We start from the raw sequence: 111,763 nt of genomic DNA, 5'->3' as shown, positions 1-111,763 counted from the left end.
CAGGCCCCGCCAGTACCCGACGTGCTCCGTCATCGCGGCGCGCTCGCGCTCGTCCATCGTCGTGGCGAAGTCCGGGCGCGGCGGCAGGAGCCGGTAGAGGAACCAGTTCACGGTGCGTCCTCCCGCACCGCGTCGGCGAAGGCGCCCAGGATCGTGGCCCAGCCGCGCTCGAAGGCGCCGCCGGAGTAGCCGCCGGGCAGCGCGCAGGCGGCCCGCAGCTCCTCGAGGGAGAGGCGCTCCCAGCCGCGGTGCTCCAGGTCCACCCGGGTGCGGCCGTCCGGGAGCTCCACGAACCGCAGCTCGACCTCGGTCGGCGTGCCCGTGACGTTCCACGTCGTGGTCAGGCCCGCCGGCGGGTCCCAGGCCAGCAGCGTGCCCCAGTCGTGGGCGGTGCCGTCGTGCCAGTGCTCGGTGATCGTGCCGCCCACCCGGCCGTCGACGCTCACCGAGGCGATCCGCCCGCTCCCGCCCACGGAGAACGGGTCCAGCGGCCACCACTCGGCGAGCCGGTCGACGAACACGCGGAACGTGCGCGCGCGCCCGGCCGCCACCACGGTGGACCGGCGGACGGGCGGGCGGGCGAGGTCGAGGACCTCCGCGGCGGGTTCGGTGCTCACTGCTCCTCCTCCACGAGGGCGCGCGCCCGGTCGAGCGCGTCGGACCAGATGCCGTCGAGGGCCGCCTGCAGCTCGCGGACCGCCTCCCGGCGGGCACGGTACAGCCGACGGGTGCCCTCGCGGCGCTCCGCGATCAGGCCGGACTCCTTCAGCACGGTGAGGTGCTGGCTGACGGCCGTGCGGGACACCTCGAACTCCGCCGCGATCTCGCCGGCCGCGCGCTCGGTGGTGGCGACCAGCTGCAGGATCGCCCGGCGTCGCGGCTCGGCGAGGGCCCGGAACATGGCTCCCACCCGGTCGTCGAGCGGTGCGGGAGAGGTCACGGGCCCCACCTCCAGCCTTCGTGCGTGCACGCTAACGTTAGCGCCGACTGACGGAATCGGCAAGCGTCACGGTGTGGGGGCCGACCGCGCCCGGCTACAGCTCGCTCAGGCGGCCTTCCTCGACGCGCCACCGGCGGGTGGCGCGGACCGTGTCGAGCATCCGGCGGTCGTGTGTGACCAGCAGGACCGTGCCGGGGAAGGCGTCGAGGGCCTGCTCGAGCTGCTCGATGGCGGGCAGGTCGAGGTGGTTGGTGGGTTCGTCGAGCACCAGCAGGTTCACCTCGCGGGCCTGCAGCAGGGCCAGCGCCGCCCGGGTGCGCTCGCCGGGCGACAGCGACGCGGCGGGGCGCGGCACGTGCTCCTTGGTCAGCCCGAACTTGGCCAGCAGCGTGCGCACCTCGGACTCGGACCGGTCCGGCACCGCCCGGCCGAACGCGGTGACGAGCGACTCGTCGCCGAGGAACAGCCCGCGGGCCTGGTCGATCTCGCCGACGGTCACGCCCGCGCCGAGCCCGGCGGAGCCCTCGTCGACCGGGATCCGGCCGAGCAGCGCGCCGAGCAGGGTGGACTTCCCGGCCCCGTTCGCCCCGGTGACGATCACCCGGTCCGCCCAGTCGACCTGCGCGGTGACCGGGCCGAGCACGAAGGCGGTGCCGTCCTCCCTCGGCCTGCGCACGACGGCGCCGTCGAGCCGGGCGGCGACCGCACCGGACCGCGGGGCCGTGGCGATCGTCATCCGCAGCTCCCACTCCTTGCGGGGCTCCTCGACGACGTCCAGCCGCTCGATCGCGCGCTGGGTCTGCCGGGCCTTGGAGGCCTGCTTCTCGCTGGTCTCGGCCCGCTTGGCCCTGACGTTCTTGTCGTTGTCCTTCGACTTCCGGCGGGCGTTGCGCACGCCCTGGGCCATCCAGTTGCGCTGCATCTGTGCGCGGTCCTTCAGCGCGCCGAGCCTGTCGTCGTACTCCTCGTAGGCCTCGCGGGCGTGCCGGCGGTCGATCTCGCGCTCGACCAGGTAGGAGTCGTAGCCGCCGTCGTAGACCCCGACCTGCCGCTGGTGCAGGTCCAGCTCCACGATCCGGTTCACGGTGCGCGCCAGGAACTCGCGGTCGTGGCTCACGATCACGGCCGGGCTCCGCAGGCCCTGGACGAACTTCTCCAGCCGCTCCAGACCGTCGAGATCGAGGTCGTTGGTCGGCTCGTCGAGCAGGAGGACGTCGTAGCGGGAGAGCAGCAGCGCGGCCAGCCCCGCGCGCGCGGCCTGGCCACCGGAGAGCGCGGTCATCGGGGCGGCGAGCGGCACGCCGAGGCCGACCTCGGCCGCCACCTCGCCGGCCCGCTCGTCGAGGTCCGCGCCGCCGAGGGCCAGCCAGCGGTCCAGCGCGGCGGCGTACGGCTCCCCGTCACCGCCCGCGCCGAGCTCCTCGGCCGCGACGTCCATCGCGGCCTGCGCGGCGGCCACCCCGGTCCGGCGCGCCAGGTACTGCGCCACGGTCTCGCCGGGGCGGCGCTCGGGTTCCTGCGGCAGGTGGCCGACGGTCGCGTCGGGCGGGCTCAGGGCGACCTCGCCCTCGGCGTCGCCTCCCCACCCACCCGGTTCCTCGCCCGCGAGCAGGCGCAGCAGCGTGGACTTGCCGGCACCGTTGACCCCGACGAGCCCGACGACGTCGCCGGGCGCGACCACGAGGTCGAGGCCGCTGAACAGGACGCGGGCACCGTGCCCGGCGGACAGGCCCGTGGCCCGGAGGGTCGCGCTCATGACAGGACCGAGGGTACGGGGACGATGTGCCCATGACGCTGGAGCCCTTCCCCGACGACTGGTCGCGCGCCCTCGTCGTGGTCGCGCACCCCGACGACATGGAGTACGGCGGGTCGGGCGCCGTCGCGAGCTGGACGGAGGCCGGCAAGGAGGTGGCGTACCTGTTGGTCACCCGCGGCGAGGCGGGCATCGACACGATCCCGCCGGTGGAGGCCGGGCCGCTGCGGGAGGCCGAGCAGCGGGCGGCCTGCGCCGCGGTCGGGGTCGCCGAGGTGGAGTTCCTCGACCATCCGGACGGGGTGGTGGAGTACGGGCTCCCGCTGCGCCGCGACATCGCCGCGGTCGTCCGGCGGCGCCGGCCCGAGGTCGTCGTCACGGCGAACTTCGCCGACCGCTGGCCCGGCGGCGGACTCAACATGGCCGACCACGTCCACACCGGCCGTGCGGTGCTCGACGCCTGCCGCGACGCCGGCAACCGCTGGGTCTTCCCCGGTGCCGGCGGCGAGCCGTGGACGGGCGTGCGGTACCTCGCCGCCACCGGGTCGCCGGAGCCCACCCACGCCGTCGACATCGGCCCGGTGTTCGACCGGGCCGTCGCGTCGCTCTCGGCCCACCGGGCCTACCTGGCCGCGCTCGGCGACGGGCCGACGACCGACCCGGAGTCCTTCCTGCGCTCGCACGCCGAGGCCGTCGCCGAACGCCTCCCGGGCTCGACGCTCGCGGTCGGCTTCGAGCTGTTCACCCTGTGATCGTGGGGTGTGAGCAGCGGAGCACGGCGGGACCGGCGGGTGTCGACATAGGGTCGGAGGCGTGAATCCGGCACCGACGAGCGGCCCCGCGGCAGGGCCCGTCCAGGCCCGCGTGGTCGTGGACGAGCTGGTGCGCCTCGGCGTCACGGACGCCGTGCTGTGCCCGGGCTCGCGCAACGCGCCGCTCGCCTTCGCCCTGCACGCCGCCGACGCCGCGGGCCGGCTGCGCCTGCACGTGCGGATCGACGAGCGCACCGGTGGGTTCCTCGCGCTCGGCCTGGCCCTGGGCTCGGGTCGACCCGTCCCGGTCGTGACGACCTCGGGCACCGCGGTCGCGAACCTCCACCCGGCGGTCCTGGAGGCCTCGCACTCGGGGGTGCCGGTGCTCGCGCTCACCGCCGACCGGCCGCCGGAGCTGGTCGGCACCGGGGCGAGCCAGACGATCGAGCAGCAGGGGATCTTCGGCGGGGCCGTCCGGCGGGCGGGCACCCTTGCCGTCGCCCGGCTCGCGCCCGGGGAGCCCGGCCGGTGGCGCGCCGCCGTCGACCGGATCGTCGCGGCCGCGACGGGCGCCCTCGGCGAGCCGCCGGGGCCGGTCCACCTGAACATCCCCTTCGCGGAACCGCTGGTCCCCGATCCGTCCGCGGAGGTCCCGCCCGGGCGCCCGGACGGCGCACCGTGGACGGTGGTCCCGCCGGCGGGCCGCACCGCGCCGCCGCTGCCGCTGGACCCCGCGGCGCCCACGCTCGTGATCGCCGGCGGCGGGGCGGGGATCGATCCCGCGGTGCTGGGCGGGGCGCCGATCGTGGCCGAGCCGTCGTCGCCGCTGTGGCCGCACGCCCTCCGCAGCGGGCCCTGGCTGCTCGGGGCGCGGGGTGGGCCGCCCCGGCCCACGCAGGTCGTCGTCGTCGGGCGGCCGACCCTGCACCGCGCGGTCGCGCGCCTGCTCGCCGCGCCCGACCTGCAGGTCTATGCCGCCGCGGACCCGCACGGCACCTCGTGGACGGACGTCGCCGGCACGGTCCGGGCGGTCGGCGACGTGCCGGCGCTCGCGCCGCCGCGGGCGTGGGTGCAGCGCTGGCGGGAGGCCGACGAGGTGGCGTCCGCGGCGCTCGACCGCGCGCTGCCCGAGGGGCCGCGAGGCCTGTCGCTGGCCCGCGAGCTCGTCGGCGCGCTGCCGGACGGCTCCCGGCTCGTCCTGGGCTCGTCGAACCCGGTGCGGGACGTCGCGCTCGCCGCGGTGCCGCGCGGCGGGCTGTCGGTGCTGTCCAACCGGGGCGTCGCCGGCATCGACGGGACGGTGTCGACGGCCGTCGGGGCGGCGCTGACCCATCCCGGTCCGACCGTCGCGCTGCTCGGCGACCTGACGCTGCTGCACGACACCACCGGCCTGCTCATCGGTCCGGACGAGCCGCGGCCCGCCCTGTCGATCGTGGTGCTCAACGACTCCGGCGGCGGGATCTTCGGGCTGCTCGAGCAGGGCGCGCCGGCGCACTCGGCGTCGTTCGAGCGCATCTTCGGCACCCCGCACCGGGCCGACCTCGCCGCGGTCGCGACCGGCCTCGGCGCCGCGCACGTGCTGGTCGGAACGCCGTCGGAGCTGGCCGACGCCGTCCTGCCGGCCGGTCCGGGACTGCGGATCGTCGAGGTCCGCGCCGACCGGGCCACGCTGCGCGCCGGCCACGCGTCGCTGGCCGACGAGGTCGCCACGGCCCTGGGGGCCCTGCCCGCCCGGACCTGAGGGCGTTCTGTTACGGCGTTCGGTCGCAACGGACGGGAGCCGGACGGCGCAGAGGGCTCGTCCGAGTGGTCACTCTGCGCCAGCTAATGTGCGTTCTGCGTAACGGCCGGTGGTGGAGCGCCGACAGGGGAGCGGAGCCGCCGCTCCCGGCCTCGTCCGCTCCCCGCGCCCGGCCGCCCCCCGAACGACCGAGGTACCGGTGACGTCCAGCACCCGGAGCCGCGCGGACGCCCCCGCCGCACGGCCCGCCCCCGACGCGTGGCCCACGGGCCGCCGCCGCCGTGGGGCCGATGTTCCCGTTCCCGTCGAGCACCGCTTCCGGGTCCGTCGCGTCGCGGCGCGGTCGTTCGCACTCGAGTGCGGCACGGTCGCCCTGGCCGGCGGGACCGCCTGGACCGCGGTCCGGGCCGTCGACGCCGCCGGGCTGCCGGCCGCGCGACTCGCCTCCGTGCTCGTGTTCGCCGGCGGGATCGCCGCCTCCGTGATGATCGCCGTGGCCGGGCGGGCGTCGGGCAGCCGGCGCGCGGGCCGGATCGCGGCCGCGGTCGGCGGGGCCGCCCTCGTCGGCCCCCTGCCCGTGGCGCTCGACCTCGGCGGTGCGGCGGGCCTCTGGCCGCTCGTGGCCGTGGTGGGCCAGCTCGCCGTCGTCGTGCTGCTGGTGGTGGCGGTGCGCCGGCGCTCCCGCGCGATCCGGCCGGTCGTGACCGTCGCCGCTGCCGCGCTGGCCTGCGCCGCCGCCCTCGCGGGCACGGTGTACGGCCTCGCCCCCGGGGTCGGCCTCCCGGGACCGCTGGTCGCCGACCTCGCGCTCGCCGCCTGGGCCGGCGCCGGGGCGGCCGGGCTCGTCGCCGTCGGGGCCGGCCTGCGGCGCGACCGTCCGCTGCTGCGTCGGATCGGCCTCGCCTTCGCGCTGCTCGCCGCCTCCGCCGCGGTCCGGGCGTCGGGCGCCGCGGTCGTCGTGCCCGTGGCGCTGACCCTCGCCGCGACGACCGCGCTGCTGGCTACCGCCGTGCCGTTCCTGTTCAGCGCGGTGCGCGGGCTGTGGGAGCAGCGCGAGGCGTACCGCGTGGAGGCGGAGCGGCTGCGCGCCGCCCTCCGCACGGCCGGGTCCGACGAGCGGCCCGCCGCCATCCGCTCCGCCGGACCCGGGTCCGCCGACATCCGCGACTTCGGCATCCGCTCCGCCGACATCCGCGACTTCGGCATCCACTCCACCGGATCCAGGTCCGCCGACATCCGTGACGGGGCCATCCGCTCCGCCGGACCCGGGTCCGCCGACATCCGCGGCGTCGGCATCCGCTCCGCCGGATCCGGGTCCGCCGACATCCGCTCCGCCGGGCTCCGGTCCGCCGACCTCGACGCGGGATCCGCGGGAGTTGCCGACGTCGTCACGGGATCCGCGGGAGTTGCCGAGGTCGTTGCACTCGCCGACGCGGTGGACGAGCGCGGCCGGGCGGCCCGTGGCCCCCTCCGCCTCGTATCCTCCCCGCCCGCCGGCCCGTCCGCGGAGCGGCAGGAGAGCGGGCGGGGATAGGGACGGTTCCGGCTCCGCCTGGTCCCTGCCCCCGACCTTGATCGTCGCGCGCGGACGTAGGCGGTCGGATTTCGACCGCCTTGCTCCCTATCTAGTGATCTTCGGTGCCGTGGCTGGTGCAGCCTCGGCGTGATCGCTGTCCGGGACTCTCCGGGGCGTCGCGGGGGTTGCAGGGGTGCGGGCGTCGTCGGGCCGGCCGGATGGCCGGGGCCGCCAACTCACCGCGGCCGTGCCACGGGGTGGTCCATGATCGCCGGTCGTGGACTTTGGAAGTCGGGAAACGACCTGCTCGGTCCTGAAGCCCTGATCTTGGCTGCCGAGAAAGGGGCTCGGGTCTGCCGTGATCGTCGTGTGTGGACGTGGGCGGTCGGATTTCGACCGCCTTGCTCCCTATCTAGTGATCTTCGGTGCCGTGGCTGGTGCAGCCTCGGCGTGATCGCTGTCCGGGACTCTCCGGGGCAGTGGGTGGCCGGGACGTGTCCCAGTCGGTGATCTTGTGCGTCGGGTCCGGGAGCTCGAGGAGGAGCCGTGGGGCCCTGCCGTCGTCCCTCGCCCGGCCGGAGGCTCCGAGCCGGCCTGCCGGAGGGGCAGGTCCTCGTACGACTCGGACCAGAGCGGCCGTCGTGATCGGCCACCGTGGACCTGGACAGTCGAAACCCGACCCTCCCGCTCCCGACCTCGTGATCATCGCGGTCGACGGTGGCTCGGCCTCGAGGTGATCGACACTCGTGGACCTGGCCGGTCGAGGGTCGGCCTTCTCGCGCCCGAAGCGACGATCTCGACGGGCCGCCGGTCGGGCGGACGTGTGTCAGGTCGGTGGGGCGGAACCGGTGGGGTCGGCGGAGCCCTCCGGGACCGCGGCCGGAGCGCTGCTGCTGGCCGGCAGGGGCAGGGCGCCCGTCGGAACCGGCGTCGTCGTCGCCGGGATGGGTGAGGTGGTCGTCGGGTCGGCGCCGCGCTCGGCTGCCGCCGCGAGGCAGCCGGTCGTGGTGTCGGAGGCGTCGCTGGTGCACGTCGCGCCGTCGGGCCCGCCGTCGAGCAGGTCCGCACCGGCACCACCGTCGAGCGTGTCGACGCCCGGGCCGCCGTGGAGGCGGTCGTCGCCGGCGTCGCCGGAGAGGCGGTCGGCGCCGGTCCCGCCGAGGAGGACGTCGTTGCCCGCGCCGCCGGAGACCACGTCGTCGCCGTCGCCGGCGGTCACGCAGTCGGGGCCGGCGGACCCCACGACCGTGTCCGCCGCCGACGAGCCCGTCACCAGGAAGGGCCCGGCGCCACCCGGACGGTCGCGGGCCGCGTCGAAGCTCGGCCGTGCGGCGGTGAGGGTGATCTTCTCGGCGAAGGAGGCGGCGGTCATCCCCGCGGCGGTGCACTCGGCAGGCACGTCTGCCGCCGCGACCGGCGTGCCGGCGGGCCTGGTGGTCGTGGGCGCGACCGTACTCGTCGGTGCGGTGACGACCGCCAACGACCGCGGGGTCAGGGACGCGCTCGTCGCCACGCTCAGTGTGCCGGTCACGACGTCGGAGAAGCCCGAGCCCGCGGCGCCGGGGGTAATGCACGAGCAACAGCACGTTCTGGTCCTTCCTCGGTGTCGCGCCGCTGAGGGGATCGAACGTGGCCGACGTCGAGAGGCTCGCGGTGCTGCCTGCCGCGACGGCGCCCGCGAGCGCGACCTCGGCGCGGTCAAGCAGCGTGCAGTAGTCCACGGTGGTGCCGGCGAAGGACAGCGTGATCGGCTCGCCAGGGTCGTCCTCGACCAGGACTTCGTCGACGCCGAGTAGGTGCAGAAGGCCGAGGGGTACGTGGTCGCCGGCTTGGCCTGCAGGGTCAGGCGCGCGGGCGTGGCGCCGGTGTAGACGACGTTCAACGTGGCGGCGGACGTCCCTCCGAGGAGGGCTCCGGTGTAGCTCAGCGCCGGGGCCCGGGACGACGTCCCGATCACCACGGTCGCGGCGCCCGGCTTCGCCTCGACGTCGGTGTACCGGGCGTGGGTGCCGCTGCCCCCGGACAGGACACCCGTGCCGGTGATGACCCTCGCCACGAGCGTCCCGGCGATCACTCGGCGTCGCATCACTTCCTCGTACGGAGCAGAAGGCGGATCGGGGGGTCACCGGAATGGTGCCGGAGCATGTCGAATGAATTGTCGGGGAATCACGTCGCCTGGACGAGGTCGAACGTCGAGTTCAGCGTGACGCTGTCGCCCTGGGCGTTGTTGTTCGAGTTGCTCTCGGCGGTGGTGGAGGAGTCGTTCGGCAAGGCGAACCGCAGGGTGTGGGAGACCGAACCGCCACCCGCGATCTGAGCGGTACCGCTGCCGGGGAGCGGCGTCCTGACGAAGGTGGTGATCGGCGCGGGGGTGGTCGGCGTGCTCACGCCCGGCCCGGCGGTCACCGAGACCGTCAACTGGTCCTGCAGGCTCCCGTCGGCCGAGCAGCCACCACCCTCCGCGGCCTTCTCCGGCTCGGTGCAGGCCCCGTCCGCGCCGGTGAAGCTCATCGAGTTCTCAACGTGCCGGCGATCGAGCCGGTGTTGTCGAGTGTGAAGGTGTAGTTCTGGCCGAATCCGGGGGCGACGTTCGAGGCGCTGAAGAGCGCCGTCGCGGTGTCGTCGCCGCCGACCTGCAGATCCAGCGTCCCGGCCGTCTGCGTGCCGCCCGGCCCCGTCTCGGTGTCCGTGAAGGCGGCGTACGTCCCCGCCCCGATCGCGGTGGCGGCGACCACCAGCGCGACGAGCCCGACGATGATGCCCGCTTTCTTCTTGGTGTTCTTCTTGTCATCGGACCGAACGGCCGTGCTGATGCTCCGGAGAGGGAATTCGACGGGGCCGCGGGAACGGTGAGGAATCGTCGCGGCGGGGTTCGAGTATCCGCACCGCACAACGCCGCCGCCGTTTCCAGTGCGAATCGCCATTCGATCGGGTGGTGTTCTGCGGGGTCGGCGTCGGTGCGGGGTACGACTCGTCCGACGACTGCATCGGGAGGACGGATGGCATCGCACGCGCGCACGGCGGACGCCGAGCAGGAGACGGCCCGGCACGCCGCGCCGCCGCCACGCGTGCACCCCCTCCGGCGGGCCCTCGACCTGGTGCTCGGCCTCGTGGTGCTGGTCGTGGTCGCGCTCGCCGCGGCGGTCGCGCTGGTCCCGGTCGTGGTCGGCGGCCACTCGCTGACCGTCCTGTCCGGCTCGATGGAGCCGACTCTGCCCGTCGGCTCGGTCGCCGTCGTCAAGCCCGTCGACACCGCACAGGTCAAGCCCGGCGACGTCCTGAACTTCACCGACCGTGACGCCGCGACCGGACGGACGCGGATCGTCATGCACCGCGTCGTCGAGGTGCGGCCCGGCCCGGAGTTCGTCACCAAGGGCGACGCCAACCGCACCGCCGACCCGGACCCCGTCGCGGCGCAGGACGTCCACGGCGTCCTCTGGTACGACGTCCCCTACGTCGGCGGCCTGCGCGACCGGCTCGTCAGCCCCGCCGGCCTCGCGATCGCAGGCGGGATCGTCCTCCTCGCGATCGCCGTCGCCCTCCTCGTCCCGAAGCACACGAGGGAGCGGTAGGCCTCCGACCCGGAGGAGACGAGCTACCCCTCCAACGCCTCCCGCACCGCGAGGAGCTTGGCGGCGGCCTCGCGGACCTCGGTGTCGGGGTCGGAGTCGGCGACGATGCCGCAGCCCGCGTAGAGACGGGCGACGGGGCCGTCGAGCTGGGCACAACGGAGGGCGACGCCGAGCTCGCCGCCGCCGTCGTCGCCGATCCAGCCGACGGGGCCGGCGTAGCGGCCGCGGTCCATGCCCTCCAGCGCGGCGATCAGGGCCACCGCCTCCTCGCGCGGGGTGCCGCCGACCGCGGCGGTCGGATGCACCGTGCCGGCGATGCGGAGCAGGGAGGCGTCGCCGCGGACCCGGCCGCGGACGTCGCTGGCCAGGTGGGAGACGTTGTGCAGGGCGAGCACCGACGGCTCCGCCGGCACCTCGAGCGTGCGGCAGAAGGGGCGCAGCCGCTCGGCCAGCGAGTCGACGGCGTAGGCGTGCTCGACCCGGTTCTTCTCCGAGCTCAACGAACCCTCGCCCGGCCACACCGTGCCGGCCAGGACGCGTGACTCGACGACCGGGCCGCGCTTGCGCAACAGCAGCTCCGGGGTGGCTCCCACCAGCCCGTCGACGGCGAACGCCCAGCAGGTGGGGTAGCGCTCGGCGAGGCCGCGGAGCAGGTGTCGGGGGTCGTGCGGGGCCTCGTCGACCGCGAGGAGGTCGTGGGCGAGGGCGGCCTTGTCGAGCTCGCCCGCGCGCATCCGCCGGACGGCCTCGGCGACGGCGGCGCGGTAGCCCGCGACGGGCAGGTCGCCGTCGGCGTACCGGAGCCGCCCGCTGGGCCGCACCGGCTCGGCCGCGGTCATCGGGTGCGGGTCGCCGAACTCGGTGACCCACGCGCGCCCACCCCGCATCCCGACCACGACCCGCGGCACCACCAGCACGGACCCGGGCGAGCGGTCGGCGAAGGTCAGCGACGCGAAGGCCACCGCGCCGGTGCCCGGCAGGCCCACCTCGTCGGTGACGTCGAGCTCGGGGAGCAGCCGGCGCCACCAGGCGTCGGCCTCGGCGAACCGGCCCGCGCCGGTACCGGTGAAGCGCGCGACCTCGCCCCAGCCGACCAGTCCTTCGCCGCCGCGCACCCAGGACAGCGCGCCCCGCGCCTCCGGCAGGAGCGACAGCAGGCCCCCCGCGGGCGGGTCCACCTCACGGGTCCGGACCTCCAGACCGGTGGGCAGCGCAGCGGTCGTCACGCCGTCGAGCGTAGGCACAGCGACCAGCCGGCGCCCGTCCCCGGCGGGGAGGCGGTAACCACACTCCTATGCTCTGCCCATGGCCGGAGGCGTGGCGGGCGAGGTGTTCGTCGAGGCCGGGCGCACCGCTCGGGCCGTCGGCCGCACCCTCCGGCGGCGGTTGCCGACGCTGCTCACGGGGCTCGCGGTGCTGGCCACGTTCCTGTCGGTCGTCGGCTTCCTCGGCGCCGTGGCCGACGACGTCGCCATCAGCCGCAACCGCGCCACGGCCACCGCCGAGGTGCTGGACGGGTCCACCTTCGCCCGCACGCTCGTGCGGTTCCCGGTGCCGGGCGGGCAGCTGCTGGTCCCGGAGCGGGGTGTGTACCACCCCCGCGGCCTGCAGCCCGGCACGTCCGTGCTGGTCGAGTACGACCGCGCCGACCCGGACCTGGTCCGGGTGGCGGGGCGCACGGCGTTCTCGGGTCTGCCGCCGACGATGGGGTTCGTCGCCCTCGCGTGGGCGGTGTTCGGCGGGGCGGCCGTGTTCGTCCGGCGGCGGCGTCAGGCCGCCCACCACGAGTAGACCTGCTCGACGACGGCGGGGACCGCCACCAGCAGCCCGCCGGCCGGCATCGGGTCCGGCCGCCCGGCCCGGTCGACCACCACGGCCCCGGCCTCCAGCGCCAGGCAGAGCGCGCCGGCGACGTCCCACTCGTGGTACTCGTCGATCACCGCGGCGACCGCCCGGCCCAGCGCCACCTGCGTGATCGCGAGCGCGGTCGAGCCCAGCACGCGCACGCCCGTGTGGTGCGCGGCCGCCCGCTCGGTGAAACCGGAGGACGGCGACTCGGCGCAGACCAGCGCACCGACGGCGGTGGTGCGGGTCGCCGCTCGCACCGGGGCGCCGTTCGCGCGCACCCCCCGGCCCCGCGCCGCCGCGTACATCTGCGCCCGGCTCGGGTCCGCGACGACCCCGACGACCGGGCCGTCGCCGTCGACCAGGCCGAGGCTGTAGGCGCACCACGGGAATCCGGCGACGTAGTTGGCCGTGCCGTCGACCGGGTCGACGATCCAGCGGTAGGCCGAGCTCGCGGCCGTCGCGTCGGCGCCGTACTCCTCGCCCACCACGGGGATGCCCGGGAACTCGGCGGCCAGGACGCGGCGGGTGTGCCGCTCGAGCGTGCGGTCGGTGTCGGTGACCCAGTCGAAGGGATCGGCCTTGGCCTCGGACCCGGGCGCGCGGCCGGCGGTCGCGGCGATCACCTCCGCGGCGTCGTTGGCGAGCCGGCCCGCGACCTCGAGGGCGCGGGAGAGCAGCCCGGGGTCCACCGGGGGCGGGGTGCGGGTGAGGACCGTCATACCGGAAGAGGGTCCGCGAGCGGGGTATCGCCGCGGCGTCCCGCGGGTGACGACCCGGGGTGGGCCCGCGTGAACTCTCGCGCTGTTGTCCGGACGTTCCCCCGCAGGTCACGTCGCCGACGGCGGCTGGCGCGGCGGGCACGACAGCTTTCCCGACGTGCGTGTCGCGATCGTGTCCGAGTGCTTCCTCCCCGTGGTCAACGGCGTCACGAACTCGGTGCTGCGGGTGCTCGAGCACCTGCGCGACGCCGGGCACGACGTCCTCGTCGTGGCACCCGGTACCGACGAGCCGGACTCCCACGACGGCGTCCCCGTCGTCCGGGTGCCGGCGCTGGAGCTGCCGGTCGTGAGTTCGATGCCGGTGGGGGTGCCGAGCCGGCGGATCGTGAAGGCCCTGCGCGCCTTCCGGCCCGACGTCGTGCACCTGGCCGCGCCGTTCGTCGTCGGCGCCCGGGGGTTGTGGGCGGCCCGCCGGCTGGCGATCCCGACGGTCGCGGTCTACCAGACCGACGTCGCCGGGTTCGCCTCGTCGTACGGGCTCGGCCTGACGGCCCGCGCCGCCTGGCGCTGGACCTGCCGGCTGCACGCCCAGGCCGACCGGACGTTGGCGCCGTCCAGCTGGGCCACCGAGGCGTTGCGCGAGCGCGGGGTGCCGCGCGTGCACCAGTGGGCGCGCGGCGTCGACACCCGGCGGTTCACCCCGGCCCGCCGCTCGGCCGCGGTGCGCGAACGGCTCGCGCCGAACGGCGAGCTGCTGGTCGGCTACGTCGGCCGGCTCGCCCCGGAGAAGCAGGTGGAGCGGCTGGCGACACTCCGCGCGATGCCCGGGACCCGGCTCGTGGTGGTCGGCGCCGGGCCCAGCGAGGAGCGGCTGCGGGCGGCGCTGCCCGACGCGGCGTTCCTCGGCTTCCGGGGCGGCGACGAGCTGGCCGAGCTGTACGCCTCCCTCGACGTGTTCGTCCACACCGGCCCCGCCGAGACCTTCTGCCAGGCGGTGCAGGAGGCGCTGGCCTCCGGGCTCCCGGTCGTCGCGCCCGACGCCGGCGGCCCGCGCGACCTCGTCCTGCCCGGCAGGACCGGTTACCTCGTCCCGCCCCTGCCCGACGACGAGGCGGGCCGGCCCGCCGCCGACGCCGCCCTGCGCGCCGCGGTCGACCGGCTCCGCGACCCGGGCCTGCGGGCCGAGTTCGGGGCGGCCGCGCGCCGCTCGGTCCTGCGCCGCACCTGGTCCACGGTGTGCGACGAGCTGGTCGGCCACTACTGCGAGGTCTCCGGCCTGACCGGGTACGTGCACGACGAGGCCGCCTGACGTGCGGATCGTCCAGCTCGCCAACTTCTACGGGCCGCGCTCGGGCGGCCTGCGCACCGCGCTCGACGCCCTCGGCACCGGGTACGCCGCCCGCGGCCACGAGGTCGTGCTGGTCGTGCCCGGCCCGCGCGCCGAGGACCGCCCGCTGCCGAACGGCACGCGCCGGATCACGATCCCGGCGCCGCGGATCCCGGCGACCGGCGGCTACCGGGCCGTCGACCCCTGGCGGGTGCAGCGGCTGCTCGAACGCCTGCGGCCCGACGCCCTGGAGGTTTCCGACCGGCTCACATTGCGCGGCCTGGGGGCCTGGGCGGCGCGGCGCGGGATCCCGAGCGTGGTGATCTCGCACGAGCGGCTCGACCGGCTGCTGCACCAGTTCCTGCTGCCCGAGCGCGCCGCACGCCGGGTGGCCGACCACGCCAACGCGCGCATGGCGGCCGCCTACGACACGGTCGTCTGCACCACGGGGTTCGCGCGGGCGGAGTTCGACCGGATCGGGGTGCGCAACGTCCGGCAGGTCCCGCTCGGCGTGGACCTCGCGACCTTCTCCCCGCTGCGGCACGACGCGTCGCTGCGCGCACGGTTGGGCGGGGGCGCCGACGCGCTGCTCGTCCACTGCGGCCGGTTGTCGCCGGAGAAGCACCCGGAGCGCAGCATCGACACGGTCGCCGCACTGTGCGACGCCGGGCACCGGGTCCGGCTGGTCGTCGCCGGCGACGGGCCGCGGCGGGCGGCGCTGGAGAGGCGGGCGGCCGGGCTGCCCGTGTCGTTCCTCGGGTTCGTGCCGGACCGGGCTCGACTGGCGACCCTGCTGGCGTCGGCCGACGTCTCGCTCGCCCCCGGCCCGCACGAGACGTTCGGGCTCTCCGCGCTGGAGTCGCTGGCCAGCGGCACGCCGGTCGTGGTGTCGCGGTCCTCCGCGCTGCCCGAGATCGTCGGCGACCCCGGGGCCGAGGACTCCCCGGAGGACTTCGCCCGCGGCGTCACGACCCACCTCGCCGCCGACGAGGGGGTGCGCCGCAGCACCGCCCGTACCCGGGCCGAGGGCTACGGCTGGCCCGCCGCGGTGGACCGCATGCTGGCCGCCCTCCTCCCGTGAGCGACCCCCGGGCCGGGTCGGATCAGCCGAAGGCCCGGGCGACGATCCGGGCGGCCTCGGCGACCGTCGGTGCGGCGTCGACGTCGGGGCTCGGCGGCTCGGTGTAGACGGCGATCACCAGCGGGGCGCGGCCGGGCGGCCAGACGACGGCGACGTCGTTGACCTCGCCCCGCGCGCCCGCCCCGGTCTTGTCCCCGACCACCCAGTCCGCGGGCAGCCCGGCCCTGATGCGGGTCGCCCCGGTGGTGTTGGCCCTGAGCCAGCCGACGAGGAGGTCCCGGTTCTCGGCGGCGAGGCCGTCGTCGAGGGCGAAGAGGCGGATGTTCGCGGCCATCCGCGCGGGGGTGGAGGTGTCCAGGTCGCCGTCGCGGACGTTGAGTGCGGTCTCGGTGCGCTCCATCCGGCTGATCGGATCGCCCGCGGAGCGCACGAACGCCGTGACCCGGGCCGGCCCGCCCAGGACGCCGAGCAGCAGGTTCATGGCCGTGTTGTCGCTGAGGGTGAGGGCGGCGCGGCAGAGGTCGCCGACGGTCATCGACGTGTGCTTCCCCGTCTCCGGCGAGTTGGCGACGAGGTCGGCCGGGGTGTACGACACCTGCTGCTCGAGGATGTCCGGTTCGTCCGGGCGTCGGTGGAGGACCGCGGCGGCGACCAGCAGCTTCCCGGTGGAGCACAGCAGGAAGCGCTCGTCCGCGCGGTGGCCGAGCGCGGCGCCGGAGCCGGTGTCCACCGCGGAGAGCCCGAGGCGGCCGCCCGCCCGCCGTTCGAGCTCGGCCAGCTCGGCCTGGGCCGGTGCGGGGTCGAAGGCGGGTGCGGCCGGCGGGACGGCCCTGTCCGCGCAGCCGGCGGCGAGCGCGCCGAGGCCCGCCAGCCCGGCGAGCAGGACCGCGCGGCGGGGGAGCGTGACGATCATCTGACGCACCGTAGGAGTTCGTGCACGCTCCGTCCTCCGTAGAGTCACGGATGCCCGGCGCCGTGCGGCCGGGCGAGGCTGCTGGGCATGAACAGGACCGTGGTGGTCGAGCCCACCGGCGAGCACGCGACGATCGACACCGCCCTGGCCCGCGACGCGATCGCCGGGCTCCTCGACACCGACCCCGACGTCCGACGGCAGGTGGCCGAGCTGGTCCAGCTGGAACCGGAGCGCCTCGCGCCGCCCGTGCTGTACGCGCTCTCGGAGGTGCTGCTCGACCGGGGCCGCCCGGCCGACGCGGCCTTCTGGTTCCACGCCGGGCAGGTCCGCGCCCGCTTCGACGCCCGCCGGTGCACCGACCCCACGGCGGCGGCCGCGGTCGAAGCCCTCGACGAGCGCTTCGGCGGGCCCGTCAACCGCTTCGCCTTCACCGACCCGGAACGGCTGCGGCGCACCGTCGTCCGCGCGGTCGCCTGGGACCGCCGCACCCCGCACCACTACGACCACCGCTGGATCGCGCTGCACGGGATGAGCGCCTACCTCGGCTCCGCGGGCCCGCTCTCGGTGCCGGAGGAGGAGTGGGACGCCCTCGCCGCCCGCACCCGCGCCGACTACCTCGCAGGCCTCCGCATCGCCCTCCGCTCGGTCCCTCACCCCCGCTGACCCGAGAACGCCGACCCGATGACGTGGGAGTGCCGACTCGCGTGACCAGAACTCCCGACTCGCGCGTCCGAAGCTCCCGACTCGCGGGAGTGGGGCCGTCGTTCCCGCGAGTCGGGAGTTCTTGCAGCGCGAGTCGGGAGTTCCTGCAGCGCGAGTCGGGAGTTCTTGCAGCGCGAGTCGGGAGCACATGCCGCGCGAGTCGGGGTGGGGGCGGCGGTGAGTCGGGGCCGGGCCGCCCTTCCGGCCCACGGGCGGGTGCTCGGGGCGGGGCCGTAGGGTTTCGGCCGTGGGCAGGGCCGAGCTCGACAAGGACCCGCACGACGTCGCGGCGATGTTCGACGGCGTCGCGCGGCGCTACGACCTCACCAACACCGTCCTGACCGCCGGGCAGGACCGGCGCTGGCGGCGGCTGACCCGGGAGGCCCTGGAGCTGCAGCCCGGACAGCGGGTGCTGGACCTGGCCGCCGGGACCGCCGTGTCGACGGTCGAGCTGGCGAAGTCCGGGGCCTGGACCGTCGCCGCCGACTTCTCGCTCGGGATGCTGAAGGCCGGGGCGCAGCGCCCGGTGCCGAAGGTCGCCGCGGACGCGCTCCACCTGCCGTTCGCCGACGGTGCCTTCGACGCCGTCACCATCAGCTTCGGCCTGCGCAACGTCGCCGACACCGCCCGCGCCCTCGCCGAGCTCGCCCGCGTCACCCGGCCCGGCGGCCGGCTCGTGGTGTGCGAGTTCGGCACCCCGACCTGGACGCCGTACCGGATCGCCTACCAGGACCTCGTGCTGCGCCGCGTCCTCCCGGCGATCGCGCGCCGGGTCGCGTCGAACGCCGAGGCCTACACGTACCTCAGCGACTCGATCCTCGACTGGCACCCGCAGCGCCGCCTCGCGGAGATCGTCGCGGGGGCGGGCTGGTCCCGCGTGGCCTGGCGCGACCTCGCCGGTGGGGCCGTTGCGCTCCACCGCGCCACCAAGCCCGCCTGACATCCGGACCGCGTCGGACCGCGTCGGACCGCGCCGGACCGCGCCGGACCGCGCCGCCCTCGTCCGGCGCCGTCCCCACCCCGCCGTCGAGCCGCCTGGTGAACCCCGGCACAGCAAGGGTTCCCCTCGGACCCGCGGAGGCCGACAGCGCGACTCGCGGGAGCCCAGGGGCGCGACCCGGGGGAGCAGACAGCCCGACTCCCAGCAGCCCGGAGCCCGACTCGCAGGTGGCGGAAAGTGCGACTCGCGGGGGGCCGGGGCGATCTTCGAGGTGATCACTCCGCAGCCCGCGACCCGATCGGTCGGGGGTGCCTGGACATCGCGCCGAACTTCGTGAAACAGTTCACAAGAACCTCGTGAACCAGTTCACAAGGAGCGGAATGCAGGCGCCCGAGCCCACCACCACCGGCGCCGCGGCCCCGCAGGCCGCGGGCGTACCCGGTGCTGCCGGAGCCGCGGGCGCCGTCGGAACCGCGCGGACGGCCGACGCGGACGTGCTCGTAGTCGGCGCCGGGCCCGCGGGCTCGACGGCCGCGGCCCACCTCGCGCGCGCCGGCCTCGACGTGCTGGTGCTGGAGAAGGCGACCTTCCCCCGCCCCAAGGTCTGCGGCGACGGCTTCACCCCGCGGGGCATGAAGCAGATCATCGACCTGGGCATCGACTGCTCCGAGGAGAACGGCTGGCTGCACAACCGCGGCCTGCGCGTGGTCGCCGGCGGGGTGAGCCTCGACCTGCCCTGGCCCACGCTCGCGAGCTTCCCCGACTTCGGCGCCGTCCGCCCCCGGCAGGACTTCGACGAGCTGCTGGCCCGGCACGCGGAGAGGCAGGGGGCGCGGCTGCGCGAGGCCACCACGGTCACCGCCGCGGTCACGGACGAGCGCACGGGCCGTGTCGTCGGCGTCGAGGGCCACGAGGGTCCGGACAAGCGCCCGGTGTCCTACCGCGCCCCGCTGACCCTGGCCTGCGACGGCGTCTCGGCCCGGGTCGCGCTCTCGCTCGGCATCGCGAAGGACGACCGCAAGCCGCTCGGGGTCGCCGTCCGGCGCTACTACGCGAGCCCCCGCACCCACGACGACCACCTCGAGACCCACCTCGAGATCTGGGACCGCTCCGACCCGGAGCACCCGCGGCTCCTCCCCGGCTACGGGTGGATCTTCGGGATGGGCGACGGCACGTCCAACGTCGGGCTCGGCGTCCTCGCCACCGACCGCAAGGGCGCCGGCTCCTGGGACTACCGGGCGCTGCTGCGGTCCTGGCTGGACGGGCTGCCGGAGGAGTGGGGCTACCGGGAGGAGACCGCCGTCGGCGGCATCGGTGGCGCCGCCCTGCCGATGGGCTTCAACCGGACCCCGCACTACCGGCCCGGCCTGCTCCTCGTCGGCGACGCCGGGGGCATGGTGAACCCGCTCAACGGCGAGGGCATCGCCTACGCGATGGAGTCCGCCACGGTGGCCGCCCGGTGCGCGGTGCAGGCCCTCGCCCGGTCCGGCGAGTCCCGGGAGGCGGCGCTGGCCGCCTACCCGCGGGAGATCAGCCGGGCGCTCGGCCGGTACTACCGGCTCGGCACCGTGGCCGCCCGGCTGATCGGCAACCCGACCGTGATGCGCGTGGCCACGCGGCACGGCCTGCCCCGGCGCTCGGTCATGCAGGCGCTGCTCAAGCTGCTCGCCAACCTCTACGACGACCCGACCACCGCGCGCGACCGGAAGGAGGGGGAGTGGAGCGACCGCATACTCGGCGCGTTGACCCGGCTCACCCCGGCGCTCTGAGATCCCGGGGACGGGACCGGTAAGGCGGGCCTGACCACCCCGACGTGACCCCGCACACGTAGGGTCACGGCGCGGACCGGCCAGGTCACCGACCGCCACGAACAGACCAGTCGGCAGTGCAGACAACGAAGGTGCACGATGCTCGATCCCTATCTCGCGTTGTTCCTGATGTTCGTCCTCGCGGGGGCGTTCGCGTTGTTCTCGGTGACGGCCGCCCCGTACGTCGGGCCGCGCCGGTACAACCGCGCCAAGCTGGACTCCTACGAGTGCGGGATCGAGCCCTCGCCCAAGCCGGTGGTGGGTGCCGGCCGGATGCCGGTCGCCTACTACCTGACGGCGATGCTGTTCATCCTCTTCGACATCGAGATGGTCTTCCTCTACCCGTTCGCGGTGAACGCGGACGCGCTCGGCCTGTTCGGCCTGGTGGAGATCGTCCTGTTCATCGTCACCGTGGGGTTCGCGTACGCGTACGTGTGGCGCCGCGGCGGGCTCGACTGGAACTAGGGGAACCGCAATGGGACTCGAGGAGCACCTGCCCAGCGGTGTCCTGCTGACCAGCGTGGAGAAGCTGGTCAACTGGACCCGCAAGTCGTCGCTCTGGCCCGCGACCTTCGGTCTGGCCTGCTGCGCGATCGAGATGATGACCACCGGTGCACCGCGCTACGACCTGGCCCGGTTCGGCATGGAGGTCTTCCGGGCCTCGCCGCGCCAGGCCGACCTGATGATCGTGGCCGGCCGGGTGAGCAACAAGATGGCGCCGGTGCTGCGGCAGATCTACGACCAGATGCCCGAACCACGGTGGGTGCTGGCGATGGGCGTCTGCGCCAGCTCCGGCGGGATGTTCAACAACTACGCGGTCGTCCAGGGCGTCGACCACGTGGTGCCGGTCGACATGTACCTCCCCGGCTGCCCGCCGCGCCCGGAGATGCTCATGGACGCGATCCTCAAGATCCACGCGAAGATCATGGACGAGCCGCTCGGCAGCAAGCGGGCGGCGGAGCTGGCCGCCAGCGGGCACAAGACGGAGCTCGTCCCCTCGTCCATCAAGTACGCGAAGAAGAAGTAGTCATGACGGAACCCACGGGAACGTCCAAGGACGACCAGGAGCCCACCGGCGGGAAGCAGTCCTCGGCCGAGGCGAGCGGTGCGGCCACCGAGGAGCAGCGCGCCCGCGGCGGCGAGCCGCCGCGCGAGGGCGAGGTGGAGCAGAGCACCGACGGCGCGGCCGACACCGCGCCGGAGGGCGGCACCCGGCTCGCCCCGACCCGCGAGCGCCGCGGCATGTTCGGCGTCCGCGGCACCGGCGACACCTCCGGCTTCGGCGGACTCACGCTCCCCGGTTACGCCCCGGCCCCGGCCGAGCGGCCGTACGGCGGATGGTTCGACGAGCTGGCCGACGAGCTCGCCGAGGCCATGGACCGCAAGGGGATCGCGCGCGCCGCGGTCCGGCAGATCACGATCGACCGCGGCGAGATCACGTTCTACGTGGAGCGTGAGCGGATCCTCGAGGTGTGCCGTCTGCTGCGGGACGAGCCGGCGCTGCGCTTCGAGCTGTTGTCGAGCGTGTCCGGGGTGGACTACACCGCGCCCGGCGGCACGGGCGCGCCGCCGGTGCGCCAGCCGCTGCACGTCGTCTACCAGCTGCTGTCGATGACCTACCGGCGGCGGATCCGGCTCGAGGTCGCGCTCGACGTGGACGACCCGCACGTGCCCAGCGTCGTCGAGGTCTACCCGACGGCGGACTGGCACGAGCGCGAGACCTGGGACATGTTCGGCGTGGTCTTCGACGGCCACCCCGCGCTGACCCGGATCCTCATGCCGGACGACTGGCAGGGCCACCCGCAGCGCAAGGACTACCCGCTGGGCGGGATCCCCGTGGAGTACAAGGGCGCAGAGATCCCGCCGCCCGACGAGCGGAGGGCGTACTCGTGAACGGCTTCCTGGCGCCGGGATCCCGGCAGCGGGGCGACGAGCGAAGGGCGTACTCGTGAACGGCTTCCTGGCGCCGGGATCCCGGCTGCGGGGCGACGAGCGGAGGGCGTACTCGTGAACGGCTTCCTGGCGCCGGGATCCCGGCTGCGGGGCGACGAGCGGAGGGCGTACTCGTGAACGGCTTCCTGGCGCCGGGATCCCGGCTGCGGGGCGACGAGCGGAAGGCGGACTCGTGACGACCGATCCTTATGCCGAGTCGCGGGAGACCACCGAGGGCACCGTCTACACGGTCACAGGCGGCGACTGGGACTCGTTGCTGGACAGCGTGTCCGCCGACGAGCACGACGACCGCATCGTGATCAACATGGGCCCGCAGCACCCGTCGACGCACGGCGTGCTGCGGCTCGTGCTGGAGCTCGAGGGCGAGACCGTGACGCAGGCCCGGTCGGTGATCGGCTACCTGCACACCGGCATCGAGAAGAACTGCGAGTACCGGAACTGGACCCAGGGCGTCACCTTCGTGACGCGCATGGACTACCTGGCACCGCTGTTCAACGAGGCCGCCTACTGCCTCGGCGTCGAGAAGCTGCTCGAGGTCGAGGCGCCGCGCCGGGCGCAGCTCATCCGCGTGCTGCTCATGGAGATCAACCGGATCGGGTCGCACCTCGTGTGCCTGGCGACGGGCGGTATGGAGCTCGGCGCGCTCACCGGCATGACGGCCGGGTTCCGCGAGCGCGAGGAGGTCCTGCACCTGCTCGAGTACCTGACGGGGCTGCGGATGAACCACGCGTTCATCCGGCCCGGCGGACTCGCCCAGGACCTCCCCGAGGACTGGAAGGAGAAGGTCACCGATTTCGTCAAGGTGATGAAATCGCGCCTCCCCGACTACGACAAGCTCCTCACCGGCCAGCCGATCTGGAAGCAGCGCCTGCAGGGCGTCGGGTACCTGCCGGTCGACGGCTGCCTGGCGCTCGGCGCCACCGGCCCGATCCTGCGCAGCGCGGGCCTGCCCTGGGACCAGCGCAAGATCGAGCCGTACTCCTGCTACGAGGAGTTCGACTTCGAGGTCCCGACGGCGACCGAGGCGGACTGCTACGCCCGCTACCGGCTGCGGGTCGCCGAGATCCACGAGTCGCTGAAGATCATCGAGCAGGCCGTGGCGAAGATCGAGCCCGGCCCGGTGATGGTGGAGGACCGCAAGATCGCGTGGCCCGCCCAGCTGTCCCTCGGCAGCGACGGCATGGGCAACTCGCTCGAGCACGTCCGGAAGATCATGGGGCAGTCGATGGAGTCCCTGATCCACCACTTCAAGCTGGTCACCGAGGGCTTCCACGTCCCGCCGGGGCAGGTGTACTCGTGCGTCGAGTCGCCGCGCGGCGAGCTGGGCTACCACCTCGTGTCCGACGGCGGTACGCGCCCGGTGCGCGTCCACGTCCGGGATCCCAGCTTCGTCAACCTGCAGACCATGCCGGCGATGAGCGAGGGCGGCATGGTCGCCGACGTCATCGCCGCCGTCGCGAGCATCGACCCCGTCATGGGAGGTGTGGACCGGTGACCCGTCGACCGAGCTTGCGAGGGCGCCAGATAGCGCCGTCCACGGAGCGCAGCGGAGTGGCGCGATGACACTGCCCGAGGGGACACCCGAGAAGCTGCCCGGGCCCGCGGCCCCGGCGGAGCGGACCTGGGAGGCCCGGCCCGACCAGCACCCCGTCTCGCCGACGTTCGACGAGCTCACCCGCCGGCGGGCGAAGGAGGTCATCGCCCGTTACCCGGTGGCGCGTTCGGCGCTGCTGCCGTTGCTGCACCTCGTGCAGTCGGTGGAGGGATACGTCAGCCAGGACGGCATCCGGTTCTGCGCCGAGCAGCTCGAGCTGACGACCGCCGAGGTCAGCGCGGTGGCGACGTTCTACACCATGTACAAGCGCACCCCCTGTGGTGAGCACCTGGTGAGCGTCTGCACCAACACCCTGTGCGCGGCGCTCGGCGGCGACGCGATCTACCGCAGCCTGGGCGAGGCCCTCGGCGAGCCGGGCCGCCCGCTCGGCCACGAGGAGACGGCGGGCGAGCCCGGCTCGCCCGGGTCGATCACGCTGGAGCACGCGGAGTGCCTGGCGGCCTGCGACCTCGCTCCGGTGCTGCAGGTCAACTACGAGTACTACGACAACCAGACCCCGGAGTCGGCCGTCGCGCTCGTCGAGGCGCTGCGCCGCGGCGAGAAGCCGCCGCCGACCCGCGGGGCCCCGCTGACGGACCTGCGCACGGTCGAGCTGGAGCTGGCCGGGTTCACCGACGACGAGACGGTCGCCGCGGCGGCCGTCGCCGGCCCCTCGGCCGCGCCGGAGTCCCTGCGCGGGACCGCGCTCGCCGCCGAGCGCGGCTGGGCCGCTCCCGCCCTGCCCGACGAGCCCCCGGCCCTGCCGCCTCTCCCGGAGAAGTGAGATGAGCGCACCCGACACGACCCCCGACACCCTCACCCCGGTCCTCACCCGCCGGTGGTCCGAGGAGCGGTCCTGGACGCTGGAGACCTACGAGCGGACCGGCGGCTACCGCGCCCTGCGCACCGCGCTGGCGGCGCACCCGGACCAGCTGATCACGCTGGTGAAGGACTCCGGCCTGCGCGGCCGCGGCGGCGCCGGCTTCCCGACGGGCATGAAGTGGTCCTTCATGCCGCAGGGTGCCGAGGGCCCGGGCGCCAAGCCGAAGTACCTCGTGGTCAACGCCGACGAGGGCGAGCCGGGGACCTGCAAGGACATCCCGACGATGATGGCGGACCCGCACTCGCTCATCGAGGGCTGCATCATCACCAGCTACGCGATCCGCGCGAACTTCTGCGCGATCTACGTGCGCGGGGAGGCGCTGCACCCGATCCGCCGGGTCCGCGCCGCGGTCGCCGAGGCCTACGCGCAGGGCTACCTCGGCAAGGACGTCCTCGGGAGCGGGTTCGACCTGGACATCGTGGTGCACGCCGGCGCGGGCGCGTACATCTGCGGCGAGGAGACTGCCCTGCTCGACTCGCTCGAGGGCCGCCGCGGCCAGCCCCGGCTCAAGCCGCCCTTCCCGGCCACGGCCGGGCTGTACGCGTCGCCCACGGTGGTCAACAACGTGGAGACGATCGCGTCGGTGCCGTTCATCGTGGCCGGCGGCTCGGACTGGTTCCGCACGATGGGCTCGGAGAAGTCGCCGGGCCCGAAGATCTACTCGGTGTCGGGCCACGTCGAGCGGCCCGGCCAGTACGAGGCCCCGATGGGCACCACGCTGCGCACGCTGCTGGAGCTGGCCGGCGGGATGAAGGACGGGATCCCGCTCAAGTTCTGGACGCCGGGCGGCAGCTCCACCCCGATGTTCACCGCCGAGCACCTCGACGTCCCCCTCGACTTCGAAGGCGCGGCGGGCGCGGGCTCGATGCTGGGGACCACCGCGGTGCAGGTCTTCAACGAGACCGTCTCGGTGCCGTGGGCGGTCATGAAGTGGACCGAGTTCTACAAGCACGAGAGCTGCGGCAAGTGCACGCCGTGCCGGGAGGGCACCTACTGGCTGGTGCAGATCCTGGAGCGGATGGTGCACGGCGAGGGCACCCCGGAGGACGTCGAGACCATGCTCGACGTCTGCGACAACATCCTCGGCCGCTCCTTCTGCGCGTTGGGCGACGGCGCCACCAGCCCGATCACCAGCGCGATCAAGTACTTCCGCCAGGAGTTCCTGGACCTGATCGCCGAGCAGCCCGCGGTCGCGCGGCCGGAGCAGCTGGCGGACGTGGAGCGGGCGGACGGCACCGAGCTGAGTGGGGTTTCAGCATGACAGTCGAGGCCACGAAGCCGGGGGGTGCTCGGGCGGAGCCTCCCGAGGGTCACGTGCGGCTGACCATCGACGGCATCGAGGTCGATGCGCCCAAGGGTGAGATCCTCATCCGCACCTGTGAGCGGCTGGGCATCATCGTCCCGCGGTTCTGCGACCACCCGCTGCTCGACCCGGCGGGCGCCTGCCGACAGTGCCTGGTCGAGGTGGAGATGGGCGGCCGGCCGATGCCGAAGCCGCAGGCCAGCTGCACCATGACCGTGGCCGACGGGATGGTGGTGAAGACCCAGCACACCTCGCCGGTGGCCGACAAGGCCCAGCAGGGCGTGATGGAGCTGCTGCTCATCAACCACCCGCTGGACTGCCCGATCTGCGACAAGGGCGGCGAGTGCCCGCTGCAGAACCAGGCCATGTCGAGCGGCCGCACGGACTCGCGGTTCGTCGAGACCAAGCGGACCTTCCCCAAGCCGCTGCCGATCAGCTCCCAGGTGCTCCTCGACCGCGAGCGCTGCGTGCTCTGCCAGCGCTGCACCCGCTTCTCCGAGCAGATCGCCGGCGACCCGTTCATCGACCTGCTCGAGCGCGGCGCGAACCAGCAGATCGGCACCGCCGAGGACAAGCCCTTCCAGAGCTACTTCTCCGGCAACACGATCCAGATCTGCCCGGTCGGCGCGCTGACCAGCGCGGCCTACCGGTTCCGCTCCCGGCCGTTCGACCTGCGCTCCACCCCGAGCGTGTGCGAGCACTGCAGCTCCGGCTGCGCGCAGCGCAACGACTCCCGGCGCGGCACGGTGATGCGCCGGCTCGCGGGCAACGATCCCGAGGTCAACGAGGAGTGGAACTGCGACAAGGGCCGGTTCGCCTTCCGGTACCTGCAGTCCAAGGAGCGGATCACCCGCCCGCTCGTCCGGGACGCCTCGGGGCAGCTGGTGGAGGCCTCGTGGACCGAGGCGCTGCGGATCGCGGCGCAGGGCCTGCTGGCGGCGCGGGCGCAGCGGGGGATCGGCGTGCTGGCCGGCGGTCGGCTGACCGTCGAGGACGCCTACGCCTACGCCAAGTTCGCCCGGGTCGCCGCCGGCACGCACGACGTCGACTTCCGCGCCCGCCCGCACAGCGCCGAGGAGCTGGAGTTCCTCGCCACCACGCTGGGCACCACCCCGGAGACCGGGGTGAGCTTCGCGGCGGTCGAGGCGGCGCCGTCCGTCCTCACGGTCGGGCTCGACCTCGAGGAGGAGGCGGGGATCGTCTTCCTCCGCATCCGCAAGGCCGTCCGCAAGCGGGGGCAGAAGGTCTTCGAGCTCGGGCAGTGGACCACCGCGGGGGCCCGCAAGACGAAGGCCACGCTGGTCCGGTCGGTCCCGGGCGCCGAGGCCGCGGTGCTGCGCGAGCTCGCGGCGGCCACCGACGACGCCGGCAAGCAGCTGGTCGACGCCTTGTCCGCGCCGGGCGCGGTGATCCTCGTCGGCGACCGCGCCGCCGAGGTGCCCGGCCTGCACTCGGCGGTGGCCGCGCTCGCCACCCGGACGGGCGCGAAGGTCGCCTGGATCCCGCGCCGGGCCGGGGACCGCGGTGCCCTGGAGGCCGGCGCGGTCCCGACGCTGCTGCCCGGCGGCCGCCCGGTCGGCGAGGCCGCGGCCCGCGCCGAGGTGGAGCGGGCCTGGGGCCTCCCGGCGGGGTCGCTGCCCGCAACCCCCGGCCGCAGCACGGACGAGATCGTGGCCGCGGCCGCCGCCGGCGAGCTGTCCGCCCTGGTCGTCGGTGGGGTGGACCCGCACGACCTGGCCGACCCCGCCGTCGCGCTCGTGGCGCTGGAGAAGGTCGGCTTCCTGGTCAGCCTGGAGCTGCACGCCTCGGCGGTCACCGAGCGCGCGGACGTCGTGCTGCCGGTCGCACCCGACGCCCAGCGCGAGGGCAGCTACCTGAACTGGGAGGGCCGCCGCCGGCCGTTCGGTGTCACGCTCGACGCCAGCGGCGTGCTGCCGGACTGCCGGGTGCTGGACACCCTGGCCGTCGAGATGGACGAGGACCTGTTCACGCAGACGCCGGCGGCCGCGGCGGGCGAGCTCGAGCGGCTCGGCCGGTACACCGGCTCCGCCGCCGCGCCGACGGCCGAACCCGGGCCGACGCCGCGCCCGGCGCAGGTCGGGCAGGCCGTGCTCGCGACCTGGCGGCAGCTCGTCGACCAGGGCTCGCTGCTGGTCGACGAGCCCGCCCTGGCCGGGACGGCCCGACCGCCGCGGGTGCGCACCAACGCGGCGACCGCCGAGCGCCTCGGGCTCGTCGAGGGCGAGGCGGCCTCGGTCGCGACCGACCGCGGCGCGATCACCCTGCAGGTGGAGCTGGCGGACCTGCCCGACGGCGTGGTCTGGCTCCCCGCGAACTCACCCGGCTCGGCGGTGCGCAGCACCCTCGGCGTCGGGCACGGCGCCCTGGTCCGGGTCGCCCCCGCCGGTGTTCTCGGAGGTGCGCGGTGAACCCCGCGATCGACCCCGTCGACGGCATGACGCGCACCCAGCAGCTGCTGGCCGACGACCCGATCTGGCTGGTGATCCTCAAGGTCGTCGTGCTGTTCGCGGTCGGCGTCGTGCTGACCCTGTTCATGATCAACTGGGAGCGCAAGGTCGTGGCCCGGATGCAGCAGCGTCCGGGGCCGAACCGGGTGGGCCCCAACGGCTGGCTGCAGTCGCTGGCCGACGGGCTCAAGCTGGCCTTCAAAGAGGACATCATGCCGGTCCTCGCCGACAAGAAGGTCTACTTCATCGCCCCGGTGATCTCGACGATCCCGGCCTTCCTCGCCTTCTCGGTCATCCCGTTCGGCGGCGAGGTCTCGATCTTCGGCGAGCGCACGGTGCTGCAGCTGGTCGACCTGCCGGTCGGCGTGCTCGTCGTGCTGGCCTGCTCCTCGATCGGGGTCTACGGCATCGTGCTCGGCGGCTGGGCCTCCGGCTCGCCGTACTCGCTGCTCGGGGCGCTGCGCTCGGCGGCGCAGGTGATCTCCTACGAGATCGCGCTCGGCCTGTCGGTGGTCGCGGTCGTGCTCTACGCGCGGTCGCTGTCCACCGCCGACATCGTGGCGGCGCAGGGCTCGGGCTGGTACTTCTACCTGCTCATCCCCAGTTTCGTGGTCTTCGTGATCGCGATGGTCGGCGAGACGAACCGGGCCCCGTTCGACCTGCCGGAGGCCGAGTCCGAGCTGGTCGGCGGCTTCCACACCGAGTACACGAGCCTGAAGTTCGCGCTCTTCTTCCTGGCCGAGTACGTCAACATGGTCACCGTCTCGGCCATGGCGACCACGCTCTTCCTGGGCGGCGGGCGCTGGCCCTGGCCGCTGTCGTCGTTCAACGACAACGGCTGGCTGATGTTCATCGCGTTCCTGGTCAAGATGTTGATCTTCCTGTTCGTCTTCATCTGGCTGCGCGGCACGCTGCCCCGCTTCCGCTACGACCAGTTCATGCGGCTGGGCTGGAAGGTGCTGGTCCCGGTCAGCCTCGGCTGGATCCTGGTGATCTTCGCGATCCGCGCCTACCGCAACAGCACGGGCAGCGAGTCCACCGCGGCGCTGCTGATCACCATCGGCATCGTGGTGCTCGCGATCCTCGCGATCGCCTTCCTGCTGCCCGACCGCCGGACCCCCGACGAGGCCGTCGAGGTCGCGTCGGACTACCCGGTCCCGCCGCTGGACCTGGAGGTCCCGGCGGCACCCCGCAAGCGCCGCACCCCCGTCGAGCAGCGGCAGCCCGCCGGTGCGCTGTCCGGGAAGGAGGAGGAGTAGCCGATGTTCGACTTCTTCAAGGGCTTCGGAGTCACCTTCTCGACGATGTTCAAGAAGGTCGTCACCGAGGAGTACCCGGAGGACTTCCCGCCGGCCGCGCCGCGGTACCACGGCCGTCACCAGCTCAACCGGCACCCGGACGGGCTGGAGAAGTGCGTGGGCTGCGAGCTGTGCGCCTGGGCCTGCCCGGCCGACGCGATCTACGTCGAGGGCGGGGACAACACCGAGGAGGCGCGGTACTCCCCGGGGGAGCGCTACGGCGCGATCTACCAGATCAACTACCTGCGCTGCATCGGCTGCGGGCTCTGCATCGAGGCGTGCCCCACGCGCTCGCTCACGATGACGAACTTCTACGAGCTCGCCGACGACAACCGGCAGGACCTGATCTACACGAAGGAACAGCTGCTGGCGCCGCTGCTGCCGGGGATGGAGCAGCCGCCGCACCCGATGCGCCTCGGCTCCGACGAGCAGGACTACTACGTGCAGGGCCCCGTCCTGGCCCGTCGGTCCGCCGCCGGGGAGGACGTGCCGGGCGAGCCGGTGGGGGAGCAGGTCCGATGAGCGTGCTCGCGCAGGCCGCGTCCACCGCCGGCGACGCCGGGGTGGGGGAGGCGATCGTCTTCTGGATCCTCGGCCCCGTGTCGCTGGCGTCGGCGATCGCAATGGTCCTCGCCCGCAACGCGGTGCACTCGGCGCTGTTCCTGGTGCAGACGATGCTGTCGCTGGCGGTCTTCTACCTGATGCAGCAGGCGCCGTTCCTCGGCTTCGTGCAGATCATCGTCTACACGGGCGCCGTGATGATGCTGTTCCTGTTCGTGCTCATGCTGGTGGGCCGGGACAGCTCCGACTCGGTGGTCGAGGTGCTGCGCGGCCAGCGGGTCGCGGCGGTGCTGCTCGGCCTCGCCTTCGCGCTCCTGCTGGTCGCGGGCGTCGGCCGGGCGGCGTTCGCGATCCCGTCCGCCGGGCTCGGCGTGGCGGCCTCGAACGGCAACCTCCCGGGCATCGGGCGGCTGGTCTTCACCGACTACCTGCTGCCTTTCGAGCTCACCTCGGCCCTGCTGATCACCGCGGCGCTCGGCGCGATCGTGCTGGCCTTCGCCCAGAAGAAGCCGGCGGCGAAGCGGGGCCAGCGGGCGACCGTCATCGCCCGGCTCCGCGGCGAGCACGCCCGCGTCTCGCCGCTGCCCGGCCCGGGTGTCTACGCCACCGCGAACTCCGTGGCCGTGCCGGCGCTGCTGCCCGACGGCTCGATCGCCCGCGAGTCGCTCTCGGAGATCATCGAGGGCCACGAGGTCGACGAGCACCCGCGGCCGCCGGCCGACGCCCACGCCCTCACCGACGGGCGGCGGGACGCGCCGGAGGGGACCGCGGTGCGGACCACCACGGGCGGCGAGGAGGACCGCGCATGAGCCCCACCAACTACCTGCTGCTCTCCGGGCTGCTGTTCACCGTCGGCGCGATCGGGGTGCTGGTGCGCCGCAACGCGATCGTCGTGTTCATGTGCATCGAGCTGATGCTCAACGCGGTGAACCTGTCGCTGGTGACCTTCGCCCGCATGAACGGTCAGCTCGACGGCCAGGTCATGGCGTTCTTCGTCATGGTCGTCGCGGCGGCCGAGGTGGTGGTCGGGCTGGCCATCATCATGTCGATCTTCCGGACCCGTCGTTCGTCCTCCGTGGACGACGCGAACCTGCTGAAGTACTGACTAGGAGCCTCACCGATGACCGCTCCCCCTGAGGTGCTGCCGGCGACCGGCGCCGGGTCGCTGGCCTGGCTGCTCTTCGCGATCCCCGCCGTCAGCGCGCTGGTGCTGTTCCTGGCCGGCAAGCGCGCCAACGCGTGGGGCCACGTGCTCGGCGTCGCCTCCGTGCTCGCGTCGTTCGTGCTGGGTGTGGTGATCTTCGTCCAGACCCTGGGCGTCGCGCCGGACCAGCGGACCACCGAGCTGTCGCTGTACTCGTGGATCTCCTCGGGCACGCTGGACGTCGACTTCGGGCTGCGGATCGACCCGCTGTCGCTGACGTTCGTGCTGCTGATCACCGGCGTCGGGTCGCTGATCCACATCTACTCGGTCGGCTACATGGCGCCCCACGCGGGCGCGGAGCCGTCGTCGGACTCCAGCCGGCGGCGCTTCTTCGCGCAGCTCAACCTGTTCGTCGCGGCCATGCTCGTGCTGGTCCTCGGCAACAACTTCGTGCTGCTGTACCTGGGCTGGGAGGGCGTCGGCCTGGCGTCGTACCTGCTCATCGGCTTCTACCAGGACCGCCCGTCGGCGGCGACCGCCGCGAAGAAGGCCTTCCTGATGAACCGGGTCGGCGACGTCGGGCTCGCGCTGGCGATCTTCGTGCTCTGGCTGAACCTGGGGACGCTGCAGTACACCGAGGTCTTCGCCCGGGTCGGCGAGCTCTCCGGCGGGACGATCCTCGCGATCACGCTCCTGCTGCTGCTCGGCGCCTGCGGCAAGTCCGGCCAGTTCCCCCTGCAGTCCTGGCTCCCGGACGCGATGGAGGGCCCGACCCCGGTCTCCGCCCTCATCCACGCGGCCACGATGGTCACCGCGGGCGTGTACCTCATCGCCCGCACGAACCCGATCTACGACCTCACCCCGACCGGGCGCGTGGTCGTCGCGCTGATCGGGGTGGTCACGCTGCTGATCGGGGCGGTCATCGGCTGCGCCTACGACGACATCAAGAAGGTGCTCGCGTACTCCACGGTCAGCCAGATCGGGTACATGATCCTGGCCGTCGGGCTCGGCCCGGCCGGGTACGCGCTCGGCATCTTCCACCTGCTCACGCACGGTTTCTTCAAGGCCGGGCTGTTCCTCGGGGCCGGGTCGGTCATGCACGCCATGAACGACGACGTGAACATGCGCAACTTCGGCGGCCTCGGCCGGAGGATGCCGATCACGTTCGTGACGTTCGGCTGCGGCTACCTCGCGCTGATCGGCTTCCCGTTCCTGTCCGGCTACTTCTCCAAGGACGCGATCATCGAGGCCGCGTTCGGCCAGGAGGGCTGGCAGGGCTGGGTGTACGGGCTCGCGGCCACGCTGGCCGCCGGGCTCACCGCCTTCTACATGACCCGCCTGATGATCATGACGTTCTTCGGCGAGGAGCGCTGGCGGAACCTCAAGGCCCCTGACGGCGAGGACTACCACCCGCACGAGTCGCCGCCGGTGATGACCGGGCCGATGATCGTGCTGGCGATCGGGTCGGTGTTCGCCGGCTTCGTGCTCAGCGCGGTCGGCCTGAACCAGTGGCTCGCGCCCTCGCTGGGCGAGCTGCAGGAGTCGCCGGCCGGGGTGCTCCCGCACGCGCTGGTGCCGTGGCTGGTGCTGGCCTGCTCCGCGCTCGGCGTGCTGGTGGCCTACCTCGTGGTCGGACGCCGCCCGACGCCGGTCCAGCGGCCGGAGCCGGTCTCCTTCCCGGTCCGGGCCGCGCGGCGCGACCTCTACGCGAACGCGTTCAACGAGACCGTCATCGAGCGGCCGGGCATCTGGCTCACCCGCGCCCTGGTCTTCCTCGACAACCGCGGCGTCGACGGGCTGGTCAACGGCCTGGCCGCCGGCCTCGGGGGCGGCTCGGCCCGGTTGAGACGGCTGCAGACCGGGTTCGTGCGCTCCTATGCGCTCTCGATGCTGGGCGGCAGCGTGTTCGTCGTCGCGGCCCTGCTGGCGGTGAGGTTCGCGTGAACACCGCCGTCATGAACACCGCCGTCATGAACACCGCTCCGGACACCGGCGGCAACGTGATGCTGCTGGTCCTGCTGCTCCTGCCGGTCCTCGGCGCCCTGCTGATGTACCCGCTGCGCACCAACGTCCCCCTGGCGAAGGCCGTGGCGATGGCGACGGCGCTGCTGGAGTTCGTCCTCGTCGTCGTGACGTGGGTGGGGTACTCCACGGACGCCGCGAGCTCGGGCGAGCGCTTCCAGTACGTGTTCTCGGTGCCGTGGATCCCGGCGTTCGGCACGCACCTGGCCTTCGGCATCGACGGCATCGCGCTCGTCATGATCGCCCTGACGGCGTTCCTGGTGCCCGGCCTGATGCTCTTCGCCTGGGCGGAGAAGCTGCCGGAGGGCCGCACGGCGTCGGGCTACTTCGCCCTGCTGCTCGCCACCCAGGCCACGCTGATGGGCGTCTTCACGGCCACGGACGTGTTCCTGTTCTACGTCTTCTTCGAGGCGATGCTCATCCCGATGTACTTCCTGATCGGGCGCTTCGGCGGCCCGAACCGGCAGTACGCCTCGGTCAAGTTCTTCCTGTACTCGCTGCTCGGCGGCCTGATCATGCTGGCCTCGCTGATCGGGCTGTACGTGACGAGCGCCGACCAGCTCGGCGCCGGCACGTTCACCTGGAGCGACCTGCAGTCGATCGCGCAGAGCACGCCGACGTCGACCCAGATCTGGCTGTTCCTCGGCTTCTTCGTGGCGTTCGCGATCAAGGCGCCGCTGGTGCCCTTCCACACCTGGCTGCCCGACGCCGGTGCCGAGGCCCCGATCGTGGCCGCGGTCCTGCTCGTCGGCGTGCTGGACAAGGTGGGCACCTTCGGGTTCCTGCGCTACTGCCTGCCACTGTTCCCGCAGGCCAGTCAGGTCCTGGCGCCGCTGGTGCTGGTGCTGGCGGTCATCGGCATCATCTACGGCGCACTGCTCGCCGTGGGGCAGAAGGACATGAGCCGGTTCGTGGCCTACACGTCGATCGCGCACTTCGGTTTCATCGCGCTCGGCACGTTCGCCTTCTCCAGCCAGGCCTTCGCCGGCGCGACGCTCTACATGGTCAACCACGGCCTCTCCACCGGCATGCTCTTCGTGATGGTGGGTCTGCTGGTGGCCCGCGGCGGGTCCCGGCTGATGAGCGACTACGGCGGCGTCTCGAAGCTCGCGCCGCTGCTGGCCGGCTGCCTGCTGCTCGCGGGGATGTCGTCGCTGGCCCTGCCGGGCACCAACTCGTTCGTCAGCGAGTTCCTGGTGCTGGTCGGGTCGTTCCCGCGGGAGCCGGTCGCGACGATCATCGCGACCGTCGGCATCATCTTCGCCGCGCTCTACATTCTGTGGTTCTACCAGCAGACGATGCAGGGCCCGGTCCGCGGCAACGCCGTGATCCGGGCGCTGGAGGCCGGCGGCGTCGGCGGGCCGGGGGCGATGATCGACCCGGCCGTGGCCGCGGAGCGCGGCTCCGGCTTCCCCGACCTCACCAAGCGTGAGATCGGGGTGCTGGCCCCGCTGATCGTCGTGATCGTGGTGCTCGGGTTCTTCCCGGGCCCCGTGCTCGACGTGATCAATCCGTCCGTGCAGTCGACGATCACCGAGGTCGGGCTGCCCGACCCGGTGCCGGCCGGCGGCGTCGTGGGAGGTGTCCGGTGAACGCGCTCGCGCAGGTGGCCCCGCTGACGGCGCCCCCGATCGACTACGCGGCGATCGCGCCGCTGCTCGTCGTGCTCGGTGGCGCGTGTGTCTCCGTGCTGTTCGAGGCGTTCCTGCCGCGGCACCAGCGGTGGCCCGCACAGGTCGCGCTGTCCGTGCTGGTCGTCGCGGTCGCGGGCATCGCGCTCGGCGTCTACGCGGGGTCGGCGCCCGTGGCGGGGATCGTCACCCTGGCCTCGGCGCTGACCGTGGACGGCCCGACGCTGTTCCTGTGGGGCACGCTGCTGGTGCTCGGGTTCGGCTCGCTCCTGCTGATCGCGGACCGCTCGGTGGAGCCGGGCGGCGCGTTCATCGCCTCCGCGGTGGAGCGGGCGTCGGTCGCGGCCGCGCCGGGCACCACGACCGGGCCCACCGGCGTCGACCCGGAGCACGTCGACCGGTCCTACGGGGCGCCCGGCGAGGCGCCGACGATGCAGACCGAGGTCTTCCCGTTCGTGCTGTTCGCGCTCGGCGGGATGATGGCCTTCGTCGCGGCGAACGACCTGCTCACGATGTTCGTGGCGCTCGAGGTGCTCTCGCTGCCGCTGTACCTGGTGTGCGGGCTGGCGCGGCGCCGGCGGCTGCTGTCGCAGGAGGCCGCGGTCAAGTACTTCCTGCTGGGTGCGTTCGCCTCGGCGTTCTTCCTCTACGGGCTCGCGCTGCTCTACGGCTACGCCGGCTCGGTCAAGCTCGTGGCCATCGCGACGGCCGCGGTGGGCACGCCGAAGTCCGACGCGCTGCTGTTCGGCGGGCTCGCGCTGCTCGTCGTCGGGCTGCTGTTCAAGGGTTCGGTCGGCCCGTTCCACACCTGGACGCCCGATGTCTACCAGGGCGCGCCCACGCCGATCACCGCGTTCATGGCGGCCTGCACCAAGGTCGCGGCGTTCGGGGCGCTCCTGCGCGTGCTGCACGTGGCCTTCGGGTCCACGCACTGGGAGTGGCGCGGGGTGATGTGGGTGGTCGCGATCGCCTCCATGGCCATCGGCGCGGTGCTCGGCCTCACCCAGACCGACCTCAAGCGCATGATCGCCTACTCGTCGGTGGCACACGCCGGGTTCCTGCTGCTCGGTGTCATGGCCATCACGCGGGAGGGGGTCTCGTCGACGCTGTTCTACCTGCTGGCCTACGGCTTCACCACGCTCGGCGTGTTCGGCGTGATCTCGCTGGTGCGCACCGCCGACGGCGAGGCGACCCACCTGTCCCAGTGGGCAGGGCTGGCGAAACGCTCGCCGATCCTCGCCGGCGTGATGACCTTCCTGCTGCTCGGTCTCGCCGGCATCCCGCTCACCAGCGGGTTCACCGCCAAGTTCGCGGTGTTCTCGGCGGCGCTCGGGGACGGGATGGCCCCGCTGGTCGTCATCGCGCTGGTGTTCTCGGCGGTGGCCGCGTTCTTCTACCTGCGGGTGATCGTGCTGATGTACTTCAGCGAGACGCCGGAGGACGGACCCACGGTCACCGTGCCGGGCGCGTTCACCACGGTCGCGGTCACGCTCGGCGTCGTGGTGACCCTCCTGCTGGGTGTCGCCCCGACGCTGGTGCTCGGCTGGGCCGGCGCGGGCGGCCTCACAGGCTGAGCTCGGGCAGGCCTCGTAGGCTGGTGCGCGTGGAGACGCAGAGCGTGGCGGGTGTGGAGCTCGCCGACCCGGACCTGGCCGCCGCGACGGCGCGCGGGCTCGAGCGGGTGGAGGAGCTGCTGCACCGTGAGGTGCACAGCGACTACCACTTCGTCAGCGAGACGTCCCTGCACCTGATCGACGCGGGCGGCAAGCGGTTCCGGCCGCTGTTCACCCTGCTCAGCGCGCAGATCGGGCCCGAGCCGGACGGGGACGACGTGGTGCGCGCCGCCGCCGTCGTCGAGCTGGTGCACCTGGCCACGCTCTACCACGACGACGTCATGGACTCGGCCACGATGCGCCGCGGGGCCGAGAGCGCCAACCACCGCTGGGACAACACGGTCGCGATCCTGACCGGGGACTTCCTGTTCGCGCACGCGTCGCGGCTGGTGGCCGACCTCGGGCCCGACGCCGTGCGGATCATCGCCGAGACCTTCGCCGAGCTGGTCACGGGGCAGATGCGCGAGACCCGCGGCCCCGGCCCGTCGGACGACCCGGTGCAGCACTACCTGCAGGTCATCGCCGAGAAGACCGGCTCGCTGATCGCCACCGCGGGCCGGTACGGCGGGATGTTCTCGGGCTGCACCGCCGAGCAGGTCGAGTCGCTGCACCGCTTCGGCGCCACGATCGGCACGGCGTTCCAGATCTCGGACGACATCATCGACATCGCGTCGCCCTCGCTCGACTCGGGCAAGACGCCGGGCACGGACCTGCGCGAGGGCGTGCACACGCTGCCGATGCTGTACGCGCTGCAGGACCCGGGCTGCCCCGACCGGCTGCGGTCGCTGCTGTCGGCGCCCATCCAGGCCGACGCGGAGGTCGAGGAGGCCCTGGCGCTGCTGCGGTCCGGCCCGGGGATCCCGCGGGCCAAGGACACCCTCGCCGGGTACGCGCAGGAGGCCCGCGCCGAGCTGGGCAAGCTCCCCGCCTGCCCCGCCACCGAGGCCCTCGGCACCCTCACGGGCTACACGATCGACCGCATCGCCTGACCCTTCCCCGCGAGTCGGGAGTTCGGGCGGCGCGAGTCGGGAGTTCGGGCGGCGCGAGTCGGGGTCAGCGGGCCTCGGGCTCCGGGGTGGGCAGGAGCTCCGCCCCGGGGCGGGAGCGGGTGGCCCGGACCAGGTCGACGGTGAAGACCGCAAGGGCGATCCACACCAGCCCGAACCCGATCCACCGGGACAGCGGCATGGCCTCGCCGTTGACCAGCACGCCGTAGAGGAACTGCATCGTCGGCGTGAGGTACATGAGCGTGCCGAGCGTCGTGAGCGGGATCAACCGGGCCGCGGCGCCGTAGAGCAGCAGCGGCAGGGCGGTGACCGGGCCGGCGAGCACCATCATCGCCGCGTGGAAGCCGCCCAGCGAGGTGAAGGTGCCCTGGCCGCTCACCTGCAGGGAGATCACGAACGCGAGGGCGATCGGCCCGACCACGAGGCCCTCGCCCGTCAGGCTCGCCGTCGACGGTAGCGCGACCTTCTTCTTCAGCAGCCCGTACACCCCGAACGACACGGCCAGGACCAGCCCGAGCCAGGGCGGGCTGCCGGCGCCCACGCTGATCACCACGACCGCGAGGGCCGCGATCCCCAGCGCCGCCACCTGGGCGCGGTTCGGCCGCTCGCGCAGCACCAGGACGCCGAGCAGCACGCTGACCAGCGGGCTCATGTAGTAGCCGAGGGCGATGTCCACGACCCGCTGGATCGAGACGCCGTAGATGAACACGCCCCAGTTGACGGTGATCACCGTGGCCGCGGCCGCGACCGTCAGCCACCCGCGGCCCGACAGCGTGCGCAGCGCGCCCCAGCCCCGCAGCGCGGTCAGCACACCCGCCATCAGGACCATCGTCCAGACGATCCGGTGGGCGAGGACCTCGACCGGGCCCGACGGGTCGAGCAGCGGCCAGAACGCCGGGAAGAGCCCCCAGACGACGTGTGCGGCGACGCCGAGGCCGACGCCCCGGCGGTCCAGCTGGGGTGCGGCTTCCCTGACACTCACCGCTCCATCAGAACATCCGAGGGCGGAATGTTCGAGCGTGAAACGGATCGGCGCCGGTCCGGGCACCCGGCACGCTCTCGTGACGCCCGCGAGACCGCTCCGTGATGCCGATGGGTGACCGTCGTCCTTCCGGTCGACGGAAGGGGAGCGGTGGGGACGACCGCGGGAGTCGGCCGGTCGCGGCGTGCGCTGTGGATCGCGGCGGCGGTCCTGGTGCCGGCGGTCCTGGCCTCGATCGGGCTGCTGTGGGTCCGTCCTGCGCCCGAGGGCCCCGGACCCGGCCGCGGGGCGCCCGTGACGGCGCCGCCGTCGTCGGCCGCCGTGCCCACGGCCGCCACCGCGCCACCGCCCGGCGTGGTGGTGGACCGGTCGGGCGTCGAGCGCCTCCTCGCCGGGGCCCCGCTGCTGTTCGACGGCGAGAGCGCACGACTGCGGCCCGCGACCGCCGCCACCGTGGCGCAGCTCGGTGGCATGCTCGAGACCATGCCCGGCGTCCCGGTCCGGCTCGTCGGGCACACGGCGGACCTGCCCGGGCCGGCCGAGCGGGCGGTGCGGCTGTCCCGGGAGCGGGCCGAGGCCGTCGCGGCGGCGCTGCTCGCGGTCGGGGTCGAGCCGCAGCGGATCACCGTCGACGGCGTGGGCGACGCGGGCCCGCTCGGGACCCCGGAGGCCAGCCGGCGGGTCGAGGTGCTGCTGGGGTGACCCGGTAGCGGATCACGCGGACGGAGCGATGGAGGGAGCAGGGAGGTGACGGGCGTGGGGGCGCTGTTCGCGCAGATGTGGCTGCTCTGCCTGGCCGCGTTCCTGCTCGGCGCCCTGGCGACGTGGCTGCTCGTGGCCCGTCCGGCCCGCCGGGAGGCGGCACGCGCCCGGGAGGCGGCCGCGCGTCGCGACGAGCCGGTCGATCCCGTCCGCGCGGCCCAGGCCCCGCCGACGCCGATCCCCGGCGTGCCGCGGCACGCCCGGCCCTCCGGCGGCGACCCCGCACTGCCGGCCCTCGGCCGCCGACGTCGTTCGGGCTCGTCGGCCCTCGGGGCACCGGCCCGGCTCCGGCACGGCACCCCGGAGGGGCCGCCGCGTGGGGGAGACGCCGGGCCCGTCGTGCCGCGGCAGCCCGGCCCCGGGCCGAGGGGCGGCGGGGCCGACGGGCCCCTCGTGCCGCCGCAGGACCGTGGGCACGCCCTGTTCACCCCGCCCGAGCCGCGCGCACCCGAGCCCGACGAGCCGCCCGACCTCCCGCCGGGCCGCGAGCCACCGGACGACCCGCGCTGACCGGAGGCGTCACGGGCGGCCGGCTACCCACGGACGGAACTCGAGGGCCGGACGCTTCGGCGTCACCGAGCTGATCCGCTCCCGGAGCTCGGCAGGGACGTCCCAGTCCTCCGGCGTCCCGGAGCGGCTGCCGGCGTGGGCCTGCGCGGCCGCCACCAGCGCGCCGGCGTGTCCGGCGTCGAGTCCGGTGAACCGGACCCGGGCCTTGCCCGGGCCGTCGACGGCGGCGACGCCGTCGTCCGGACACCCGCCCAGACACTGCACGGAGCGCACCGGCACCGCCTCCGCGGCGGGGTCCTCCCGCAACGCCTCGGTGAGGGCACGGCCGAAGCGGCCGGACCCGGCGGGGTCGTAGCGGGGGCAGGTGCGGCAGATCAGGAGCGGCATGTCGTCCTCGGGTTCGTGCGCACCGCCGCCCGGCGCCGGATCCGGGCATCGGGCGGCGGCCTCGTGGTGATGGTGGGGTCAGGAGGCCGTGGACTCGGCGACCGCGGCCGCGCGGAAGGTGTGCCCGGTGGCGCAGGAGGCGCAGATGGGCAGGTGCCCCCGGCTCGGGTCGCGGTCCATCTCGACGGCGACGTAGGACCGCTCGCAGCTGTGGCAGCGGATCCGGTCGTCCCAGACGTCGGCGACCTCGTCGCGCGGGTCGTGCGGGCGGCCGAGGGCGGCCCACCGGTTGCCGGACACAGCCAGCAGGGCGGCGCTCACCAGGACGGACACCGCGAAGGTGAGGACGAGCGCCCACGTGCTGGCGATCGGGCTGCCGGTCGCGATCAGGACGATGCCGACACCGGAGGACACGATCCAGGCGGTGAGCCCCGCAGGGTTGACGCCGGGGACCCGGCCGGGCCGGAACTCGAAGGCCGGCAGACCCACGCGTCGCCGCGCCACGACGAAGACCAGCGCGATCCCCACCCAGGCCACCAGGATCGTGCCCTGGTAGGCGAGCCAGGTGTTGATGAAGCTGAAGATGTTCAGGATCATCACGCCGAACGACACGACGCCGACGACGATCACCCAGACCGTGCGCGAGAGGTTGAGGCCGAACGTGCGCGAGAAGAAGCTCTGGAAGTTGGTGGACCCGACGTAGAAGTTCGCGGTGTTGATCTTCGTTTGGGTGGCGACGATGAAGAGCAGCCCGACCACGCCCATCAGCTTGACGATGCCCTGCACCAGACCGGACTCGCTGACGTCGGCCAGCGGCAGGGTGTGCACCAGGTAGATGCCCACCGCGCCGTTCACCAGGATCGTGAAGAAGTAGAAGGTGAAGCCGAAGGTGTGCAACCCGTTGCGGCGGGAGTCCTGCACGCGGCCCATCCGGGCGAAGTCGAAGGTGTAGAGCATGTTCGAGAAGACGCCCATGTAGATCGCGAAGACGAACAGCCAGCCCGGCCCCGCCATCCGCGTCGGCGTCTGCGCTTCCGCCGTCAGCCAGGCGCTGTCGTAGCCGTAGGCCACGGTCGACCAGACCACCGTCACGACGAGACCCACGGCGAAGACCGGCAGGAGGAGGGCGTTCACCTTCTCCAGCCAGACCCGGACGCCGCCCAGGGCGAGCCCGATCGCGCAGACGGTGACGACCGCGTACCACAGCTGGACGGGGCCACCGAACTCCGCCTGGGCCGCGACGGCCAGCACGGAGCCCTCGAACACCGCGAACCAGGTGCCGGTCAGGGCGAGCGCCAGCGTGGCGACCGCGGCGCCGCGGTAGCCGAAGAGGGCGCGCGAGAACAGGCCGACGGTCAGCCCGGTGCTCGCCGCGGTGCGGGACATGACGATGCAGATCCCGCCGTGGACCAGGACCGCGGCGACCAGGCCGATGAGCGCCTGACGGGTGCCGACGACGAGGGAGGCGCCGGCGGCGACGACCACCCAGAACATGGCGGCCATGACCGACGACCAGGCCAGGGCCATCTTGGGGGCCGGCAGCCGCCAGCTGCGCGGCACGACGTGCAGGGCGTAGTCGTCGCGGGAGGCCTCGGCGAGGACGGCCGGATCGTCGTGGTGGGAGATGTCGAGGGCGGGTAGTTTCGTGCCCGCGGTGGAGGAGACGGCAGTGTCTCCTGTGTCGCCACTCATCAGGTGTGCTCCATCGTCGGTGACTGCGAGAGGGTCGGGCGGTGCGGCGGGCCCGAGGTCGTGGCGGTCGTCGGGGCGCGACGGCCGGTCACGGTGACCACCGGGTCGTCGATGGGTGTGCGGGGGCTGCCGCCCGGGCCGGTGACGCGGCGCCGGGCGGCAGCCCTCGATCTCGAACGGGGAGCGGCCGTCAGACGCCGGCCGGGGCCTGGTTGCGATCCACGTTGCCGGGCAGCGGCGGGGTGGTGGCCCCGTCCTCACTGGCCTCCTTGTGGAACCGGCCGTCCTTCATGATGTAGGTCAGCTTCGTCTGGTCCTGCAGGATCGTGATGTCGGCGAGCGGGTCGCCGTCGACCAGCAGGAGGTCGGCGAGGTAGCCGGGCTGGACCTTGCCGAGCTCGTCCGGCCGCAGCATGATCTCGCCGCCCCAGGCGGTGGCGGAGATGATCGCCTCCATCGGGGTGAAGCCCAGCAGCTCCACGAAGTGCTGCAGGTCGCGGGCGTAGGTGCCGTGCGGCGTCCAGGCGAAGCCGTAGTCGCCGCCGGGCAGGACCTTGATCCCGCGCCGGTGCATCTCGCGCAGCCCGGCGATGGCCATCTCCAGTTCCTTCTTGTACCCGACGGCCTCGGCGGCCTCCTGCGGGAACCCGAAGGCCTCGGCCTCGTAGAGGGTGGCGACGAGCCAGTTGATCCCGGGGGCGACGAACACCCAGTCCTTGTTGGCCTCGAGCATGTCCATGCCCTCGGCGTCGGTGAAGCTGGCGTGGTAGATCACGTCGACGTGGTGGCGCACGCACATCTTCACGCTCTCGGCGCTGCGGGCGTGGGCGCAGACCCGCTTGCCCCGCCGGTGCGCCTCGGCGACGGCGGCCGCCACCTCCTCGTCGGAGAAATAGGTGTCCTCCGCACGCTGGGTGCCGGTGATCTCCTCGCCGGTCATGGACAGCTTGATCTGGTCCACGCCGATGTCGATCAGCTCGCGGACGGCCTTGCGCATGCCCTCCGGCCCGTCGGCGAACTTGGTGATCGACTTGATCAGGGCGCCGCCGGTCACGGCGATCTCCGGGCCGTTGGCCAGGTAACGGGGGCCGGGGATGCGGCCGGCGTTGATCGCGTCGCGGCAGACGACGTCGAGCCGGTCCTTCGCCGAGGCCGCACCGAGGCACATCGTGTAGCCGGAGTCGATGTAGGTCCGCGCGGACTCGATGGCGAAGAGCAGGTGCTCCTCGACCGGCATCGTGCCCAGGCCGTCGAGGTCGGCGGAGTTGTTCCAGCTGAAGTGGGTGTGGGCGTCGCACAGTCCGGACATCAGCGTCCGGCCGCGGCCCTCCACCACCCGCGCCCCTTCGGTGCGGGACGGGTCGACGGTGCCGACCGCGGCGATGCGGTCGCCCTCGACCAGGACGTCGCCGCGGTAGGGGTCGGCGCCGGTGGAGTCGAGGATCGAGACGTCACGGAACAGGATCTTGCTGGTCGTGGTGGGCACGGTGCCCCTCCTCTTCCTTGAGGTTCTGGCGGGCTCACCGGGGCGGTCACCCCGGGCAGGGTGGGTCAGAGGAACTTGAGCAGGTGGTCGGTGACGGGGCGGGCGGCCTCGAGGGCGGTCCAGTGCCCGACGCCGGGCAGGATCTCGAGCGTCGCCGAGCCGTGCGCCTCGGCCAGCTCGCGGCTGGCGTCGGGCGGCCCGACCTTGTCCTCGTCGCCGGTGATCAGCAGCAGCGGCAGCGCGGGGTCGACAGGTCCGGGGTCGGTGGCGGCGGCGAGGGCCTCGCAGTTGCGGGCGTAGCCCTCCGGGTCCTGGCGCATCACCAGCTCCCGCACGAAAGCGGCCACCTCGGGCCTGTCCGTCCGGGTGCTCTCGGACAGCGCGTTGGCGACCACTCCGGGGGCGACGGCGGCGGTGCCCTTGTCGCGCAGGACCGCCGCCCGGTCGCGCTGCGCCTGGCGGCCGGCCTCGGCGGGCTCGCGGACGGCGCCGAGCAGCGTCAGGGAGCTGACCCGGTCGCGGTACCGGCGGGCGAACTCGCGCACCACCAGGGTGCCCATCGAGTGCCCGACCACGTGCGCCGTCGTGACGCCGGCCTGGTCGAGCACCCCCGCCAGGTCGTCGGCGTGCGACCCGATGCCGATGCCGTCGGCGACCGGGGAGCGGCCGGCGCCGGCCGAGTCGACCCGGATCACGGTGTGCGAGCCGGCGAGCGCGTCGGCCTGGACCTGGTAGAAGTTCGAGGTCCCGCCGAGTCCGTGCACGAACAGGACCGCGGGCCCCTCGCCCTCGATCTCGACAGCCAGTTCCTTGCCGTTGACCTTCACGTCTCTCCTTCGGTGGTGGTGGTCGTGCGGGGGCCGGTCAGGTGATGCGGTTGCGCTGCGCGCCGAGGCCCGTGATCGACACCGCGACGACGTCGCCGGTCGCCAGGAACCGCGGCGGGTCGAAGCCGATGCCCACCCCGGCCGGGGTCCCGGTGGCGATCACGTCGCCGGGCAGCAGGGTGATGCCGGCCGAGATCGTGGCGATCAGCTCGGGGATGTCGAAGATCAGGTCCTTGACCGGGGCCGACTGCCGGAGCTCGCCGTTGACCCGGCTCTGCACCTGCAGGGCGGTCACGTCGGGGACCTCGTCGGCCGACACGGCGTAGGGCCCCATCGGGCAGTGCGTGTCCAGCGACTTGCCCAGCAGCCACTGCTTGTGCTTGCGCTGCAGGTCGCGGGCGGTGACGTCGTCGACGATCGTGTATCCCCAGACGTGGTCGAACGCCGCGTCCCGCGAGATGCCACGCCCGCCCGTTCCGATGATCACCGCGAGCTCGGCCTCGTAGTCCAGCTCCGCGGTCACGCCCGGGTGGGCCAGCACGTCGTCGAACGGGCCGGTCACCGCGGTCGTCGCCTTCGCGAACACCACCGGGTGCTCCGGCAGGGCCTCGGAGCGGTCGGGCTGGTCGTAGCCGCTGCGGCCGAACTCGGCCACGTGCTCCCGGTAGTTCTTGCCCACGCAGAAGACGTCGCGCCGCGGCACCGGGATCGGCGCGAGCAGCCGCACCGAGTCCAGCGGCAGGGCCGGCAGCGCCGCGGACCGTGCGGCCAGCAGCGGGCCGAGCACGGCCCAGTCCTCGATCACCTCGAGCAGTCCCGCGCCGGGCGGGAGGAGGTCGCCGACGTCGCGGACCTCGCCCGCGTCGTCGTCGACCACCCCGACCCGGGCCGCTCCACCGTCGGTGAAGGTCACCAGCTTCATCCCATGAACCAATCTGAACCAATTGAACCAATCGAGCCGGATGCGACCGTACGCCCGACAGCAAGGCGCTGTCGAGAGCAGATTTCGACCGGTTCGATTCGCGGGCTATTGGTCTTGATTGGTTCTGCCGAGCCGGTAGGGTGGGGCGATGGAGACGGTCGAGCGGTCCCTGCGTGCCCTGTTGACCGAGGGCGCCCAGGACGGCACCTTCCGGCCCGGCTCGAAGCTGCCGACGGAACGGGCCCTGGTCGAGCGGCTCGCCGTCCCGCGCTCGGCGATCCGCCGGGCGCTGGACACGCTCGAACGCGACGGTGTGGTGATCCGGCACGTCGGGCGCGGGACCTTCCTGACCGAGGCGGCGGTCCAGCAGGTCGACGGGGCCCCGGCCGACACGAGCCCGGCGGAGATCATGCAGGTGCGGCTGCTGCTCGAGCCCGGGGTCGCCGCGCTCGCCGCGCGCGTGGCCACCCAGGCCGACCTCGAACGGATCGGCGAGTGCCTCGCCGGTGGTGGCGCCAGCGAGGACTTCGAGGGCTTCGAGTCCTGGGACGCGCGGCTGCACCGCGCCATCGCCAGCGCCGCGCACAACGGCCTGCTGATGAACATGTTCGACGTGCTCAACACCGCCCGCGCGCTGCCGGTGTGGGGCACCCTCAAGCGCCGCACGTCCAGCCCGGAACGGCGCCGGTGCTACCACGAGGAGCACACGGAGATCGTCGAGGCGCTCCGCGATCGCGACCCGGAGTCCGCCGAGGCGGGGATGCGCCGGCACCTCGAAAACGTGTCGGACAACCTGCTCGGGCGGCACTGAGGGCAGCGCCGGGCAGCTCCGCCCACGGTCCCGGAAACGCCGACGGCCCCACCCCGGAAGGGGTCGGGCCGTCGCCGGTCCGGTGGGGGCGGGCCGTCAGCCGGCGATCGTCCAGGTGTCGCGGCCGTTGAGCAGGGCCTGCAGGTCCGTGCCGCCCGGCTTCTGGGCGGCCAGGTCCTTGGCCTGCTGCAGCTGCGCGCGGGCGGCGTCGTCGTAGGTGGTGCGGTCGACGTTGCGGAAGATGCCCGTGACGGTGTGGTTGAGGTCCTGGTCCGAGAGCCGGGACAGGGCGAACGCGAGCTCGAGGTTGTTCGCGTCGTGGACCATGATCTCCGCCGGGTCCACGTCCGCGGCCTTGACGACCTCGAGCCGGAACCCGCGCTGCACCACGGCGAACTTGTCGTCCTCGGGCCCGAAGGTGATCGGCTCGCCGTCGACGATGTGGACCAGCCGCTGGTCCTTGGTCTCGGGCTTGCGGAGCACGTCGAAGGAGCCGTCGTTGAAGATCGGGCAGTCCTGGAAGATCTCCACCAGCGCGGAACCGCGGTGCGCGGCGGCGGCGCCGAGGACCTCGGTGAGGCCCTTGCGGTCGGAGTCCAGGGCGCGGCCCACGAAGGAGGCCTCGGCGCCGAGGGCCAGCGAGATGGGGTTGAACGGGTGGTCGAGCGAGCCCATGGGGGTGGACTTGGTGACCTTCCCGACCTCGCTGGTGGGGGAGTACTGGCCCTTGGTCAGCCCGTAGATCCGGTTGTTGAACAGCAGGATCTTGAGGTTGACGTTGCGGCGCAGCGCGTGGATCAGGTGGTTGCCGCCGATCGAGAGCGCGTCGCCGTCGCCGGTGACGACCCAGACCGACAGGTCGGGCCGGGAGACGGCGAGGCCGGTGGCGATGGTCGGGGCGCGGCCGTGGATGGAGTGCATCCCGTAGGTGTTCAGGTAGTACGGGAAACGGGAGCTGCAGCCGATCCCGGACACGAACACGGTGTTCTCGCGGCGGATCCCCAGGGTGGGGAGGAACTGGCGCACGGCGGCGAGCACGGCGTAGTCGCCGCAGCCGGGGCACCAGCGGACCTCCTGGTCGGAGGTGTAGTCCTTGGCGGTCTGCTTGGCGTCGGTGGTCGGGACGAGGTCCAGCCCGCCGATCGACGGCAGACCCAGGTCGGTGCTCATTTCGCCTCCGCGGGAAGAAGTACGTCGGCGGTGCTCATGCCTGGACTCCCAGAGGGGCCCCGTTGCCGGAGCCGTTGGTGCTGTTGGTGTCGGCGCTGTTCGGGTGGGTGCCGGTCAGGTAGTCGAGGAAGACGTCCTGCAGCTCCTCGGCCTTGAACGGCAGGCCGGAGACCTTGGTGTAGGACTTGGCGTCGACCAGGTACTTGCCGCGCAGCAGCAGCGCGAGCTGGCCGAGGTTCATCTCGGGCACCAGCACGGTGCGATAGGACGCGAGCACCTCGCCGAGGTTGGCCGGCAGCGGGTTGAGGTGCCGGATGTGCGCGGTGGCGATGGTGTGGCCCATGTTCCGCACCCGCCGTGCGCCGGCGACGATCGGCCCGTAGGTCGAGCCCCAGCCGACGACGAGGACGTCCGCCTGGCCGGAGGGGTCCTCCACCTGCAGGTCGGGCACCGGGATGCCGTCGATCTTGGCCTCGCGCAGCCGGACCATCCGGTCGTGGTTGTCCGGGTCGTAGGAGATCGACCCGCGCCCGTCGGCCTTCTCCAACCCGCCCACGCGGTGCTCCAGCCCCGGGGTGCCGGGGATCGCCCACGGCCGGGCCAGGGTCTCGGAGTCCCGCAGGTACGGCCAGAACTCCCCGGACCCGTCCGGCGCGTTGGGCTCGGTCGCGAACTCCGGATCCACGTTCTCGAGCGTGGAGGCGTCCGGGACCTTCCACGGCTCCGAGCCGTTGGCCAGCGCGCCGTCGGAGAGCACGATGACCGGGGTGCGGTACTTCACCGCGATGGCGGCGGCCTCGACCGCGGCGTGGAAACAGTCCCCCGGCGAGCGCGGGGCGATGATCGGCAGCGGGGCCTCGCCGTTGCGCCCGTACATGGCTTGGAGCAGGTCGGCCTGCTCGGTCTTGGTCGGCAGCCCCGTCGACGGCCCACCGCGCTGCACGTCGATCACCAGCAGCGGCAGCTCCAGCGCGACCGCCAGCCCGATCGTCTCGGACTTCAGCGAGATGCCCGGGCCGGAGGTGGTGGTGACCCCGAGCGCGCCGCCGAAGCTCGCGCCCAGCGCGGCGCCGACCCCGGCGATCTCGTCCTCGGCCTGGAAGGTGGTCACGCCGAAGGCCTTGTGCTTGGACAGCTCGTGCAGGATGTCCGACGCCGGGGTGATCGGGTAGCTACCCAGGAACACCGGCAGCCCGGTGGTCCGGCCGGCCGCGACGATGCCGTAGGCCATCGCGGTGTTGCCGGTGATCTGCCGGTACGTCCCGGGCTCCAGCTTCGCCGGCGCCACCTCGTAGGTGACCGCGAACGCCTCGGTGGTCTCCCCGTAGGCGTGCCCGGCGCGGAAGGCGAGGATGTTGGCCTCGGCGAGTTCGGGGCGGCGGGCGAACTTCTCCCGCAGGAACCGCTCGGTGCCCTCGTGCGGGCGGTGATACATCCACGACAGCAGGCCCAGGGCGAACATGTTCTTCGCCCGCTCGGCGTCCTTCTTCGACAGCCCCGTCTCCTCCAACGCACCCCGGGTCAGGGTGGCCATGGCGACCTCGTGGACCTGGAAGTCCGACAGCGAGTCGTCCTCGAGCGGGTTGGACTCGTAGCCGACCTTGGTCAGGTTGCGCTTGGTGAACTCGTCGGTGTTGACGATCAGCACCCCGCCGTGCGGCAGGTCGCCGATGTTCGCCTTGAGCGCGGCCGGGTTCATCGCCACCAGCACGTCGGGGCGGTCGCCGGGGGTGAGGATGTCGTAGTTGGCGAAGTGCAGCTGGAACGAGCTGACCCCGGGCAGGGTGCCGGCAGGGGCGCGGATCTCGGCCGGGAAGTTCGGCAGCGTCGACAGGTCGTTGCCGAAGGTCGCGGTCTCCGAGGTGAACCGGTCACCCGTGAGCTGCATCCCGTCGCCGGAGTCACCCGCGAACCGGATGACCACCCGGTCCTTCGTGATGACATCGTGCTCGCCGCCGGACGGCGTGACGGCGGTGTCGTTGGACGTCATGTCGAGGTCATTCCCCGGTTCGGCTCGGGAACACAAATGTCCGGACGAGGTTAACGCCGGGTATCGCCCGGTGTCCCCGGCCCCAGTGCGACGTCACATGGTCTCCGTTCGTCCGGGCGGAACGGCGCCGGGATGCGGCCGCCCCTACCGCTTGCTGATGCGTGCCTGGAGCGCCGTGACGCGCTCCCGGAACTCCTCCGAGTGTACGGACGCGGCCTGCGCCCTCACCTCGATCTCGGTCGCCTCGGCGTGCGAGATCGACCCGGAGGTGACGCGCATGGTGGCCTTGGTGGTCTCGATCAGCGACCGCGGTGCCGCGGCGGCCCGGCCGGCGAGCTCCTTGGCGCCGGCGAGGAGGGCCGCGTCGTCGTCGTAGCGGCGCCAGACCAGGCCGACGCGCTCCGCCTCGACGGCGTCGAGCACGTCGCAGAACAGGGTCAGGGCCTTGGCGCCCTGGGAGCCGAGCGCGCGGTCGACCATCCAGGTGTAGCCGCCGCCGGGGTGCAGGCCGAGCTGCATGAACCGGGCGTCGAACTTCGCGCCGGGACCGGCGAGGCGGAGGTCACAGGCCAGGGCCAGGTTCAGACCGGCCCCGACGGCCGCGCCGTTGACCGCGGCCACGGTCGGCAGCGGGCACTCCGCCACCGCGAGGAACCCGGAGTAGACGGCCTTGAGCCGCGCCGGGTCGGCCCCCTGCAGCTCGGACAGATCGCCGCCGGCGCAGAAGGCGGGCGGCTCGCCCGTGATCACCACGGCGCCCACGGCGGGGTCGGCGACCGCCGCGTCGAGCGCGGCGACGAGCTTCTCGGACAGCTCGAGGTTCATCGCGTTGCGGCGGGTCGGGTTGGAGACTGTGAGCAGCGCGACGCCGTCCTCGACCGTCGTGCGGACTTCGGTGGTCATGGGGTGATCCTGACATCCCGCCGGGTTACCGTCCGCCGGTGACCGTGAACGACCGTCCGCTGCCCCACGACCGCGCGCCCCGACCGGGGGAGAAGGTGCGCCGCCACCACGACGGGTGCCTCGGCTGCGGGGACGTCGAGCCCGGGCTGCATCTGAGCTTCGTCGCGGGCGAGGACCTCACCGTCACCTCGGTTCTCGACGTCGCGCACTGGCAGCAGGGCGGCCCCGGGGTCGTGCACGGGGGCGTCGTCGCCGCGGCGCTCGACGAGACCATGGGTGCGCTGCAGGCCTTCTTCGGCCGCCCGGCCGTGACCGCGGAACTGACCACGAGCTACCGCAAGCCGATCCCCGTCGGCACGCAGCTGTACCTCTGGGCCCGGGTCGAGGAGCGCGAGGGGCGCAAGACCTGGACGACGGGCACGGCCCGGCTCGACGGGCCCGACGGCCCCGTCGCCGCCGAGGGCCGCGGGCTGTTCATCGACATCCGCCGCGACCACTTCGACGGGTCCGCCGTGCGCGCCGTCAACCCGTGACTCCGCTGTGAAGCCGGTCCGCCCGGAACACCGCCTCCGGGCGGGTCGTTGACCCGGCAGGAACCCGGCGGAAGGAGCGGCGAGGCGGTGCACGGTCACCTGAACGGGCTGAAGACGGCGATCCTCCTGGGCGGGATGAGCGCGCTGGTCCTGGTCGTCGGGGGCCTGGTGGCGGGCCGGACCGGGCTCATCATCGCCCTGCTCGTCGCCCTCGGCATGAACGGCTACGCCTACTTCAACTCGGCGAAGCTCGCGCTGCGCGCCATGCACGCGCGGCCTGTCACGGAGGCGGAGGCGCCGGGGCTGTACCGGATCGTCCGCGAGCTGAGCCAGCGTGCGCGGCAGCCGATGCCGCAGCTGTACATCAGTCCCACCAACGCGCCCAACGCCTTCGCCACCGGCCGCAACCCGCGCAACGCCGCGGTCTGCGCCACCACCGGCCTGCTCGAGCTGCTCGACGAGCGCGAGCTGCGCGCGGTGCTGGGTCACGAGCTCAGCCACGTCTACAACCGCGACATCCTCCTCTCGTGCGTCGCCGGCGCGATGGCGTCGATGATCAGCTTCCTGGCCAACATGGCGCTGTTCGCCGGGCTGTTCGGCGGGGGCGACGAGGACCGGCCGAACCCGTTGGCCGCCATCCTGATCGCGTTGCTCGGCCCGATCGCGGCGGGCGTCGTGCAGATGGCGGTGAGCCGGTCGCGGGAGTACCAGGCCGACGCGTCGGGCGCGGAGCTGACGGGGGACCCGCTCGCGCTCGCCTCGGCGCTGCACAAGCTGCAGTACGGCACCGCGCTCGCGCCGCTGCCGCCCGAGCCGCAGCTCGTGTCGCAGTCGCACCTGATGATCGCGAGCCCGTTCCGGGCCGGCGACCAGATGGCGAAGTGGTTCTCCACGCACCCGCCGATCGAGGACCGGATCCGGCGGCTGCAGGAGATGGCCCGGCGCTGACGCGCCCGCGCGCGCCGGGCCGCTCGCCACGCGCAGCGGGTCAGCGGGTCAGCGCAGCTCGCGGCGCAGGATCTTGCCGCTCACCGTCTTCGGCAGCTCCTCGACGACCTCCACGATCCGCGGGTACTTGTAGGCGGCCATGCGTTCCCGGGCGAACGCGATCAGCTCGTCGGGCTGCAGCTCGGCGCCCGCCTTGAGCGACACGACGGCCTTCACGGTCTCGCCGCGGTAGGCGTCCGGCACCCCGACCACGGCCGCCTCGCGGACCGCCGGATGCCCGTACAGCACGTCCTCGACCTCGCGCGGCCAGATCTTGTAGCCGCCCGCGTTGATCTGGTCCTTCTTGCGGTCGACCAGGTAGAACCAGCCGTCGGCGTCCATGAACCCGACGTCGCCGGTGTGCAGCTCGCCGCCCGGCAGCGCGTGCGCGGTCTCCTCCGGCTTGTTCCAGTAGCCGGGCACCACCTGCGGGCCCCGGATCACGATCTCGCCGACCTCGCCGACGGGGAGTTCGCGGCCGTCGTCGTCGACCACGCGGACCACGGTGCTCCCCACCGGGACCCCGACGGACAGGGCACCCGAGTCGGGGTCGACGGGTGCGCGGGCGCCGAACGGCCCGACGTGGCTCGGCGAGGTGGTCTCGGTGAGGCCGTAGGCGTTGTGGATGTACGGGCCGACCTTGCGCTCGAACGCCTCGACGACGGCGGGGGCGACGGGTGCGCCGCCGCTGTAGACCTTCGTCAGCGAGGAGAGGTCGCGGGTCGTGGCGTCCGGGTGCTCCATCATCGCGATGAACACCGGGATCGCGCCGACGACGAACGTCGCCCGCCAGCGCTCGACCAGCTCGAGCACGGTGCCGGCGTCGAACCGGAAGGCCAGCACCACCGGCGCGCCGGTCAGCGCGGCGACGGCGAGGTGGCCGATCAACCCGGTGATGTGGAAGAGCGGGGCCACGCCGAGGATGACGTCGTCGGGGCCGAGGTGGATCCAGTCCCGGTAGGTCATGGCGTTGAAGACGACGTTGCGGTGCGTGTTCGTCGCGCCCTTCGGCGGGCCGGTCGTGCCCGAGGTGTAGGTGAGGAAGGCGATGTCGTCGGGGGCCGGCTCGGGCACCGCGGGCGGCGGGTCGCCGGCGTGCTGCGCGATCAGGTCCTGCAGGTCGACGGCGCTGGCGGGGCGCTGGCGGCAGCTGCCGGCCAGCAGGCCGGGGACGTCGTCGTCGCCGAGGGGGTCGAGCTCCGAGGTCGTGACCAGGGTGCGGACGGCGGTGGACGGCTGGACCTGCAGCGCCACGGGGTGCAACGACTCGAGCGCGACGAGGACCGAGGCGCCCGAGTCCGCGAGGATCACCTGTAGTTCGCGCTCGCGCAGCATCGGGTTGACCGGGACCACGATCCCGCCCGCCTTCCACACGGCCAGCATCACGACGGCCCACTGCGGCACGTTCTGCAGGTACACCGCCACGCGGTCGCCCCGCCCGAGGCCGAGCGCGACCAGGCCGGCGGCGAGCGCGTCGGAGTCCTTGTCGACCTCGCCGACGGTGCGGCTGGTGTGGAAGTAGTGGAGGAACGGGCGTTCGGGGCCGGCCTTCGCGGTCGCCCGCCACATCGCGAGCGCGGAGGGGAACTCCGGCTCGACGTCGGCCGGGACGCCCTCGTCGTACCGGGCGAGCCAGGGACGGTCCGCGTAGGTGGTCATGGGCGACAGTGAACCGCGTGGTGTGACTCCTGTCACTTCCTTCGCCTGCGCGATTCTGTCGGGGGGTCGCGGCATGCTGTGCGCGTGCAGTCGACCACCAGCGAGTACGGCATCCTGGGCGTGCGGGACGTCGACTTCCACCTCGACCGGTACCCGCCGTCGCCCGATCTCGCCGAGCTGGTCGAGCGGCACTGGGTGGTCACGTGGGCGCTGCCGCCGGGGCGCCGGGCATCGGTCACGCTGCTGCCGCAGCCGTGCGTCAACGTGGTGCTCGACCGGGGGGTGCTCGCGGTCGCGGGTGTGGGGCGGGAGCGGTTCACCTACGCCTACACCGGCGAGGGCCGGGTGTTCGGCACCAAGTTCCGGCCGGGCGCGTTCCTGCCCTTCCTGGGGTGCCCGGTCTCCACGATCACGGACGTCACGATGCCCGCCGCCCGGCTGTGGGGTCCGCCGGCCGAAGAGCTTGCCGCGCGTATGACGGGATCCGTGCCGGAGCTGATCGCGCAGATGGAGGGCTTCCTGCGGGCGCGGTGGCCGGCGCCGGATCCGCAGGTCGCGCTCGTGGGGCGGATCGTCGCGGCGTTGCTGCGGGACCGGGAGGTCGCGCGCGTCGAGGACATCGTCGCGCGGTTCGGCATCCCGGCGCGGACCCTGCAACGGCTGTTCGCCCGCTATGTCGGAGTGAGCCCGAAGTTCGTGCTGCGCCGCTTCCGGCTGCACGAGGCGGCGGCCCGGCTGGCGGAGGAGCAGGACCGGCCGTGGGCGGAGGTGGCCGCGGAGCTGGGGTACTTCGACCAGTCGCACTTCATCCGGGACTTCGGTGCCGCGATCGGGCTGACGCCGGCCGCGTACGCCCAGGCCTGCCGGCGGCGGGAAGAACCGGTCGGCGCCTAGGTTTCTCTTCGCTATCCAGCTAGGGTGGTGGGAGCCGGTCGAAGGAGGAGCCGATGACGGACGTCCAGCCCGCCCTGAACGAGCGCACCCACCGCTGGGAGGACCCGGCGGGCATGGCCGCGGCCGCCGGGAGGGACGGGCTGTCGGTCATGCGGGCCGTCCTGAGCGGCGAGCTGCCCGCCCCGCCGATCGCGGGCCTGCTCGGCTTCGAGCTGGAGTCGGTCGACGAGGGCCGCGCCGTCTTCACGCTGGAGCCCGGCGACTACCACTACAACCCGCTCGGCTCCGTCCACGGCGGCGTCTACGCGACGCTGCTCGACTCCGCACTGGGCTGCGCGGTGCACACCACGCTCCCCGCCGGCGTGCGCTACACCAGCCTCGACCTCGACGTGAAGTTCCTGCGCCGCATCACCACCGACACCGGCCTCGTCCGCGCGACGGGGTGGGTCGTGCACGGCGGCCGCAGTACCGCCCTCGCCCGTGCCGACCTCCGCGACGCCGCCGGTCGCCTGCTCGCCGAGGGCAGTTCCAGCTGCATGATCTTCCGCTGAACATGTCGCCCTGCGGGTGATCCGCGGGCCGGTCGATGCGGCACACTTTCTCGCGTGGCAGACGACGACACCTCCACCGCCCTCCCCCAGACCTGTGTCCGGTGCGGACAGGTCGCCCTGCTGCGGATCGTCGGCCGTTGCGGCGACTGCATCGGCACCCTCGGGCTCGCGGGCGGCGAGGACTACGCGGCGTGGCGGGCCGAGGTGAAGGCGGAGTTCGGGGCGAAGTAGAGGTCCCTCTCCCTGCTTCGGGGAACCTCCGATACAGGAGCCCTGTTCGGTGGAAGACCGGCATCCCGCGCGTCCGCGCCGAGGTCGACGGGGTCCGCAGGAGGACTCGGTCCTCGGGACGAGCACGATCCTGACGGGCAGTGGGTGCGACCTCGACCCGGTCGTCGAGGGCGCCCACTCCCCGGCGGCGGTGACCGTCGAGGGCGCGGCGAGCTACGACACCACCCTGGGCGGCAGCACCACGGCGCCGGAACTGGACGTCGGCAGCCTCACGGTGACCGGACACGCCGGCTGACCAGGGCCGCCGGCAAGGGTGATCACGACGAGTCCGGCCACAGGACCTGCCGCCTCGCGCTATAGGACCTGCCGACTCGCGCTGCTGGAACTGCCGACTCGCGCTGCTGGAACTGCCGACTCGCGCTGCTGGAACTACCGACTCGCGCTGCTGGAACTACCGACTCGCGCTGCTGGAACTGCCGACTCGCGGGGGCGGAGGGGGTGCGGGCGACGCCGGGGGCGTCACGTCGGGGTGCCCAGGAGCGACGGTTCTGGTGGCGGCCCGGAGGTGGCCGGAAGAATTTCGGGCGCGACCGTCCCGGCCGGCGGTCCCCCGTTCGTCCCTCGGGTGACGCCGGAGCCCGCCGGCGCGCGAGGAGATCCAGGAGGATCCGATGCCCCAGTACGCAGCCCTCATCTACAACGCCGACGTCGACTGGACCCGGCCGGAGTTCGCGGACGTGACGAAGGAGTACGGCGAGTTCGGGCAGGCCGCGGCCGCCGTGATCCGCGGCGGCGCCGCGCTCTACCAGACCGGCACCGCGACCACGGTGCGCGTGCAGGGCGGCAAGGGCGGCGACGTCGTCGCGACGGACGGGCCCTACGCCGAGACCAAGGAGGCCCTGACCGGCTTCTACCTGTTCGAGTGCGCCGACCTCGACGAGGCGGTGAAGTGGGCCGCGCAGATCCCCGGCGCGTGGGACGGCGCGGTGGAGGTGCGTCCGGTGATCGACTTCGGGTCGCAGGGCGGGTGACCGACGGGCCGGCCCGCGCGGCCCTCGTCCGCCTCGTGCGCGACGAGGGCCGCCGGGTGCTGGCCACGCTCGTCCGGCAGCTCGGCGACCTGCCGCTCGCCGAGGACGCGGTGCAGGACGCGGCCCTGCGCGCCCTGGAGACCTGGCCGCGTGACGGCGTACCCGAGCAGCCCCGGGCCTGGCTCACCCTGACCGCCCGGCGCCGGGCGATCGACCTGCTGCGCCGGGAGTCCGTGCGGCCGGGGAAGGAGGCGCTCGCCGTGGTGCCCGAGGACCCGCCCCCGCCCGAGACCGTCCGCGACGACCTGCTCCGGCTGATCTTCGTCTGCTGCCATCCCGCGCTCGCCCACCAGACGCAGGTGGCACTGGCCCTGCGCACGCTCTGCGGGCTGTCGGTCGCCGAGGTCGGGCAGGCGCTGCTCGTGCCGGAGGAGACGATGGCGAAGCGGCTGACCCGGGCGCGACAGAAGATCGCGAAGGCCGCGATCCCCTACCGGGTCCCCGACGACCACGAGCTGCCCGACCGGCTGCGCGGCGTGCTCGCCACGGTGTACCTGCTGTTCACGGAGGGGTACGACCCCGTCGGCGAGGTCCGCCCGACCCTCGTCGACGAGGCGGTCCGGCTCACCCGGCTGCTGCGCGAGCTGATGCCGGGGGAGCCCTCCGTGCTGGGGCTGCTCGCGCTGGAGCTGCTCACGGACTCGCGCCGCGAGGCCCGGCGCGACGCGGCGGGTCTGCCCGTGCTGCTCGCCGACCAGGACCGCTCGCGGTGGCGCCGCGACCTGATCGCGGAGGGCGTGCTGCTGGTCGGGGAGGGCTTGCGCCGCAGCCCCGACCGGCCCGACCCGTACGTGGTGCAGGCCGCGATCGCGGCCTGCCATGCGCTGGCCCCGACGTGGGCGGCCACGGACTGGCAGGCGGTGGTGTCCTGGTACGACGTGCTGCTGCAGGTCGAGGACACGCCCGTCGTCCGGTTGAACCGGGCGGCCGCGCTGGCCGAGCGGGACGGGCCCGCCGCCGGGCTGCTGGCGGTCGACGCCGTCGCGGGGCTGGAGCGCTATCCGCTCCGGCACGCCGCCCGGGCCGAGCTCCTCGACCGGTTGGGCGACCACGCCGCGGCGCGCGCGGCCTACGACGCCGCCCTGGCCCTCCCGCAGGACCCGGCCCAGGCCGCCCAGCTGCGCCGGCGTCGGGACCGGGTCACCGGACCGACGGGCGGATGAGCTCGTCGGCGACCCAGCGGGCGACGCCGTCCGGGTAGGGGCTCGGCAGGCCGAGGACGACCCTGCATCGGTGCCGTCGCGATCCCGAACCGGGCGCTCACCGGGCCAGCTTCCACGGGCCACGGCAGGAGTGCACGGGTTCGCCCCTTCCCGGGGAGATCTGCCGGGAGGCAGCTGCGGAACGTCGTTCCGCCGACAATGCGGATCGATGTTCCGGCTGTCGAGCAGGTGCGGGCGCCCGGATCACCGTGTGTCGGCCGGCGCAACGGGTACCGCGCAGAGGAGCAGCCGCACCCGAGGAGGTACCCATGGCCGAGACCGTCGGCGACCACGTCCTGCGCCGCCTGCGTGAGTGGGGGGTCGAGCAGGTCTTCGCCTACCCCGGCGACGGGATCAACGGGATCGTCGCGGCGTTCGGCAAGGCCGACGACTCGCCGCGGTTCATCCAGTCGCGGCACGAGGAGATGTCGGCCTTCGAGGCGGTCGGCTACGCGAAGTTCTCCGGCCGCCCCGGGGTGTGCATGGCGACCTCGGGCCCGGGCGCGATCCACCTGCTCAACGGCCTGTACGACGCCAAGCTCGACCACGTGCCGGTCGTCGCGATCGTGGGGCAGACCGAGCGCAGCGCGATGGGCGGGGCCTACCAGCAGGAGGTGGACCTGCAGGCGTTGTTCTCCGACGTCGCGTCGGACTACCTCGTCGAGGTCAACGTCCCGCAACAGCTGCCGAACGCGCTCGACCGCGCCTTCCGCACCGCGCTGACCCGCCGCGCCCCGACGGCGGTGATCATCCCGAGCGACCTGCAGACCGAGACGTGGGAGCCGCCGGCGCACGCCTTCAAGCAGGTGCCGTCGAGCACCCCGGGCCTGCTCGCGCCGACCACCGTGCCCGACGAGACCGACGTCGCCGCCGCCGCCGAGATCCTCGACGCGGGGGAGAAGGTCGCGATCCTGGTCGGCCAGGGGGCCCGCGCCGCGGCCACCGAGGTCACCGAGGTGGCCGACGTCCTCGGCGCCGGGGTGGCGAAGGCGTTGCTGGGCAAGGACGTGCTGCCCGACACCGAGCCCTGGGTCACCGGGGCGATCGGCCTGCTGGGCACGCGGCCGAGCTACGAGCTGATGCGGGACTGCGACACATTGCTGATCGTCGGCTCCAACTTCCCGTACTCGCAGTTCCTGCCCGAGTACGGGAAGGCCCGGGCGGTGCAGATCGACCTGGACGGCGCCCTGATCGGCATGCGCTACCCGACCGAGGTCAACATCGTGGCCGACGCGGCCGCCGCGCTCCGGGCGCTGCTGCCCCGGCTGACCCGCAAGACCGACCGCGGGTGGCGCGAGACGGTGGAGAAGAACGTCGCCCGCTGGTGGGAGACCATGGAGCAGCAGGCCATGGTCCCGGCCGACCCGGTCAACCCGATGCGGGTCGTGTGGGAGCTGTCCGAGCGGCTGCCCGAGGACGCGATCGTCACCGCAGACTCCGGTTCGGCCGCGAACTGGTACGCCCGTCAGCTGCGGATCCGCGGGTCCGTGCGCGGCTCGCTCTCCGGCACGCTGGCCACGATGGGCCCGGCGGTGCCGTACGCGATCGGGGCCAAGTTCGCCCACCCCGACCGGCCCGCGATCGCGATCACCGGCGACGGCGCGATGCAGATGAACGGCATGGCCGAGCTGCTGACGGTCGCGCGGTACCGGGAGCGGTGGTCCGACCGACGGCTGGTGGTGTGCGTGCTGCACAACAACGACCTCAACCAGGTGACCTGGGAGCTGCGGGCCATGGGCGGGTCGCCGAAGTTCGAGGAGTCGCAGTCGCTGCCCGACGTGTCCTACGCGGACTTCGCCCGGGGGCTCGGTCTGGAGGCGATCACCGTCCGCGACCCGGACGAGCTGGGGCCGGCCTGGGAGCGCGTGCTCGCGGCGGACCGGCCCGCGGTGCTCGACGTGTACTGCGACCCCGAGGTGCCGCCGATCCCGCCGCACGTCACCCTCGACCAGGCGAAGTCCGCGCTGGAGGCGGTGCTCAAGGGGGACCCCTCGGCGGCGCACCTCGTGGTCGAGGGGGCGAAGACCAAGCTGCAGGAGTTCATCCCCGGGCGGCGGTGATGCCGCTCGCGCGACGCCCCGAACGTCGTCGGGCGGAGGGCCGGGCTGCTCGGGCTCGCCGGGGTCCGCGTCGGCACCGCGGGCGCGGGCGCATGAGGACGCCCGCGTCGGCCATCCGGACCTACCGGGAGCAGTTCGCCGAGGCGCTCCGGGACGGCGTGCCGCATCCTGCCGCGGGCTGGACCGCGGGCTGGACAGCGACGAGCTGGACGGTGACCGCGCACCGCGGGCCCGGGGGCTTCACCGTGCGGATGACCGCCGGGCCGTCCTGAGCCGGGTCAGGGCTCGACGACGTTCGTGATCTTCGCCGACAGGTCCGGGGAGGCCTGGAACTGCTGCAGCACCTGTTGGATCTTCTGGGTCCCCTCGGCCCCGGCGGGGTAGGGCTTGTTCTGCACGAGGATCTGCGCCCAGTTCTCGGGGTCGTCGACCCCGTTGGTGCGCAGGGCCGCCGCCAGGTCCTTCTCCGACGACGTGCTGATGGAGGTCTTGACCGGCTGGTTCGGTGCCGCGGTCTCCGTGTTGTCCACGCCCGGCTGGTCGCTGCCGCTGCGCGACCCGCCCGCGCAGCCGGCCAGGGAGAGCGCGGCGACACCGGCGAGCACGCCCGCCGCGATCCGGCGCTTCGCCGTCGTGGTCCTGCTGCTGGTCGTCATTCGGGCACTCCTCCGGCGTCGGTGACGGCGGGGAGGTACCCGGGAGCGCGCCGGGAACACCTCCCGCGAAGATCGCGGGTCAGCCCTCCCCGTGCTCCTCACCGGGTTTCATCGGCATGCTCGGGGCACCGGGACGCGGCACCTCGGCCGGGTCGGAGTCCAGCGCCTCCGGGTCCTCCTGCTCGGGGAACGGGCGCACCGGGTCGTCCTCGGGCTTCCGGTCGTCCTGCGGCTCCGTCACGGGTGCCTCCTCGCCTGTCCCTTGGGGTTCCGGCGTCGTGCCTCGCCCCACCAGATCGCGCCCGCGGTGCCCACCACCACGGCCCCCACGAGGATTCCCAGGTTCAGCGTCAGCAACCCCGCCACCGCCAGGGCCACGGCCACCGCGAGGATCACGGCCGCGCCGACGAGCTCGGCCCGGGCGTCGACGTTCCCGGCCCTGCCCGCGAGGGCCGCGAGGGCCCGCCACTCGTCACCGTCCGGCACGGCGTCACCTGCTCCCTGAACTGCGTCGTCCGTCCGGCGACGGGGGTCGGCCGGCGAGGTCACGTACCCGTTCCGCCGCCTTCCATGCGCCCGGACGCGAACTTCGGCGGCGGCTCGGCGGAGACGGGCCGAGGCCTGCACCGCGGTCGTCGGATCCGGATACGCTGCGACTCCTGAACGGATCGACGTCGGAACGGAGCCCCCTCGATGACCCCGCCCGGCGAGACTCTGCGCCCGCAGACCGCCGAGGAGAACATCTTCGCGCGCGGCGGCGAGCTCGGCCGGATCATGGCCGGCTGGGACTGGGGCGCGACGTCGGTCGGGCCGCCGGAGACCTGGCCGTCGGCGCTGCGCAACGTCGTGCGGATCCTGCTCGGCTCCCGCTTCTCGATGTGGATGGGCTGGGGCCCCGAGCTCGCCTTCTTCTACAACGACGCCTACCAGCGGGACACACTGCGGGCCAAGCACCCGTGGGCGCTCGGGCGGCCCGCCCACGAGGTGTGGGCGGAGATCTGGGAGGACATCGGCCCGCGCATCGCCTCGGTGCTGGAGACGGGCGAGGCGACCTGGGACGAGGACCTGCTCCTGATCCTCGAGCGCTCCGGCTACCCGGAGGAGACGTACCACACGTTCTCCTACAGCCCGCTCGCCGACGACACCGGGGGGATCCCCGGCTTCCTCTGCGTCGTCACCGAGAACACCGACCGGGTCCTCGGCGAGCGCCGGATGTCGACCCTGCGGGCGCTGTCCGCCGCCGTCACCACGGCGCGCAGCGAGCGCGCGGTGCTCGACGCCGCCTGCGACCTGCTCGGCACCACCACCCGGGACCTGCCGTTCTCCCTCGTCTACCTGTTCGAGGACGGGGACGAGGGCGGCGCCCGGCTGGCGTGCGCGGCCGGGATCGAGGCCGGCGCCCCGGCGGCGCCGGAGCGGACCGGCCCGGACGGGCCGTGGCCCGTCCGGGAGGCGCGAGCCGGCCGCAGCGCGATGGTCGACGACCTCGGTGCGCGCTTCGCGATCCTGCCGACCGGGGAGTGGGACCGGCCGCCGACCGAGGCCGTGGTCGTGCCGCTCGGCAGCGAGGACGTGGCCGGCTTCGTGGTCGTGGGTCTCAACCCCTACCGCCGCTACGACGAGGGGTACCGCGGGTTCGTCGAGCTCCTGGTCGCGCAGATCGCCTCCGGGCTGCTCAACGCGCGCGCGTACGAGACCGAGCGGCACCGGGCCGAGGCGCTGGCCGAGCTCGACCGCGCGAAGACGGACTTCTTCTCCAACGTCAGCCACGAGTTCCGCACGCCGCTCACGCTGATCATGGGGCCCGTCGAGGAGCTGCGGGCGGCCGACGGGATCGGCCCGGAGCGGCTGCGCACCGAGCTCGACGTGATCCACCGCAACGGGCTGCGGCTGGGCAGGCTGGTGAACAGCCTGCTCGACTACTCGCGGCTGCAGGCCGGCCGGATCGAGGCCCGCTTCGAGCCCCTGGACCTCGCCGTCTTCACCGCCGAGCTGGCCGGGGCGTTCCGCTCCGCGATCGAGCACGCCGGGCTCGAGCTCGTGATCGACTGCCCGCCGTTGCCGCGGCCGGTCCACGTCGACCGGGACAGCTGGGAGAAGGTCGTCCTCAACCTGCTGTCGAACGCGCTGAAGTTCACCTTCGAGGGTGGGATCACGGTCCGGCTGCGGGAGGTCGACGGCGCCGCCGTGCTCACCGTGACGGACACCGGCGTGGGCATCCCGGCGGCCGAGATACCCCGGCTGTTCGAGCGCTTCCACCGGATCACCGGCACGCGGGCGCGCTCCGCCGAGGGCAGCGGGATCGGGCTGGCCATGGTGCGGGAGCTGGCGGCGCTGCACGGCGGCACGGTCGGCGCGGAGAGCACCCTCGACGTCGGCACCACGTTCACGGTCACCGTTCCGCTCGGCACGGCGCATTTGCCCGCGGAACGGGTCGCGGAGGCGGAGGAATCGGATCCGACCTCGTCGCCGACCTCGTTGCCGACCTCGTCGTCCGTCGAGCCGTTCGTCGCGGAGGCCCTGCGGTGGCTGCCGAGCGAGCCGGGGGAGCCGGCCGCCGGCCCGGTCCCGGTCCCGGCCGTCGCGGGCGGCCGGGTGCTCGTCGCCGACGACAACGCCGACATGCGGGACTACCTGCACCGGTTGCTCGCGTCGCGGTACGCGGTGGAGGTCGTGGCCGACGGCCGGGCGGCGCTCGAGGCGGCGCTCGCGGACCCGCCGGACCTCGTCGTGTCCGACGTGATGATGCCCGAGCTCGACGGGATGGCCCTGCTCAACGCCCTGCGCGTCGACCCGCGGACCGCCCGTGTCCCGGTGGTGCTGCTGTCGGCGCGGGCGGGGCAGGAGGCGGCCGTCGAGGGCCTCGCGTTCGGCGCCGACGACTACCTGACCAAACCGTTCGCGGCCCGCGAGCTGCTCGCCCGCGTCGACGGGCATCTGCGGCTGGCCCGGGCGCGCGCCGACGCGGAGCGCCGGTTCCGAGCCCTCGCCGACGCCACCCCGGCCCTGATCTGGGCGGACGGCGCCGACGGCGGCCGGCTCTTCGTCAACAAGGCCTGGCGGGAGTACACCGGCGGCGGCGACGCCGACCTCGGCACCGGGTGGCGTGCCCGGATCCACCCGGACGACCTGGCCGGCTACGACGAGCGCCGCGCCGCCGCGGCGGGCGGCGTCTTCGAGGCCGAGTACCGGCTGCGCCGCGCCGACGGCCGGTACCGCTGGGTGCTCGACCGCGGCGCCCCGCTGAACCCGGCGGCGGAGGAGCGCGGGTACGTCGGCGGCTGCCTCGACATCGACGACCGGTACCGGGAGCAGGAGCGCCAGCGCGTCCTCGGCGTGCTGGGCGGGGCCCTGGAGCGGGAGGGCACGGTCGCCGCCCGGCGGCAGGTGCTCGTCCGGGCGCTGGTCGACGAGGGGGTCGCGGACCTGGTCAGGCTCATCGTCGTCGACGAGTCCGGCGCGCCCCGGGTGGTCGCGCTCGCGGCCCGGGACGCAAAGCGGGAGGCCGACCTGGCCCGGCTCGACGCCCGCTCCCGGTGGGCCGCGGAGGTGCTCGCCGACGGGCGCCCCGCCACCGCGGTCGTCGACGAGAGCTACATCGTGGGTGCCTCGGCCGACCCGGAGCAGCAGGACGTGCGGCGCCGGCTCGACCTGCGAAGCGTCTCGCTCGTCCCGCTGGCGGCCCGCGGGCGGGTCGCCGGGGTGTTGGCGACCGCCCGGACGGGCGGGTCGGCGCCCCCGCAGGACGCGCTGGATCTGGCCCTGCTGGAGGAGATCGGCCGGCGGGCGGCGACCGCGATCGACAACGCGCAGCTGTTCGAGAGCGAGCAGGACACCAGCCACCGGCTGACGCTGCTGCAGGAGGCGACCGCCGCCCTGTCCGCGGCGGCGACCCCGGGCCGGGTGGCGCAGACGGCGGTCGCGCAGTTCGCGCAGCTGCTCAGGACCTCGTCGGTGGCGATGTGGGAGGTGCGCGGCTCCGGCACACTCGAATCGCTGCACTCCGTCGGCTGGCCACCCGCGGTGCAGCGGGACTGGGCGAGCGTGCCCGAGGACGCCCGCGCACCCGTCGCGGACGCGGTGCGCCGCGGGGCGCCGGTGTGGGTGGAGAGTGCCGAGGACTGGGAGCGCGACTACCCGCACCTGCACCGGCTCGTCCGCGAGGAGTACGGCTACTCCGGCGCGGCCGCCGTCCCGCTGCTCGTCGCGGGGCGCTGCATCGGCGTGGTGGCGCTCGGGTTCGTCGCGCCGCGGCGACTGGCGGCCACCGAGCGCGCGGCGGCGGTCTCGCTCGCCGAGCAGAGCGCCCTCGCGTTGCAACGCGCCGAGCTGCTCGCCGCCGAGAGCGACGCCCGGCTGGCCGCCGAGAAGTTCAGCCGAGTCGTCTCGGCGCTCTCCGGCGCGGCGCGGTCGGCCGAGGTCGCCGCGGTGATCCTGGGGCACGCCGAGGAGATCGGGGCGACGTCCGCCGTCGTCGCGGTCCGGCGCGCCGACCAGCTGGAGGTGCTCGCCGCCTACCCGCCGACCCCGGTCCACTGGCTGGCCGCGGACGTCCCCCGGCCGCTGGCCTACGCCGCCCGGACGGGCGAGCCGGTGTGGGTCGGCACCCGGTCCCCGCACGCGTGGTCGGACCGCGGGCTCGACGAGGGCCGCGGCGACCTGCCCGACCAGGTCGCCGTGCCGCTCTCGCTCGGCGGGACCCCGCTCGGCGTGCTCGGCCTGCGGTTCCCCGACGACGGCCCGGCGCTCTCCGACGAGGCCCGCGCCGCGCTGCTGACCGTGGCCGAGCAGTGCGCGCAGGCGCTGGACAGGGCCCGGCTGCACGAGGCGGAGCACGAGATCGCGGCGGTCCTGCAGCGCAGCCTGCTGCCGCCGGAGCCGCGTCCCTTCGCACGGCTCCGCACGGCGACGCGGTACCGGCCCGGCACGGCCGGGGTCCAGGCCGGCGGCGACTGGTACGACGTCTTCGCCGTCGACGACGACCGGATCGCCCTCTCCGTCGGTGACGTCGTCGGGCAGGGGCCGGCCGCTGCCGCCGTGATGGGACAGCTGCGGGTGGCGCTCTCCGGGGCGCTGCGCCAGGGACACCCGCCCGCGGCCGCCCTGGAGATCCTCGACGCCCACGTCTCCTGGATCCCGGGGGCCCGCGCGTCGACCGCGGCCTGCCTGCTGCTCGACCGCGCCTCCGGCACGCTCCGCTGGGCCCGGGCCGGGCACCTGCCGCCGCTGCTGGTCGACCGGGACGGCGCGCGCTACCTCCACGACACCCTCGGCCCCGTGCTCGGGCTGCCCGACCGGCCGCCGTTCACCGAGGGCTCGACCACCATCCGCCCGGGCACGACGCTGCTGCTCTACACCGACGGGCTGGTCGAACGGCGCGGCGAGATCGTCGACGACGGCCTGGCCCGGCTGGCGGAGGCGGCCGCCCGCCGAGCGGGCGAGACCCCCGACGAGCTGGTCGACCACGTGCTGGCGGAGGTCGTCGAACAGCACGGTCACGCGGACGACATCGCGCTCGTCGCGGTGCGGCTGCTGCCCGCCCCGCTGCAGGCCCGCTACCCCGCGTCCCCCGAGGTGCTGAGCGGGATGCGCGGCGACGTCCGGACGTGGGCGGAGGAGGGGGCGCTGCCGAAGCTCCAGCTGGAGGACCTGCAGCTCGCCCTCGGCGAGGCCGCCGCCAACGCCGTCGACCACGCCTACCGGAGCAGCGCACCCGCGGGCTTCGACATCGCGCTCGACCTCGAGGCGGACGGCGGGGTCCGGGTCGCGGTGCGCGACCACGGCCACTGGCGGCCGCAGCCGGCCGACAAGGGCTTCCGCGGGCGCGGCCTCGACCTCATCCGGGCGCTCGCCGACGAGGTCGAGATCGGCCGGGCCGAGGAAGGCACGCTCGTGACGTTCCGGCTGCCGCCGGCCGAGCGGAACCCCGAAGCGGCGCCCGTGGGGCCGCCCGCCGCGGCGGCCCCGGTCGCCCGGGCACCGGCGGGGCTGACGGCGCAGCAGGACGGAGCAGGGCTGGTGCTCGCCCTGCACGGCGACCTCGACCTCCACGGGATCGACCACGTCCGCGAGCCGCTCGGGGCCGCGCTCGCCCGGGTCCGGCCCGCCGAACCGGTGGTCCTCGACCTCACCGACGTCGGGTACCTGCCCAGCGCGGGCATCGGCATGCTCCTCGACCTCGCCGACGTCGCCCGCGCCCGCGGCGTGCTGCTCCGGATCGAGCGGCCGGGGACGGGTCCCGTCGCGCGGGTGCTCGCCCTGACCGGGCTGGACGGCGACGCGTCCCTGGGCGGTGCCTAGGAGACCGCTGAAATAGAGGGTGCCGGAGGGCAAGCTTGACGTTTGTGGCTTGTGTCCTGCGGCGGTAAACGCCGTTTAGGGGCCTTGTTCTCGCTGTTGCGAGGGGCGGTGCCGCAGAGCGTGGCGGGATGGACCGACCGCAGTTCGGTCCCGCCGTCAGGTCAGTGCCCAGCCCCCGGTGGTCGGGCGGTGCAGGCCCAGTGCGAGGAGGCGGCGCAGGTTGAGCGCGGCGGCCCGGTGGGAGAGCCACAGATCGTTGAGGCGGGTGCCGCGGAACCGTAGGCGTCGGTTGCCGCGGGTCAGCCAGGCGATGGAGCGTTCGACCATGGGCCGGTGGCGGCGGTAGGCGGCGGTGAACTCGAGGTCTCGGGCGGCGGCCCGGTGGGCACGTTGCAGGGCGTCGTGCGGGTGCAGGCGCAGGGTGCGCCCGGTCTTCGAGGTGGTGCAGCGTGCGGCGAGTGGGCAGCCGCGACAGCGTGCCCCGAACACGGCGTAGCGACTCGGGGTCAGGTGCGTGGTGAGCCCGTTCGGGCAGCTCACGGTGCCGCGCTGCGTGTCGACGGTGAAGTCGTCGATGCTGAACCCGCCCTCGACCGTCGGCCGTAGCGGCCAGGGTTTGATGATCGCCCGATAGCCGGTCTGCGCGAGTGCGGCGAGCATGTCCCCGGTGCCGTAGGCGGAGTCGGCGAGCACCTCCACCACCGTCTCACCTGCCGTCTCGGCTGTGGTGTCGGCTGTGGTGTCGGCTGTGGTGTCGGCTGTGGTGTCGGCTGTGGTGTCGGGGAGGGTGTGGTCGCGGGTGAGCAGGTCGATGCCGACTGCGGCGTCGGAGTTGCCCGGCCCGGAGGCGGGGGTCAGGGCGGTGGCGGTGATGATCCCGGTGTCGGGCTCGACCACGAGGTGGGCCTTGTAGCCGTCCCGGCGCTGGTTGCGGGTCTTGTGGGCGTGGCGGGTGTCGGGATCCACGGTGGAGATCACCCGGTCCGGTGCGGTGCGCCGGGCGATGCGCCAGCGCCCGTCGGTGCCGTCGGAGTCGGGCGCGGGTTCGACGTCCTGTCCGGCGACCAGCGCGAGTAGCCCGACCGCCTCGGCCGCTCGCGGCTCGAGTTCCTGCTCGGGCAGGTGACCGAGGACCCGGTGGGCGTCGCCGACCAGGGCGTCGACGAGCTCGGCGCGAGCCTGCTGGTCGTCCCAGGCGATCCGCGGTTTCCCGGGCTGGGTGTAGTCGTGCGCGCGTGTCTGGGCGGCGATCACCTCGGCGGCGCCGGGGACCTCCCGGGCCACCCGGCGGATCGCGGCGATGATCTGGGTGACCGTGTCCTGGGTGGCGACCGCGTCGTCGAGGATCGTGGAGTCCAACGCCCGACGATGCTTCCCGGCCAGGGCCCCGGTCTGGGCGACGACGGCGCGGACGGCGTCGAAGATCCGTTCCGGACGATCTGACCCGGCCAGGCGGCGCCGCCAGTAGGTCAACGTGGTCGGATGGAAACCGGCGTCGGTGACCGCGAGCCCGCACGCGGCCTTCCACCGCAGGTCGAAGGTCAGTGCCTCGACCGCTTCGCGGTCCGACAGGCTGTGCAGGGTCTGCAACACCAGCACCGAGGCCACCACCTCGACCGGCACCGACGGACGGCCCCGCCCGGCGGTGAACAGGTCGGCGAACAGCTCGTCGGGGAACAACTCGCGGCGGTGCGCGGCCAGGAACGCGAACATCCCGCCCTGCGGCAACAGATGCCCGGCCACCGACTCGACATCGAGCAGCTCACGCTGCGGATCAGACCGTCCCTGCACCCGCACAGCCTGCCAGCACCGCGAGATCAACACCCGAACCCACGCCGCGACCTTTTCAGCAGTCTCCTAGGCCGTGTCTCTCAATCCGGCGCCCCTGGGCCCGGTGATCCACGTCGTTCCCGGCAAGGCCGCCGGGCCGCCCTCATACCGGGCGTATTCGGGTGGCCCGGCAACGCCGGCGGGGACGGCGTGGGCGCCGGGAGCGGTGGTGGCGGGTTGGGAGACACGGCCTAGCCTCCCGGCCCGGGATGGGGTGTCGTGGGCGCGGGATGGGTGGTTCCGCCGACGCGGCGCATGAGCCGGCGTCCCTACCGTTTCTGCTGGTCGGCGGGACGGTCCCGCCGCCGACGACGAGGAGACCCGACATGCCCACCTTCCTGATCGAGCGCACGGTCCCCGGCGCCGCCGGCCTCACCCGCGAGCAGCTCCGCGAGATCGCCTGCACCTCCAACTGCGTGGTGGAGGGCCTCGGCGTGGCCTACACCTGGCATCACAGCTACGTGGCCGGCGACAAGATCTACTGCCTGCACGAGACCGACGACGCCGAGACCGTGCGCGAGCACGCCCGGCGCGGTGGCTTCCCCGCCGACCTGGTCGTCGAGGTGGCGTCCGAGTTCGGGCCGCGTACCGCGGACACCTGATCCCGCTCAGGCGCGCACGCCCATGCGGTGCGCGGCCGCCGCGGCCTCGCCGCGGGAGCGCACCCCCAGCTTCGCCAGGACCGCCGACACGTGATGGTCGGCGGTCCTCGGCGAGATCACCAGCCGCGCGGCGATGTCGGCGTTGCTCAGCCCCTCGGCGAGCAGCCCCAGCACGTCGAGCTGACGGGCTGTGAGGCCGGCCGGGTTCGCCCGGGTGGCGGGGGCCGGGCCGCGGGGGATGCCGTTGACCCCGAGCTCGCGCAGCCGGGCGCGGAACCGGGCCGCGACGGCGGCGGCACCCAGCTCGTCGAGCACGGGCAGGGCCGTGATCAGGTCCGCCGGGGCGCCGGCGTCCCACAGGGCGAGGGCGGCCTCGTACGGGCGGTCGGCCTCGTCGGGCCGGTCGGGCAGGTCATCGACGTCGTCGGGCAGGGGTGGCAGCGGCGGCAGGTCCTCGGCGGTCAGCCGCGCCGTCCACCGCCGGAGCGGGGCGAGCGTCTGCCGCCTGCCGCTGAACGGCGCGGCGAACAGCCGGGCCACGACCGGCCCGTCCAGCCGCGGGTCGGGCCGACGCAGCAGCCAGGCCTGCTCGGCGAGCGCCGCCACGGCCGCGGCCAGGACGGCGGGCGCGTCGAGGCCCGTGGCGATCCGCCACCCGACGTCGAGGTCCGGGTTCTCCCGGGGCGCCCCGCGGCGCGCGGCCAGCACCCCGAGCACGAGCCGCGGCCACAGCCGGCCGAGCGGCATCTCGCCCCGGTCGAGGACGGCGCGGGCGTCCTCCTCGGCCTCGGCCCAGCGGCCCTGCAACAGCCGCAGCCGGGCCCGGACACCGCGTTGCCACATCGTGCAGATCTGCACGTCCAGCCGTTCGCTGAGGGCCAGGGCCTCCGCCAGCACCGCGTCGGCCTCGGCGAACCGGCCCTGTTCGACGTCGAGGTGCGCGAGGTTGCTCACGGGTGCGGTCGCGAGCTCGTCGAGCCTGCGTTCGACTCCCGTGGCGCTGGCGTCGAGGAGGTCGGTGCGGGCCGAGACGTCCCCGCCGAGCAGCCGGACGATGGAGAGCCCGATCGCGGCCGTGCCGTGCAGGGCGGGGTCCGCGAGCTCGCCGGCGATCCGTTGCGCGTCCTCGCCGGCCCGGGCGGCGCCGGACCCGTCGCCGCGGTGGGCGGCCAGGTAGGCGTGGTTGGCCAGGGCGAAGCCCCACTCGCGCGGGGCGTCCGCGGTGGCCAGGATCTCGCGCGCGGCGCGGTCGTGTGCGGCCGCCGTCGCGCCGTCGCCGTGGTACCAGGCGTAGTCGGAGATGATCCGGTGCCCGGTGCCGACGGCGACCGCGTCGCCCAGCTCGCGGCGGAGCTCGACGGCGCGGGTGAGCACCTCGATCGCCTCCGCGAGCCGGTCGGTGAGGTAGAGCTCGGTGCCGAGGGCCTCCATCAGCTCCGCGCGGGTCGTCGGCGTCGCGTCGACGGTGTGGTGCCCGGTGTCGTGCTCGCCGGCCTTCCCGGTCGCCTGCTCGATGGCGTCGAGCGCGAGCCGGTACAGCTCGACGGCCTGGCGGTGGGCCCCCGAGCGGGCCGCCTCGGCCGCGGCGGCCCGCGCGTGGCGCAGCACCCGCGCCACGTCGCCCGCCGCGGCGGCGTGGTGGGCCAGGACGCTGGCGTCGCCGCCGGTGGCCTCCAGTGCCGCGATCATCGTCGCGTGCCGCTCCGTGGCGGGGCCGGGGGCGGCGTCGAGCACCGCAGAGCGGGCGATCTCGTGCCGGAAGGCCAGCCCGTCGCCGTGGCGGTCGACGAGCCCGGTGCCGACGAGCGCCTCCGCGGTCGCCCGTGGCACGCCGAGCGCGGCCAGCAACGGGGCGCCGACCGGCTCCGGCGTGCACGAGAGCAGCTCGAGGCAGCGGCGCCGGTCCGCGTCGAGCACCGCGGCCCGGGCGAGCACGGCCTCCCGGACGCTCGCGGGCAACCGCGACTCCGGCTGCGCCACGATCTGGCTGACGTAGAACGGGTTGCCGGCCGTCCGGCGGTGCACCTCCGCGGCGTCGAGCCCGCTGCCGTCGCACAGCTGCGCGACCGCGGCCCGGCTGAGCGGCGCGAGCTGGACGCGTCGGGCGTCCGGCAGGGAGACCAGGTCGCCGATCACCGGGACCAGCGGGTGGTCGGCGGCCAGCCCGTCGCGGTAGGAGAGCACCAGGAGCAACGGCAGCGCCGAGATGCGGCGGCCGAGATAGCGCACGAGGTCCGCGGTGGCCTCGTCCGCCCAGTGGAGGTCCTCGATCACGAGCGTCCGCGGCCGCGCCCGCAACGCGTCGAGCACGGCCGCGAACACCTCGTGCGGTGGTGCCCCGTCGGCGAGCAGCCCGCCCACGGCCGGCCCGAGCCCGTGCGCGACGTCGCGGAGGGGGCCGAGCGGCCGCGGGGTGGACAGGGCATCGCACATCCCCCACAGCACCTGTTCGCGGGGGAGCTCCTCGGCGAGGGCCCGCAGCAGGACCGTCTTGCCGATCCCGGCCTCGCCCGCCAGCAGCACCAGCCGACCGCCGCCCTCGGCCGCACCGGCCGCGCGGTCGCGCACGACCGCCAGCGGATGGTCGCGCTCCAGGAGACGCACCGGGCGATCGTAGGAACGCCCGAACGGCCCGCGGTACGGGTCGAACGGCCCTGACCTCGCTTTTCGGGCTCAGCCCGTGTAGCCGGGGTCGGCCACGTGCACGGACGGCGCCCGTCCCTTCGGCTCCTCCCACTCGTCCTGGCGACCCGTTCCGGTCGTTCGACTCGGACCGCCGGCCCGACCGTCCCGGCTCATGATCCATCCGAGGGTCGCGCGAGCGCTGTGGGCACGACGGTGCGGTTCCTCTCGGCCGCGCTGATCGGCCCGGGCGCCACCCGAGGGTTGCCGGTGCAGCCCTCGCGTCCCGCTCGGGACGTTCATGGACCGGGGCGACCGCGGGTAGCCCGTGCCGACCCCGCGGCGGTGTGGTGCCGCCGGCCTGACGCCGCCCGGGCGCGGTGTCAGGGCCGTCCGGGCTCAGCGGTAGTTGGTGAACTGCAGGGCGATCCCGAAGTCCTTGCCCTTCAGCAGTGCGATGACGGCCTGCAGGTCGTCCTTCTTCTTGCCCGAGACGCGCAGCTGGTCGCCCTGGATCTGGGCCTGGACGCCCTTGAGCTTCTCGTCGCGGATGGTCTTGCTGATCTCCTTGGCCTTGTCCGAGGCGATGCCCTGCAGGATCTTGCCGGTGACCTTGTAGGTCTTGCCCGACGGCGCCGGCTCGCCCACCTCGAAGGCCTTCAGCGAGATGTTCCGCTTGATCAGCTTCTCCTTGAAGACGTCCACCGCGGCCTTGAGCCGCTCCTCGGTCCCGGACTCCAGGGTGATCGCCTCCTCGCCCGCCCAGCTGATCGAGGTGTCGGTGCCCCGGAAGTCGAACCGCTGGGAGAGCTCCTTCGCGGCCTGGTTGAGGGCGTTGTCGACCTCCTGCCGATCGACCTTGCTCACCACGTCGAACGACGGGTCGGCCATGGGCTCCTCCTCGCTGACGGCCCCCCTCGTGGGGACCGGATCTCGCTGTCGTATCCTTCTCCCTGCACGTCGGCGAGGCCGACGGCACCCCGGCAGGTTGCCCGAGTGGCCAAAGGGAGCGGACTGTAAATCCGTCGGCTTAGCCTACGAAGGTTCGAATCCTTCACCTGCCACACCCTCGGGGTACGGCCCCTGACCAGCGCAGACGCGGGTCAGGGGCCGTTCTCGTGATACAGGGGCCCTCGGCCGGGGGACACCCCGCCAGCCCCTCCTTGCGCAGGTACCTGACGTGCCACGCGACCAGGCCGGCGAGCGCGGCGACCCACACGCCCGTCGTGACCACGGCGACCACCTCGATCACCGCCGTGACGGCCAGGGCCCGCCGGCCGGTCTCCGTGAACGTTCTTGCCCGTACGAGCAAGAGTGAGCCCGGCCGGGTGAACCGGGGCACGGGAGTTCCGTTCAGATCCCGAACGGCGTCGCGTACCGCACGACCCCCGCCGGCAGCGGGTCGTCGGTGAGGGACAGGGCCATGAGCGCCTCGTCCGGCACCTCCGCGGAGAGCCGGATGCCGTGGGCCGAGGCGCGGCCGAAGCCGAAGCGCGGGTAGTAGTCGGGGTGTCCGAGCACGATCACGAACCGCTCGCCCCGGTTGCGCGCGTCGGCCAGCACGGCGCGGATCGCGGCGGACCCGGCGCCGGACCGTTGGTGGGCGGGCAGCACGGAGCAGGGAGCGAGGCAGAGTGCGGGGACCTCGCCGACGTGGCAGCGGGTCAGCAGGGCGTGCCCGACGATCTCGCCGTCCGGCGACTCGGCGACCACGGACAGCCCGTCGATCCACGCCGGGTCGGAGCGGAGGGCGTCGACGAGGTCGGCCTCGCCGGGGGAGCCGAACGCGGCCAGCACCACCCGGCGCACCGCGGAGGCGTCCCCGGGCCCCTCCGGTCGCGTGGTACAGCTCATGCGGTGATCCTCCCTGCAGCGGCCACCGGATAGCGTGCGGCCGTGCCCCCCGAGGCCGCCCCTGACCGTCGTCGCCGCCAAGCCGCCGTGCACCGCGCGGGACGTCGCGGCCAATGCCCACGCCCATGCCGACACGGTCCGCCGTCCCGGCGCGCGCCTGGTCGTGTTCCCCGAGCTGTCGCTGACCGGCTACGAGCTCGACGCGCCCGCGCTCGATCCCGCCGACCCCCGGCTGGCCCCGCTGGTCGAGGCCTGCGGGCTCGTGGTCTGACCGGCGCGGACGCGCCGGCCGGGTCGCCGTAGCATCCGCGCCGTGGCGGAGTACAGGATCTCGGAGGTCGCGGGCCTGCTCGGGGTCAGCGACGACACGGTGCGCCGGTGGATCGACGCCGGCACGCTGCCGGTGCACCTCGACGCCTCGCGGCGCAAGGTCGTCGACGGGGCCTCGCTGGCGGCGTTCACGCGGGAGCACGCGAGCGCGGCACCCGACCCCTCGGACGTGCACACCTCCGCCCGCAACCGCATGGTCGGGCTGGTGACCGAGGTCGTCACGGACAAGGTCATGGCCCAGGTCGAGATGCAGTGCGGGCCGCACCGGGTGGTGTCGCTGATGAGCCGCGAGGCCGTCGAGGAGCTCGGCCTGCAGCCCGGCTCGCTCGCCGTCGCGGTGATCAAGTCGACGAACGTCGTCGTCGAGACGCCCCGGCGCTGATCCCGACCACGACGGTGGCGTCGAGCTCCTCGGAGCGGGTCAATGCGGTGCCCATGCCGTGCGCGACCATCGCCGCCGCGGTGCCGGGTGCCTGCCGCCGGGAGGTCTCGATCAGCAGCTGCCCGCCCGGCCGCAGCCACCGCGGCGCGAGCGCGGCGATCCGGCGGTGCAGGTCGAGGCCGTCCGCGCCGCCGTCGAGGGCGGTGAGCGGCTCGTGGTCGCGGGCCTCCGACGGCATGAACGGGACCTCGGCCGACGGTACGTAGGGCGCGTTGGCGAGCAGCAGGTCGACCCGCCCGCGCAGGTCGGCGGGCAGGGCGGCGTCGAGGTCGCCCTCGTGCACCTGCCCGCCGCGCGGCTCCAGGTTGCGCCGCGCGCAGCGCACCGCCGCGGGGTCGACGTCCGCCGCGTGCACCTCCGCCCCCGGCAGTTCGACGGCCAGCGCGGTCGCCACCGCTCCCGAACCGCAGCACAGATCCACGATCACGCCATCGGGAGGGGCCAGCGCCACCCCCTGCTCCACGAGCAGCTCGGTGCGCCGGCGCGGCACGAAGACCCCCTCGTCGACGACGATCCGCAGCCCGCGGAACTCCGCCCACCCCACGACGTGCTCCAACGGGACCCCCGCGACGCGCCGGGCGAGCATCGCCTCCAGCTCCTCCGTCGACGCCGCCGACCCCGCCAGGACCTCGGCCTCGTCCTCGGCGAACACACAGCCGGCCGCCCGCAGCGCCCCGACCAGGGCCTCGCTCGATCGCACGGGAGGGCATTATCACGGAATGACCCAGCTGGACGGCGCGGTCCTGCTCCCCGACGGGACCCCGGTCCGCGGGCGGGGCCGCCGCGACCCCCTGCCCGACGGGCCGCTGCCCGAGTTCTCCCTCTGCCTCGGCCGCCCCGGGCACGACGACGAGCCGGACTGGCCCGCGGCCTGGATCGTCTGGCCGGACTTCCGCGTGCCCCGCGACCGGGACGGCGCCACCGCCGCGATCGTCGACGCCTACGAACGCGCCCGCGCGGGCCAGCGGGTCGAGGTCAGCTGCACGGGCGGGACCGGCCGGACGGGCACGGTGATCGCGTGCATGGCCGTGCTCGCCGGGCATCCCGGGGCCGAGGCGGTGGCCTGGGCGCGGGCGCACTACCGACCCCGGGCCGTCGAGACGCCCTGGCAGCGGCGGTGGGTCAGGGCGTTCGCCGAGCGGGTCTCCCGGCGCCCCGGCTGAGCCGGGCGCGACCCGGGCCCGACGGATCCCGTCGGGCGTGGTCCGGCGACGTCACGAACCCGTGTCCTGCGTGCGGTCGCCCGGGCCACGCCCGCCGCGCGAGACGGCGAGGATCACCGCCGGCACCGCGCCCGGGTTGTGCACCGTGCGCAGGTTCAGCCCGGTGAACCAGAGCACCGAGCCCGCGGCGAAGCGCCGCCTGCCGCCCGCATGGCAGTGCAGCTCGATCTCCCCCGCCTCGAGGACGACGAGCACACCCCGCCACTCCGCCTCGACGTGCGGGCGCGACTCGCCCGGACCGATCTCGATCCGCCGCCGGTCGAAGCGGCGTGACCCCGAAGTGCCCCCCATGCCGCCTCCCCCACGGCTCACGCGGGGCGGTCGCTCCCGGCCCGTCGAGGGGTGGACCGCGGCGGGCCGCCGAACTCATCGGTACCGGCCGGAGCGTCCGGCTGGTGGACGAGGACGAGCCCGGGGTCGACCGACCGCAGCACGGCCGCGGCGGCGTCGTGGCCGAGCCGGGAGGCCAGCTCCACGCGCGGGACGTCGATGGTCAGGCCGCGTACGCCCGCGGACCGCGCCGGCGACAGGGCGTAGAGGTGGCAGCCGGACCGGTCGGGGTGGGCGGCGTCGGAGAGCAGGTCGAGACTGTCGGCGTGCCGGCGGACGTCCTGGGTCATCGCGCCCAGCCCCGGGGCGAGCAGGTCGATCGACCGGGCCCACCACGGGGTCCGCCCGGTCGGGTCGGAGCGGCGCAGCTCGGGGACCGGGCGGGTGAGCAGGACCAGCACGTGCGTGGCCCCCTCGCGCAGGGCCCGCGCCACCGGCAGCGGGTCGCCGATCGAGCCGTCGATCCAGCGGCGCCCGTCCAGCTCGACGGGCGGCCCGGTGAGGAACGGGATGGCGGCCGTGGCGCGCATGGCCTGCCGCCAGTCCGCGGCGGTCGCGAGCCCGCCGAGGGCGTGCGGGGTCATGTCGTCGGCGTCGGTGACCAGCACGCGCAGCGGGGCCGGACTGTCGCGCAGCGCCTCCCAGTCGGTGGGCTTGCTGTGCACCAGGATCTCGTCGATCAAGTAATCGAGCGAGACCATCGGCCGCCGCGTGCGGAGCCGGCGCGGATCGACGAAGGCGCGGGTGGCCATGTCGTCGGGGAAGATCCGGGAGGCCTGGTAGCCGTGCCCGAGCAGCAGGGCGGTGGCGACGAACGCGCCGGCGGAGCTGCCGTAGGCGACGTCGAAGGCCGGGGCGAGCCCCGCCTGTTCGAGGGCCCAGACCATGCCGCCCGCGTAGGCACCGCGCATCCCGCCGCCGCCGACGACCAGCGCGATCCGGTGCCCGTCCGTGCGGGCCCCGGGCCGGCTGCCGGAGTCCCGGCGGCGGAACAGGGCGTGCAGGACCTCGGCATCGCCCTGGAGATCACCGTCGGGCAGGTCCCCCATGACCCTCATCATGACCCGGCGGGGGCGGCCCGGTCAGGATGGCCGGATGAACGTCACCGACGACGGCCCGGTGCGACGGGTCACCCTCGACCGTCCCGAGGCCCGCAACGCCCTGACCGCCGGCGACGTCCGCGACCTGCAGGCCGCCTTCGACCCGGGACGGCTCGGTCCGGACACCCGGGCCGTGGTGGTCGGCGCGGCGACGGACCCCGCTCACCCCGTGTTCTCCGCCGGGATGCACGTCGACGAGTTCCTGGCGCTCGGGTCGGTCGCCGAGGCGGAGGCCTTCATCGGACGGCTGCGCGACCTGCTGCGGGCCGTGCGGACGGCGCCGGTGCCGGTGCTCGTGGCCGTCGACGGACCGTGCATCGGAGCGGCGTTCGAGCTCGCCCTGGCCGCCGACCTGCGGGTGGCGACCACCCGGGCCGCGTTCGGGCTGCCCGAGGTCAGGCTCGGCATCCCGTCGGTGGTCGACGCCGCCCTGCTGCAACAGCACGTCGGGCTGGCGCTGGCCAAGGAGATCGTGCTGACCGGGGACCTCTACCCGGTCGACCGGCTCGGCGCCCTGTGCAACGCCGTCGTCGAGCCGTCCGGGCTGGCGGGCGCCGTCGAGGAGCTGCTCGGCAAGGTCACCGGGCACACCCGCACCGTGCTCGCCGCGCAGAAGCGGTTGTTCGAGACGTGGCAGAACACCGGGCTGGCCGCGGGCGCGGACCGCAGCGTGCAGGAGTTCGCGGGCGTCTTCGCAGAGGCGGAGACCCGCGAGGTGCTGGCGGACTACCGCGCCCGGCTCGGCCGCCGCAGGAAGGACTGAGGGCCGGCCGAGCGGGGCGCGACTATCCCGCGCCGTGCCAGGAGGACGAAGACGGCCGCGGGTTTCGTACCCGGGACACGAAGGTCGACCGGGTGACCGATGTCACCGTGCAGGGGACATCGTCAGAGCCCGTCCGCACCCGGACCCAGGAGGCAGCGTTGCCCGTCCACCCCGAAGCCCAGGCCCTGCTCGACGCCCTCGCCGAGCAAGGCATGCCGCCGTTCCCGCAGATGACGGTGCCGATGGCCCGCGCCGCGGCGAAGGGCTTCCTCGACCTGCAGGGCGAGCCGGAACCGATCGCCGTCGACGAGCGCCGCATCGCGGGCCCCGCGAGCCAGATCCCGGTGCGGATCTACACACCCGACGGCGACGGCCCGAAGCCGCTGGTCGTCTACTTCCACGGCGGCGGCTGGGTGATCGGCGACCTGGAGATCGTCGACCGCCCGCTGCGCACGCTGGCCAACCGCAGCGGCGCCGTCATCGTGTCCGTCGACTACCGGCTCGCCCCGGAGCACATCGCGCCCGCCGCGTTCGACGACTGCTACGCGGCGACCGTCTGGGCCGCGGAGAACGCCGGGGATCTCGGCGCGGACGCGGACCGGCTGATCGTGGCCGGCGACTCCGCCGGCGGCCACCTCGCCGCGTCGGTGGCGCAGGCCGCGAAGGACCGCGGCGGCCCCGCCATCGCCGCCCAGGTGCTGCTCTACCCGGTCACCGACTTCGACTTCTCCACGCCGTCGTACGAGCAGAACGCCGACGGCTACCTGCTCACCCGCGGCGCCATGGAGTGGTTCTGGGCGCACTACCTGGGCGCGCAGAGCGACGACCTCGACTACCTCTGCCCCGGCCGCCGCGAGGATCTCTCCGGTCTGCCGCCGGCCTACGTCGCGACGTCGGAGTACGACCCGCTGCGCGACGAGGGCGAGGACTACGCCCGCAAGCTCGAGGCGGCCGGGGTGCCCGTCACGCAGAAGCGCTTCGACGGCATGCTGCACGACTTCCTCTGGACCCTCGGCGCCACGCCGTCCGGCGCCGGGATCATCGACGAGATCGCCGACGCGGTGCGGAAGGCCGGCGCGTGACGCAGCGGGTGGAGGTCGCCGTCCTGGGCGCGGGACTCGGCGGCCTCGGCATGGCCGTGCGGCTGCAGCAGTCCGGCGAGGAGTCGTTCGTCGTGCTCGAGAAGGCGGGCGACTGGGGCGGGACCTGGCGGGACAACACGTACCCGGGCGCGTCGTGCGACGTGCAGTCGCACCTGTACTGGTTCTCGTTCGACGAGCAGCCGGACTGGAGCCGGGTGTTCGCGTTCCAGCCGGAGATCAAGGCCCACATCGACCGGCTCGTCGACCGCCTCGGCCTCGCGTCGCGGATCCGGCTGAACACCGAGGTCACGTCCGCGCACTGGGACGACGCCGAGGGTGTCTGGCGGATCGCGGTGTCCGAGGGCGAGGACGTCGTCGCCCGGGCCCTGGTCACGGCGTGGGGCCAGCTCAACCGGCCGACCTTCCGGGACATCGCCGGCCGCGAGACCTTCCGCGGCGACTCGTGGCACTCCGCGCGCTGGAACCACGACGTCGACCTGCGGGGCAAGCGCGTCGCGTGCATCGGCAACGGGGCCAGCGCGGCACAGCTCATCCCCGAGGTGGCCGAGGCCGCCGCGGAGCTGGTCGTCTTCCAGCGGACACCGAACTACGTGGTGCCGCGCGACGACCGCCCGTACGACCCGGAGGAGCGCGAGCGGTACCGCCGGCGCGAGTTCCTCCAGGAGAGCCGGGACGGCTTCTACTGGGAGCACGAGGGCTGGATGGGGGCGATGAAGCAGGGCACCGACGTCGCCGCCGAGTTCACCGCCGCCGCCCGCGCCCACCTCGAGGCCCAGGTCCCCGACGAGGAGCTGCGCGCCAAGCTCTGGCCGGACTACCCGATCGGCTGCAAGCGGATCATCATCGCCGACACCTTCTACCCGGCGCTGGTGCGCGACAACGTGCGCCTGGTGACCGAGAAGCTCGAGGGCGTGGAGCCCACGGGCGTGCGGACCGCCGACGGCGTGCTGCACGAGGTGGACGTGATCGTCTACGCCACGGGGTTCGAGACACTGTCCTTCAACAGCGCGCTCGACGTCCGCGGCCGGGGCGGGCTGCAGCTCGCGGAGGCCTGGCGGGACGGCCCCGAGGCCTACCTCGGCGTCACCGTCTCCGGCTTCCCGAACCTGTTCATGCTCTACGGCCCGAACACGAACCTCGGCCACAACTCGATCATCGCGATGCTCGAGTGCCAGTTCGAGTACGTGCTGCAGGGCCTGGAGGTCGGCCGGGACAAGGGCGCGGCGCTCTCGGTCCGCCGGGACGCGCAGGACGAGTACAACGCCGAACTGCAGCGCGAGCTGCGGGACAGCTCGTTCGCCGGCAGCTGCAACAGCTGGTACAAGACGGCGGACGGGCGCATCACCACCAACTGGAAGGGCAGCGTCGAGGACTACCGGGAGGCGACCCGGGAGCTCGACCTCGAGGCCTACGACCTCGTGCCCACGCCCTGAGAGGGGCGGTCCGGACCCCGGCCGGGCTCGCCCAGGTGGGCGGCTGCGTCCGCGCGATCGCCGTGGCCCTGGGCCGGCGCGTCGTCGAGATCGCGCTCGACCTGCGCCAGCTGATGGCGACCGAGATCGCGGAGCTCGACGGCGACCCGCGGATCGTCGAGCTGCTCGGCGCCTCGGTGGAGGGCAACGTCGAGACGATCCTGCACATGCTCGCGCACGAGATCCCGGCCGAGCGGATGGAACCGCCGTCGGCCGCGTTCGAGTACGCCCGCCGGCTCGCCCAGCGCGGAGTCCCGGTCAACGCGCTGCTCCGCGCCTACCGGGTGGGCCACGACCGGCTTCTGCGCTGGATGTTCGCCGAGCTGGACCGGCGCCGCGAGGACCCGGTGGTGGCGCTCGGCGTCGCGCGGCGGATGGTCGGCGACACCTTCGGCTACGTCGACTGGATGTGCCAGCAGGTGGCCGAGGTCTACGAGGAGGAGCGCGAGCGCTGGCTCGCGAACCGGGACACGCTGCGGGCCGGCCGGGTGCGGGCGCTGCTCGCCGGCGACGGTCCCGACGACCTCGACGCGCTCGAGACCACCCTGGGTTACGGGCTGCGCGGACGGCACCTCGCGCTCCTCGCCTGGTCCGGCGAGGGGGAGGGCGCGGCGGTCGTCCGGCTCGTCGGCACGCTGGCGGAGCGGACCGGCTGCCGCGGCCGGCCGCTGTGCGTGGCCTACGACCACGCGACGACGTGGGCGTGGCTGCCGCTCGGGCGGGACTCCTCGGTGGCCGACGTCGCCAGGGCCGCGGAGGCGCTCGCCGAGGAGAACGCGCAGGCCGTGCGGATCGCCGTGGGCGAACCCGGAAGCGGCGTGGCCGGGTTCCGGGAGAGCCACCGCCAGGCCGTCCGCGCTCAGACCGTGGCCCTCGCCGCGGGCGGCGACGCCCGGACCGTGACGACCTTCGCCGACGTCGGCGCCGTCGCCCTGCTCTGCGCCGATCTCGACGCCGCCCGCACCTGGGTGGCCGACACCCTCGGCGGGCTCACGGTCGACGACCCGCAACGCGCCCGGCTGCGCGAGACCCTGCGCGTGTTCCTCGCGGCCGGGGGCAGCTACACCACGGCGGCCGACCACCTGACGATGCACAAGAACTCCGTGCGGTACCGGGTGGGCCGGGCCGAACGCGAGCGCGGGCGGCCCCTGACCGACGGCCGGATCGATCTCGAGCTGGCCCTGCTCGCGTGCCGCTGGCTCGGCCGCGCGGTGCTCACACCCGCCCGGTGATCCTCGGTACTGTCGGGATCGTGAGCGCTCTGAAGACCGAGGTCGAGCCGGGCGAGGTCGGGCTCGACGCGCAGCGGCTGGACCGCATCGGGACCCACTTCGCGAAGTACGTCGACTCCGGCAAGCTCCCCGGCTGGTCCGTCGCGGTCGCCCGGCGCGGCAAGGTCGCCTACGTGGCGCACCACGGGCTCCGGGACGTCGAGGCCGGGCTCCCCGTCACCGACGACACGATCTGGCGCATCTACTCGATGACCAAGCCGATCACCTCCATCGCCGCCCTGATGCTGTGGGAGGAGGGCGCCCTCGAGCTCACGGACCCGATCGCGCGGTACATCCCGTCGTTCGCCGACACCCGCGTCTACCGGTCCGGCTCCGCGCTCAACCCGGGCACCGAGGCGGCCACCGAGCCGATCCGGGTGTGGCACCTGCTCACCCACACGTCCGGGCTCACCTACGGCTTCCACCACGCCCACCCCGTCGACGAGATGTACCGCGGCAAGGGCCACGAGTTCGGCGCCCCGCGGGGGCACGACCTCGCCACGGCCTGTGACACCTGGGCGGGCCTGCCGCTGCTGTTCCAGCCGGGTGCCGAGTGGAACTACGGCGTCTCCACGGACGTGCTCGGCCGGGTCGTCGAGGTCGCCTCCGGCATGTCCCTCGACGCGTTCTTCCGAGACCGGATCCTCGACCCGCTCGGTATGCCCGACACCGGCTTCCACGTCTCCGGCGAGGAGGACCTGGCCCGGCTGGCCGCGCTGTACCAGCCCCGGCCCGGCGGCGGGCTGGTCCGCAGCGGCGCGATGGCCGAGGCGATCACCCGCGAGCCGACCTTCCTGTCCGGCGGCGGCGGGCTGGCCTCGACGCTCCACGACTACCACCGCTTCACCCAGATGCTCGCCCGCGGCGGCGAGCTCGACGGCGTGCGCCTGCTCGGCCCGCGCACCCTCGCCTACGCCACGCGCAACCACCTGCCCGGCGGGGCCGACCTGGAGACCGTCGGCCGCCCGATCTTCGCGGAGTCGACCTACCAGGGCACGGGCTTCGGGCTCGGGTTCTCGGTCGTCGTCGACCCGGCGGCGGGCAAGCAGCTGCAGGGGCTCGGCGAGTACGGCTGGGGCGGGCTGGCCAGCACGGCCTTCTACGTCGACCCCGCCGAGGAGCTGAGCGTGGTGTTCATGACCCAGCTGATGCCGTCGAGCACCTACCCGATCCGCCCGCAGCTGCGGGTCCTCGTGTCCCAGGCGGTGGTGTCGTGAGCGAGCGTGCGAGCTCACCGTTCACCGGTGCAGCGTCGCGAACGCGACCGACGAGCGCCGGCGAGGAGGGCTCGTGAGCTGGGTCGACGAGCGCGAGGGCTCCTGGGTCCTCGCGTTCGTCATCCGGGTGGTCGTGGTCGCGGTCGCGTTGTGGGTCGCCACCTGGCTGGTCGACGGCATCGAGCTCGGCGGGAGCACCACCGGCTCGCGGGTGGGCACCCTGGTCGTGGTGGCGCTGATCTTCGGCCTGGTCAACGCGTTCCTCAAGCCCGTGATCAAGATACTGAGCTGCCCGCTCTACATCCTCACGCTCGGGCTGTTCGGCCTCGTGGTCAACGCCCTGCTGTTCTGGCTGGTCGGCTCGTTCGCCTCGCGGATCGGCCTGCCCTTCGTGGTCGAGGGCTTCTGGCCCGGCTTCTGGGGCGCCATCGTCGTCGCGATCGTGGCCTTCGTCCTGCACCTGCTGATCCCGGACCGGTTCGACCAGCGCTGATCCCGGCTCTGCCCGGCCCCTGCCGTGCCCCTGCCGCGCCCGGCGGACTCACACGGGCCAGCCCTCCTCGCGGTAGCCGCCGTCCCAGAACATCCACTCGTACCGGCTGGTCGTGGTGAAATGTGCCCGCATCCGGGCGAGCTCCGCCGCGGAGACAGCCTCGCCGATCCGGTCGGTGGCGGCCAGCACGGCGTCGACGACGGCCTGGAACTCGGCGCCGCCGTACGTGGCGATCCAGCGGGCGTAGAGCGGGTCCGGGGAGCCGGCCTCCACCAGGTGCTCGCCGACCTTCGCGTAGATCCAGTAGCAGGGGAGCACGGCCGCGACCGCCTCCGCGTAGGAGCCGGAGTACGCCGTGGCGAGCAGGTAGCTCACGTAGGCCTGGGTGGCCGGGGCGACCGGCAGGGCCGCCGCCTGCTCCGCGGTCAGGTCGAGCTTGCCGAGCAGCTCGGCGTGCAGCTCCTGCTCGGCGGCGATCGCGCCGGCCGCGTGCGCGCAGAACATCGCGAGGTCGTCCTCGCCCGGTGCCTTGGCCGCGCACAGCGCGAGCGCGCGGGCGTACCCGCGCAGGTAGTGCGCGTCCTGGACGATGTAGTGCCGGAAGGCCGAGTGCGGCAGCGTGCCGTCGGTCAGCCCGGTGACGAACGGGTGCGCCAGGACGGCGGCGTAGACGTCCTCGACGTCGCCCCACAGGACGTCGGTCGTACGGGTGCTCATGCCCGGAACCGTAGGGCCCCCGGCAGATCCGCCGGTGTGGCGTGGGCCACCTGCCGAGTGATCATGTCCGCGTGGGGTAGTCGCGTTCTACAGTTCGTGCGCTCAGAGTGAGAGCCTGGTCACTCTTCGGGCAGGATGACACCTGCCCGTAAACGGGGTGGGTCAGGATGGAACACCACGGATGGCGACTCAGCGCTGAGCGCGCGCCGACCCGCACGTCCTTCGTCACGGAGGTGAGTGGAATGAGTCCCGTCCCCATGGACCATCACGAGAAGATGCGGCTGCGCGCGGCCGCGTTCCGGGTCACCCGGCTGTACCCCGGCCCGGTCGGTGAAGTGCTCTCCCGTGAGCTCCTCACCTGGGAGGAGTTCGGCTACCGGCTCGGTGGCGGTCAGCTCGTCATGCGGCTGGTCGACCACGTCCTCAAGACCCCGCTCAACCAGGACGGCGTCGCGGCCTGACCCCGGGTCGGGGGCCTACGGGGTCCCGGCGGGATCCTGCAGGGTCGTCACCGTGGTCGCGGCCGGCCCACTGGGCATCGTGCCGTCGGCCGAGGCCGCCACGGCGCTGCCCAGCACCAGCATCGCCGCGAGCGTCGTGAGGCTGCCGGCCCGCGCGGTCACCGAGTAGGCGGCCGCGACGGCACCGTGCAACGCCGGGGAGACCCGGCGGCCCCGCCGTTCGGCCTGCGGCGCCGGAACCGGCGTCAGCAGGCGCTCCGCCAGCACGGACGCGGCGGGGACGCGCTCCGCCTCGTGGCGCCGGGTCGCCCGAGGCCCGACCGGGGCGCACGAGCGGCCAGGCTGCGCTCGGCGGCTCTCGCCGTGCCCTCCACCGTGCCCCTGGCGATGCCGACCCGGAACCGCCGGAAGGACGACGGTCGCCGCCTCCCGGCCGGCCCCGCGCGGGGCCGGCACGGAGCAACGGGCCGGGGCGGCAGGCAACACGGTCACGCCCGGTACATCGGCTCGTCACGCACCGCCGTTAGCGCACCCCGGCCGGCTCACCCGATCGGTGTCGTCAGGGACGACGGGTGCCGGCGGGAGGCTCGGCCGCACGGCCGCCGAGCCTCCGCCGAACGATCACAGCGCGAGGACGGTCACCGGCGCTGCCGCAGTTCCCGCTTGAGCACCTTCCCCGCAGCCGACACCGGGATCTCGTCGACGAGCCGGATCTCGCGCAGCCGCTTGTAGGGCAGGACCTGTGCGTTCACCGCCTCCATCAGCTCCACGGCCTCGGCCTCCGTGCGGCCCGGCGCCACCACGAAGGCCACCGGCAGCTCGCCGACGTTCACGTCCGGCCGCCCCACGACCGCCGCCCCGAGCACGCCCGGCTGCCGGAACAGCAGCTCCTCCAGCTCCCGGGGGTACACGTTGTAGCCCTTGTAGAGCAGCATGTCCTTCTTGCGGTCGACGATGCGCAGGTACCCGTCCTCGTCGAGGACGCCGACGTCGCCGGTGTGCAGCCAGCCCTCCCGCAGCGCCGCCGCGGTCTCCTCCGGCCGGTCCTTGTAGCCGATCATGACCTGCGGGCCGCGCAGGCAGACCTCGCCCTCGGTGCCCTGCGGCACCGGCCGGCCCTGCTCGTCGACGATCCGGACCTCCGTGTCCGCGACGGGCGGGCCCACGCTCCCGGCCTTGCGCACCGCGGAGCGCGCGGTCGGGTTCTGGGTGGCGCCCATCGTGACCTCGGTGAGCCCGTAGCCCTCCACGATCACAAGGTCCTCGCCCAGCCGCCGCTGCAGCGCCTCGATCAGCTCGACGGGCAGCGGGGCGGCCCCCGAGCTCAGCGCCCGGACCGACGACAGGTCCCGGGTCGCGAAGTCCGGGTGGCGCAGCAGCGCGGCGTACAGCGGCGGGGCGCCGCCCATCGAGGTGGCCCCGAAGCGTTCGACGTCGGCCAGGTAGACGGCCGGGTCGAACCGCTCGTGCAGCACGCTGGTGGTGCCGGAGAGCAGCGGGATGTTGAGCCCGCCGACCGTGCCCATCGCGTGGAACCAGGGCGTGATGTTGACGACCACGCCGGTGCCGAACCGGATCGGGAACTCCTCGGCCGGGCCCTGGTCGGCGAGCACGAGGCCGCCGTGCGCGTCGAGCTCGGGCCGCGCGCCGGAGCCCGCGCAGGCGTACTGCAGGACGTTGACCACCACGTTGCGGTGCGGCAGCTGCACGCCCTTCGACCGTCCGGTGGTGCCGCCGGTGTAGGCGAGGTGGGCGAGGTCGCGGTGGACGTCGATCTCCACGGCCGGCGCCTCGGTGGACGCCTGCGCGTGGAACTCCTCGAAGTCCGACGCCCCCTGCCCGGTCAGCCGCACCGCGGGGTCGACGGCCTGCTCCCGGTTCGTGACCAGCGCGAACTTGACCCGCGTCTGGTCGCGCACCGCCGCGAAGGCGGGGTACGCGGCCTCCCAGCTCACCAGCGCGACCGCGCCCGCGTCGGCCAGCTGGGCCGCGAGGTCCGCGGGCGGCAGCAGCGGGTTGGCCGGGGTGAAGGTCGCCCCGGCGAGCTGGATGCCGTAGTAGGCGATCGCGTACTGCGGGCAGTTCGGCAGGTGGATCGCGACCACGTCGCCCCGGCCCACACCCTGCTCGCGCAGGGCGTTCGCGAAGGCCGAGGCCCGCGCGAACAGCTGGGCGTAGGTGAGGTCGCGGCCGTCGTGGTGCACGGCCACCCGGTCGCCGTAGCGGCGCGCGGACCCGGCGAGCACCGCGCCGACGGGCACCTCGGGATAGTTCACCGGGCCCCTCCGGCCGTGAAGGCGACCGGCAGGTGCTTGATGCCGTTGATGAACATCGACCGCAGCCGCTCCGGCTCCCCGGTGACGTGGATGTCCGGCACCCGGGTGAGCAGCTCGCGGAACATCACCGCCATCTCCCGACGGGCCAGGTGGGCGCCGAGGCAGAAGTGCGGGCCGGGTCCGCCGAAGCCGACGTGCGGGTTCGGCGAGCGCCGGACGTCGAACCGGTCCGGGTCGGCGAAGTGCGCGGGATCGCGGTTCGCGGCCCAGTAGAACAGCGCCACCTTGTCGCCCGCGGCCAGCTCCTTGCCGCCGAGCACCGCCTCGCGGGCCAGCGTGCGCCGCATGTAGATCACCGGCGAGGCGAGCCGGACGATCTCGTCGATCGCGGTGGGCGTGACGCCGTCGAGGTCGGCGAGCCAGGCCGCGCGCTGGTCCGGGTTGTCCGTGAGGAACTTCAGGCCCCAGCTGATCGCGTTGCGGGTGGTCTCGTTGCCCGCCACCACCAGCAGGACGAAGAAGCTGGCGAGCTCGTCCGGGGTGAGCCGCTCACCGTCGACCTCCGCGTTGACCAGCGCGGACGTGACGTCGTCCGTGGGGTCCTTCTCCCGCGCGGCGCCGAGGTCCTTCATCAGCGCCGCGAGCTCGCCACCCGCCGTGAGCAGGGCGGTGATGACGTCCGTGCCCTCCGGCACGTACTCCGGGTCCTGCGCCCCGAGGATCACGTTCGTCCGGTCGAACACGAAGCGGTGCTGGCTCTCGGGGATGCCCATCATGTCGCAGACGATCTTCAGCGGCAGCCGGGCGGAGATCTCGGTGACCGCGTCGCACTCGCCGCGGTCGACCACGTCGTCGACGATCCGGGTCGCCGACCGCTGCACGTCCTCGGTGAGCTGGGCGAGCCGGCGCGGGGTGAAGCCGCGCGAGACGATCCGGCGCAGCCGGGCGTGCCGCGGGTCGTCCATGTTGATCATCGAGCCGAAGAACTCCGCGAACTCCGGCGGCTGGTCGACGACCGAGGTCGAGCCCGAGCCCGAGGTGAAGACCTGCGGGGTCCGGCTGGCCTCGACGATGTCGTCGAGCCGCGTCAGCGCGAAGAAGCCCGGGCCCGGCTCGAGATGGCCGAAGTCCGGCTCGGGGTAGAAGGGGATCGGCTCGTTGGTGCGCAGCCACGCGAACGCGGCGGCGCGCTCCTCGACGGGGATGGTCCAGAACCCCTCGACGTCCGAGAGGTCCGGGCGTCCCGGGTCGAGGGCCGTGTGATCCGTGGTGGTCGCGTCAGTGGACATGCAGGCGATCCCTCCTGCCGGTCCGCGGTGACCGGCGCCTCGCCCCACCATAGTTACTGAACGGTAGATCGGGGAGGGATGAGGCCCCGTTCGTACCCGATCGCCACCGCGTCCGTGCGGCCCGCGGCGCCGAGCTTCGCCATGACCCGCGAGAGGTGCACGCTCACCGTCTTCTCGCTGATGTACAGGGCCTCGCCGACCTGGCGGTTCGTGCGGCCCTCGGCCACCAGCGCCAGCACGGCGCGCTCCCGCGGGGTGAGCGGCCCGGGGTCCCCGGACGCGGCCTCGGGGCGGGACCGACGGGCACCCGCCCGCGCGCGGACGTCCGCCGCCCGCGCGCGCAGCGGCGCCGCGCCGAGCCGGGCGGCGACCTCGACCGCCGCATCGAGGTCCGCGACGGCCTCCTCGCGCAACCGGGCGGCCGCCGCCCGGTCCTCGGTGCGGCCGGCCGCGGCCAGGTGCGCCTCGGCCCGCCGGACCCGGGCCTCCGCCTCCCGGTACGGGTCGCCGTAGCCGAATGCCTCCAGCACCCCCGTCCACGTCGCGGCGTCCGCCTGCCCGCGCACGCGGTCCCGCTCGGCGCGCGCCCGGGCCAGCCACGCCCGCCCCTCGACGCCCAGCGACCCCGAGCGGGGGATGCCCTTCTCGGCGGCCTCCTCCGCGCAGGTGAGGAGCCGCTCGGCGGGCTCGTGGGCGCCCTCGGGCACGGCGGCGAGACCGAGGGCGGCGAGCATGATCGCCGCGATGTGGTGCGGCAGGAGGCGGTCGAGGTCGGCGAGCGCGGTGTCCGCCCGGCGCAGCGCCTCCGCCGGCTCGCCCCGCCACAGCGCCGCCTCGACCCCGGCCCCGCCGAGCAGGAGGACCACCTGGTCGTCCTCCTGGTCACGGGAGTCCAGCTCCGCCCAACGCCGCTCGGCCTCCGTGAGCCGCCCTCGCGCGACCTCGACCAGCAGGCCCGCCGCGGCGAGCCGCCCCGCGACGACCGGCGCCACCATCGCCCCGCCGAGCCGGGCGGTGTCCTCGGCCGCCTCCCAGTCGCCCGCGACGAACTCGCTCATCAGCCGGGCGACCCGCATGTCCATGCCGTAGCCGCTCCACGTGGTGCCGGTCTCGGTGGCCCGGCGCATGCCCGCGGCGAACTCCGCCGCCGCGGCCGAGGCCGCGCCCTCCTCCAGGAACGACAACCCGCGGTTGTAGAAGATCCGCAGCTCCACGCCGATGTTCCCGGATCCGCGGGCCAGGGGCAGGGCCTCGGACAGGAGCTCGCGGCTGCGCGGGCCGCGGCCCTCGAACTCCTCGGCCACGGCCAGGCTGATCAGCGCGTCCGCCTCGGCGGCCGCGACGTCCTGGAGCGCGTCGGACAGTGCCGTCCCCGGATCGACGCCGTGCTCGGCCGGCGGCGCGTCGGTGCCGGCGTGCAGGGCCGCCTCGGCCGCCCGGCAGATCCGCAGCGCCTCCGCGCCGTGCTCGCGCACGCCCGGCACGTCGTCGATGCGCCACAGGGCGCGGGCGAGCACGGCGTGGGCCCAGGCCAGGTCGGCGCAGGGCGGGCGGTCGCGCAGCAGTTCCACCGCTTCGCGGGCGGCGGCGACCGCGGCCGCCGGGCTCTCGTTCCCCTCGAGCAGCCGGATGGCGTGCCGCACCCGGACCTCGGCGGCCCGCGCGCGGTCCTCGGAGGCGTCGACCAGCTCGAGCGCCCGGGTGCTCAGCGCGATGCCGCGGGCCGGGTCGCCGGTCGTGCTCGCGGACCAGGCCGCCCACAGCGTGACCGCGATCTCGTCCGTGCCCGTGAGCGCCTCGGCGTCGGGCACCGCGGGCCACAGCTCGACCGCACGCTCGGCGTGCCGCAGGACCTCGGCCGGCGCGCCCACCCGGTCCGCCTCGCGGGCCGCGCGCACCGAGGCGGCGAGCGCGCGGGGCAGGTCGTGGGCGGCGAGGGCGTGGTGGGCCAGGGCGGCCGCGGGGGAGGCCCCGACGGGCGAGGGGCGGCCGGGCGTGGCCGGCTGCGCGAGCCGCGCGGCGATCAGGTCCGCGTACCGCGAGTGGATCCGCGCCCGCTCGCCGGGCAGCAGGTCGCCGTAGACCGCCTCGCGCAGCAGCGCGTGCCGGAAGGCGAGGTCGCCGCGCTCGTCCGGCACCAGGAGGTGGTGGGCCACGGCCTCCCGGACGGCCTCCTCGAACTGGGCGGTGTCCAGGCCGCTCACCTCGGCCAGCGTGACGTCGGCGACGCTGCGGCCGGCCACCGACGCGACCCGCAGCACCTGCCGCGCGGGGGCCGGCAGCTGCTCGAACCGGGCCAGCAGGACGTCCGTGAGCGCCTCGGGCAGCCCGGCTCCGCCTCCGGCGGCCGAGACCAGCTCCTCGGCGAAGAACGCGTTGCCCTCGCTGCGCCGGGCCAGCCGGTGCAGCTCGCGCTCCGGCAGTCCGAGCTCGCCGGCGAGGGCCGTGACCAGGGCGAGCGCGTCGGCCGGGGGCAGCGGCGCCAGCTCCAGCCGCTCGACGGCGGGCAGCCGCACCAGCTCGGCGAGCACCGGCCGCAGCGGATGCCGGCGATGCAGGTCGTCCGCCCGGTAGGTGGCCACCACGAGCAGGCGCCCGGCGCCGAGCCGGGAGAGCAGGAAGACCAGCAGGTCGCGGCTCGACCGGTCCGCCCAGTGCAGGTCCTCGAGCACCAGCAGCACGGGCGGCCCCTCGCCGGACACCGTGTCGAGGGCGGAGAGCAGCGCCTCGAAGACCTGGAGCTGACCCAGCTCGCGCCCGCCCCGTTCCGCGGCGGACTCTCCGGGGACGAGCCGCAGCAGGCCCGGATGCCGCTCGGCCAGGCCGGGCCGTTCGGCCAGCAGCCGGCCGACGATCTCGGTGAAGGGCAGGTAGGGCAGCTCCACGCCCGCGGTCTCGATGCACCGCCCGAGCAGGACGAGCGCGCCCGCCTCGCGCGCCTGCGCGGTCAGCTCGGCGATCAGCCGGGACTTGCCCACCCCGGCGTCGCCGGACAGCAGGACCCCCGTGCCCCGCCCGGCGCGCGCCCGTTCGAGCGCAGCGGCGAGGACGGCCCGTTCGGCCCCCCGACCGACCAGACCGATCCCCACCCCCGGACGTGGCACGGGCGTCATGCTCGCACGGACCCCCGACGGTTCCGGGCACTTTCCGCCGGCCTTCCCCTCACGCCGCGCGGCACTGCCCCGCGACAGCCGACTTCTCGTGGGGCACCGGCGGGGGCACCGGGATCCGCGGCGGCTCGCGCCGCCCCTTCCGCCAGAGCCGCGCCAGCCGTGCCAGGCGGAAGCGGTCGGCCTCCGCGAGGAAGGCGGCGCGGCGCTCGTCGACCATCGTGTCCAGGAAGACCATGACGATGACACTCCGCCTGAGGGGTGCGCCCGGACATCGGTCGGTCACGCCGTCCCGGGCCCGGGCCCGCGCGCCGGACCTGAGGGGTCCGCCTTACCCCTCCGGGTGCCACAGCCCGCGGCGGTATGCGGGCACCAGCCGCCGCGGCACCAGGTGTCGCCGCCCGTCCACCACGATCGGGACCAGGTCCGGTGCGGTGTCGCGGACCGCCCGGCGCCACTGCGCCCGGCGGGACCGGGTGTTGCTGCGCGAGGTCCGCCGCTTCGGAACGGCCATCAGCACTCCTCTCCTCGGGACCGCTCGGCCTCCCGGCCGGCGGGTTCGTGGCCTGCGGGTTCGGGCTGGCCGCAGGGATCGGTGTGCCAGAACCCGAAGGGATCGGTCAGCGTCGGCCAGGTCTCCTCGCCGGCGGCGAGCTCGGCGTCGGTGAGCAGGGCGGACCGCAGGCCGGCCTCGACCGCGTCGAGGCCGCCGGCGTCGAGTGCGTGGGCCAGCACGACGACGTCCTGCGCCCGGTCCCCGAAGCGCGGGTGCCAGCCGAGCGCGGCGAGGGCCCGGCGCTCGTCGGACACCTCGTCCCAGGCCGCGGGGTCCTGCCCGGCGAGCCACTCCCCGGCCTGCCCGATCCGCAGGCCGCCGCCGGCGGACTCCAGCCACAGGACGTCGTCGGGGCGGGTGGCGAGCCAGATCCGCCCGCGGGTCCGCACCACGCCGTCGAGCAGCAGGTCGATCGCCCCGTGCAGGCGGTCCGGGTGGAACGGGCGGCGCGCGGAGAAGACGAGCAGCCGCACGCCGCAGTCGGTGGCCAGCGGCGGGGCTCCGCGCAGCAGCGGGCCGTGGACGTCGTCGGGCCGGCCGCGACGGGCCTCGACGTGCGTGCGGCGCAGGAGGACCGCGTCGTCGTCGAGCTCGGCGAGCCGGGACCGCAGGGCGGTGGGGGCGAGCCGCTCCAGGACGGCGTCGACCCGGGCGTGCTCCCAGGCGGACGTGGTGCCGGTGTGCACGAGCAGGTCCGCGAACTCCGCCTGGGCGACGGCGACCTGGGCGACCGTGCGCTCGTCGTCCGGGAGGTCGGCGAGGCCGCGCTCGGCGGCGGGCTCGTCGCCGGTGGCGTCGTCGAGCCAGGAGGCCGCGTCCACGGCGGTGACCACGCCGCGCAGGTCGACGAGGTCGGTGAGCACGATGCCGTCCACCAGCACGTGCGCCAGTGCCCAGCACACCTGCTCCGGTTCCAGTGCGGGGTCGAGATGCAGGACGACGCGACGGACCCGGCCGGCGAGCCGGCGCAGCATCGGCAGGAGGTCCTCGCGCAGGGTGCAGGACACGCAGCCGTGTGTCAGCTCCCGCTCGGTCCAGGTGTCGGAGCCGCGGTCGCGGATCCGCCGGCGAAGCCGGCCGCGGGCGATGTCACGCAGGTCGTGGTGCACGACCACGACGTCGGGATCGGCGGTGCGCAGCCGGGCGAGGACGCGCTCCACGCCTTCGGCGCACAGGCCCGTGACCACGAGCAGTTCGGTGTCGGGCATGGGCCCTCCTCGGGAAGGGGTGGGGGTCGGCGAGTGTTACCGTAAATGACAATCGTTCCTGATATGAGAGGAGGGTGACGTGGCCGCCAAGTCCGCCGCCGTGCGTCCCGTGGTGAAGATGCGATCGACCGCAGGCACGGGCACGACCTACGTGACCCGCAAGAACCGCCGCAACGACCCCGACCGGCTCGTGCTGCGCAAGTACGACCCGGTGGTCCGCCGGCACGTCGAGTTCCGCGAGGAGCGGTGAGCCGGAGCGAGCATGCGGAGTCGACCATCGGTACAGCCGGCCCGCCCCGTGCGGTCGCTGCGCCGGAAGGCCGAGATCGGGGTCGAGGCCGCGGTGGCGCGCAGCCGCGCGCGGGGCGCCACCCGGATCCGCAACCGGGACTCCACGGACGGCCGCCCGCGCGGGTACGTCGGGAAGTCCGGCGTCTCGCGGGTGAAGCTCCGCGAGCTCGCCCACGCCGGCATGCTGCCCGGGGTCACCAAGTCCTCCTGCTGATCCATCGCTGCGTCCGCCCCGCCGGCGCCGCGTGACGGCGGCGGTGGGGCGGCGCAGGTCGGACGGCGCATCGCAGGCACGAACCCGCCACCCACCCCGGCCGGGTCGGGCGTCGGAAGTGACGATCGTCGCTCGGCGACGACCACCGCTCACGGCCCCGTCGCACCCCCTCCGGAGACCCCGCAGCGGAGCGGGAGCTGCGGAAACGGGGAGCGGGACCCCCGGGTTGGCGGGCCGCGGAAGGGGTTGTGTAGAGTTCTCCAGGTCCGACGGGGAAGTCCCCGGAGGGCCGTGCCGCCCCTTTAGCTCAGTCGGCAGAGCGTCTCCATGGTAAGGAGAAGGTCTACGGTTCGATTCCGTAAAGGGGCTCCAGCGAGGTAGGTGTGACCGGCTTCGCGAGGCGGTGTAGCTCAGTCGGTAGAGCAAGCGGCTCATAATCGCTGTGTCGCCGGTTCAAGTCCGGCCACCGCTACACACACGATCCGAGCTCGAAGCAGGAAAAGCAGGAGGCACCCGCGATGGCGAAGGCCACCGACGTCCGGCCGAAGATCACGCTGGCGTGCGAGCAGTGCAAGCACCGGAACTACATCACCAAGAAGAACCGGCGCAACGATCCCGACCGGCTCGAGATCAAGAAGTTCTGCCCGAACTGCGGCACGCACCGCGCCCACCGCGAGACCCGCTGAGTCGGACGGTCCGGCAGTGCCCGACGAGTCCTTCGTCGGCCGTTCCCTCCCGGCCGCCGGTCCCTTCCAGGTCGGCCGGGAGAAGATCCGGGAGTTCGCCACGGCCATCGGGGACACCTCCCCGTTGAGCCGTGATCTCGACGTCGCGCGCGCGGCAGGTCACCCCGACCTGGTCGCGCCGCCGACGTTCTCGACGACCTTCACCATGCCGCTGATCGAGGCGTTCCTGCGGGACCCCGCCTTCGGCTGGGACTACACGCGGATGGTGCACGGCGACCAGCGCATCACCTTCCACCGGGCGATCCACGGCGGCGACGAGCTGTTCACCACGATCCACGTCGACGAGCTGCGCACGCGCGCGGGCAGTCACATGCTGACCCTGCGGTGCGAGGTCGCCGACGCCACGGGTGAGCCGGTCGCCACCACGAGCTCGCTGCTGGTGACCCAGGCATGAGCACCCCGTCGAACCCCGCCGCGGCGCAGAAGGGCGACGAGCTCCCGCCGCTGCGGCTGCACCTCACCCGGGCCGACCTGGTCCGCTACGCCGGCGCCTCCGGCGACTTCAACCCGATCCACTGGAGCGACCGCGTCGCGCGCGTCGCCGGGCTGCCCGGCGTGATCGCGCACGGGATGCTGACGATGGCCGTGGCCGGCCGGGTCGTCACCGACTGGGTCGGCGACGCCTCCCTCGTGCGGAGCTACGGCACCCGCTTCACCCGCCCCGTCGTGGTGCCCGACGACGACACCGGCGCCCTCGTGGAGATCACGGGCACGGTCGGGGACGTCACCGATTCGGACGGTGTCCGCGTCGCCCGGATCGACGTCAAGGCCGTGTTCGACGGCAAGTCGGTGCTGGGTAGGGCCACCGCGGAGGTCGTCCTCCCCGGCTGAGCCCGGGGCGTGTCCGGTTGCCGTGATCGCCGAGTGGGTCGATGCTGCCTGCGTCCCGGGTCCGCGAGGGCCCGTACCACACGGAGGGAGCACCACGTGAAGTTCGGGAAGCTGGTGGACAAGGCCTGGGAGGACAAGACGGCCTCGGAGATCCTCTCCGCCCCGCCGTCGGCCCTCGAGGGCCTCACCGAGAAGCACGACGAGCAGCTCGCCGCCCTCGGCATCAAGACGATCGGCGACCTCGCCAAGTGGAAGTACGCCAAGCGCGCCGCCGCCCTGGCGGACCTTGCCGACACCGACAAGTAGGTCCCGCGACGCACGAGGGGCGGGCACCGCGACCGGTGCCCGCCCCTCGTCCGTGTCCGGGCCCCTACTGCGCCTCGCGCAGCAGCGCGCCCATCCGCTCGACGCCGGTCTTCAGGTCGTCGTCCCCGAGGGCGTAGGAGAGCCGGAAGTAGCCCGGCGTACCGAACGCCTCGCCGGGCACCACGGCCACCTCGGCGTGCTCGAGCACGGCGGCGGCGAGGTCGAGGCTGGTCTCGATCTTCTGCCCCCGGATCTGCTTGCCGAGCAGCTCCCGCACGTCCGGGTAGACGTAGAAGGCGCCCTTCGGGGTGGGGCACTGCACGCCGGGGATCGCCGCGAGCAGCTCGACGATGGTGCGGCGGCGGCGGTCGAAGGCGGCGCGCATGTCGGCGACGGCGTCGAGCGGGCCGGTGAGGGCCGCGACCGCCGCGCGCTGCGACACGTTCGCCACGTTCGAGGACAGGTGCGACTGCAGGTTGGTGGCCGCCTTGACGACGTCCGTGGGGCCGGCCATCCACCCGACCCGCCAGCCGGTCATCGCGTAGGTCTTGGCCACGCCGTTGAGCACCACGCAGGTGTCGGCCAGCTCCGGGACGGCGACGGGCAGCGAGACGGCCTCGGCGCCGTCGTACACCAGGTGCTCGTAGATCTCGTCGGTGACGACCCAGATGCCGTTCTCGAGCGCCCAGCGGCCGACGGCCTCGGTGAGCTCGCGCGGGGCCACGGCGCCGGTCGGGTTCGACGGCGAGCACCAGAGCAGGACCTTGGTGGCCGGCGTCCGGGCGGCCTCGAGCTGGTCGACGGTGGGCAGGTAGTCCTGCTCCGAGCCGGTGACGACGACCTTGGTCACGCCACCGGCGAGCGCGATCGCCTCGGGGTAGGTGGTCCAGTACGGGGCGGGCAGGATGACCTCGTCACCCGGGTCGAGCAGGGTCGCGAAGGTCTCGTAGACCGCCTGCTTGCCGCCGTTGGTCACCAGGACCTGGTTCGCGGCGATCTCGTAGCCCGAGTCCCGCTTCGTCTTCTCCACGATCGCGGCCTTGAGCTCGGGGAGCCCGCCCGCGGGGGAGTAGCGGTGGTTCTTCGGGTCCTGCGCGGCGGCGACGGCGGCCTCGACGATCGGCTGCGGCGTGGGGAAGTCCGGCTCGCCCGCGCCGAAGCCGATCACCGGGCGGCCCTCGGCCTTGAGCGCCTTGGCCTTCGCGTCCACGGCGAGCGTGGCCGACTCGGCGATGTTCCCGATCCGGGTCGAGATCCGGGGCTTCTGCGACGTTCCGGCGGTCGATGCTGTCGGTGCGGACATGGCCCTCATCCTCGCGCACCGCGGGTGTCCACGCGCGAGCGGGTTTCGGCCCCGCGGACCTCGCCCCGGGCTCCCCGGGGGGCCGCGGGTGCAGGGCCCCGGAGCGGGTGCCGTACACTCGATTCGCCGGGCGCACCGGATCTTCCGGTGTGCCTGCTCCGAACCCGTCGGGTCCCCGACGTGACGGGCCGGGGCAGCGTAGGGGTGTAGCTCAACTGGCAGAGCAGCGGTCTCCAAAACCGCAGGTTGCAGGTTCAAGTCCTGTCACCCCTGCCACCTGGGACGACAGCAGGAACGAGACGAGGGGGCGGGCGTCTGCCCGCCGGTGAGGACGAGAGTGAGCGACGAGCGGGAGCCCGGGCGGGAGCGCCCGACGTCCGCGGCGGACCGCCGCGGGCGGCGCACGTCGCCGTCCTCGTCCGGGGCCGGTGCGGTCACCACGCCGGGCAAGGGCCGCCCGACGCCCTCGCGCAGCGGTGGTGCGCCGCGCAAGGCGTCGCCGTTCGCCAGGCTGGTCCGCTTCCTCCGCGAGGTCGTGGCGGAGCTGCGCAAGGTCATCTGGCCCACGCGCAAGCAGCTGGTGACCTACACGATCGTCGTGCTCGTCTTCGTCGCCTTCATGGTCGCGCTGGTGTCGCTCCTGGACTGGGTGTTCGGGCTGGGCGTGCAGGCCCTGTTCGGCGCCTAGTCTTGGACCCGGGACCCCGATCGAGCACGACGACGCTGACGAAGGAAGCGAGAAGCACGTGACCTCCCCAGACGGCCGGCCGGCCGAGGACGAGACGACGGTGCAGGACACCGACGTCGAGGTGGCTTACGGCGCCGAGGCCTCCGACAGCTCGGACAGCACCATCGACCCCGCCGACACCGACACCGCCGCCGAGGCGGTCGAGGCAGAGGAGGCGGAGGACGCCCTCGACGAGGAGTCCGTCGTCGACCTGGGTGCCGACGCCGCCGCGGCCGTCACGGGCGTGGACGAGCAGGCCGACCCGGGCGACCTCGAGGCCGGTGCCGACGCGACCGACGAGGTCGCCGCCGACGCCGCCGAGGAGGAGGTCGACCCGGTCGCGGAGATGACGGAGGCGCTGCGCCGCGCCCCCGGCGACTGGTACGTCGTCCACTCGTACGCCGGCTACGAGAACAAGGTGAAGCAGAACCTCGAGACCCGGGTGCAGACCCTGGACGTCGAGGACTACATCTACCAGGTCGAGGTGCCCACCGAAGAGGTCACCGAGATCAAGAACGGCCAGCGCAAGCAGGTGCAGCGCAAGGTGCTGCCCGGCTACATCCTGGTCCGGATGGAGCTCAACGACCAGTCGTGGGGCGCCGTCCGCAACACCCCGGGCGTCACCGGCTTCGTCGGGGCCACGTCCCGGCCCTCGCCGCTGACCCTCGACGAGGTGCTGAAGTTCCTGCTGCCGAAGCAGGAGGCGCCGAAGGAGAAGGCCGCCGCCGCGGCGGGCACGGGCGGCACGAGCGGCGGCACCGGCGGTGCCGCCACGGTCGAGGTCGACTTCGAGGTCGGCGAGTCGGTCACCGTCATGGACGGCCCGTTCGCGACCCTCCCGGCCACGATCAACGAGGTCAACGTCGACGCGCAGAAGCTGAAGGTGCTCGTGTCCATCTTCGGCCGCGAGACGCCCGTCGAGCTGGCCTTCAGTCAGGTCTCCAAGATCTGACGGTGCACGAGCTCCGTCGCGGCGGGCAGGTCCGCGGCGCGTAGGACGATCACGAGGAAACAAGGATGCCACCCAAGAAGCGGAAGCTCTCCGCGATCATCAAGCTCCAGATCAAGGCCGGCGCGGCCACGCCGGCCCCGCCGGTCGGCCCCGCGCTGGGTCAGCACGGCGTCAACATCATGGAGTTCTGCAAGGCGTACAACGCCGCCACCGAGGCCCAGCGCGGCGACGTGGTGCCGGTCGAGATCTCGGTGTACGAGGACCGCTCGTTCACCTTCGAGCTCAAGACCCCGCCCGCGGCCAAGCTGCTGCTCAAGGCGGCCGGCGTGGAGAAGGGCTCCGGCACCCCGCACTCGACCAAGGTCGCCTCCGTGACCATGGACCAGGTGCGGGAGATCGCGCAGACCAAGATGCGCGACCTGAACGCCAACGACCTGGACCAGGCCGCGAAGATCATCGCCGGCACCGCCCGGTCGATGGGCATCACGGTCAACTGACCTCACCCGAACGCGTGGGAGAGCCGGGCGCGGCTCCTACCACGATCTTCACGAAGGACTGAAGATGGCAAAGCGCAGCAAGATCTACGAGCAGGCCGCGGCCAAGATCGACCGCGACGCCCTGTACTCGCCGCTCGAGGCCGCCAAGCTGGCCAAGGAGACCGCGAGCAGCAAGATGGACGCGACCGTCGAGGTCGCCATGCGGCTGGGCGTCGACCCCCGCAAGGCCGACCAGATGGTCCGCGGGACCGTGAACCTGCCCCACGGGACCGGTAAGACCGCCCGGGTCATCGTCTTCGCCGTCGGCGACAAGGCCGCCGAGGCCGAGGCCGCGGGGGCCGACGTCGTCGGCGCCGAGGACCTGATCGAGCGGATCCAGGGCGGCTGGCTGGACTTCGACGCCGCGATCGCGACGCCCGACCAGATGGCGAAGGTCGGCCGCATCGCCCGCATCCTCGGCCCCCGTGGCCTGATGCCGAACCCGAAGACCGGCACCGTCACCCCGGACGTGGCCAAGGCCGTCAACGACATCAAGGGCGGCAAGATCAACTTCCGGGTGGACAAGCAGGCCAACCTGCACCTCGTCATCGGCAAGGCCTCGTTCGACACCGAGAAGCTGGTGGAGAACTACGGCGCCGCCCTCGACGAGATCCTGCGGGCCAAGCCGTCCGCCGCGAAGGGCCGCTACATCAAGAAGATCACCGTCTCGACGACCACGGGCCCGGGCATCCCGGTCGACCCGAACCGCACCCGCAACCTGCTGGTCGACGACGCCGTCTGATCGTCCGCACGCACGAAGGCCCCCTCCGGATCTCGTCCGGAGGGGGCCTTCGCGGTTCCGGGGTCAGGACCAGTCGGCCAGGATCCGGTCGACGGACTCGGGCTCGGCCGGGCGTCCGGGCACCGCGGTCGGGGTGCGGGAGAACCGGGGCGCGGGCGCGGCCTGCGGGGTGTCCTCCGGGCTGACGATCGTGCTCCGCGCGGCAATGTGCGGGTGCTGCGCGACCTCCCCGAAGGCGAGGACCGGGGTGGTGCACGCGTCGGTGCCGTCGAAGATCGCGGTCCACTCGTCGCGGGTCCTGGTCTTGAAGACCTCGGCGAAGCGCGCCTTGATCGCCGGCCAGGACGGGATGTCCATCTGCGCCGGCAGGTCGGCGGGGTCGATCTCGAGGCCCTTGAGCAATTCCGCGTAGAACTGCGGCTCGATCGCGCCGACAGCCATGAACCTGCCGTCCGCGCAGGTGTAGGTGTCGTAGAAGGGCGCGTAGCCGTCGAGCATGTTGCTGGCGGGGGCGTCCTGCCAGAACTTCTGCGCGAGCATCCCCCACACCATCTGCACGAGGAGGCTGGCGCCGTCGACCATGGCGGTGTCGACGACCTGGCCCTCGCCGGAGCCCCGGGCCTCGTACAGCGCCGCGAGCACGCCGATGACCAGCAGCATCGAGCCGCCGCCGAAGTCCCCGACCAGGTTCAGCGGCGGCACCGGGCGCTCGCCGTCGCCGCGGCCGATGGCGTGCAGCGCACCGGTGAGCGAGATGTAGTTGATGTCGTGGCCCGCGCGCTCGGCCATCGGGCCGTCCTGGCCCCACCCCGTCATGCGGCCGTAGACGAGCTTCGGGTTGCGGGCGTGGCAGTCCGCGGGGCCGACGCCGAGCCGCTCGGTGACGCCGGGCCGGTACCCCTCGAGCAGCACGTCGGCCTTCTCGACGAGCTTCAGCACGGTCTCACGACCCTCGGGGGTCTTGAGGTCGGCGGCCACCCGGCGCCGCCCGCGCAGCGTGGGGTCGGCGTCGCCGCCGATCTTCAGCCCGCCCGGCCGGTCGATCCGGACCACCTCGGCGCCCAGGTCACCGAGGATCATCGCCGCGTGCGGTCCCGGTCCGATGCCGGCGAGCTCGACGACCCGTACGCCCGCGAGGGGTCCGCTGCGAGTGCCCACTTCCATCCTCCTCATCGATCGATCGTTCAGGACTCTACGGGTCCGCGCCCTCAGGGGCAGCGGCCCGGCGAGAGGATCACGGGAACGCTCACGCCACGGCGATCTGGTCCGCCGCCGCGCCGTCGGGCTGGTGCCGCAGACCCTGCCAGGCCGCGGTCAGCCGTTCGAGCGCGGCCGCGGCGCGTTCGGGTCGGAGCGTGTAGGGCAGCCGGACGTAGCGCTCGAAGGCGCCGTCGACGCCGAAGCGGGGCCCGGCGGCCAGCAGGACGTCGTGCCGACGGGCCGCCCCCGTGAGCAGGCTCGACACCGGCTCGCCCAGGTCCACCCAGAGGCTCAGCCCGCCGGCCGGGTCGTTGGGCCGCCACTGGGGGAAGGCCTCGGCCAACCGCCGGCGCAGGTCCGCACGGGCGGCCCGCAGGCTCTCCTGACGCTCGGCCACCACCGCCTCGACCTCGCCCAGCAGCCGGGCCGTGACCAGCTGGTCGAGCACGGCTCCGCCGAGGTCGATCGACGGCCGCAGCGCGGCGAGCCGCCGCACCAGCGACGCGGAGGTGCGGATCCAGCCGATCCGCAGGCCACCCCAGAACACCTTGCTGGCCGAGCCGATCGTGATCAGCAGCGCGGAGTCGGGCGCGTGCCGGGCGACCGGCTCGGGAGCCGGGACGTCGAGCGGCAGCTCGGTCAGGGTCTCGTCGACGACGAGCGGCGTACGGGTCCGCCGGGCCAGCGCGACGACGCCCGCGCGCACCTCCGGCGGCATCACCGCGCCGGTGGGGTTGTGGAAGTCCGGGACCAGGTAGCAGAGGGCCGGACGGGTGTCCCGCACGGTGGCGGTGAGCAGGTCGAGGTCCCACGCCGGCTCGCGGCCCTCGGGTGCGAGCGGCACGGGGACCGGCCGGGCACCGCGCCCGCGGATGGCGTCGAGCGCGTTCGGGTAGGTCGGGTGCTCGACGAGCACCCGGTCGCCGGGGCCGGCGAGCAGCGTGAGGACCAGGGCGATCGCGTGCTGCGCCCCGGAGGTGACCAGGATCTGGTCCGGGGTGGTCGGCACGCCGCGTTCGGTGAACCGCCGCGCCACGGCGTCCCGCATGACCGGGATCCCGGCGAGGGTGTAGCCGTGGCCGCCGATCTGCCCGTCGAGCTCGGTGACGGCGGACGCGGCGGCGCGCCGGATCGCGTCGGTGGGGGCGGGCAGCGCGGCGTGCGCGAGATCGGTGAGCCCACCGCCGGCGAGCGGCGAGAACGGGGTCTCGGGAGTCGCCCCGCCGGTGGGGCCGGGCACGCGCGTCCAGCTCCCGGAGCCGCGCCGGCTCTCGAGGAACCCGTCCGCGCGCAGGGCCTCGTAGGCCGCGGCCACGGTCGTCCGGCTGACGTCGAGGGCCCCGGCCAGCTCGCGCTCGGCCGGGACCCGGGTCCCGAGGGGCAGCCGTCCGTCCAGGACGAGCAGCCGGACGCGCTCGGTCAGGGCCGACGCGAGCCCGCGCTGGTCGTCCGGGCGCCACCGGCCCAGCAGGCGGGCGAAGCTCGCGCCCCCGATCCGACGCGTACCGGGGTCCACCGGATCCACTCAGTCCACCTCCGCGAAATTGGCCATGGAGTATCAGGCCAATACTGTCAGAGTGGAGGCATGACAGCGACGATCCTGCTCTCGGTCCTGGTCCTCATCGCGATCCTGGCGCCGCGCTACGGCGCCGACAGCCGCTCGCTGCGGGAGCGGCCGCACTACACGGCGACGCCCTGGGGCGACGTGAAGAAGTTCCTCCGCCGGCTGGAGGAGGCGGCGGCGCGACCACAACGCGCCGGGCCGCCGCTGCGGCGGCTCAGGTCCGGTACTCCCAGTGGTTCTGCATGAGCACCTGCTCGGTCCGGTCCGCGTCGTCACGGACCTCGGCGCGGTAGTAGTACCGGCCCGGCTGCCAGCCGTCCGTCTCCGCGACGACCTGCAGGTACTCCGTGGCCCAGCGGTGCCATTCGGCGGCGTCGCGGGGCGCGGGGTCCGGGGTGTCGCACACGACGGTCGTGAAGTCGTGGAGCCGGCCGCGCAGCGAGGTCCACATCTGCACGTCGATGTTCAGGGTCTCGGGCAGCCCCGAGGTCCGCTCACCGTTCACACCGCGCCTCCCTGGCGGGCCCGTGGTGGGCCCGCCAGGCAGTATCGATCTTCCGGGAGGACCGGGCTCCGCCGGGGGCCCGGACCTCACCGGATCGAGGGACGCGGGCTCAGGCCGCGGCCAGCAGGTCGCTGCGGCCCTTCTCCTCGAGCATCGCCTTGTACGGCCCGAACAGGCTCTTCGCCAGCGGCAGCACCTTCAGCAGCTTGGCGACCGGGCCCTTCGCGCGGACCTGCCCCTTGGCCAGCGCCACCGGCAGCACGACCTTGCCCAGCCAGAACCGGTTGCCGGTGTCGGCGCTCATGAACAGCTCGACGTTCGGCTCCGGCCCGTTGCCGGCGCCATCGTGGATCTCGGAGTTCGGCATGTCCACGGTCAGCACGGCCTCGGGGTCCGAGTAGGTGATGCGCAGGACGACCCCGGACGGCTTCAGCTTCTCGACCAGCGCCGCGTCCTCCATACCCAGCCGGAAGACCCCGCCCAGGTACTCGTACACCTCGGCCTCGTTCTGGAACGCCGCCACGTCGCAGCCCCTTTCGCTCGCTTGCCGGGGAGTCTGGCCCGCCCGGACCGGCTGCGGCGACTCCCCGCCCGGGCCACGCCTGGCCCGCACGGACCCTCAGGGGCGCGCGTCGTCGAGCAGCCCCGCCCGACCGGCCAGCGCGGCCGCCTCGATCCGGTTGGCCGCGCCGAGCTTGTGCAGCAGCGAGGCGATCATCCGCTTCGCCGTGCGCTCGCTGACCAGCATCGGCCGGGCGATCTCGCTGGTCTCCAGTCCGCGGGCGAGCAGCCGCCACAGCTCGACGTCCCGCTCGGAGAGCGTGTCGAGCACCCCGTCGGCGGTGCGGTCCGCGGAGGCCAGAAGCGCCTCGAGCAGCTCGCCGCGCACGACCTTCACCCCCGCGAGCAGGGACGACAACGGGGCCACGAGCACCGCGGGGTCGGCCGACTTGCCGAGGTACCCGTCCGCCCCGGCGCGCAGCGCGGCCGCCGCCAGGTCCAGGTCCTCGGTCCCGGAGAGGGCGAGCACCTTCGTCCCCGGATAGGCGGCCTTGATCCGGCGGATCGTCTCGACGCCGCCGAGCGGCGGCAGCGCGAGGTCGACCACGGCGATGTCCGCGCGGTTCTTGCCCACGAGCGCGACGGCCTCCTCGCCGGCCGTGGTGGACCCGGCGACCCGGAACGTGTCGCCCGCGCGGGACTCCAGCAGGAGCGCGAGGCCCTGGGCGAACAGCGCGTGGTCGTCGACGATGACGACGGTGTGAGGGCCCTCGTGCACGGACGGGAGCCTAATCGGACGTAGTCTCCGGGATCTCGCGACCTGCACCGACGGCGACGGGAGGCCCGGTGACCAGCCCGACGGACGGCAGGGTGGACCCGCTCGCGGAGGCCATGACGGATCCGGGCGCCCTGAGGTGGGACCCCTGGACACGGCGCTCCGACTCGGCCGAGGAGCGGGCGGCGGTGGTGATCCGGGCGATCGTCGTGGTCGCCGTGGGGTTGGCGCTCGCCGTCGGCCCCGAGCTCGCCCGCGGCCGGCCGCTGGTCGTGTGGGGCATCGTGGTCGGCACGGCGCTCTACGCCGCCGCGCTCGTGGTGACCGAGTGGGCGGAGTGGCAGCTGCCGGTCCGGCCCGCGGTGATCACGGTGGTCGACGGCGTGCTGGTCCTGGTGGCCTGCGGACTCACCGGCGGCGCGGACAGCATCTTCGTCGCGGTGCTGCCGCTGATCGCGATCGCCATGTCGTTGCGCAGCGGGCCGGTGCTGGGCCGGCTGGGCGCGCTCGGCGTGGGGATCGGCTTCACCGTCGCGTGCCTGCTCGGGTCGGACCCGGAGGTGCCGGTCGCGGAGCGGCTGCTGACGGGGGCCTGGTGGAGCGGGTTCCTCGTCGCGGCCGCGGTGCTGGTCGGGGTCCTGGTGCGGATGCTGGAGCGGCAGCTGCAGGAGGCCGCCGACTCGCGGGCCCGGGCGGCGGCCGAGCACGAGAAGCTGTTGTCCGAGCGGGAGCTGCGGGCCCGGCTCGTCGCGGCGCAGCAGGCCCGGCTCGACGGGGTCCGCGTGGTGCTCCACGAGTTCCGCACGCCCGTCGCCTCGCTCACCGCCCTGACCACCGACCTGGCGAAGGGGGCGCTGTCGCCGGAGGCGTCGCGCACGGCCACCCGGCTGCTCGCGGAGCACGCGGTGCACCTGCAGGACATGCTCGACGGCCTCGCCGACCTGGCGGTCCGGGACGGCAGCCCGCTGGGCCGGGTCACCGACCGGCGGGTGGTGCTGGCCGAGCTGGCCGAGGCCGTGCTCGACGCGGCCGCGGTCGCGCCCGGTCGTCGCCGGATCACGGTGGTGCCGGCGGGCGCGGCCGTGCGCTGCGACCCGCAGCGGCTGCGCCGGGTGCTCACCAACCTCGTCGAGAACGCCGAGCGGCACAGCGGGGAGGAGCCCGTCGAGCTCGACCTCGCGTACGTCGACGGCACGCTCGTCGCCGAGGTGCGCGACCGCGGCCCCGGCCTGCCGCCCGGCCAGGAGGGCCTGGTGACGGCCAAGGGCGTGGCCCTGGGGGAGCGGCGCGGCACCGCGGGGCTGGGGCTGTGGATCGTCGAGGCGCTGGTGGGCGCGATGAACGGCGAGCTCACGCTGCTCCCGCGCGCGGGCGGGGGCCTGGTCGCCCGCCTCACCCTCCCCCTCGCCCCCGCCTGATCTCCCGACTCGCGGTGCGAGATCTCCCGACTCGCGGTGCAAGATCTCCCGACTCGCGGTGCAGGATCTCCCGACTCGCGGTGCAGGATCTCCCGACTCGCGGAACTGCTGCGCTCCGTCCCGCGAGTCGGGAGCTTCGGCATCGCGAGTCGGGAGCTTCGGCATCGCGAGTCGGGAGCTGGCACGCGGGGGACAGGGCGGGAACTCGCGGCCCGCTGTGGTCCGGCGTGACGCGCATCATGATCGACGCTCATGAAGACCCGAGCAGCGGTGCTGTGGGAACTGGGCGGCAAGTGGGAGGTCGAGGAGGTCGAGCTCGACCCGCCGGGTCCCGGTGAGGTCCTGGTCGAGCTGGCGGCGTCCGGCCTCTGCCACTCCGACGAGCACCTGGTGACCGGCGACCTCCCCGTCGCCTACCCGATGGTCGGCGGCCACGAGGGCGCCGGGCGCGTGCGTGAGGTCGGTCCGGGCGTGACCGAGGTGGAGGTCGGCGACCCGGTCGTCATGACCTTCCTGCCGAGCTGCGGGCGCTGCTCCCACTGCGTCCGCGGCATGACGAGCCTGTGCGACGACGGCGCGGGCGCCACCCTCGGCCCCCAGCTCGACGGCACCTACCGCTTCCACGCCCGGGGCGAGGACGTCGGGCAGATGTGCCTGCTCGGCACGTTCAGCCAGCACACCGTCGTGCCGGTCAAGTCGGTCGTGAAGATCGACGAGGGTTTCCCGCTGGAGCTCGCCGCGCTGGTCGGCTGCGGCGTGACCACCGGGTTCGGGTCCGCGGTCCGCACCGCCGACCTGCGCGCGGGGGACTCGGCCGTCGTCATCGGGATCGGCGGGATCGGCGCCAACGCCGTGCAGGGCGCGGTCAACGCCGGCTGCCGGTACGTCGTGGCGGTGGACCCGGTGGAGTTCAAGCGGGAGAAGGCGCTCGAGCTGGGCGCCACGCACACCGCCGCGAGCATCGACGAGGCGTGGCCGCTGATCTCCGAGCTCACCCGGGGCCAGCTCGCCGACGCCGCGATCCTCACCACCGGGATCGCCGACGGCGACGACCTGCAGCCAGCGCTGCAGCTGGTCGGCAAGCGGGGGCGGGTCGTGGTGACCGCACTGGGCAAGGCGGAGCAGGAGACCGCGAGGCTCTCGCTGCTGGAGCTCACGCTCTACGAGAAGCAGATCCGCGGCGCCCTGTTCGGCAGCTCCAGCGGTCAGCACGACGTCCCGCGCCTGCTCGAGCTGCACAACCTCGGCCGGCTGAAGCTGCGCGAGCTGGTCACCAAGGAGTACACGCTCGACCAGGTCAACGAGGGGTACGAGGACATGCGCTCCGGCCGCAACATCCGAGGCCTCATCCGCTTCTGACCCACCTCCCACCACCCAGCTTCAACGGCGAAGGAGCCGACATGCGCACGATCGAGCACGGCAAGCGGGACGGGTTCGCCTCCCTCGACGCGGGCGGGCTGAAGCAGGAGTCCTTCCCGCTCCGCCTGTTCACCAAGGGGGCCGCGAGGCACTGGAACCCGGCGGACATCGACTTCTCGCAGGACGCGAAGGACTTCGCGGCCATGACGGACGAGGAGCGCTGGTACACCTGCGCGCTCGCCGCGCAGTTCATGGCGGGCGAGGAGTCGGTGACCCAGGACCTGCAGCCCTTCGTGGCCGCGATGGCCGCCGAGGGCCGGTTGGCCGACGAGATGTACCTGACCCAGTTCGTGTACGAGGAGGCCAAGCACACCCAGGCCTTCCGGCTGTGGTTCGACGCCCTCGGGATGAGCGGGGACCTCCACGAGTACATCGAGTTCAACGACGCGTACATGGAGATCTTCACCAAGCAGCTGCCGGACAGCCTGTACGCGCTGGAGCGCGACCCGTCGCCGCGCAACCAGATCCGCGCCTCGGTGACCTACAACCACATCGTCGAGGGCACGCTGGCACTGACCGGCTACTTCGCCTGGCAGAAGATCTGCACGAGCCGGGGGATCCTGCCCGGCATCCAGAAGGTGATCAAGCACATCGGCGACGACGAGCGCCGCCACATGGCCTGGGGCACCTTCACCTGCCGCCGGCACGTCGCCGCCGACGACGCGCTGTTCGACGTCGTCGACGAGCGCATGCAGGAGCTGATGGTCCCGGCCATGGGCGTGGTCACCGCGACCTTCGACAAGTACGAGGGCGGCGAGCCGCCCTTCGGCGTCGACATCTCGGAGATGGCCGAGTACGCGATGGACAAGCTGGGCCGCCGGCTCGGGGCGATCGAGTCCGCCCGCGGCGCCGACCTGCGGGTGATCGACGTCGACGCCTCGCCCGAGGCGCTCGAGGAGAAGTTCCACGCCGAGGACCAGCTGGAGCTGGCCGGATGACCCGCGCGGGGCGCTACGACCGGCTCCGCGAGATCGAGCTGCTCGACCCGGAGACGGACTGGCTCGAGATCTACCGGCTCATGTCGATGTACGAGTTCCCCTGGGACATCAACCAGGCGCTCTCGTTCGCGCTGTTCCGCACGTACGCGGTCCCCACGATCGGGAGGCTCCTGGCGGAGACCGGCGAGTTCACCGAGCGCGTCCAGAAGCGCTACGACGACACGGGGCTGATCCTCGAGGCCGTCCTCGAGCACGGGTTCACCGGCACCGGCAAGGACGCCGTCCGCCGGATGAACCAGATGCACCGCAGCTATCCGATCTCGGCCGGCGACATGCGGTACACGCTGTGCACGTTCGTCGTGTCGCCGATCCGGTGGATGGACGCGTACGGGTGGCGGCCGTTCTCGGAGACGGAGAAGGTCGCGAGCGCGAACTACTACCGCGAGCTCGGCCGGCACATGGGCATCAAGGACATCCCGGCGACCTGGCGGGAGTTCTGCGAGGTCCACGACGCGTACGAGCGCGAGCACTTCGGCTACGACCCGGGCGGTCGGGCCGTCGCCGACTCGACGCTCGCACTGCTGTGCACCTTCCCGCCGAACGACAAGGCCCCGGCGGCGCTGATCGACGCCTTCTCCCGCTCGCTCATGGACGCCCACCTGCGGGAGGCCTTCCGGTACGAGGCCCCGCCGCGCTGGTTCCGGGCGCTGTCGCGGGCCGCGCTGCGGCTGCGCGGCCGGGTCGTGCGCGCGATGCCCGTGCGCACGCGACCGAAGTTCGTCCGGGACCTGCCCAGCATCCGCAGCTACCCGAACGGTTTCGACGTCCGGCAGCTCGGGACCTTCCCGCAGGGCTGCCCGGTGCCCCACGGGCGCCCGGTCGCGGACCAGGACACGTACTCCGATCGAGTGGTGTCCACGCAAGTCACTCCATCCGGAGCCTGAGAGCCGGGTTGTACCGGCATGGGCCCGGTCGGAGTAACACAGTGCGACGGCCGACGCCCCGTGAACCGGGATCGACGACAGCGTGTCGATCTCGGTTCACGGGGCGTGTCCGTCGTTCTCAGGAACGGTCGAAGTGCCTGCGTCGCCGCGGAATACCCGGTAGTAACCAGACTGCGGCGTGGTCGTTGGGCGCTGCAGGACGAGTGCGTGCTCCGGCAAGGATCGGTGCCGCAGGCTCGAGTGCGCGAGGAGGCGACGTGCCCGGTGTCGAGGTGAAGGTCGAGGGGCTGACGAAGTCCTTCGGGCGCGCGAACATCTGGTCGGACGTCACGCTCACGCTGCCGCCCGGTGAGGTCAGCGTGCTGCTCGGCCCCTCCGGCACGGGCAAGTCGGTGTTCCTGAAGTCGCTGATCGGGCTGCTCAAGCCGGAGAAGGGCTCGATCGTCATCCACGACACCGACCTCGTGCGGTGCAGCGAGAACCGGCTCTACGAGATCCGCAAGCTGTTCGGGGTGCTGTTCCAGGACGGCGCGCTGTTCGGCTCGATGAACCTCTACGACAACATCGCCTTCCCGCTGCGCGAGCACACCAAGAAGCCGGAGTCGGAGATCCGCGACATCGTCGCGGAGAAGATGGACATGGTCGGGCTCAAGGGCGACGAGAAGAAGCTGCCCGGCGAGATCTCCGGGGGTATGCGCAAGCGCGCCGGCCTGGCCCGCGCACTGGTGCTCGACCCGGAGATCATCCTGTTCGACGAGCCGGACTCCGGCCTGGACCCGGTGCGCACGGCGTATCTGAACCAGCTGATCATCGACCTGAACGCGCAGACGGACGCGACGTTCCTGATCGTCACCCACGACATCAACACCGCGCAGACGGTGCCGGACAACATCGGCATGCTCTACCGCAAGCACCTGGCCATGTTCGGCCCGCGCGAGGTGTTGCTGACCAGCGAGGACCCGGTGGTGGCGCAGTTCCTCAACGGGCGCCGGCAGGGCCCGATCGGGATGTCGGAGGAGAAGGACACCGCCCAGGCCGCCCGGGAGATGGCCGAGGTCGACGAGCTGTCCGGGCTGCCCCCGATCAAGCCCCAGCTCGAGGCGACCGCGGGCCTGCCCGAGCGCAAGGCCGTCGGACGCCGGCAGAAGCGGGTGGCCGAGATGCTGCACACCCTGCCGCCCGCCGCGCAGGAGGCCATCCGCCGCTCGCAGGAGGAGAGCGGGCAGGCGGCGCAGCAGCCGACCCGCCGACGGGCCGTCGGTGCGGCGCCCTACGGTCGTCCCGAGGAGCCGACGGACGCGCCGACCCAGAGCATCCCCCGGGTGCAGGACGCCCCGCTCGGTCAGCCGCTCCCGCCGCAGAACGCACCCCAGAACCCGTCGCAGAACCCCCAGCAGCCCCCGACCGGCCGCGCCCCCGGCGGCCCGAGCTCCGGTCCCGGCCGGCACCGCTACCGCTAGCCCCCGCACGCCGCCCCGTCGCGGGTGGGCCGCCCCCACGGACCACCCGCGAACCTGCTCCCCACCGCCCCCGCGCAGTTCCCCGACTGCCGTGGAGACAAGGACTCCGCCGTGTCCGCTCCCCAGGCCGGCCCCAGCCCCCTGACCCGCGCCCTCACCCCCGTCGGGCGCCTGTTCGGGCTGGGCGTCGACATCGTGAGACAGGCCTTCCGGCCGCCGTTCCAGCTGCGCGAGTACATCGAGCAGACCTGGTTCGTCACCAAGGTCTCCGCCCTGCCCACGGCGCTGTTCACGATCCCGTTCGGCGCGACCATCGCCCTGCTGCTGGCCGAGCTGACCCGCCAGTTCGGCGCGCAGAGCCAGACCGGCGCCGGCTCGGTGCTCGCGATCGTGCAGCAGGCGGCCCCGATCGTCACCGCGCTGCTGATCTCGGGCGCCGGCGGCAGCGCGGTCTGCGCCGACCTCGGCGCCCGCACCATCCGCGAGGAGATCGCGGCCATGGAGGTGCTCGGCATCTCGCCGATCCAGCGCCTCGTGGTCCCGCGGGTACTGGCCATGGCCACCACGGCGGTGGTGCTCAACGGCCTGGCCACCGTCGTCGGCGTCGCCGGCGGCTACTTCTTCAACGTCATCATCCAGGGCGGCACGCCCGGCGCGTACATCGCGAGCTTCTCGGCGATCGCGCAGGTCAGCGACATCGTGGTCAGTGAGGTCAAGGCGGCCCTGTTCGGGTTCACCGCCGGGATCGTCGCGGCCTACCGGGGGCTCAACCCGCCCCCGGGCGCGAAGGGCGTCGGCGACGCGGTGAACCAGTCCGTCGTCATCTCCTTCGTCCTGGTGTTCCTGATCAACCTGGTCCTCACCGCGCTCTACCTCGAGCTCGTCCCGCCGAAGGGGATCTGAAGTGGCCCGACTCAGCACCCTGGTGCGTCGGCCGGTCGACCAGCTCGAGGAGCTGGGCGAGCAGCTCGGCCTCTACGCGCGCGCCGTCGCCTGGATCCCGCGCACGCTGCGCCGCTACCCGAAGGAGATCTTCCGGCTGCTGGCCGAGGTCAGCTTCGGGTCGGGCGCGCTGATCGTCATCCTCGGCACCGCGGGCGTCATGGCGGCGCTGTCGCTGTTCGTCGGCTCGCTGGTCGGCCTGCAGGGCTTCCGCGCCCTCGACTCCCTCGGCGTCGAGGCCCTGACCGGCTTCATCACCGCCTACTTCACCACCCGCGACATTGCCCCGCTGGTGGCCGCCTCGGCGCTCACCGCCACGCTCGGCGCGGGTTTCACCGCCCAGCTCGGCGCCATGCGGATCTCCGAGGAGGTCGACGCGCTCGAGGTCATGGCCGTGCCGTCGGTGCCGTTCCTGGTCACCACCCGCGTGATCGCCGGGATCCTGGCGGTGATCCCGATGTACACGATCGGCCTGCTCGCCAGCTTCGGCGCGGCGCGGCTCAACGTCACGCTCCTCAACGGCCTACCGGGCGGGACGTACGACCACTACTTCGACCTCTTCCTGCCGGTCGGGGACATCTTCGCCTCGTACCTGAAGGTGATCATCTTCGCGACGGTGGTCATCCTCATCCACTGCCACTACGGCTACCACGCCAAGGGCGGCCCGGCGGGCGTCGGCGTGGCCGTCGGCCGGGCGGTGCGGCTCTCGATCGTCAGCACGGCGATCCTCGACTTCTTCCTCACCCTCGTGCTGTTCGGCACCTCGACGTCGGTGCGGGTGGCGGGATGACGACCGGCGACGTGCTCCTTCCCGCGGAGACGACATGAGCGCGGACACGAGGAAGGTCACCCTCGGCATCGTCTTCATCCTGGTGATCGCGCTGCTGATCGGGCTGGCCGTGGCGCAGTACGCGGGCGCGTTCCGCTCCGGGATCCCGGTGACGCTGAAGGTCGACCGGGTCGGCACGCAGCTGAACGAGCGGGCCGACGTCAAGATCCGCGGGCTGATCGTCGGCACCGTCGACACGATCAGCACCGACGGCGACGGCGCGACCGTCACCATGTCGATGGACCCGGACCTGATCGACCAGATCCCGGACAACGTCACCGCGCGGCTGCTGCCCAAGACGCTCTTCGGCGAGAAGTACGTGTCCCTGGTCCCACCGGAGCAGCCCGGCGCGGTCAAGCTCGCCGCCCACGACACGATCCGCGAGGACCGCAGCGTGGCCGGGATCGAGGTCGAGCGGGTGCTCGACGACCTGCTCCCGCTGCTCCAGGCGGTGCGGCCGCAGGACCTCGCCACCACCCTCGGCGCGCTGTCGCAGGGCCTCGCGGGTCGCGGCGAGCAGCTCGGGCAGACGCTGGAGCGGCTCAACACCCTGACCGCGGGACTGCAGCCGGCCATCCCGGACCTGCAGGAGGACATCACCCAGCTCGCGGACTTCTCGGAGAACCTGTCGAACTCCGCGCCGGACCTGCTCGACG

At 73.8% G+C, this 111,763-nt stretch carries 113 protein-coding genes, 4 tRNA genes and 1 pseudogene (2 of these 118 running past the window's edge); 74 read left to right on the top strand and 44 right to left on the bottom strand.

Annotation, left to right across the window (positions count from 1 at the left end; translation table 11 throughout):
- From LWC35_RS07140 to LWC35_RS07125, 4 genes are all read right to left on the bottom strand, one after another.
- A protein-coding gene (locus LWC35_RS07140) for a YciI family protein (protein WP_232869090.1) crosses the window boundary here: on the bottom strand, positions 1–111 show its 5' portion. It extends 183 nt beyond the left edge of the window; 111 of the gene's 294 nt are visible here — the first part of the coding sequence; the start codon lies at positions 109–111; its stop codon lies beyond the left edge, outside the window.
- Positions 108–617, bottom strand: coding sequence for an SRPBCC domain-containing protein (locus LWC35_RS07135; protein WP_232869089.1), 510 nt, complete (start codon positions 615–617; stop codon positions 108–110). Before LWC35_RS07135 ends, LWC35_RS07140 begins: the two co-directional genes overlap by 4 nt.
- A complete protein-coding gene (locus tag LWC35_RS07130) occupies positions 614–940 on the bottom strand; it encodes an ArsR/SmtB family transcription factor (protein ID WP_232869088.1) in 327 nt (108 codons plus the stop codon). Before LWC35_RS07130 ends, LWC35_RS07135 begins: the two co-directional genes overlap by 4 nt.
- Before the next feature lie 94 nt (positions 941–1,034).
- The gene (locus LWC35_RS07125; protein WP_232869087.1) at positions 1,035–2,696 is read right to left on the bottom strand and encodes an ABC-F family ATP-binding cassette domain-containing protein; all 1,662 of its coding nucleotides are present in this window, start codon (positions 2,694–2,696) and stop codon (positions 1,035–1,037) included.
- Positions 2,697–2,728: 32 nt separating this feature from the next.
- Here LWC35_RS07125 and LWC35_RS07120 point away from each other — a divergent pair, with 32 nt between their 5' ends.
- The 3 genes from LWC35_RS07120 to LWC35_RS07110 all read left to right on the top strand — a co-directional run bounded on the left by LWC35_RS07120 (position 2,729) and on the right by LWC35_RS07110 (position 6,720).
- Positions 2,729–3,445 carry a PIG-L deacetylase family protein gene (locus tag LWC35_RS07120; RefSeq protein ID WP_232869086.1) on the top strand — a complete coding sequence of 239 codons (717 nt, stop codon included), beginning with the start codon at positions 2,729–2,731 and terminating at the stop codon, positions 3,443–3,445.
- Between the two features lie 61 nt (positions 3,446–3,506).
- Positions 3,507–5,186 (top strand): 2-succinyl-5-enolpyruvyl-6-hydroxy-3-cyclohexene-1-carboxylic-acid synthase, encoded by a 1,680-nt coding sequence (menD, locus tag LWC35_RS07115; RefSeq protein ID WP_232869085.1) that lies wholly within the window; start codon positions 3,507–3,509, stop codon positions 5,184–5,186.
- Positions 5,187–5,385: 199 nt separating this feature from the next.
- On the top strand, positions 5,386–6,720 hold the full coding sequence (locus tag LWC35_RS07110; RefSeq protein WP_232869084.1) for a hypothetical protein: 1,335 nt from the start codon (positions 5,386–5,388) through the stop codon (positions 6,718–6,720).
- Positions 6,721–7,528: 808 nt separating this feature from the next.
- On the opposite strand, the gene LWC35_RS07105 is transcribed toward LWC35_RS07110, so the two are convergent.
- Positions 7,529–8,074, bottom strand: coding sequence for a calcium-binding protein (locus tag LWC35_RS07105; protein ID WP_232869083.1), 546 nt, complete (start codon positions 8,072–8,074; stop codon positions 7,529–7,531).
- A 61-nt stretch (positions 8,075–8,135) separates the two neighbouring features.
- Here LWC35_RS07105 and LWC35_RS07100 point away from each other — a divergent pair, with 61 nt between their 5' ends.
- Entirely contained in the window at positions 8,136–8,498 is a 363-nt protein-coding gene (locus tag LWC35_RS07100; protein ID WP_232869082.1) for a hypothetical protein, read from the top strand.
- Positions 8,499–8,868: 370 nt separating this feature from the next.
- Here LWC35_RS07100 and LWC35_RS07095 read toward each other — a convergent pair whose 3' ends face one another.
- Together LWC35_RS07095 and LWC35_RS07090 are read right to left on the bottom strand one after the other, a co-directional pair.
- The gene (locus LWC35_RS07095; protein WP_232869081.1) at positions 8,869–9,213 is read right to left on the bottom strand and encodes a hypothetical protein; all 345 of its coding nucleotides are present in this window, start codon (positions 9,211–9,213) and stop codon (positions 8,869–8,871) included.
- Entirely contained in the window at positions 9,210–9,626 is a 417-nt protein-coding gene (locus LWC35_RS07090; protein ID WP_232869080.1) for a TasA family protein, read from the bottom strand. The genes LWC35_RS07095 and LWC35_RS07090 overlap by 4 nt, the downstream gene beginning before the upstream one ends.
- A 75-nt stretch (positions 9,627–9,701) precedes the next feature.
- Between LWC35_RS07090 and LWC35_RS07085 the strand changes: the two genes are divergently transcribed.
- On the top strand, positions 9,702–10,274 hold the full coding sequence (locus LWC35_RS07085; RefSeq protein ID WP_232869079.1) for a signal peptidase I: 573 nt from the start codon (positions 9,702–9,704) through the stop codon (positions 10,272–10,274).
- 23 nt (positions 10,275–10,297) lie between these two features.
- Here the strand turns inward: LWC35_RS07085 and LWC35_RS07080 are convergent, their stop codons facing one another.
- Positions 10,298–11,500 (bottom strand): isochorismate synthase, encoded by a 1,203-nt coding sequence (locus LWC35_RS07080; RefSeq protein ID WP_232869078.1) that lies wholly within the window; start codon positions 11,498–11,500, stop codon positions 10,298–10,300.
- Positions 11,501–11,579: 79 nt separating this feature from the next.
- On the opposite strand from LWC35_RS07080, the gene LWC35_RS07075 reads away from it, so the two are divergent.
- Positions 11,580–12,065 (top strand): DUF3592 domain-containing protein, encoded by a 486-nt coding sequence (locus LWC35_RS07075; protein ID WP_232869077.1) that lies wholly within the window; start codon positions 11,580–11,582, stop codon positions 12,063–12,065.
- On the opposite strand, the gene LWC35_RS07070 is transcribed toward LWC35_RS07075, so the two are convergent.
- Positions 12,044–12,841, bottom strand: a complete 798-nt coding sequence (locus tag LWC35_RS07070) for an inositol monophosphatase family protein (protein WP_232869076.1) — start codon at positions 12,839–12,841, stop codon at positions 12,044–12,046. The two genes, LWC35_RS07075 and LWC35_RS07070, sit on opposite strands and share 22 nt — an antisense overlap.
- Before the next feature lie 85 nt (positions 12,842–12,926).
- Here LWC35_RS07070 and LWC35_RS07065 point away from each other — a divergent pair, with 85 nt between their 5' ends.
- Together LWC35_RS07065 and LWC35_RS07060 are read left to right on the top strand one after the other, a co-directional pair.
- Complete coding sequence (locus LWC35_RS07065; RefSeq protein WP_269803703.1) at positions 12,927–14,150, top strand: glycosyltransferase family 4 protein; 1,224 nt, start codon at positions 12,927–12,929, stop codon at positions 14,148–14,150.
- Between the two features lies 1 nt (position 14,151).
- Complete coding sequence (locus tag LWC35_RS07060; protein WP_232869075.1) at positions 14,152–15,249, top strand: glycosyltransferase; 1,098 nt, start codon at positions 14,152–14,154, stop codon at positions 15,247–15,249.
- Positions 15,250–15,271: 22 nt separating this feature from the next.
- Here LWC35_RS07060 and bla read toward each other — a convergent pair whose 3' ends face one another.
- Complete coding sequence (bla, locus tag LWC35_RS07055) at positions 15,272–16,162, bottom strand: class A beta-lactamase (protein ID WP_232869074.1); 891 nt, start codon at positions 16,160–16,162, stop codon at positions 15,272–15,274.
- An 87-nt stretch (positions 16,163–16,249) separates the two neighbouring features.
- Here bla and LWC35_RS07050 point away from each other — a divergent pair, with 87 nt between their 5' ends.
- From LWC35_RS07050 to LWC35_RS06965, 18 genes are all read left to right on the top strand, one after another.
- Complete coding sequence (locus LWC35_RS07050; RefSeq protein ID WP_232869073.1) at positions 16,250–16,825, top strand: hypothetical protein; 576 nt, start codon at positions 16,250–16,252, stop codon at positions 16,823–16,825.
- Positions 16,826–17,111: 286 nt separating this feature from the next.
- On the top strand, positions 17,112–17,804 hold the full coding sequence (locus LWC35_RS07045) for a demethylmenaquinone methyltransferase (RefSeq protein ID WP_232869072.1): 693 nt from the start codon (positions 17,112–17,114) through the stop codon (positions 17,802–17,804).
- 380 nt (positions 17,805–18,184) lie between these two features.
- Positions 18,185–19,573, top strand: coding sequence for a geranylgeranyl reductase family protein (locus LWC35_RS07040; protein ID WP_232869071.1), 1,389 nt, complete (start codon positions 18,185–18,187; stop codon positions 19,571–19,573).
- A 138-nt stretch (positions 19,574–19,711) separates the two neighbouring features.
- A complete protein-coding gene (locus LWC35_RS07035) occupies positions 19,712–20,077 on the top strand; it encodes an NADH-quinone oxidoreductase subunit A (protein ID WP_037053122.1) in 366 nt (121 codons plus the stop codon).
- A gap of 10 nt (positions 20,078–20,087) precedes the next feature.
- A complete protein-coding gene (locus LWC35_RS07030; RefSeq protein ID WP_232869070.1) occupies positions 20,088–20,639 on the top strand; it encodes a NuoB/complex I 20 kDa subunit family protein in 552 nt (183 codons plus the stop codon).
- Between the two features lie 2 nt (positions 20,640–20,641).
- Positions 20,642–21,505, top strand: a complete 864-nt coding sequence (locus LWC35_RS07025; RefSeq protein ID WP_232869069.1) for an NADH-quinone oxidoreductase subunit C — start codon at positions 20,642–20,644, stop codon at positions 21,503–21,505.
- Between the two features lie 232 nt (positions 21,506–21,737).
- Positions 21,738–23,060 carry an NADH-quinone oxidoreductase subunit D gene (locus LWC35_RS07020; RefSeq protein ID WP_232869068.1) on the top strand — a complete coding sequence of 441 codons (1,323 nt, stop codon included), beginning with the start codon at positions 21,738–21,740 and terminating at the stop codon, positions 23,058–23,060.
- A 64-nt stretch (positions 23,061–23,124) separates the two neighbouring features.
- Complete coding sequence (nuoE, locus tag LWC35_RS07015) at positions 23,125–23,943, top strand: NADH-quinone oxidoreductase subunit NuoE (RefSeq protein ID WP_232869067.1); 819 nt, start codon at positions 23,125–23,127, stop codon at positions 23,941–23,943.
- 1 nt (position 23,944) lies between these two features.
- Positions 23,945–25,303 (top strand): NADH-quinone oxidoreductase subunit NuoF, encoded by a 1,359-nt coding sequence (nuoF, locus tag LWC35_RS07010; RefSeq protein WP_232869066.1) that lies wholly within the window; start codon positions 23,945–23,947, stop codon positions 25,301–25,303.
- Positions 25,300–27,774, top strand: a complete 2,475-nt coding sequence (locus LWC35_RS07005; RefSeq protein ID WP_232869065.1) for an NADH-quinone oxidoreductase subunit G — start codon at positions 25,300–25,302, stop codon at positions 27,772–27,774. Before nuoF ends, LWC35_RS07005 begins: the two co-directional genes overlap by 4 nt.
- Positions 27,775–27,800: 26 nt before the next feature.
- Entirely contained in the window at positions 27,801–29,072 is a 1,272-nt protein-coding gene (gene nuoH, locus LWC35_RS07000) for an NADH-quinone oxidoreductase subunit NuoH (RefSeq protein WP_232869117.1), read from the top strand.
- A gap of 3 nt (positions 29,073–29,075) precedes the next feature.
- Positions 29,076–29,633, top strand: a complete 558-nt coding sequence (gene nuoI / locus LWC35_RS06995; RefSeq protein ID WP_232869064.1) for an NADH-quinone oxidoreductase subunit NuoI — start codon at positions 29,076–29,078, stop codon at positions 29,631–29,633.
- On the top strand, positions 29,630–30,481 hold the full coding sequence (locus LWC35_RS06990; protein ID WP_232869063.1) for an NADH-quinone oxidoreductase subunit J: 852 nt from the start codon (positions 29,630–29,632) through the stop codon (positions 30,479–30,481). Before nuoI ends, LWC35_RS06990 begins: the two co-directional genes overlap by 4 nt.
- Positions 30,478–30,777: an NADH-quinone oxidoreductase subunit NuoK gene (gene nuoK / locus LWC35_RS06985; RefSeq protein WP_232869062.1), complete on the top strand. Its 300-nt coding sequence runs from the start codon at positions 30,478–30,480 to the stop codon at positions 30,775–30,777. The genes LWC35_RS06990 and nuoK overlap by 4 nt, the downstream gene beginning before the upstream one ends.
- A 15-nt stretch (positions 30,778–30,792) precedes the next feature.
- The gene (gene nuoL, locus LWC35_RS06980; protein ID WP_232869061.1) at positions 30,793–32,760 is read left to right on the top strand and encodes an NADH-quinone oxidoreductase subunit L; all 1,968 of its coding nucleotides are present in this window, start codon (positions 30,793–30,795) and stop codon (positions 32,758–32,760) included.
- A 59-nt stretch (positions 32,761–32,819) separates the two neighbouring features.
- Positions 32,820–34,430, top strand: a complete 1,611-nt coding sequence (locus LWC35_RS06975) for an NADH-quinone oxidoreductase subunit M (protein WP_232869116.1) — start codon at positions 32,820–32,822, stop codon at positions 34,428–34,430.
- Positions 34,427–36,043, top strand: coding sequence for an NADH-quinone oxidoreductase subunit NuoN (gene nuoN / locus LWC35_RS06970; RefSeq protein ID WP_232869060.1), 1,617 nt, complete (start codon positions 34,427–34,429; stop codon positions 36,041–36,043). The genes LWC35_RS06975 and nuoN overlap by 4 nt, the downstream gene beginning before the upstream one ends.
- Positions 36,044–36,072: 29 nt before the next feature.
- On the top strand, positions 36,073–37,071 hold the full coding sequence (locus LWC35_RS06965; protein ID WP_232869059.1) for a polyprenyl synthetase family protein: 999 nt from the start codon (positions 36,073–36,075) through the stop codon (positions 37,069–37,071).
- Positions 37,072–37,135: 64 nt separating this feature from the next.
- Here LWC35_RS06965 and rarD read toward each other — a convergent pair whose 3' ends face one another.
- Positions 37,136–38,071 (bottom strand): EamA family transporter RarD, encoded by a 936-nt coding sequence (gene rarD / locus LWC35_RS06960; protein WP_232869058.1) that lies wholly within the window; start codon positions 38,069–38,071, stop codon positions 37,136–37,138.
- Positions 38,072–38,221: 150 nt separating this feature from the next.
- Between rarD and LWC35_RS40175 the strand changes: the two genes are divergently transcribed.
- Together LWC35_RS40175 and LWC35_RS06950 are read left to right on the top strand one after the other, a co-directional pair.
- Entirely contained in the window at positions 38,222–38,773 is a 552-nt protein-coding gene (locus LWC35_RS40175) for an OmpA family protein (RefSeq protein ID WP_232869057.1), read from the top strand.
- A 45-nt stretch (positions 38,774–38,818) separates the two neighbouring features.
- Positions 38,819–39,343 (top strand): hypothetical protein, encoded by a 525-nt coding sequence (locus tag LWC35_RS06950; RefSeq protein WP_232869056.1) that lies wholly within the window; start codon positions 38,819–38,821, stop codon positions 39,341–39,343.
- A gap of 9 nt (positions 39,344–39,352) precedes the next feature.
- Here the strand turns inward: LWC35_RS06950 and LWC35_RS06945 are convergent, their stop codons facing one another.
- From LWC35_RS06945 to LWC35_RS06925, 5 genes are all read right to left on the bottom strand, one after another.
- Positions 39,353–39,730, bottom strand: coding sequence for a DUF1636 family protein (locus tag LWC35_RS06945; RefSeq protein WP_232869055.1), 378 nt, complete (start codon positions 39,728–39,730; stop codon positions 39,353–39,355).
- A 78-nt stretch (positions 39,731–39,808) separates the two neighbouring features.
- Complete coding sequence (locus LWC35_RS06940; protein WP_232869054.1) at positions 39,809–41,422, bottom strand: purine-cytosine permease family protein; 1,614 nt, start codon at positions 41,420–41,422, stop codon at positions 39,809–39,811.
- 190 nt (positions 41,423–41,612) lie between these two features.
- Positions 41,613–42,908 carry a metal-dependent hydrolase family protein gene (locus tag LWC35_RS06935; protein ID WP_232869053.1) on the bottom strand — a complete coding sequence of 432 codons (1,296 nt, stop codon included), beginning with the start codon at positions 42,906–42,908 and terminating at the stop codon, positions 41,613–41,615.
- 65 nt (positions 42,909–42,973) lie between these two features.
- Entirely contained in the window at positions 42,974–43,735 is a 762-nt protein-coding gene (locus tag LWC35_RS06930; protein ID WP_232869052.1) for an alpha/beta fold hydrolase, read from the bottom strand.
- 37 nt (positions 43,736–43,772) lie between these two features.
- A complete protein-coding gene (locus tag LWC35_RS06925) occupies positions 43,773–44,657 on the bottom strand; it encodes a fumarylacetoacetate hydrolase family protein (protein ID WP_232869051.1) in 885 nt (294 codons plus the stop codon).
- 148 nt (positions 44,658–44,805) lie between these two features.
- Here LWC35_RS06925 and LWC35_RS06920 point away from each other — a divergent pair, with 148 nt between their 5' ends.
- Complete coding sequence (locus LWC35_RS06920) at positions 44,806–45,468, top strand: FadR/GntR family transcriptional regulator (protein ID WP_232869050.1); 663 nt, start codon at positions 44,806–44,808, stop codon at positions 45,466–45,468.
- 96 nt (positions 45,469–45,564) lie between these two features.
- Here the strand turns inward: LWC35_RS06920 and LWC35_RS06915 are convergent, their stop codons facing one another.
- From LWC35_RS06915 to LWC35_RS06905, 3 genes are all read right to left on the bottom strand, one after another.
- On the bottom strand, positions 45,565–46,638 hold the full coding sequence (locus LWC35_RS06915) for a 2-oxoacid:ferredoxin oxidoreductase subunit beta (RefSeq protein WP_232869049.1): 1,074 nt from the start codon (positions 46,636–46,638) through the stop codon (positions 45,565–45,567).
- Between the two features lie 34 nt (positions 46,639–46,672).
- Positions 46,673–48,628, bottom strand: coding sequence for a 2-oxoacid:acceptor oxidoreductase subunit alpha (locus LWC35_RS06910; protein ID WP_232869048.1), 1,956 nt, complete (start codon positions 48,626–48,628; stop codon positions 46,673–46,675).
- A gap of 144 nt (positions 48,629–48,772) precedes the next feature.
- Entirely contained in the window at positions 48,773–49,531 is a 759-nt protein-coding gene (locus tag LWC35_RS06905) for an enoyl-CoA hydratase (protein ID WP_232869047.1), read from the bottom strand.
- Positions 49,532–49,569: 38 nt separating this feature from the next.
- On the opposite strand from LWC35_RS06905, the gene LWC35_RS06900 reads away from it, so the two are divergent.
- On the top strand, positions 49,570–50,064 hold the full coding sequence (locus LWC35_RS06900; RefSeq protein ID WP_232869046.1) for a hotdog domain-containing protein: 495 nt from the start codon (positions 49,570–49,572) through the stop codon (positions 50,062–50,064).
- A gap of 87 nt (positions 50,065–50,151) precedes the next feature.
- The gene (gene htpX / locus LWC35_RS06895) at positions 50,152–51,012 is read left to right on the top strand and encodes a zinc metalloprotease HtpX (protein ID WP_232869045.1); all 861 of its coding nucleotides are present in this window, start codon (positions 50,152–50,154) and stop codon (positions 51,010–51,012) included.
- Positions 51,013–51,060: 48 nt separating this feature from the next.
- Here htpX and LWC35_RS06890 read toward each other — a convergent pair whose 3' ends face one another.
- Entirely contained in the window at positions 51,061–52,710 is a 1,650-nt protein-coding gene (locus LWC35_RS06890; protein WP_232869044.1) for a class I adenylate-forming enzyme family protein, read from the bottom strand.
- An 84-nt stretch (positions 52,711–52,794) separates the two neighbouring features.
- Between LWC35_RS06890 and LWC35_RS40170 the strand changes: the two genes are divergently transcribed.
- The 8 genes from LWC35_RS40170 to LWC35_RS06850 all read left to right on the top strand — a co-directional run bounded on the left by LWC35_RS40170 (position 52,795) and on the right by LWC35_RS06850 (position 59,011).
- Complete coding sequence (locus LWC35_RS40170; RefSeq protein WP_232869043.1) at positions 52,795–53,604, top strand: helix-turn-helix domain-containing protein; 810 nt, start codon at positions 52,795–52,797, stop codon at positions 53,602–53,604.
- A 53-nt stretch (positions 53,605–53,657) separates the two neighbouring features.
- Complete coding sequence (locus LWC35_RS06880) at positions 53,658–54,155, top strand: PaaI family thioesterase (protein WP_232869042.1); 498 nt, start codon at positions 53,658–53,660, stop codon at positions 54,153–54,155.
- 54 nt (positions 54,156–54,209) lie between these two features.
- A complete protein-coding gene (locus LWC35_RS06875) occupies positions 54,210–54,386 on the top strand; it encodes a hypothetical protein (protein WP_232869041.1) in 177 nt (58 codons plus the stop codon).
- Between the two features lie 49 nt (positions 54,387–54,435).
- Positions 54,436–54,681, top strand: a complete 246-nt coding sequence (locus tag LWC35_RS06870; RefSeq protein ID WP_232869040.1) for a hypothetical protein — start codon at positions 54,436–54,438, stop codon at positions 54,679–54,681.
- 376 nt (positions 54,682–55,057) lie between these two features.
- Positions 55,058–55,417 (top strand): YciI family protein, encoded by a 360-nt coding sequence (locus LWC35_RS06865; RefSeq protein ID WP_232869039.1) that lies wholly within the window; start codon positions 55,058–55,060, stop codon positions 55,415–55,417.
- Positions 55,414–56,640 (top strand): RNA polymerase sigma factor, encoded by a 1,227-nt coding sequence (locus LWC35_RS06860; protein WP_232869038.1) that lies wholly within the window; start codon positions 55,414–55,416, stop codon positions 56,638–56,640. The genes LWC35_RS06865 and LWC35_RS06860 overlap by 4 nt, the downstream gene beginning before the upstream one ends.
- A gap of 308 nt (positions 56,641–56,948) precedes the next feature.
- A complete protein-coding gene (locus tag LWC35_RS06855; protein WP_232869037.1) occupies positions 56,949–58,739 on the top strand; it encodes a thiamine pyrophosphate-requiring protein in 1,791 nt (596 codons plus the stop codon).
- 92 nt (positions 58,740–58,831) lie between these two features.
- Positions 58,832–59,011: a hypothetical protein gene (locus LWC35_RS06850; RefSeq protein ID WP_232869036.1), complete on the top strand. Its 180-nt coding sequence runs from the start codon at positions 58,832–58,834 to the stop codon at positions 59,009–59,011.
- A gap of 6 nt (positions 59,012–59,017) precedes the next feature.
- Here the strand turns inward: LWC35_RS06850 and LWC35_RS06845 are convergent, their stop codons facing one another.
- From LWC35_RS06845 to LWC35_RS06835, 3 genes are all read right to left on the bottom strand, one after another.
- A complete protein-coding gene (locus LWC35_RS06845; RefSeq protein WP_232869035.1) occupies positions 59,018–59,395 on the bottom strand; it encodes a hypothetical protein in 378 nt (125 codons plus the stop codon).
- Between the two features lie 79 nt (positions 59,396–59,474).
- The gene (locus LWC35_RS06840; protein WP_232869034.1) at positions 59,475–59,636 is read right to left on the bottom strand and encodes a hypothetical protein; all 162 of its coding nucleotides are present in this window, start codon (positions 59,634–59,636) and stop codon (positions 59,475–59,477) included.
- Complete coding sequence (locus LWC35_RS06835) at positions 59,633–59,881, bottom strand: hypothetical protein (protein WP_232869033.1); 249 nt, start codon at positions 59,879–59,881, stop codon at positions 59,633–59,635. The genes LWC35_RS06840 and LWC35_RS06835 overlap by 4 nt, the downstream gene beginning before the upstream one ends.
- Positions 59,882–60,088: 207 nt before the next feature.
- Between LWC35_RS06835 and LWC35_RS06830 the strand changes: the two genes are divergently transcribed.
- The gene (locus LWC35_RS06830) at positions 60,089–65,695 is read left to right on the top strand and encodes a SpoIIE family protein phosphatase (protein WP_232869032.1); all 5,607 of its coding nucleotides are present in this window, start codon (positions 60,089–60,091) and stop codon (positions 65,693–65,695) included.
- A gap of 156 nt (positions 65,696–65,851) precedes the next feature.
- Here LWC35_RS06830 and LWC35_RS06825 read toward each other — a convergent pair whose 3' ends face one another.
- The gene (locus LWC35_RS06825; protein WP_232869031.1) at positions 65,852–67,486 is read right to left on the bottom strand and encodes a transposase; all 1,635 of its coding nucleotides are present in this window, start codon (positions 67,484–67,486) and stop codon (positions 65,852–65,854) included.
- Positions 67,487–67,851: 365 nt separating this feature from the next.
- Between LWC35_RS06825 and LWC35_RS06820 the strand changes: the two genes are divergently transcribed.
- A complete protein-coding gene (locus tag LWC35_RS06820; protein WP_232869030.1) occupies positions 67,852–68,127 on the top strand; it encodes a DUF4242 domain-containing protein in 276 nt (91 codons plus the stop codon).
- 6 nt (positions 68,128–68,133) lie between these two features.
- On the opposite strand, the gene LWC35_RS06815 is transcribed toward LWC35_RS06820, so the two are convergent.
- Both LWC35_RS06815 and LWC35_RS06810 read right to left on the bottom strand, forming a co-directional pair.
- On the bottom strand, positions 68,134–70,731 hold the full coding sequence (locus LWC35_RS06815; RefSeq protein WP_232869029.1) for an AAA family ATPase: 2,598 nt from the start codon (positions 70,729–70,731) through the stop codon (positions 68,134–68,136).
- Positions 70,732–71,148: 417 nt separating this feature from the next.
- The gene (locus LWC35_RS06810; RefSeq protein ID WP_232869028.1) at positions 71,149–71,640 is read right to left on the bottom strand and encodes a YajQ family cyclic di-GMP-binding protein; all 492 of its coding nucleotides are present in this window, start codon (positions 71,638–71,640) and stop codon (positions 71,149–71,151) included.
- Positions 71,641–71,731: 91 nt separating this feature from the next.
- Between LWC35_RS06810 and LWC35_RS06805 the strand changes: the two genes are divergently transcribed.
- Positions 71,732–71,813: transfer RNA gene (locus LWC35_RS06805), tRNA-Tyr, on the top strand.
- Positions 71,814–72,102: 289 nt separating this feature from the next.
- Here the strand turns inward: LWC35_RS06805 and LWC35_RS06800 are convergent.
- Complete coding sequence (locus tag LWC35_RS06800; RefSeq protein ID WP_232869027.1) at positions 72,103–72,603, bottom strand: GNAT family N-acetyltransferase; 501 nt, start codon at positions 72,601–72,603, stop codon at positions 72,103–72,105.
- Between the two features lie 34 nt (positions 72,604–72,637).
- Between LWC35_RS06800 and LWC35_RS06795 the strand changes: the two genes are divergently transcribed.
- A complete protein-coding gene (locus LWC35_RS06795; protein WP_232869026.1) occupies positions 72,638–72,874 on the top strand; it encodes a nitrilase-related carbon-nitrogen hydrolase in 237 nt (78 codons plus the stop codon).
- Positions 72,875–72,916: 42 nt separating this feature from the next.
- Positions 72,917–73,315 (top strand): TOBE domain-containing protein, encoded by a 399-nt coding sequence (locus LWC35_RS06790; RefSeq protein ID WP_232869025.1) that lies wholly within the window; start codon positions 72,917–72,919, stop codon positions 73,313–73,315.
- Here LWC35_RS06790 and LWC35_RS06785 read toward each other — a convergent pair.
- A complete protein-coding gene (locus LWC35_RS06785; protein WP_232869024.1) occupies positions 73,275–74,075 on the bottom strand; it encodes a putative protein N(5)-glutamine methyltransferase in 801 nt (266 codons plus the stop codon). The genes LWC35_RS06790 and LWC35_RS06785 overlap by 41 nt on opposite strands.
- Before the next feature lie 19 nt (positions 74,076–74,094).
- On the opposite strand from LWC35_RS06785, the gene LWC35_RS06780 reads away from it, so the two are divergent.
- Positions 74,095–74,538, top strand: a complete 444-nt coding sequence (locus tag LWC35_RS06780) for a protein-tyrosine phosphatase family protein (protein WP_232869023.1) — start codon at positions 74,095–74,097, stop codon at positions 74,536–74,538.
- 51 nt (positions 74,539–74,589) lie between these two features.
- Here LWC35_RS06780 and LWC35_RS06775 read toward each other — a convergent pair whose 3' ends face one another.
- Positions 74,590–74,889, bottom strand: coding sequence for a hypothetical protein (locus LWC35_RS06775; RefSeq protein WP_232869022.1), 300 nt, complete (start codon positions 74,887–74,889; stop codon positions 74,590–74,592).
- Positions 74,890–74,906: 17 nt separating this feature from the next.
- Positions 74,907–75,977 (bottom strand): patatin-like phospholipase family protein, encoded by a 1,071-nt coding sequence (locus tag LWC35_RS06770; RefSeq protein WP_232869021.1) that lies wholly within the window; start codon positions 75,975–75,977, stop codon positions 74,907–74,909.
- Positions 75,978–76,023: 46 nt separating this feature from the next.
- Between LWC35_RS06770 and LWC35_RS06765 the strand changes: the two genes are divergently transcribed.
- The 6 genes from LWC35_RS06765 (at position 76,024) to LWC35_RS06740 (ending at position 82,347) form a co-directional block, all read left to right on the top strand.
- Positions 76,024–76,791 carry an enoyl-CoA hydratase/isomerase family protein gene (locus LWC35_RS06765; protein WP_232869020.1) on the top strand — a complete coding sequence of 256 codons (768 nt, stop codon included), beginning with the start codon at positions 76,024–76,026 and terminating at the stop codon, positions 76,789–76,791.
- A 92-nt stretch (positions 76,792–76,883) separates the two neighbouring features.
- Complete coding sequence (lipP1, locus tag LWC35_RS06760; RefSeq protein WP_232869019.1) at positions 76,884–77,873, top strand: LipP1 family hormone-sensitive lipase; 990 nt, start codon at positions 76,884–76,886, stop codon at positions 77,871–77,873.
- Entirely contained in the window at positions 77,870–79,327 is a 1,458-nt protein-coding gene (locus tag LWC35_RS06755) for a flavin-containing monooxygenase (RefSeq protein WP_232869018.1), read from the top strand. Before lipP1 ends, LWC35_RS06755 begins: the two co-directional genes overlap by 4 nt.
- Before the next feature lie 35 nt (positions 79,328–79,362).
- Entirely contained in the window at positions 79,363–80,598 is a 1,236-nt protein-coding gene (locus tag LWC35_RS06750; RefSeq protein ID WP_232869017.1) for a PucR family transcriptional regulator, read from the top strand.
- A 20-nt stretch (positions 80,599–80,618) separates the two neighbouring features.
- Positions 80,619–81,854, top strand: coding sequence for a serine hydrolase domain-containing protein (locus LWC35_RS06745; RefSeq protein WP_232869016.1), 1,236 nt, complete (start codon positions 80,619–80,621; stop codon positions 81,852–81,854).
- Between the two features lie 73 nt (positions 81,855–81,927).
- Positions 81,928–82,347 carry a phage holin family protein gene (locus LWC35_RS06740; protein WP_232869015.1) on the top strand — a complete coding sequence of 140 codons (420 nt, stop codon included), beginning with the start codon at positions 81,928–81,930 and terminating at the stop codon, positions 82,345–82,347.
- A 48-nt stretch (positions 82,348–82,395) separates the two neighbouring features.
- On the opposite strand, the gene tenA is transcribed toward LWC35_RS06740, so the two are convergent.
- Positions 82,396–83,064, bottom strand: coding sequence for a thiaminase II (gene tenA, locus LWC35_RS06735; protein ID WP_232869014.1), 669 nt, complete (start codon positions 83,062–83,064; stop codon positions 82,396–82,398).
- A gap of 242 nt (positions 83,065–83,306) precedes the next feature.
- On the opposite strand from tenA, the gene LWC35_RS06730 reads away from it, so the two are divergent.
- A complete protein-coding gene (locus LWC35_RS06730; RefSeq protein ID WP_037046035.1) occupies positions 83,307–83,525 on the top strand; it encodes a hypothetical protein in 219 nt (72 codons plus the stop codon).
- A 15-nt stretch (positions 83,526–83,540) separates the two neighbouring features.
- Here LWC35_RS06730 and LWC35_RS06725 read toward each other — a convergent pair whose 3' ends face one another.
- The 7 genes from LWC35_RS06725 to mrf form a co-directional block, all read right to left on the bottom strand.
- Positions 83,541–83,792 carry a hypothetical protein gene (locus LWC35_RS06725; protein ID WP_232869013.1) on the bottom strand — a complete coding sequence of 84 codons (252 nt, stop codon included), beginning with the start codon at positions 83,790–83,792 and terminating at the stop codon, positions 83,541–83,543.
- Positions 83,793–84,163: 371 nt separating this feature from the next.
- Positions 84,164–85,801 (bottom strand): class I adenylate-forming enzyme family protein, encoded by a 1,638-nt coding sequence (locus LWC35_RS06720; RefSeq protein WP_232869012.1) that lies wholly within the window; start codon positions 85,799–85,801, stop codon positions 84,164–84,166.
- The gene (locus tag LWC35_RS06715; RefSeq protein WP_232869011.1) at positions 85,798–87,090 is read right to left on the bottom strand and encodes a cytochrome P450; all 1,293 of its coding nucleotides are present in this window, start codon (positions 87,088–87,090) and stop codon (positions 85,798–85,800) included. The genes LWC35_RS06720 and LWC35_RS06715 overlap by 4 nt, the downstream gene beginning before the upstream one ends.
- A gap of 53 nt (positions 87,091–87,143) precedes the next feature.
- Positions 87,144–90,194, bottom strand: coding sequence for a helix-turn-helix transcriptional regulator (locus tag LWC35_RS06710; RefSeq protein WP_372463006.1), 3,051 nt, complete (start codon positions 90,192–90,194; stop codon positions 87,144–87,146).
- A gap of 58 nt (positions 90,195–90,252) precedes the next feature.
- Entirely contained in the window at positions 90,253–90,438 is a 186-nt protein-coding gene (locus tag LWC35_RS06705) for a hypothetical protein (RefSeq protein ID WP_232869009.1), read from the bottom strand.
- Between the two features lie 93 nt (positions 90,439–90,531).
- Positions 90,532–90,714 (bottom strand): 50S ribosomal protein L32, encoded by a 183-nt coding sequence (gene rpmF, locus LWC35_RS06700; RefSeq protein WP_232869008.1) that lies wholly within the window; start codon positions 90,712–90,714, stop codon positions 90,532–90,534.
- Complete coding sequence (gene mrf, locus LWC35_RS06695) at positions 90,714–91,964, bottom strand: ribosome hibernation factor-recruiting GTPase MRF (RefSeq protein ID WP_232869007.1); 1,251 nt, start codon at positions 91,962–91,964, stop codon at positions 90,714–90,716. Before mrf ends, rpmF begins: the two co-directional genes overlap by 1 nt.
- 100 nt (positions 91,965–92,064) lie before the next feature.
- On the opposite strand from mrf, the gene rpmG (LWC35_RS06690) reads away from it, so the two are divergent.
- The 8 genes and pseudogenes from rpmG (LWC35_RS06690) (at position 92,065) to LWC35_RS06655 (ending at position 94,352) form a co-directional block, all read left to right on the top strand.
- The gene (rpmG, locus tag LWC35_RS06690) at positions 92,065–92,214 is read left to right on the top strand and encodes a 50S ribosomal protein L33 (protein WP_269323010.1); all 150 of its coding nucleotides are present in this window, start codon (positions 92,065–92,067) and stop codon (positions 92,212–92,214) included.
- 105 nt (positions 92,215–92,319) lie between these two features.
- A pseudogene (locus LWC35_RS06685) lies at positions 92,320–92,469 on the top strand (uS14 family ribosomal protein); the annotation flags it as partial.
- Between the two features lie 296 nt (positions 92,470–92,765).
- Positions 92,766–92,841 (top strand) — tRNA-Thr (locus LWC35_RS06680).
- A gap of 27 nt (positions 92,842–92,868) precedes the next feature.
- Positions 92,869–92,941 (top strand) — tRNA-Met (locus LWC35_RS06675).
- A gap of 46 nt (positions 92,942–92,987) precedes the next feature.
- Complete coding sequence (gene rpmG, locus LWC35_RS06670) at positions 92,988–93,155, top strand: 50S ribosomal protein L33 (protein WP_232869006.1); 168 nt, start codon at positions 92,988–92,990, stop codon at positions 93,153–93,155.
- A 16-nt stretch (positions 93,156–93,171) separates the two neighbouring features.
- Positions 93,172–93,609: an FAS1-like dehydratase domain-containing protein gene (locus tag LWC35_RS06665; RefSeq protein ID WP_232869005.1), complete on the top strand. Its 438-nt coding sequence runs from the start codon at positions 93,172–93,174 to the stop codon at positions 93,607–93,609.
- Entirely contained in the window at positions 93,606–94,046 is a 441-nt protein-coding gene (locus LWC35_RS06660) for a MaoC family dehydratase (RefSeq protein ID WP_232869004.1), read from the top strand. Before LWC35_RS06665 ends, LWC35_RS06660 begins: the two co-directional genes overlap by 4 nt.
- 96 nt (positions 94,047–94,142) lie before the next feature.
- Positions 94,143–94,352, top strand: a complete 210-nt coding sequence (locus tag LWC35_RS06655) for a hypothetical protein (RefSeq protein ID WP_232869003.1) — start codon at positions 94,143–94,145, stop codon at positions 94,350–94,352.
- 64 nt (positions 94,353–94,416) lie between these two features.
- Here the strand turns inward: LWC35_RS06655 and LWC35_RS06650 are convergent, their stop codons facing one another.
- On the bottom strand, positions 94,417–95,655 hold the full coding sequence (locus LWC35_RS06650) for a pyridoxal phosphate-dependent aminotransferase (RefSeq protein ID WP_232869002.1): 1,239 nt from the start codon (positions 95,653–95,655) through the stop codon (positions 94,417–94,419).
- A 200-nt stretch (positions 95,656–95,855) separates the two neighbouring features.
- Here LWC35_RS06650 and LWC35_RS06645 point away from each other — a divergent pair.
- The 5 genes from LWC35_RS06645 (at position 95,856) to rplA (ending at position 98,612) form a co-directional block, all read left to right on the top strand.
- Positions 95,856–95,931: transfer RNA gene (locus tag LWC35_RS06645), tRNA-Trp, on the top strand.
- Positions 95,932–95,992: 61 nt separating this feature from the next.
- Positions 95,993–96,343 carry a preprotein translocase subunit SecE gene (secE, locus tag LWC35_RS40165; protein WP_232869001.1) on the top strand — a complete coding sequence of 117 codons (351 nt, stop codon included), beginning with the start codon at positions 95,993–95,995 and terminating at the stop codon, positions 96,341–96,343.
- A 58-nt stretch (positions 96,344–96,401) separates the two neighbouring features.
- A complete protein-coding gene (gene nusG / locus LWC35_RS06635; RefSeq protein WP_232869000.1) occupies positions 96,402–97,334 on the top strand; it encodes a transcription termination/antitermination protein NusG in 933 nt (310 codons plus the stop codon).
- A gap of 65 nt (positions 97,335–97,399) precedes the next feature.
- Positions 97,400–97,831, top strand: a complete 432-nt coding sequence (gene rplK, locus LWC35_RS06630; protein WP_232868999.1) for a 50S ribosomal protein L11 — start codon at positions 97,400–97,402, stop codon at positions 97,829–97,831.
- Positions 97,832–97,895: 64 nt separating this feature from the next.
- Positions 97,896–98,612, top strand: coding sequence for a 50S ribosomal protein L1 (rplA, locus tag LWC35_RS06625; protein ID WP_232868998.1), 717 nt, complete (start codon positions 97,896–97,898; stop codon positions 98,610–98,612).
- Positions 98,613–98,675: 63 nt separating this feature from the next.
- On the opposite strand, the gene LWC35_RS06620 is transcribed toward rplA, so the two are convergent.
- Together LWC35_RS06620 and yczR are read right to left on the bottom strand one after the other, a co-directional pair.
- Positions 98,676–99,770, bottom strand: a complete 1,095-nt coding sequence (locus LWC35_RS06620; RefSeq protein ID WP_232868997.1) for a CaiB/BaiF CoA transferase family protein — start codon at positions 99,768–99,770, stop codon at positions 98,676–98,678.
- Positions 99,771–99,858: 88 nt separating this feature from the next.
- Positions 99,859–101,337 carry a MocR-like transcription factor YczR gene (gene yczR, locus LWC35_RS06615; RefSeq protein ID WP_232868996.1) on the bottom strand — a complete coding sequence of 493 codons (1,479 nt, stop codon included), beginning with the start codon at positions 101,335–101,337 and terminating at the stop codon, positions 99,859–99,861.
- A 60-nt stretch (positions 101,338–101,397) separates the two neighbouring features.
- Between yczR and LWC35_RS06610 the strand changes: the two genes are divergently transcribed.
- Positions 101,398–101,622, top strand: coding sequence for a hypothetical protein (locus LWC35_RS06610; RefSeq protein WP_232868995.1), 225 nt, complete (start codon positions 101,398–101,400; stop codon positions 101,620–101,622).
- Here the strand turns inward: LWC35_RS06610 and LWC35_RS06605 are convergent.
- The 3 genes from LWC35_RS06605 to LWC35_RS06595 all read right to left on the bottom strand — a co-directional run bounded on the left by LWC35_RS06605 (position 101,591) and on the right by LWC35_RS06595 (position 103,160).
- Positions 101,591–101,881, bottom strand: coding sequence for a hypothetical protein (locus tag LWC35_RS06605; RefSeq protein WP_232868994.1), 291 nt, complete (start codon positions 101,879–101,881; stop codon positions 101,591–101,593). The genes LWC35_RS06610 and LWC35_RS06605 overlap by 32 nt on opposite strands.
- A 109-nt stretch (positions 101,882–101,990) precedes the next feature.
- Positions 101,991–102,404, bottom strand: a complete 414-nt coding sequence (locus LWC35_RS06600) for an SCP2 sterol-binding domain-containing protein (RefSeq protein WP_232868993.1) — start codon at positions 102,402–102,404, stop codon at positions 101,991–101,993.
- Positions 102,405–102,500: 96 nt separating this feature from the next.
- The gene (locus LWC35_RS06595; protein ID WP_232868992.1) at positions 102,501–103,160 is read right to left on the bottom strand and encodes a response regulator; all 660 of its coding nucleotides are present in this window, start codon (positions 103,158–103,160) and stop codon (positions 102,501–102,503) included.
- A gap of 68 nt (positions 103,161–103,228) precedes the next feature.
- Between LWC35_RS06595 and LWC35_RS06590 the strand changes: the two genes are divergently transcribed.
- From LWC35_RS06590 to LWC35_RS06555, 8 genes are all read left to right on the top strand, one after another.
- Positions 103,229–104,575 (top strand): sensor histidine kinase, encoded by a 1,347-nt coding sequence (locus LWC35_RS06590; RefSeq protein ID WP_232868991.1) that lies wholly within the window; start codon positions 103,229–103,231, stop codon positions 104,573–104,575.
- A gap of 252 nt (positions 104,576–104,827) precedes the next feature.
- A complete protein-coding gene (locus LWC35_RS06585; RefSeq protein WP_232868990.1) occupies positions 104,828–105,934 on the top strand; it encodes an NDMA-dependent alcohol dehydrogenase in 1,107 nt (368 codons plus the stop codon).
- A 41-nt stretch (positions 105,935–105,975) separates the two neighbouring features.
- Positions 105,976–106,932, top strand: a complete 957-nt coding sequence (locus LWC35_RS06580; protein ID WP_232868989.1) for a R2-like ligand-binding oxidase — start codon at positions 105,976–105,978, stop codon at positions 106,930–106,932.
- On the top strand, positions 106,929–107,876 hold the full coding sequence (locus LWC35_RS06575; RefSeq protein WP_232868988.1) for an oxygenase MpaB family protein: 948 nt from the start codon (positions 106,929–106,931) through the stop codon (positions 107,874–107,876). The genes LWC35_RS06580 and LWC35_RS06575 overlap by 4 nt, the downstream gene beginning before the upstream one ends.
- Before the next feature lie 257 nt (positions 107,877–108,133).
- Entirely contained in the window at positions 108,134–109,336 is a 1,203-nt protein-coding gene (locus LWC35_RS06570) for an ABC transporter ATP-binding protein (protein ID WP_232868987.1), read from the top strand.
- A gap of 111 nt (positions 109,337–109,447) precedes the next feature.
- Positions 109,448–110,239, top strand: coding sequence for an MlaE family ABC transporter permease (locus tag LWC35_RS06565; protein WP_232868986.1), 792 nt, complete (start codon positions 109,448–109,450; stop codon positions 110,237–110,239).
- Position 110,240: 1 nt separating this feature from the next.
- A complete protein-coding gene (locus LWC35_RS06560; RefSeq protein ID WP_232868985.1) occupies positions 110,241–111,068 on the top strand; it encodes an MlaE family ABC transporter permease in 828 nt (275 codons plus the stop codon).
- Between the two features lie 34 nt (positions 111,069–111,102).
- Positions 111,103–111,763, top strand: the 5' end (the start) of a protein-coding gene (locus LWC35_RS06555; protein WP_232868984.1) for an MCE family protein. Its footprint extends 731 nt past the window's final position; only the first 661 of its 1,392 coding nucleotides appear in the window; the start codon lies at positions 111,103–111,105; its stop codon lies off the right edge, out of view.

The organism is Pseudonocardia kujensis (assembly GCF_021283305.1).
In the GTDB taxonomy this organism is placed as follows: Bacteria; Actinomycetota; Actinomycetes; order Mycobacteriales; family Pseudonocardiaceae; genus Pseudonocardia; species Pseudonocardia kujensis.
This window is presented reverse-complemented; position numbering and strand designations above follow the sequence as displayed.

Bases quoted from the DNA above. Each gene is read 5' to 3' on its own strand.
- LWC35_RS07125 (WP_232869087.1), bottom strand. From the start codon at position 2,696: ATGAGCGCGACCCTCCGGGCCACGGGCCTGTCCGCCGGGCACGGTGCC.
- LWC35_RS07120 (WP_232869086.1), top strand. From the start codon at position 2,729: ATGACGCTGGAGCCCTTCCCCGACGACTGGTCGCGCGCCCTCGTCGTG.
- LWC35_RS07105 (WP_232869083.1), bottom strand. From the start codon at position 8,074: ATGACCGCCGCCTCCTTCGCCGAGAAGATCACCCTCACCGCCGCACGG.
- LWC35_RS07095 (WP_232869081.1), bottom strand. From the start codon at position 9,213: ATGAGCTTCACCGGCGCGGACGGGGCCTGCACCGAGCCGGAGAAGGCC.
- LWC35_RS07090 (WP_232869080.1), bottom strand. From the start codon at position 9,626: ATGGCGATTCGCACTGGAAACGGCGGCGGCGTTGTGCGGTGCGGATAC.
- LWC35_RS07085 (WP_232869079.1), top strand. From the start codon at position 9,702: ATGGCATCGCACGCGCGCACGGCGGACGCCGAGCAGGAGACGGCCCGG.
- LWC35_RS07075 (WP_232869077.1), top strand. From the start codon at position 11,580: ATGGCCGGAGGCGTGGCGGGCGAGGTGTTCGTCGAGGCCGGGCGCACC.
- LWC35_RS07070 (WP_232869076.1), bottom strand. From the start codon at position 12,841: ATGACGGTCCTCACCCGCACCCCGCCCCCGGTGGACCCCGGGCTGCTC.
- bla (WP_232869074.1), bottom strand. From the start codon at position 16,162: ATGATCGTCACGCTCCCCCGCCGCGCGGTCCTGCTCGCCGGGCTGGCG.
- LWC35_RS07050 (WP_232869073.1), top strand. From the start codon at position 16,250: ATGAACAGGACCGTGGTGGTCGAGCCCACCGGCGAGCACGCGACGATC.
- LWC35_RS07040 (WP_232869071.1), top strand. From the start codon at position 18,185: ATGCAGGCGCCCGAGCCCACCACCACCGGCGCCGCGGCCCCGCAGGCC.
- LWC35_RS07035 (WP_037053122.1), top strand. From the start codon at position 19,712: ATGCTCGATCCCTATCTCGCGTTGTTCCTGATGTTCGTCCTCGCGGGG.
- LWC35_RS07030 (WP_232869070.1), top strand. From the start codon at position 20,088: ATGGGACTCGAGGAGCACCTGCCCAGCGGTGTCCTGCTGACCAGCGTG.
- LWC35_RS07025 (WP_232869069.1), top strand. From the start codon at position 20,642: ATGACGGAACCCACGGGAACGTCCAAGGACGACCAGGAGCCCACCGGC.
- nuoE (WP_232869067.1), top strand. From the start codon at position 23,125: ATGACACTGCCCGAGGGGACACCCGAGAAGCTGCCCGGGCCCGCGGCC.
- nuoF (WP_232869066.1), top strand. From the start codon at position 23,945: ATGAGCGCACCCGACACGACCCCCGACACCCTCACCCCGGTCCTCACC.
- LWC35_RS07005 (WP_232869065.1), top strand. From the start codon at position 25,300: ATGACAGTCGAGGCCACGAAGCCGGGGGGTGCTCGGGCGGAGCCTCCC.
- nuoH (WP_232869117.1), top strand. From the start codon at position 27,801: ATGACGCGCACCCAGCAGCTGCTGGCCGACGACCCGATCTGGCTGGTG.
- nuoI (WP_232869064.1), top strand. From the start codon at position 29,076: ATGTTCGACTTCTTCAAGGGCTTCGGAGTCACCTTCTCGACGATGTTC.
- LWC35_RS06990 (WP_232869063.1), top strand. From the start codon at position 29,630: ATGAGCGTGCTCGCGCAGGCCGCGTCCACCGCCGGCGACGCCGGGGTG.
- nuoK (WP_232869062.1), top strand. From the start codon at position 30,478: ATGAGCCCCACCAACTACCTGCTGCTCTCCGGGCTGCTGTTCACCGTC.
- nuoL (WP_232869061.1), top strand. From the start codon at position 30,793: ATGACCGCTCCCCCTGAGGTGCTGCCGGCGACCGGCGCCGGGTCGCTG.
- LWC35_RS06975 (WP_232869116.1), top strand. From the start codon at position 32,820: ATGCTGCTGGTCCTGCTGCTCCTGCCGGTCCTCGGCGCCCTGCTGATG.
- LWC35_RS06945 (WP_232869055.1), bottom strand. From the start codon at position 39,730: ATGCCGCTCCTGATCTGCCGCACCTGCCCCCGCTACGACCCCGCCGGG.
- LWC35_RS06940 (WP_232869054.1), bottom strand. From the start codon at position 41,422: ATGAGTGGCGACACAGGAGACACTGCCGTCTCCTCCACCGCGGGCACG.
- LWC35_RS06925 (WP_232869051.1), bottom strand. From the start codon at position 44,657: ATGAAGCTGGTGACCTTCACCGACGGTGGAGCGGCCCGGGTCGGGGTG.
- LWC35_RS06920 (WP_232869050.1), top strand. From the start codon at position 44,806: ATGGAGACGGTCGAGCGGTCCCTGCGTGCCCTGTTGACCGAGGGCGCC.
- LWC35_RS06915 (WP_232869049.1), bottom strand. From the start codon at position 46,638: ATGAGCACCGACCTGGGTCTGCCGTCGATCGGCGGGCTGGACCTCGTC.
- LWC35_RS06910 (WP_232869048.1), bottom strand. From the start codon at position 48,628: ATGACGTCCAACGACACCGCCGTCACGCCGTCCGGCGGCGAGCACGAT.
- LWC35_RS06905 (WP_232869047.1), bottom strand. From the start codon at position 49,531: ATGACCACCGAAGTCCGCACGACGGTCGAGGACGGCGTCGCGCTGCTC.
- LWC35_RS06890 (WP_232869044.1), bottom strand. From the start codon at position 52,710: ATGACCACCTACGCGGACCGTCCCTGGCTCGCCCGGTACGACGAGGGC.
- LWC35_RS06880 (WP_232869042.1), top strand. From the start codon at position 53,658: ATGACGGACGTCCAGCCCGCCCTGAACGAGCGCACCCACCGCTGGGAG.
- LWC35_RS06865 (WP_232869039.1), top strand. From the start codon at position 55,058: ATGCCCCAGTACGCAGCCCTCATCTACAACGCCGACGTCGACTGGACC.
- LWC35_RS06855 (WP_232869037.1), top strand. From the start codon at position 56,949: ATGGCCGAGACCGTCGGCGACCACGTCCTGCGCCGCCTGCGTGAGTGG.
- LWC35_RS06850 (WP_232869036.1), top strand. From the start codon at position 58,832: ATGAGGACGCCCGCGTCGGCCATCCGGACCTACCGGGAGCAGTTCGCC.
- LWC35_RS06845 (WP_232869035.1), bottom strand. From the start codon at position 59,395: ATGACGACCAGCAGCAGGACCACGACGGCGAAGCGCCGGATCGCGGCG.
- LWC35_RS06830 (WP_232869032.1), top strand. From the start codon at position 60,089: ATGACCCCGCCCGGCGAGACTCTGCGCCCGCAGACCGCCGAGGAGAAC.
- LWC35_RS06820 (WP_232869030.1), top strand. From the start codon at position 67,852: ATGCCCACCTTCCTGATCGAGCGCACGGTCCCCGGCGCCGCCGGCCTC.
- LWC35_RS06810 (WP_232869028.1), bottom strand. From the start codon at position 71,640: ATGGCCGACCCGTCGTTCGACGTGGTGAGCAAGGTCGATCGGCAGGAG.
- LWC35_RS06800 (WP_232869027.1), bottom strand. From the start codon at position 72,603: ATGAGCTGTACCACGCGACCGGAGGGGCCCGGGGACGCCTCCGCGGTG.
- LWC35_RS06780 (WP_232869023.1), top strand. From the start codon at position 74,095: ATGACCCAGCTGGACGGCGCGGTCCTGCTCCCCGACGGGACCCCGGTC.
- LWC35_RS06775 (WP_232869022.1), bottom strand. From the start codon at position 74,889: ATGGGGGGCACTTCGGGGTCACGCCGCTTCGACCGGCGGCGGATCGAG.
- LWC35_RS06770 (WP_232869021.1), bottom strand. From the start codon at position 75,977: ATGGGGGACCTGCCCGACGGTGATCTCCAGGGCGATGCCGAGGTCCTG.
- LWC35_RS06765 (WP_232869020.1), top strand. From the start codon at position 76,024: ATGAACGTCACCGACGACGGCCCGGTGCGACGGGTCACCCTCGACCGT.
- tenA (WP_232869014.1), bottom strand. From the start codon at position 83,064: ATGAGCACCCGTACGACCGACGTCCTGTGGGGCGACGTCGAGGACGTC.
- LWC35_RS06730 (WP_037046035.1), top strand. From the start codon at position 83,307: ATGAGTCCCGTCCCCATGGACCATCACGAGAAGATGCGGCTGCGCGCG.
- LWC35_RS06715 (WP_232869011.1), bottom strand. From the start codon at position 87,090: ATGTCCACTGACGCGACCACCACGGATCACACGGCCCTCGACCCGGGA.
- LWC35_RS06705 (WP_232869009.1), bottom strand. From the start codon at position 90,438: ATGGTCTTCCTGGACACGATGGTCGACGAGCGCCGCGCCGCCTTCCTC.
- rpmF (WP_232869008.1), bottom strand. From the start codon at position 90,714: ATGGCCGTTCCGAAGCGGCGGACCTCGCGCAGCAACACCCGGTCCCGC.
- mrf (WP_232869007.1), bottom strand. From the start codon at position 91,964: ATGCCCGACACCGAACTGCTCGTGGTCACGGGCCTGTGCGCCGAAGGC.
- rpmG (WP_232869006.1), top strand. From the start codon at position 92,988: ATGGCGAAGGCCACCGACGTCCGGCCGAAGATCACGCTGGCGTGCGAG.
- LWC35_RS06660 (WP_232869004.1), top strand. From the start codon at position 93,606: ATGAGCACCCCGTCGAACCCCGCCGCGGCGCAGAAGGGCGACGAGCTC.
- LWC35_RS06650 (WP_232869002.1), bottom strand. From the start codon at position 95,655: ATGTCCGCACCGACAGCATCGACCGCCGGAACGTCGCAGAAGCCCCGG.
- rplK (WP_232868999.1), top strand. From the start codon at position 97,400: ATGCCACCCAAGAAGCGGAAGCTCTCCGCGATCATCAAGCTCCAGATC.
- rplA (WP_232868998.1), top strand. From the start codon at position 97,896: ATGGCAAAGCGCAGCAAGATCTACGAGCAGGCCGCGGCCAAGATCGAC.
- LWC35_RS06610 (WP_232868995.1), top strand. From the start codon at position 101,398: ATGACAGCGACGATCCTGCTCTCGGTCCTGGTCCTCATCGCGATCCTG.
- LWC35_RS06585 (WP_232868990.1), top strand. From the start codon at position 104,828: ATGAAGACCCGAGCAGCGGTGCTGTGGGAACTGGGCGGCAAGTGGGAG.
- LWC35_RS06580 (WP_232868989.1), top strand. From the start codon at position 105,976: ATGCGCACGATCGAGCACGGCAAGCGGGACGGGTTCGCCTCCCTCGAC.
- LWC35_RS06575 (WP_232868988.1), top strand. From the start codon at position 106,929: ATGACCCGCGCGGGGCGCTACGACCGGCTCCGCGAGATCGAGCTGCTC.